We start from the raw sequence: 84,697 nt of genomic DNA, 5'->3' as shown, positions 1-84,697 counted from the left end.
ATTTTTTTTATGGGGGTATAGCTCAGTTGGGAGAGCACTTGCCTTGCACGCAAGGGGTCAAGGGTTCGAATCCCTTTACCTCCACCAAGCTACGATTTATTTCGTGGCTTTTTTTGTTTATAAAACTATATAATTGCTAATAAAAATATATAATGTTATTATTTTTATATATACTAAATAAGGGTGAGTAGAATGGCTTTTTATAGGATAAAACAATTTATTTGGGGATTTACTTCATTATTTAAAGATATAGATTACGAATATATAAGTAAGTTTTTAAATGATGATGAGATTAAGGTATTTAATAAACTAAAGCATAATGATAAGCATCATTGTATAAGGGTTTGTAAAGATTCAATAAAAATGAGAAAAGAGTTAAATATAGATGTAGATGTTTATAAGTTAGGAAAGGCAGCATTGCTACATGATGTTGGTAAGAGCATAAGACCTTTAAGTTTGATCGAAAAATCAATGGTAGTTTTATTAGATAAGACTACTAAAGGAAAGATAAAAAAATATGATAATATTAAGCAAATAGACATATATTATAATCATCCTAAAATAGGGCAAGAAATTCTGAAAAAGTTTAATTATGATAAAGAGTTTTTACAAGTGGTTAGATATCATCATAATAAAAATAAAATTGAGGATAATGATATACTCAATATTATAAGTGCTTGTGATGATAAAAACTAATATGGAGGTGAATTTATGGGATCTATAGAGAGAAGAGAAGAAATTATAAAATTACTTATTGAAAAAAATAAAGCTATAAAGGGTACTGAACTTGCTTCATTATTTAATGTTACAAGACAAATTATAGTAAAAGATATAGCTATACTTAGAGCAGCAGGAAAGAATATAATAGCAACGCCTGATGGATATATTTACAACAAAAGTACAAATAAGATAAAGGCTATAATTGCAGTGAATCATGAAAGTAACAAAACAATAGATGAATTAGAAGTAGTAGTTAAATATGGAGGAATAATAGAGGATGTTATTATAGATCATCCTTTGTACGGAGAAATAAGAGGAAATTTAATGATAAAAAATTTAAATGATTTAAACAAGTTTGAAAATGAATTTAAGCGAAAAAATGCAAAACCTCTTTCAAATTTAACTAATGGAGTTCACCTTCATACAATAGCAGCAGATAGTGAAGAAGATATTAAAGCTATAAAAAAAGAATTAAAAGAAAAAGGTTTTTTACTATAGAGTATGGGAGTGGTAAACTATGGATTATGATATTCTTATATTAGGTGGAGGAATAATAGGTTGTTCTGTTGCATATGAGCTATCAAAATATAATTTTAATATTGCATTAATAGAAAGGGATTATGATATAGCTGATGATATATCATTTGTGAATACATCCATTGTATATGATGGGTCCGAGACCTCAGATGATGTTATGGCAGGACTTGAGTATATAGGTAATTCAATAATGCAGGAAACATGTGAAAAATTTAAAGTTCCATTTAAAAAAATTGGTGCATTAAGGGTAGTAAGTGATGATAATGGAGTTAAAAAACTTGAGGAAATGTATGATAGAGCTAAAAAGAGAGGTATAGATGGTGTTTATTTAATAGATGATAAGGATGTGTACGATATTGAACCTAATATAAATTCTGATATAAAAAAGGGATTATATTCTGAAAACATAGCAATTGTTGCTCCTTATGATTTAGCAATAGCATATGCTGAAGTTGCATCAGATAACGGCGTTAATTTTAGGTTAGAAGAAGAGGTTTTGAATATACAAAATTTAGCTAAGGGGTTTAGAGTAACTACAAATAAAAACAAGTTTACTTGTAAAGTTGTTGTTAATACAATTCCACATGAAATATATATAAGAGAAAATGGAAAGGTAGAAGATAAAGAATTTGTTAGTGATGAATCTTATTTTAAAAATATGAGTTATTTATTAGTAGATGACAATTATAAGAATAAACTAAATAAGATAATTATTGAAACACTAGATAAAAATACATTTATAATAAGTTCTCCTACAACTACTACAGGATCATTAATAGGAATAAAAAGTACAGAAAAAACAAGTTTAGAAGATAATTTAATATATGCAAATAAACTATTAAGAGGTTTAGATAAAAATAATATAAATAATTTATTTAGAGAAGCGTATAATAAGGATTCAATGCTTATAGACGATAGCGAAATAGATAAAGGATATATAAGAGTTACAGGTACACATTATGGTAAAATAACAATTGCACCAGCAATTGCTAAAATGCTTTGTGATACTATAGCTAATAATTTAAATTGTACATTGAAAAAGAATTTTATAGATAAGAGAAGAGAGGTTTATAAATTTAGAGAGCTTGGAAAAAAAGAAGCAAATGAAATAATAGATTTAGATGAGAGGTATGGCAAGATAATATGTATATGTAATAGTATATCAGAAGGAGAGATTGTAGATTGTATAAGAAGACCATTAGGAGCTAGAACAGTAGAAGGGGTAAAAAGGAGAACAGGATCAGGTTTTGGAAGCTGTCATGGATCTTATTGTTATGAGAAAATAGTAAATATTTTAGCAAGAGAACTAGATAAAAATATAACAGATATAGTTGATGATTCTAAGAATTCTAAGGTTATTTCAAGTAGAATAAAGGAGTTTAAAGATGTATAATTCACAAGATAAAAATATGGGAAAGGATATATTTACATCTATAGTTAGAGTAAAAGGAAATGATAGACATAAAGTTGTTCCTGTAAGATCTAGCAAAGAGGTTGAAAAAGGCTTATGGTTAGAATTATCTAAGGTATTAGCTAGAATATATGTTAGTGTACCTATAAAATCAGGAAGTATAATCTGTAAAAATATATTAAATACAGATATTGATATTATAAGTACAAAAGATATAAATAACGAATAAATATAACAAGAATATATAACAATATATATAAATCAACTTAGTAAAATATTGACATATATATTTTTTATAATATATTAAGAGTAAATAAAAATAAACTGCTGAAAAGGCTAGTAATAACATTATTTATTTTAAGAGAGTCGATGTTTGGTGCAAATCGATAATAGTATGTTATGAATCCACCTTGGAGGGATTGCGATGAGCAGTACGGCTTAAACCGTTAAATTTATTAAAGAGAATAGTATTTCATAATACTATTAATTAGGGTGGCAACGCGGAATCTTTCGTCCCTTTAGGGGAAAGGTTCTTTTTTTATTGAAAAAATTAATGAACATAAATTATTAGGAGGTATACATATGTTAGATTTAAAATTTGTAAGAGAAAATCCAGAGATAGTTAAGAAAAATATAAAAAATAAGTTTCAAGATAGCAAGCTTCCACTAGTAGATGAGGTTATAGAGCTAGATAAAAATCTTAGAGAAGCTAAACAACAAGCAGAAGCTTTAAGAGCTGATAGAAATAAGCTTTCAAAACAAATAGGAACTCTAATGGCTCAAGGAAAAAGAGAAGAAGCAGAAGAAATAAAAAAAAGGGTAACTGAAAATTCAGAACGTTTAGCTGAGTTAGAAGTTAAAGAAGTAGAATTAGCTGAAAAAGTTAATACAATAATGATGACTTTACCAAATATAATTGATCCAAGTGTTCCTGTTGGTAAAGATGATAGTGAAAATGTAGAAGTTGAACGTTTTGGAGAACCAAGGGTACCTAATTTTGAAGTTCCATATCATACAGATATAATGGAAAAATTAAGTGGATTAGATTTAGATAGTGCTAGAAAAGTAGCTGGAAGTGGGTTTTATTACTTAATGGGTAATGTTGCAAGACTTCATTCAGCAATAATTTCATATGCTAGAGATTTTATGATAGATCGTGGATTTACTTATTGTATTCCTCCATATATGATTCGTAGTGAGGTTGTAACCGGTGTTATGAGTTTTGCTGAAATGGATGCTATGATGTATAAAATTGAAGGTGAAGATTTGTATCTAATTGGAACAAGTGAACACTCTATGATAGGTAAGTATATAGATACTATATTACCTGAAGAGTCATTACCACAAACATTAACAAGTTATTCTCCTTGTTTTAGAAAAGAAAAGGGAGCTCATGGAATAGAAGAAAGAGGCGTGTATAGAATACATCAATTTGAAAAACAAGAAATGATAGTTGTATGTAAACCAGAAGAAAGCATGGAGTGGTACGAAAAGTTATGGGTGAATACTGTAGATTTATTCCGTTCTTTAGATATACCAGTTAGAACTTTAGAATGCTGTTCTGGAGATTTAGCAGACCTTAAAGTCAAGTCAGTAGATGTTGAAGCTTGGTCACCAAGACAAAAGAAATATTTTGAAGTAGGAAGTTGTTCAAACTTAGGAGATGCACAAGCTCGTCGCTTAAAGATTCGTGTAAATTCTAAAGATGGGAAATATTTTGCTCATACATTGAATAATACAGTTGTTGCACCACCAAGAATGTTAATAGCATTCTTAGAGAATAACTTAAATGAAGATGGTTCAGTTAATATTCCAACGGCTCTTCAACCATACATGGGAAACATGAAAGTAATTAAATAGTTTTAGAGTTTAAGGGCTAAATCTGATTTATTAGATTTAGCCTATATTTTATTATATTAATATAATAAAAATATATAAATTTATAATTGACAATCTATAATGTCATTGCTATAATAATATTTGTCGTTAGACGGAGTATGGAGAGATGGTCGAGCTGGCTTAAGGCACCGGTCTTGAAAACCGGCGTACCTTTGCGGGTACCGTGGGTTCAAATCCCACTCTCTCCGCCATAAAAGCATCTAAGGTTTCTTAGATGCTTTTATTATAACTTATATAATAATTAGAATTATAAATAGCACCATAAATACAAAAGAGTCTAATAAAAAATATAATATTTTATTGAAAAGCTATTATAAATTTAAAATTAGTTTACTAAAAAGTTATTATGTTATAAAAACACTAAAAAATTTAAAATAATAATTGACAATATATATAGTGGTTGTTATAATAATATTTGTCGCAGGACATAAGATGGAGAGATGGTCGAGCTGGCTTAAGGCACCGGTCTTGAAAACCGGCGTACCTTTGCGGGTACCGTGGGTTCAAATCCCACTCTCTCCGCCATAAAATTTTAAAAGAAGGCACATGGAGAAATACTCAAGTGGCTGAAGAGGCGCCCCTGCTAAGGGCGTAGGTCGGGTAACTGGCGCCCGGGTTCAAATCCCGGTTTCTCCGCCAGAAAACATCTAACAATGTTAGGTGTTTTTTTTATTCATAAATAAAAAAGCATAAAATAAAAAAAGATAATTATAAAATATTTTTATAAATGTAATACTAGAGAAATAGATTTATTTTACATATGAAATATACTATAATTTTATTAAGTACTTTTTAGGGGGAAGATAAGATGAAAGTTACAATTAAAGATGTAGCTAGGGAAGCAAATGTTGCAACATCAACAGTTTCTAGAGTATTATCTAATAGCCATAAAATAAGTGATAAAACTAAAGAAAGAGTAAACGAAGCAATAAAGAAATTAAATTATACTCCAAATATAATTGCAAGGGGACTTGCTAATAGTAAAACAAGAATTTTAGCTGTAATATTGCCAAAAGAAGCAGAGGATATATTTTCAAATCCATTTTTTGTTCAAGCTATGAAAGGAATAAGTATATATGCCCAGAAAGAAAACTACTATATAATGTATGCTTTTAAGCAAGAAGAAAAAGATGATAAGGAATGGTTTAATAAGTTTATAGACAGCAATTTAGTCGATGGAATCTGTTTATTAAATTCTAAAGAAAATGATGATACAATAAAGTATTTAAACGATATAGAATTCCCATTTGTAGTTATAGGAAGACCAGATGAAATTAATAATGTATTATGGGTAGATAATGATAATGTAAAGGCTATGTATGATCTAGTACAAACGCTTATAGATTATGGCCACCAAAATATAGCTTTTATTGGTGCAAAGTCTAATTTAAATGTGTCTAAAGATAGATTAAGAGGATATAAGCAAGCATTACTAGATAATGGTATAGAAGTAAAAGGTGATTTGGTCTATGAAGCAGAAGAATTTACGCAAAGCAATGGAAGTTTCGCGGCAGATAGGATTCTAAGCCCAAATAAGCCAACAGCCATAGTAGCAACAGATGATTTGCTTGCATTTGGAGTTCAAGAAGTTTTAAATAAGCTTGAAATAAAGGATATATCAGTTGTAGGATTTAATAACATACCAATGTCAGAGTATCAAAATCCTTCATTATCCTCTGTAGACATTAATTCAGAAAAGCTAGGGTTTTATGCATCAAAACTTATTATAGATAAACTAGAGGAAAAAGGTAATAGCCAAAATTCATATATAATAGAAACAAAATTAATAGAAAGAGACTCTATAAAAAAAGTTTAAGTTTCAAATAAGTGCAATCGCTTGCACAATAAGCTTTAAATAGTAGAGAAATATAAAGATAATTCAAATTAAATCAAAATTTTGGATTAATTTGAATGTTAAAATTATTGTAAACAGTTTCTCAAAATGATATACTATGTCTATCATGATGAGAGAAATAAAATTAAGTTTATATCTAGGGGGATTGAAATGGAAAAAAAATATGTAGTAGGTGTTGATTTAGGTGGAACTAAAATATACACTGCTTTAGTTGATTTAGAAGGATCTATAATAAAGGAAGTCACTGTTAAAACTGAAGCTAATAAGGGTGAAACTGTAGTTTTAGAAAAATTATTAAAAACAATAGATGATGTATTAGAAGGAACAGACATAAATGAAGTTAAAGCAATAGGTATAGGTTCTCCAGGACCTTTAGATGTTGAAAAAGGGTTAATAGTTTACACTCCTAATTTACCATTTAAGAATTTTAATATAGTTCAGCCTATAAAAGATAGATATAAATTAGATACTTACTTAGACAATGATGCAAATGTAGCTACATTAAGTGAATTTATGTTTGGCGCAGGTAAGGGAAGTAAAAACATGGTTTTCATTACTGTAAGCACAGGAATAGGTGGAGGAGCCATAATAAATGGCAGCTTATTCAGAGGCAGTACGTCAAACGCATTAGAAGTAGGACATACTACTGTAATGAAGGGTGGTCCTAGATGCGGATGCGGTAATACAGGATGTGCAGAAGCAGTTGCGTCAGGAACAGCGATTATGAAAAGAGCGAAAGAAGCACTAGAAAGTAAAGTAGAAACATCATTAAATAGTTACGATCAAGTAACAGCTAAAGAAGTATTTTTAGAAGCAGAAAAGGGAGATAAAGTTTCAAAGGATATATTAAATGATGCATTATCTTACTTAGGAATAACTGTTGCTAATTTAGCAAATACATTTGATCCAGATAAAATTGTTATTGGCGGTGGAGTAAGTGAAGCCGGAAGGATTGTATTTGATAAAATAGAAGAGGAAATGGAAAGAAGATGCCTAAAAACAATTTATAATCATTGTAATGTAGAAAAAGCTGTTTTAGGTAATCAAGCAGGCGTTTTAGGTGCAGCAGCACTAGCTATTTTAGAAAGTAAATAGAATAATGTGTACAGATATATCTGTACACATATTTTAAACCATTTTAGGCAAACGGTTGCACAATTAACTTGATTAAACTGGAGGAAAATATGAAGAAAGTTTGGTGGAAAGAAGTAGTAGCATATCAAATATATCCAAGAAGTTTTATGGACTATAATAACGATGGAATAGGAGATTTAAAAGGAATAATATCAAAGTTAGATTATTTAAAAAATTTAGGTATAGATGTTATTTGGATTTGTCCAATGTATAAGTCACCTAATGATGACAATGGTTATGATATAAGTGATTATCAAGATATAATGAATGATTTTGGAACTATGGACGATTTTAATGAATTATTAATGGAAACTCATAAAAGAAAGATGAAGCTAATAATAGATTTAGTAATTAATAATACTAGTGATGAACATAAGTGGTTTATAGAATCAAAGTCATCAAAGGATAATCCAAAAAGGGATTGGTATATTTGGAGAAAAGGTAAAAATGAATCAGAGCCTAATAATTGGGAAAGTATTTTTAAAGGATCAGCATGGGAATATGACGAACATACTGATGAGTATTTCTTACATTTGTTTACTAAAAGGCAACCGGATTTAAATTGGGAAAATGATGAGGTAAGAAAAGAAATATATAAGATGGTAAACTGGTGGCTTGATAAAGGGATAGATGGATTTAGAATAGATGCCATAAGCCATATAAAGAAAGATATAGAATTTAGTGATATGCCTAATGTAGAAGGTAATAGATATGTAAGTTGCTTTGAAAAGCACATGAATGTTGAAGGGATACATGATTTTTTAGATGAGTTAACTGAAAATACATTTGCAAAATATGATGTTATGACAGTAGCAGAAGCTAATGGGGTAAAGGCTGAAGAAGCAGAAGAGTGGGTTGGAGAAGAAAAAGGTAAATTCAATATGGTCTTTCAATTTGAACATTTGGATTTATGGAATAATGAAGATAATCAAACATTTAATGTAAAGGAATGCAAAGACATATTAACTAGATGGCAAAATGGATTAAATAATAAGGGATGGAATGCATTATTCATAGAAAATCATGATATACCTAGAGTTGTATCAACATGGGGGAGTGATAATGAATATTGGAGAGAAAGTGCAATAGCATTAGGACTAATGTATTTCATGCAGCAAGGAACTCCATTTATTTATCAAGGACAAGAAATTGGAATGACAAATGTAAAATATTCATCTGTAGATAAGTACAATGATATAAAGAGTATAAACGCTTATATTGAAATGAAAGAAAATGGATTTAGTGAGGAAGAATGTATTAAGAGTTTATGGGCTACATCTAGAGATAATTCTAGAACACCAATGCAATGGAGTGATTCTAAAAATGCAGGATTTTCTAACAATAAACCTTGGATAGAAGTTAATAAAAATTATAAAGACATAAACGTTGAAAAGCAAATTAATGATGAAAATTCAATATTTAATTTTTATAAAACTATGATAAAAATAAGAAAAAATAATAAAGCAGTTATATATGGAGAATATAAATTAATATTAAAGGATGATAATAGCATATATGCTTATATAAGAGAATTAAAGGATGAAAAGTTTATTATAATAACAAACTTAACAAATAAAACAGCTATATATAATTATAAAGATGAATTACTAAAATATGAAAACTTATTGATATCAAATTATAAGGTTTCTAGACATGCTGAATTAAATAATATAAGTTTAAAGCCATATGAAGCAAGAATGTACAAAATAGATTAAATCTATTAATAAGGAGAGAAATAGTAATGGGAAAAATAAATAAAAATAATAAATTAATATCATTTGATTTTTGGCAAAAGTTTGGTAAGGCGCTACTAGTTGTAGTAGCCGTTATGCCAGCAGCTGGACTTATGATTTCTATCGGAAAATTAATAGGGATGTCTGCTGATATATCTATAATAGATACAATTGCAAGGGTTATGGAAGATATAGGGTGGGCTATAATTGGAAACTTACACGTATTGTTTGCAGTTGCTATAGGAGGATCTTGGGCTAAGGAAAGAGCTGGTGGTGCTTTTGCTGGATTGTTATCGTTTATATTAATTAATCGTATCACAGGAGCTATGTTTGGTGTAAACTCAGGTATGCTATCTGATTCAACAGCAACAGTAAATTCATTATTTGGGTCAAAACTTGTTGTAGCTAACTATTTTACAGATATATTAGGTGCTCCAGCATTAAACATGGGAGTATTTATAGGTATAATTGCAGGATTCTTAGGTGCAGCTTTATATAATAAATATTACAATTACAATAAGTTACCTAAAGCGTTAGATTTCTTTAATGGAAAAAGATTTGTTCCTTTCGTAGTTATTCTAGGATCAGTGGTTACAGCTATAGTACTATCAATTGTTTGGCCATTTATACAAGGAGCTTTAAATAGCTTTGGAGTTTGGTTAGCAGAATCACAAGACACAGCACCAGTTTTAGCGCCATTTGTATATGGAGCATTAGAACGTTTATTATTACCATTTGGGTTACATCATATGCTAACAGTTCCAGTAAACTATACAGAACTTGGTGGTGTATATCAAATATTAACAGGTCAATCAGCAGGCACATTAGTAGCGGGTCAAGATCCATTATGGTTAGCATGGATAGGTGATTTAATAAACTTAAAAGATGCAGGTAATATCTCAGAATACAACACATTATTAACTAGTATAGTTCCAGCAAGGTTTAAAGCTGGTCAAGTTATTCTTTCAAGTGCATCATTATTAGGAGTAGCACTTGCAATGTATAAGAATGTTGAACCAGATAAAAAAGTAAATATAAGACAATATTTTTATCCGGCGGGTTAGCAGTATTTTTAACTGGTGTTACAGAACCAATTGAATTTATGTTTATGTTTATATCACCTATATTATATGTAGTATATTCTATAATAACAGGTATAGGCTTTGCATTAGCAGATATTATTCAATTAAGAGTCCATGCCTTTGGATTTATAGAATTATTGACAAGAATTCCAATGATGGTTAATGCAGGATTAGTAAGAGATATAATTAATTTTATAATTGCATGCTTAGTATTCTTTGGATTAAATTATGGAATATTTAGTGTATTAATTAAAAGATTCAATATTCCAACCCCAGGACGAAACGGGAACTATATAGATTCAGAAACTGAAGATACAAACATTTCATCTAATAATAATAATTTAAATACAGCAAATGATTTACAAGCAGTTAGGATAATATCACTATTAGGGGAAAAGGATAACATAGAAGATATAGATGCATGTATGACAAGATTAAGAGTTACTGTTAAAGATATGAATTTAGTAGCCGAAGAAAAAGAATGGAAAAGGAATGGAGCTTTAGGACTTATATTAAAAGATAAGGGAGTTCAAGCTATATATGGTCCAAAAGCGGATGTGTTAAAATCAAATATACAAGATATATTAGGAGTTTAAGATGAAGTTATTAACACTTAACTGCCATTCATGGATGGAAGAAAACCAATTAGAAAAAATAAGGTATTTGGCAGAAACAATAAAGGAAAAACAATATGATGTTATAGCGCTTCAAGAGGTAAGTCAAGGTATACAAAAGAAAATAGTTAGTGAAGATATAAAAGAAGATAATTTCATTTATCTACTAAATAAAGAGCTTAATAACTTGGGAGAGTTTAATTACAAATATGTATGGGATTTCTCACATATAGGATATGATATATACGAAGAAGGCTTATCTATACTCACTAGGCATAAAATTAAAGACATAGAATCATTTTATATAACCAAAAGTAGTGAAAAAACTTTCTATAAAAGCAGAAAGATAATAAAATGTACTATAGTTATAGAGAACAAGAGTATTGATTTTTTTACATGTCACTTAGGATGGTGGAATGATGAATCTGAACCCTTTAAATATCAAGTAGATAATCTAGTAAGTAAGATTAATAAGTTAAGTTTTATAATGGGGGATATTAATAATAATGCTTTTATTAGAAATGAGGGATATGATTATTTATTAAATAAAGGATTAATTGACACTTATAATATTGCATTAGATAAAGATAGTGGTATAACAGTTCAAGGAGAAATTGCAGGATGGGAAGGCAAACGAGAAAGTAAAAGGCTAGATATAATATTTACAAATGAAAGTGTTAATGTAAAAAAATCTAATATAATATTCAATGATATAAATAAAAATATTATTTCTGATCATTATGGAGTAGAGGTAGAGATTATATAGAAGAAAAGAGTTCAATTATAAAATTGAACTCTTTTTAATTGTTCTCTTTTTTGCTTGTAAAAATAGATTTATAATTAAAGTATACAAAATTTAAAAATATTGTATAAGCTTTATTAGGAGATGGCAGTATGGTATATGGAGAAAATATATATTTAAGAGATCCAGTAAGAGAAGATATAGATATTTTATATGATATTTGTGCAGATAAAGAAGTACTTAAGTATAATGGTTTATATACAGGAATTATGACTAAGGAATATATAAGAAGTCAATTTCATCATTTTACAAAACCAAATAAAAAAGAATTAGTTATAGTAACCAAAGATAGTGACATGATAGGTTATGTTTATTATAAGGAAAATAGTTATACAAGAGATGTATATTCAATAGGTATAACTATTGGTAAGGGATATTGGGGGAACGGATATGGTAAAGACTCAATAAGAACATTATGTAATTATCTATTTAATAAAAGGAAAGCCCATAAAATTGAATTAGAAGTTGTAAAAGAAAATATTAGGGCTATAAACTGTTATAAGAAATGTGGTTTTAAAGAAGAAGGTATAAGAAGAAGTAAATATTATATTGGTGGTAAATATTTAGATACTATAGTTATGGGATTACTTAAAGAAGAATTTATTCAATACATAGGGGAATAATTTAATATAGAATACTTTTAGGAGTGTGGTTATGGGAATAAGATTTATATTTGGAAGGGCAGGTACAGGAAAAAGTAGATTTTGCCTTGAGCAAATAAAAAAGAAAATAGAGAATTATGATAGTCAAAACAAATTAATTCTAATAGTACCGGAGCAGTATACTTTTGATACAGAAAAAAAATTCCTTGATATAGTAACAGAAAAAGGCTTATTAAGAGGAGAAGTATTAAGCTTTAAGAGAATGGCTCATAGAGTATCAGAAGAATGTGGTGGACGAACAGAGCTTAGAATAAGTGACGCAGGAAGAAACATGCTTATTTATAAGTTATTAAAGGATAAGGTTGATGAATTACAATACTTTAATAGAATGGCTAAACAACAAGGATTTTCATCAATAATATCAAAAATAATAACAGAATTTAAAAAATATAATATTTCCACGGAAATATTAAGTTCAAAAGAAGAAGAAATAAATGATGAAGAACTTAAGAAAAAAATGAATGATTTAAAATTAATATATAATAATTTTAATAATATTCTTCATAAAAATTTTATTGATTCAGATGATGAATTAACCTTTTTAGCAAAGAGATTAAAAGGTTGTAATACTTATGATGATGCAGAAATCTGGATAGATGAATTTACTACATTTACACCTCAACAATTAGAGGTTATAAAAGTGCTTGCAAAGAAGGCTAAGGTTGTAAACATAACTTTATGTAGTGATTCTTTAAGTGGAGGCGCTGATGTAGATTATACAGATATATTTGATGCTATAAAAATACTGAAAACTCTATATTAAGAATTATGAAAGAGGAAAATTTATCATACTTAGAGCCAATTAATTTAAATAAAGGATATTCACATAGGTTTTTAAATAGTGAAGACTTACAACATTTAGAGAGACACTTTTTTACCTATCCATTTAAAGAGTATAAGGGAAAAGATAATAATGTAAGAATATATAAGGCAAATAATAGCTATGATGAAATTGAAGTTGTGGCGAAGGATATCTTAAGAATGGTTAGAGATAATGGTTATAGATTTAAAGATATAGCTGTTGTTTGTAGAAATATAGATGAGTATGAAAAAATATCTACAGTTATTTTTAATGAATACAATATACCATTTTTCATAGATAAAAAAAGAGAAATACTTAATAACCCATTAGTAGTAGTTATCATTTCATCGCTTGAGATATTAGCAAGTAATTGGTCTTATGAAAGTGTATTTAAATATCTAAAAAGTGGATTAGTAAATGTTGAAAGGGATTATATTGATATATTAGAAAATTATATACTAGCTAATGGAATAAAGGGGTATAAATGGACTAAAGATCTTTATGATAAAGATAATATTTCAGAAGAAGAAAATGTAATTATAGAAATTATGGAAGAAATAAGGTATCCTTTAATGAATTTACATAATAAGTTAAAGGGAAAGCATAAGGTAAAGGATTTTGCAACAGATTTATATGAGTTTTTAAATGAACTAAATGTATTTAAAACTTTAGAAAGATGGTTAGAAGAGTTTAATTCACTTGGCCTTCAGGATAAGATAAAGGAATATATACAAGTTCCTGAAATGGTAATAGAAATTCTAGATCAAGTTGTAGAGGTTTTAGGGGATGAAGTATTAGATATAAAGGAATTTACTAAAATACTTATATCAGGCTTTGAAGAAAAGGAGATAGGAGTAATTCCTATGTCTTTAGATCAAGTAAATATAGGTGATATATCAAGAGTTAAAGGTAGGGAAGTAAAAGCTTTATATTTAATAGGAGTAAATGATGGTGTAATACCAGCTGCAAATAAAGAAGAGGGAATTATAAGTGATAGAGAGAGAGACATTCTAAGAAATATAGGAATAAGATTAGCTTCAGATACAAAGAGCAGAGCTTTTGAAGAACAATTTATAGTTTACACAGCGTTAACTATACCTTCAGAATATTTAATGATAACATTCCCTATGGCAGATTTTGAAGGTAAATCATTAAGACCGTCTATAATAATTCCAAGGCTAAAAAAAATATTGCCAAATGTAGTAGAAGAAAGTGAAATTTATAATATAAGGGACAGAAGAGATAAGTTTAACAAAATAACTGCCCCTACTCCTACATTTAATGAACTTATTTCAGCACTTAGAATGGAATTTGAAAAAGAGAATGTAGATGAATATTGGGCACAGGCTTTCAAATGGTTTGAGAGTAATGAAGAATTTAAAAATAAATCAAATACAATGTTTAAGGGATTAACATACACTAATTTAGTTGAGAAAATTCCTAGAGAGAAAATAAAGAGGTTATATCAATCAGAAAACAAAAAACTTATATTTAATGTTTCTAGAATAGAAAAATATGCTCAATGTCCTTTTTCTTACTATATTCAGTATGGGCTAAAGGCAAAAGATAGAAAAGTATATGAATTTTCTGCTCCAGATTTAGGATCATTTATGCATAATGTATTAGATGATTTTACAAATACAATTAGAAATGAAAAAATTGCATGGTCTGATTTAAATAAAGAAAGATGTAAGTTAATAGTGAACGAATTAGTTGATAAAAGGTTAGAAGGTGATTCAAACTCAATATTAAATAGTACAAAGAAGTATAAATACTTTGCAGATAGATTTAAGAGAACTATAACTAAATCTGTTATGGTTATATCAGAGCAAATGAGAAAAGGAAAGTTTGAAGTTTTTAAAAATGAGTTTGCTTTTGGAGGATTCAGTGATGGAGAACCAATAAAAATAGATTTACCATCAAATGAAACGGTATATCTAGTTGGAAGAGTAGATAGAATTGATACTTTAGATTTAGATGGTAATACTTATATAAAAATAGTCGACTATAAATCAGGAGCTAAAAAATTTAACTTAACAGAAGTTTATTATGGTCTTCAAATACAGCTATTGGTTTACTTAGATGCCCTTATAAAAAATTCAAAGTATATATTACACAAGCAGGCAATGCCAGGGGCTATATTATATTTTAGAATTGATGATCCAATAATAAAATCTAAAAAGCAACTTACTGAAGAAGAAATAAAAGATAATATATTAAAGGAATTAAAGATGAGTGGATTACTTCTTAAGGATATAAATGTTGTTAAGGCTATGGATAATGACATGGAGTCATATTCATTAATAATACCAGCTGCAATAAAGAAAGATGGTAATTTTACATCAAGTAGCTCTGTAATAACTGAAGAACAATTTGCTATATTAAGAAAATATGTTAATGATAAGATGTCGGAGATATGTGAGGAAATGTTAAGCGGTGAAATAAAAATAGAACCTTGCAAAAATAATAGTACAGCATATTGTAGTTATTGTGACTATTCATCAGTATGCCAATTTGATACAGCAATAGAAAATAATAAATATAAGGTGGTATTAAAGAAAAGTAATGATGAAGCTTGGAAACTAATAAAAAATGAGGTAGAGAAGGGAGGTAACAACTAATTATGAGCGATACAAAATGGACTGAAGATCAGCTTAAGGCAATAACTACTAGGGGATGTAACTTACTTGTAGCTGCAGCAGCTGGTTCAGGAAAGACAGCAGTTTTAGTAGAAAGAATTATAAGAATAATAACTAATGAAAACAATCCAGTTGATATAGATAGATTGTTAGTTGTTACATTCACATCTGCAGCAGCAGCAGAAATGAGAGAAAGAATAGCAGCTGCAATATCAAAGGCATTAGAAGTGAATCCAAATTCAAAAGTGCTTCAAAGACAATTAACTCTCCTAAGTAGAGCGAATATAACAACAATGCATTCATTTTGCTTGGATGTCATAAAAAACTATTATCATGTTATAGATTTAGATCCTACATTTAGAATCGCTGATGAAACAGAAAATACATTATTAAAGTTAGAAGTTATAAATGATATGTTTGAAGATTATTATGAAAGCGAAAATATAGAGTTTAGAAATCTAATAGAAGCATATAGTGGGTCAAGAGATGATCAAAGATTAAAAGATATAATACTTGATTTATATAGATTTTCAATGAGTGGACCTTGGCCAGAAAAGTGGTTAGTTAACAATGCAGAACGATTTAATATAGAAACTATAGAAGAATTAAATAAAACTATATGGATAGGTATATTAAAGGAAACTATAAGTATAGAAGTAACTGGATATATTAAAATATTAGAAAAGGCTATAGATATAATAAGAGACACTGAAGGTTTAGAACCATATGAAGCAACTTTCTTAGATGACTTAGATATGTTTAAGAAGGTTGAAGAATCATTAAACTTAGGAATAAGAGAACTTTATACATCTATTAATAGTATAAGTTTTTCTAGATTAAAATCTGTGAAAAAAGATAAGGTTTCTGATGAAGAAAATTTAGAAAGAGTTAAAAGTATAAGGGATAGCATCAAAAAGAAGACATCAAAACTAATTGAAGATAGTTTTTCAATGACAATAGAAGATGCTTTAAATGGAATAAAAAATTCATATCCTTATATGAAAATGATAAGTAGGTTAACCTTAGAGTTTATAAATAGATTTAAGGAAAAGAAGAGAGAAAGAAATATTCTAGATTTTAATGATTTAGAGCATTTATGCTTAAAGATATTAATAAAAAGCGATGAAGACAACAATATAAATCCATCTAGTGTTGCAAATGGATTTAGAGAATACTTTGATGAAGTACTAGTTGATGAATATCAAGATTCTAATAATGTTCAGGAAGCAATAATAGATTTAGTTTCTAGAAAAACATTAGAGAATCCAAATGTTTTTATGGTGGGAGATGTCAAGCAAAGCATATATAGATTTAGGCAGGCAAAACCTGAGTTGTTTTTAGATAAATATAATAAATATTCACTAGAAGATAGTGAAGTAAATAGAAAAATACAATTATATAAGAATTTTAGAAGTAGAGAAGAAGTAATTAGTGGAGTAAATTATATATTTAAAGAAGTAATGTCTAAGACTGTAGGTGAACTTGAATATAATGATGATGAAGCTCTTAATCTTGGAGCTAGTTACAAAGAAAATAATGACGATAATACAATTATTGCAGGACCAATAGAACTTCATATTCTTGATAAGTCAGGGGAATATACCAATGAGATAGAAGAAGAATATGAGGGGGATAATTTAGTAGAAGAGGAAGAAGATATTGATTCAATAGGACTAGAGGCAAGGATAGTTGCTAGAAGGATAAGAGAATTACTAAATCCAGAGCTTAATACAGGAAAGCTATTTAAGGTTTTAGATAAAGAAACCGGAGAATATAGGCCATTAAAATATAAAGATATAGTTATATTACTTAGAGCAACTAGAAATTGGTCGGAAATATTCTTAGAGGAAATTGGATCAGAAGGAATACCTGTTTATGCAGATACAGGAACAGGATATTTTGAAACTATAGAAATAAGAACAATGATGTCATTACTAAAAGTTATAGACAATCCAATGCAAGATGTTCCTATGATTTCTGTATTAAGGTCTCCTTTAGTAAGCTTCAGCGCAGAAGAACTTGGAGATATTAGATTATTAGATAAAGAAAAATATTTCTATGAAATAATAAAAGGTGTCTCTGATAATATATATGAAGTAAATGAAGAACTTAAAAATAAATGCAAAGTCTTTATAAATAACTTAGGAAAGTGGAGAAATAAGTCTATATATACTCCGATAGATGAGTTTATTTGGTATCTTTATATGGATACGGCTTATTATGGTTACGTTGGTGCTATGCCAAATGGTAAGCTAAGACAAGCAAATTTAAAAATATTATTCCAAAGGGCGAAGCAATTTGAGCAAACTAGCTTTAAGGGATTATTTAATTTTATTAACTTTATAAATAAGCTTAGAAATTCATCAGGGGATATGGGAAGTGCAAAAATACTTGGTGAAAATGAAGATGTTGTTAGAATAATGAGTATTCATAAAAGTAAGGGGTTAGAGTTTCCAGTAGTATTTACTTGTGGTTTCGGTAAGCAATTTAACTTAATGGATTTAAATAAATCTATTCTATATCATGATGATCTTGGATTTGGACCAGATTATGTTGATTTAGAAAGAAGAAATTCATATAGTACCTTAGCTAAGGAAGCAATAAAGAAGAAAATATTACTTGAGACTCTTTCAGAAGAAATGAGAATACTATATGTTGCATTTACAAGAGCTAAGGAAAAATTAATTATTACAGGAGCAACTAAAAACTTAGAAAAATCAATATCAAGATGGGTTTCATCAGCTGCTTTAGATGAGGATATCGTTCCAGCATCAGAAGTATTAAAAGGAAAGAGTTATTTAGATTGGATTGGAATGGCTATATGTAAGCATAGAGACGGAGAAGAGCTCAGAAAATATATTGGAGCAAATAGTTGTTCAATAATAAATGACTTTTCAACATGGAAGACTAAGATGTGGACTAAAAATTTATTATCTGTGGAAAAAAATGAAGTAGCTGTGGATGAAAATGAAGAAATAGATTTATTTATCAATTCAGATGTAGATTATATAGATAAGGAAATTGAAAGAAGATTAAACTACAAATATAAATATGAGTTATCAGGAAAATTACCAAGTAATGTTTCTGTATCTGATTTAAAAAGGTCTCTTTATAACAATGAAGATGATGATATCATTACAGTAAATATTTTTAGTGATAAAGAATTTTTAAAACCAAAGTTTTTACAAGAGAAAAGAGGCTTATCAGCATCAGAAAGAGGTACAATAGCACACTTTATAATGCAAAAATTAGATTTAAATAAAGTTAATACAAAAGAAGAAATAGATACTCAAATATATTCTATGAAAGATAAAAATTTACTTACTGAAGAAGAAATAAAAGCTATACAAAGAATTAGTTTTATAAGCTTTTTTAAGAGTAATTTAGGAAAAAGAATGTTAAAAGTATTTAATGAAGGCAAGTTAGTTAAAAGAGAGCTTCCTTTTTATACTGAAATTAGTAGTTTAAATATAGATAATACTTTATCGAAGGATGTATATGGAAATGAGAAAGTTAGGCTGCAAGGTATAATAGACTGTATATTTGAAGAAGATGATAAAATTGTTTTATTGGATTATAAGACTGATTATGTTGAGTATGGTAAAGAAAGTGAAATTTTAGATAAGTATAGAATACAAATTAAGTACTATAAAGATGCTGTGGAAAAGATAACAGGAAAAGAAGTAAAGGAAAGTTACTTATATTTATTTGGATTAAATAAGGAAATAAAAATAGATGTTTAAAAGATTATAAAGTGAAACCCTATAATATAGATTTTAACTTCTATATTATAGGGAATTTTATTTATTAATAAAATTATTAGATAGTAATATTAGAGTTTCTTTTTTATTTAGTGATGGATTTTCTAAAACTTTTTCTAATAGATATTTTAAAATTTCGCCAACTATTTTTCCAGAGGATAAATTAAGTTCCTCTAATAAGATTTCACCATTTATATCTAAATTTCTTATATATAGTGGCTCTCTTTTTTTTAGTATATCTGAAACAGTATCTTTTATATAATCAACTTTTTTCAAAAAGGGCTTAGGATTATCTAAGGAGCGTATATCAGCACTTTGAAGATCAAATAAAAGATATATAATATCTTCACCTACTTCAAGCAGCAATTTTTTTATTTCATATCTTGTTGGTATATAATTTACTTTTAATACAAGATGGTGTTCTATAAGTTTAGAAACTGAATTTATAGTATAATTATCAAATCTTAAATTTCTTAGTATTTCCTTAGAAATTTTAGCGCCTTCAACATTATGATTTGGAAATCTATAGATACCATCATCTTGAAGAGTTAAGGTATTTAATTTTCCTACATCATGTAAAAGAGCTGAAAGTCTTAAAATAAGATTATTATTTGTTTTGCTAATTACATTAAGAGTATGATCAAAAATATTTCTATTATGATTTATGCTTAGAGGGCTAAAATTAACTAATGAATTTATTTCAGGTAGTATTTCAGCTAAAAGCCCGCTTTTTTGAAGCGTATTTATACCTTCAGATGCATTATTAGAAGTTAGTATCTTACAAAGCTCATCTCTAATTCTTTCTCTACTTATATTATTAATTAATTTAGAATTTTTAATAATAGCATTTAAAGTTGCTTCTTCAATTTTAAAATTTAATTGACAACTAAATCTAATTGCACGAAGCATTCTTAAGGCATCTTCTTTAAATCTTTTATCTGCATCACCAACACAACGTATAAGTTTTTTACTAATGTCATTAATTCCATTAAAATAATCTATAAGCCCAAATGATTTATTATAAGCTAGTGCGTTTATAGTAAAATCTCTTCTAGATAAGTCTTCTTTTATATCAGTAACAAAATTGACGCATGATGGACGTCTATTATCTAAATAATTTCCATCAGTTCTATAAGTTGTAACTTCATATGAATTATTATTAATAAGCACAGTAACTGTACCATGGTTTATACCTGTAGGAATAGTTTTTTCAAAAATAGATAGTGTATCCTCTGGCTTTGCAGATGTAGTAATATCATAGTCTTTGGGCGAACTATTTAAAATAGAATCTCTAACACAGCCACCAACCATGAATGCTTCAAAACCATTATTATAAAAAGTATCTATAATAAATTTAACTTCATTTGGAATATATATATTCATTGTTATCCTGCCTTTAAAATCAATAATATTATTATAAATTAATTATATAATTTATAATAATATTGTAAATAATAAAAGTCATATAAAGTGAGAATAGCTCTCTTTTTATATGACTTATTTTAAAATGTTTAGATAGATTAATTAATTATTATCTTAGTATCATTTGCAACATTATCGTACAACCATTTAGCATCTTCCACATTTAATCTTATACATCCATGAGAAGATGGAGTACCAAGGGTATCATCTAAAATAACTGATTGGGTTTCATCAAAAGGAAGAGAGTGAAATAAGTAATCACCCATAAATTGAACCCAATACTTACCCCCTTGACCAAACTCATCTGAGAAGAACCATTCACCCCTATTAGTAACTGCAAATATTCCTTTAGGAGTTTCTTTACCAGGAAGTCCTGTAGAACAAGAAAATTCTTTAACTAAATCCCAATTATTAGTTGATCCTTTATAAACATAAGTTTTTTGCTCTTCTAAATTTAAGTAAACAAAATAATTAGTTTTACTACTAATGGATAAAGTATTTACATTATTAAGTGTTATAGATTGAAGAATTGCATTAGAAGTATATTCTGAATCATCTCCTTGATATTCTTCTCTAAATTGTTTAATGGATTTAATTTTATTTTCTATTTCTGTTATCTGACTTTTACTTAATAGGCTTGAATCGTATTCTGATAAAAGGTTAATAGCTTTTGTATAATATTTATTAGCGGTCAATTCATCAGCATTTTCAATTAAGTAATCTCTATAAATTGCTTTGCAATCAGATATGTATTCTTGGGCAATTTGATAATCATTTTCTAATGACTTAGGAATAAGACTAAAGTACTTCATAGCTGCCGGATAGTCCTTTGAATTAAAAGCTGAAATACCTAAGTTTAAATAATTATCTTTATTTATATTATTAGAAGCATCATTTGAAGAGATAGTAGTATCTACATTATTATTTGAATTTATGGCTTCAGGTTCATTACCATCGAGAGCTAAAATTAGCTTATCTAATGATGAACTAAGGATATTATAGTCTTTAATTTCAGATAAAACAGTTAATGCTTGATTAGTACTAATTTCATTTTTAGATAAAGAAGTACATAATTTATCTACAATATCTGTAAAGTAATCATTTAAATCAGAGTTTAATTGATTTTTCTTTATTAGTAAAATTTTATTATTATTTAATTTAGATTTGGCTTCTAAAAATTCACAATTATTAAATGAATTATAAAAACTATTAGTTATTTCTTCATATTTAGAATTTAAGTAAATATTGGTTCCAAATCCTAATAAAATAAATAAAGTGATAATTGAAAGAATCATAAAAATAGAAATTTTATTTTGGGGTTTGGATTTAGCACTATACATTTAGTAACCTCCTTATAAGATATACTATAATCATTAACAAAAATTATAAAAATTAATCTTAAAAATTTAATTTCAATAAAAAATAACGCCTATTTATAAAAATAACTAAATATGATAAAATAGTTATTAAGTGTTAAATTACTAATAATTGGAGGCAATTATGAAAGAAAATAATATAAATTTTATAAATAAATTTAAAATTAGTTTATACAATATTAAAAAATATAATGACTTGATAATATTGAGATTTTCTCATGCAATAATATACTCGATAATATTGAGTTTAATTGCTGGATCTATACTAGGATGTATTAACTTTTCTAATATAAGTAAATTTCAAAAATTAGTTAAAACGACAATGGAAAATGAAAAATATGAATTTGAATTACATGATGGTATATTAGATTTTGAAAACTCTCCTATAAAAAGTGAATCAGGAAAGTTTATGATTCTAGTTGATACTAATATAGGATTAGAAGATGTAGATACAATAAGAAATATTATTGTACACAAAGATATGGCAATGGTTATTTTGAAAGATGGAATTTATACTAATACGGGCGGGCAGAAAGCAGAATATAAATATAGTGATATGTCGTTATTAGTAGATAATATAAATAATGAAAGCTTAATAAAATCATTAGATTATATGTGGATATTTAAATATATAATTTTTATAGCAAGTATTATAGGGACATATGTAAGTTATATATTTAATTCATTAATACTATCACTGGTAGGATTATTATTAAGTAAAATTAATAATATAAATTTAAAGTACATAGATGTACTTAAGCTATGTATATATTCGATGACTTTACCAATAATAATTAGAATATTTTATCCATTAGGTTCTTTAAGTATTTTAATAGCTGGAGTTTATTTAATACTTTGGATGAATAGAATTAGAAGAGAGGGAACGATATAAACATATTTTATAATTATTATTTAAAATATGTTTATATAAGAAAAGATACTTTACTATAAAAAGTAAAAAAATGTTGTTGGAAAAAAATGTATATGGTAAACTTATTATATGGTCTTTAAGGGAAAGAATCTAGAGCTGTTATGAAGGGAGTTATTATGGTGGCTAATAACGAATTTATGGGAAATGGATTATTAGATAATAAACGAGATATAAGTGAAATTATATTAGAAGGGGACTTTAATTTTACAAAAGAAGAATTAATAAGTATCATAGCACAATTAAATGGAAAAAGTGGTAGGCAGGAAAATTTTTTGCTTAATATTTCTCATGACCTTAGAGGGCATTTAAATGTAATATTAAGTATAATGCAATGTATAGATTATGGAAGTCTATGTATTAATGATAAAAAAGTATTAGAATATATGAATATGGTAAAAAGAAATAGCTTAAAGATGTTAAAGCTAATAAATAATTTAATAGATACAACAAAGTTAGAAAATAATTATTATGTTTTAAATAAAAGGAATATAGATATTATATCTATGGTTGAGGGAACTATAAGTTGTATAGATAAGTATGCAAAGCAAAAGGATATTCAACTTATATTTGATACTAATGAAGAGGAATGTATAATGTCAGTTGACCCAGAAGCTATAGATAGAATTATAATGAATTTAATATCAAATGCTATTAAATTTTCATATAGTAACACAAATGTGTATATAAATATGCTTGTTATAGAAGATAAAATAAGGATTTCTATAAAGGATGAGGGGCCAGGAATATCACAAGAATATCAAGAGAAAATATTTAATAGATTTTATCAAGTCTCTAAGAAGGACAAAAAAGACGGTTATGGCAGTGGAATAGGATTAGATTTAGTAAATTATTTAGTAAGATCTATGAATGGAGAAATAGAATTAAAAAGTCAATTAGGAAATGGTAGCGAATTCATAATAACATTACCTATAGAAATTGGAGATGAACAAGATAGTTTGGAAAGAGATTTTTGTATGAGAGATAATAGTGGAAAAATACAAATGTTAGAAATAGAGTTTTCGGATATATACAACAATTAGTTGCTTGATTTATTTAAATAGGTATGATAATATAAATATTGTTAAAAAACAATATGCGGTGGTAGCTCAGTTGGATAGAGTAGCTGGCTACGAACCAGTTGGTCGGGGGTTCGAATCCTCTCCGCCGTACCAAAGAGATCTTGAAAATAATAAGTTTTCAAGATCTTTTTTATTTTAATACTAAAATTCTATATTAAGTTAAATTATTTGTAAATATGAATAAAATATAAATAATATGAAAAATATTTAGAACTTGGTGGAGAAAAAGTCACGGTTAACAAGGGTAGTAATGATGGTATCATGTTAAGGAATATATTTAGCTAGAAAAATAAAGAAATTTCCTATATGTTAGGAAATTTCTTTATTTCTATAATTATTTTTCTAATTTATAATAAGTATTAATATAGTAGTTAAATTAACCATTAATAGAAGACTTAATAGTTCAGTTATAATATAATAAAGTTAATTACTAAATTACTATTATTGAAATAAATGGGGGGAATATTATGAGATTAATTGTAAATTGTGATGACTTTGGATATAGTAAAGCTGTGAATTATGGAATAATTGAAGCTTATAAAAATGGAATTGCAACAAGTGCTACTTTAATGGCAGGAATGCCTGGATTTAATCATGCACTAGAACTTATTAGGGAAAATCCAGGACTAGGTTGTGGAGTTCATCTTACTTTAAGTGCATATAAACCAATATTAAAAACACATAAAACAATAGTAAATGAAAAGGGAGAATTTTATAAAAATCTATTAGAATGTAAGGATTTAAATAAAATAGATTTAGATGAGGTTTATAATGAGTTTTGTGCACAAATTGAAAAAGTAACAAATGCTGGAGTGAAGATTACCCACTTAGACTCTCATCATCATGTTCATACTTTAGAGTTTTTAAAACCAGTTATTGAAAAAATTATAAGTAAATATAACTTACCAATAAGAGGTGGTTTAAATTATAAATTAAATCATGATAAAGTAGTACCTTTTGAAGGGATATTCTATGGTGAAAATACTTCTGTAGAAACATTTAAAAAGATTATAGAAAAACAATATGATATAGTAGATGTTATGACTCACCCAGCTTATGCAGATAGCTTTTTAATGGAAAGTAGTTCTTATAATATAAAAAGGTTAGAGGAACTTAGTATTCTTACATCAGAGAAGCTAAAGAATCTTTTGGCTGAAAATAAAGTGCTATTATGTAATTATGAAAATATATTTTAATTTAGTTAGGAAATTTTCCTAACTAAATTAAAATATTTAATACAAAAGCAAAGAGGTTTCCTAATAGATAGGAAATTTCTTTGCTTTTATATTTATTTTCCTGGTTTATAATAAGTATTAGATGGGGGGAACAATGATGAATAATAGGCAAACAAATATTGTAAGAATATTAGGTGAGCAAAAGGAGTGGATTACAGGAAAAGAGTTATCTAAATTATTAAATGTATCAGATAGAACAATTCGTTCTGATATTGATAATATAAACAAATATTATCAAAGTAGTTTAATCAAATCAAATCAAAGGCAAGGATACCATATAGATGAAAGCTTATTGAACCGGTTAAATATTGAAGTAAAGTATTCAATCCCTCAAACACCAAGTGAACGGTGCGTTTTTATGATTCGTCAATTATTATTTGAAAAAAATGAAATCAACTTAACAATATTGCAATCTCAAATTTATGTAAGTGGGTATTCAATTGAAAATGACTTAAAACGTATCCGAAAAATGTTAGAACCCTATCCAAAATTAAGGCTTATTCGTTCAAAAAATTATATTTATTTACATGGTGATGAAAGAAGTAAAAGGGCGCTGTATAGGGACCTATTAGCAGCTGAAACAAAAGGAAATTTTTTGAATATTAACAGAATTGCTTCTCTTTACAAGAATTTTGATTTGTTATTAGTTAAAGACATACTTTTAGAGGTCTTTGATGAGTATAAATTTTCTGTAAAAGATATTATGTTTCCAATGCTTGTAATACATATAGGCATAAGCATTGAGAGAATAATGAAATATAATTTTATAAAAACAGATAGAAAAGACAAAGAGTTTTATGAATCAAGAGAGTATAAAATTTCTAAGGAATTTTTTAAAAGGGTATCAGATAAAATAAATATTAAACTTGTAGAAGATGAAATTCAACTAATGACATTATTATTAATGGGAAAAAATAGTTTGAATTATTCAACAAATTTATTGAATGTAGATAATAAAAAATTAGATATAGAACAATTAGTTATAAATTTATTAGAGGAAATAAGAGAATTTTTTGGAACTGATTTTATAGATGATATAGATTTGATAGTTGGTTTAAAAATGCATATTCAAGGAATGGTTTCTAGAGCAAAAAATGCAATTTCTATTGATAATGTATTTTTACAAGACATTAAACGTAAGTATCCATTAGTTTTTGAAATGGGGATATATGCATGTCATATGATTGAAGATAGCTTAGGTTTTAGTGTTAATGAAAATGAAGCTGGTTTTATTGCCTTACATTTAGGTGCAGCTAATGAAAGAATGAATAAAAATAGCAAATATAAGGTAATAATTATATCACCACATAACCAATCATTCTCATCTTTATGTCAACAAAAGATAGATGATAATTTTGGTGAACGTTTAGATATTGTAAAAACATTAAACTATTTTGAAGAAGGTGAAGTAATATCTTATCAACCAGATTTAATTTTAACTTTATCTTCACTTCAACACTCTTTGGATATAATGACAATACAAATATCCATGTTTATAAGTAGCGAAGATGAAATGAATATATATCAAGCTATAAAGAAACTAGATAAAAAGAAATTTCAAATTGAATTTAACTCTAAAATATCTAATATTATAAAAAAAGAATTTTTCTATACAAATTTTGATGGAAAAGATGAAAAAGATATTATTAACAAAATGTGCAGTAAATTAGAAGAACATAAAATTGTTCCTAAAGATTTTAAAGAATCTGTCTTGAAAAGAGAAGAAATGTCTCCAACATCTTTTTCCTATGGATTTGCAACACCACATGATTTAAGATCGCAGAGTTATTTATCAACAATTTCAGTAGCACTCTTAAAGGTTCCAGTAAAATGGGGGGATATGAGGTAAAACTTGTTATGTTACTTGCAATTAATGAAGAAGATAAATCATTATTATTTATGTTTTTAGAATGGTTAGCTAGTACCATTAGCGATGAATTAACATTCTCTGAGTTACTAGAGGTTAAGGATTATGAAGAATTTTTAGAAAGAATAATGGGGTAATTATGAATAAAGAAGTTAAATCTACAAGAGTAAATAAAAGATTAGAAATCAATAATAAATTTAGAGTTTCTCCATCAAAAAGATTATTTGCTTATTTAATAGATCATATAATTTTAGTTTTACTATATGCAATACCTATAAAATATATTTATTCTATTATTACAAAAAAAATTGAGAACAAAATAACACTAGATATGTTTGAGTTCCCCTATGCATTAATGGTATTTACAATATGCTTACTTATTAGTTTTTACTATTTAATTTATTCACCAGTTTATAAACACCCAGGAAAAACTATTGGTAAAAGAGCCTTAGGGCTTAAGGTGGTAAATCAAGATGGAAGCAATCCAGATTTTAGGACAATGTTTATTAGAGAAGGAATTGGAGTTATATTGTTAGAGGGTGCAACTTATCCGATTTCAGGATATCTTTATAGTTTATTAGGACTATTAATAAATACAAATACTGAAAAGATTTTAATATATATTTTTACTTTAATTACAATTATATCAATTATATATGCTTTATTTAATAAGGATAATGCTATGTTTCATGATCGTATTGCTAAAACAAAAGTAATATCAACGAAAGAGTAGAAGGGAGAAATATTATGAATGAAATTGAGTTAGCTTGTTTTAAAATTATTTCAAATGTAGGAATGGCGAGGTCTTCTTATATTGAAGCAATTTCGAAAGCAAAGGATGGAAAGTTTGATATGGCTGAGGAATGTATTAAAGATGGACAAGAATACTTTTCAAAGGGTCATAAAGGTCATGCTGAATTAATTGAAAAAGAAGCAGTAGGAGAAAGTGTAGTATGCTCATTATTATTAGTTCATGCTGAAGATCAATTAATGAGTGCTGAAAATTTTAAAATTATTGCAAATGAAATGATTGATAATTATAAACGTATTATAGCCTTGGAAGAAAAACTAAAATGATGTAAGTATTTCCTAAGAGATAGGAAAGATGGTTCAGTTTATGTAAATGTTTAAATTGGTAAAATAAGAATGGTATTAAATTTATAATAAGGAGGAGAAATATGAAAAAGGTTTATTTATTTTGCAGTGCAGGTATGTCCACAAGTATGTTAGCTAGTTTGATGCAAAAGGTAGCTGATGAACATAACCTACCAATCGAGGTACAAGCATTTCCTGATAATAAAATTGGACAAATTATAGAAGAGAAACATCCAGATATAATTTTACTTGGACCTCAAGTTAAGTATCGATATGACGAAATAGTTAGGCTATATGGGAATACAGGAATACCAATTCAAGTAATTGACCCAGAAGATTATGGAATGATGAAGGGCGATAAAGTTTTAAAGGTAGCTATTCAGCTTTTAAAAGCAAAGAAAAAGTAATTAGGTAAATTAATTTAAGGGAAGAGGGGGAAAAAATTATGTTAAAAAGATTAGAAAATATTTTAATGCCATTAGCTGAAAAAATAGGACGTAATAAATATTTAATGTCAATTCGTGATGGTTTCTTAATATCAACTCCATTACTAATTGTTGGTTCATTCTTCTTATTAATTGCTAACTTTCCAATCCCAGGATGGAATGATTTTTTTACTAATATATTAGGTGAGGGATGGGATGGATTCTTAGCAAAACCAGTATCTGCAACATTTGATGTTATGGCATTATTAGCTGTTGTTGGAATTGCCTATTCATTTTCAGAGAAAATGAAAGTTGATAAGCTTTTTGGAGCTGCAACTGCTTTAGTAAGTTGGCTTATATTAATGCCATACAAGGTTCCGGTCAAAGCTGAATTAAGTAAAACAGGAGAGGCCTTCCTTGTTAATGGTATTCCAACGGGATGGACAGGTGCTAAAGGAATATTCATAGGAATCATATGTGCATTTGCTGCTGTTCACATATACTCATGGGTAAATAAAAAAGGTTGGGTAATTAAAATGCCAGCAGGTGTTCCACCAACTGTAACAAAATCATTTGCTGCATTAATTCCAGCAGGTGTAGTTATGATAACATTTTGTGCAATAAATTGGTTATTTGCATTAACACCATATGAAAATGCCTTTAATTTTATATATGTGATTTTACAAACTCCATTACTTAATTTAGGAAACACTTTAGGGGCTATGATTACTGCTTATATATTCTTACATTTCTTCTGGTTCTTTGGAGTAAATGGGGGATCAGTTGTAGGAGCAGTATTTAATCCAATACTTCAAACATTAGCTGCAGAAAACTTGCAAGCATTAAAAGATGGACTACCTATACCAAATATAATATCCCAACAATTCCAAGATTTATTTGCAACATTTGGGGGATGTGGTTCTACATTATCATTATTAATTGCTATGCTATTCTTCTGTAAATCAAAACGTGTAAAAGAATTAGGAAAATTAGCTTTAATTCCAGGTGTTTTTGGAATAAATGAACCAATTGTGTTTGGACTACCAATAGTATTAAATCCTACAATATTAGTACCATTTATGCTAGTACCAACTATGAATATTGTTATATCATATTTTGCTATGAGAATTGGATTAGTTCCATACTGTAACGGAATACAAATTCCTTGGACAACTCCACCAATTATTTCAGGATTATTAGCAACTGATTGGAGGGGCGCGGTTCTACAAATAATATTACTAGTATTAGGTGTATTTGTTTATTTACCATTTATTAAAATGATGGATAAACAGTATCTTTTAGATGAATCTAATGCAAATGAGCAAGAAGAAGATTTCTCATTTGATGATATATCATTTGACGATTTATAAACTAAAGAGGTGAAAACATGAAAATTATCATGATTTTTGATCAGATCCAATCTGGTCTTGGAACAAAAGATGACAAGATGTTGCCACTTGGAGGCAAAAAGGAACCAATAGGCCCTGCAGTTATGATGGCACCTTTTTTAAAAGAGGTAGATGGTCATGTAATAGCATGCTTATATTGTGGTAATGGCACATATTTAGCAAATCCAGATGAGGTAACCCGTAAGTTATGTGCAATGGTAGATAAGATAAAACCAGATGTTGTTATATGTGGGCCTGCATTTAATTATATTGATTATGCAAGAATGTGTGCTCATGTAGCATATGAAATTAATACATCAACAGATATAAAGGCATTTGCGGCAATGAGTGAAGAAAATGAAGATACTATAGAATTATATAAAGATAAGATTTCTATTGTTAAAACACCTAAAAAGGGTGGCTTTGGATTAAATGATTCCCTTAGAAATATGTGTAAGCTTGCACAGGTTATTGTTAAAGGTGAAGATACAAAGGACTTAGAAAGTAAGATATGTTATAAATAAAAGTCAAAGGGCTGTCTTGTGACAGCCTCTTTATTTACATATATGCTAAATAAAAAGAGTTGGAGGTAATGTATATGTGGGGTATGATTGCTACTTGGAGAATGGCTGCCGAAGGGATTACTAAAGGCGCTGAAATTTTAAAAAAAGGTGGATGTGCAGGAGATGCTATTGAATCGGCAATTAAGGAAGTAGAGGATTTTCCATATTATAAATCAGTTGGATATGGTGGGCTTCCAAATGAAGAAATGGAAGTTGAACTAGATGCAGCTTATATGGATGGAGATACATTTGATATTGGTGCAGTTGCAGCAATTAAGGATTTTGCTAATCCAATTTCAATTGCACGTTCATTAAGTAATGAAAAGGTAAATTGTGTACTTGTTGGAGAGGGAGCGGAGAAATATGCACATAAATTAGGATTTGAGAGAAAAAACATGTTGAGTGATCGTGCTAAAGCACATTATAGAAAGCGTGTTAAAGAAGTTAAAGAGCAGGAACTTAAACCATACATTGGGCATGATACAGTTGGTATGGTATGTTTAGATGCTAGTGGTAAAATGGTTTCAGGGACATCAACAAGTGGATTATTTATGAAAAGAAAAGGGCGTGTTGGGGATTCTCCAATTATTGGATCAGGGTTATATGTAGATAGTGAGGTAGGAGGTGCTAGTGCAACTGGATTAGGTGAAGACCTAATGAAGGGGTGTATCTCCTATGAGATTGTTAGATTAATGAGTGAAGGAGTACATCCTCAAAGGGCTTGTGAATTAGCAGTAAATAAACTAAATGAAAAATTAAAGAAAAGACGTGGAGAAGCTGGGGATTTATCTTTAGTGGCAATGAATAATAAAGGTGAATGGGGAGTTGCTACGAATATTGAAGGATTTTCATTTGCAGTAGTAGTGGAAGGTAAGGATACAGAAATTTATTTAACTGAAAATATAAATGGCAAGTTTGTTCATAAATTAGCAACTCAAGAGTGGCTTGATAATTATATGAAAACGCGTATGGCACCAATTGAGGAATAGGAGATAATTTCATGAGAGATAAAATAATAAAAAAAGTTGAAGAAGTTTCTCCATTAATGATTGAAAAAATAAAAGAAATAATTTCAATTAATAGCATTGAGTCAGAGGCAATAAAAGAAGCCCCTTTTGGTAAAGGGATAAAAGAAGCTTTACTTAAAGCTTTGGAAATTTCACAGGAATTAGGTTTTGAAAGTGTTAATATGGATTCTTACTTAGGATATGCTCGTTATGGAAAAGGTAGTGAATATGTATGTGCAATTGGACATTTAGATGTTGTTCCAGTTGGTGATGGATGGAGACATCCACCATTCAGTGCTTACGAAGAAGATGGATTTATCTACTCAAGAGGAATATTAGATAATAAGGGACCTATTTTTGCATGCTTATTTGGGCTATATGCCTTAAAAGAGTTAGGAATTAAATTAAGCAAGGAAGTTAGAATAATATTTGGTTGTGATGAGGAAAGTGGATTTGAAGACTTAAAGTATTATTTAAAGCATGAATTACCACCTATATATGGGTTTACACCAGATTGTAAATATCCTGTTATTTATGCGGAAAGAGGTAGAGCAGTAATTAAAGTATCTTCAACATTAGATAAGTTAGGGGAGTTTTTTGAATTTATAAACCAATATTTTATAAATGCAAAAAATAATGGCGAGAATTTAGGAATTGATATTAATGACAAAGAATTTGGTGAAACAGTTATGAGAAATTATCAATTAAAGATGGAGGAAGGTTTAGCAGTCTTTAGAGCTTCAATTAGCTATCCAGCTAGTATTAGTATTGACAAAATAATAAATCAATGTAATATTAAAGCAAAAACATTAAAAGTCGAATTAGAAAGTCACTTTAAGCCTGTTAAATTTAAGAAAGATTGCTTTTTAGTAGAAACATTGCAAAAGTGTTATGAGGAAGTAACAGGACTTGATGGTACTCCTGTTACAACAACAGGAGGAACTTACGCAAAGATAATGCCTAACATTGTTCCCTTTGGACCAAGTTTTCCAGGTCAGAAGGGGATAGGGCATAATCCAAATGAGTGGATGAGCATAGAGGATATAATTACAAATGCTAAAATATATGCATTAAGTTTATATGAACTTGCAAAATAGTTTATAAAAAATGTCCTAATAAAGAGATAAAGAATCTAAAAAGAGGGGTTGTTTATATGAATAAATACGTAGAAATATGCTGTGGCAGTTATTACGATGCACTTGAAAGCTATAAAGGTGGTGCAAAAAGAATAGAATTAAATTCAGCATTACATTTAGGTGGCTTAACACCATCACTTGCATCTTTAAAAATGACAAAACAAAATACTAAGCTTAAAGTTATTTGTATGATTCGTCCTAGAGGTGGTGGATTTTTTTATAATAAGGAAGATGTTGAAGTAATGTTTGCAGATGCAGAAATACTTATGAAAAATGGTGCTGATGGTTTAGCATTTGGTTTTTTAAATGAAGATACTACAATTAATAAGGCTTTAACTAAAGACATGGTTGAATTAATTCATAAGTATAATGGTGAAGCTGTTTTTCATAGGGCATTTGATTGTGTAAGAAAGCCTGGTGAAACTATGAAGGAATTAATTGAAATTGGTGTTGATAGAGTGTTAACAAGTGGATTAAAAGAAAAGGCATGGGATGGTAGAGTAATGCTTGCTCATCTACAAAAGGAATATGGTGATAAGATTGAAATTCTTGCAGGTAGTGGTATTAATGATAAAAATGCAGTTAAATTAATGAATGAAACTGGGATTTATCAAATACATTCATCTTGTAAGGACTGGTTAAGTGATCCAACAACATCAACAGAAAGCGTTAGTTATTCATATGCAAATTTTCCTAATGAAAATAATTATGATGTTGTCTCAAGCTTGAAGGTATCTACTTTAGTAGGAAGTGTATTAAATGAAAGATAATAAAATAACTAAAGCCTTAATAACAATAGTAGCAGTTTTTTTATCTTCATTGTTACAGGCATATGTTATTCAGGTTTTTATACAACCATCAAATTTACTTTCAAGTGGATTTACTGGAGTAGCTATTCTTATTGATAAGATTACGTCCCTATATGGAGGTAATATTTCTGTTTCACTTGCAAATGTAGCACTTAATATACCAGTAGCATTTATTTGCTATAAGCATATTAGCCCTAGGTTTACTTTTTTTCCTTAACTCAAGTATTTTTAACAAGCTTACTTTTAAAGCTTTGTAATTTTCCACCTATATTTGATGATTTACTGTTAAATGTGGCTTTTGGTGGATTTGCTTATGGAATATCTGTTGTATTTGCATTGAAGGGGAATGCATCGACAGGTGGGACAGACTTTATAGCATTATTTGTATCCAATAAAATAGGAAAATCAATTTGGGAACATGTATTTGTGTTTAATACTATTATATTAATTATATTTGGAGCTATGTTTGGATGGCTTTATGCAGGATATTCTATTTTGTTCCAGTTTATTTCAACAAAAACTATATCAACTTTTCACCATCGTTATGAGCGTGTAACTTTACAAATTACAACGCAAAAAGATGAAGAAATAATTGAGGAATATATAAAGGAGTATCGCCATGGAATATCATGTATTGATGCAGTTGGTGGATATAGCAAAAAGAAAATGAAACTTCTCCATACTGTTGTTTCATCATATGAAGTTAATGAAATTGTAAGTTTAATGAAAAAGATTGATCCTAAGATAATTATTAACGTACTAAAAACTGAGACATTTTTTGGTGGTTTTTATAGGAAACCAATAGAGTAATACTACTTAGTAAGTTGCTTATACTGGGATAAAATTCTTATCCTTTGGATAAATTAAAAATATATAAACTTGAAAAGAAAGGCTAATAGTATGAATGTAGATATATTAATAAATCAACTAGATAATCACAATGGGGCAAATATATTAGCAACAAAAAGATTTAATCCAAGGGAAGTATTATTTATATACGATAAAAGTAAGATAGATTTGATAAATACTGTAGAGAATTATTATAAAAACTATCTTTCATCAATTAAGTTTAATAAAGTTCTAATAGAAGAAGGAAATATAGCTTTATTAAATAAAATTATAAATGAGAGTAAAGATAAAAATCTATTAATTAATTTAACAGGAGGAAGTAGAATAAACTCCTTAATGTTACTCAATATATCTAAAGATAATTCAATAAAATCAATATATATAGATGTTAAAAATAAAAATTTATATATTTTTGATAAAGATATAGAGGTTGCTAAAGAAGAGTATGAAGATATGCAATTAGAGAAAATAATAAAGGCATCAGGAGGAACTCTTTTAAGTGATTCAAGCGATCTTTCTAATAAAGAAGATTTAATCTATTTAACAAAAAGTATATATAAAAATTTAGATTTGTGGCATAAATACAAACAGAAATTATATGATGCTAATATATTTATTCATCATTACGAAGATTCTAAAACTGTTACTATAAAAGTACAACTTTTATTAGAAGAAGAAAAAAATCTGATAAATAAAATACTTAAAAGGCTAAGAGAAATGGGTGGCGTAGATTATAGTCAAATTTCTGATGGAGAAATTACAGTTAATTTTAAGAATGAATACTTAAAATCATTTATATTTAAAAGTGGAACATGGCTAGAGATAGCCACAAATATAATGATTAGAGAAATAAAAGAAATAGATGAAGTAAAAAGTGGCGTTATGTTCTTATGGAATGATAAAAGTAATATAGTGAAAAATGAATTAGATGTAATTGCAGTGAAAGATGCTATTCCTATTTTTATATCATGCAAAGATAGTGATAAGTATAATGAAGAAGCATTAAATGAATTAGATGTATATAGCAAACAAATTGGTGGAAGTAGAGCTTTTAAAATTTTAGTTGCAACAAAGGAACCAATAAAGCTTGCAGTAAAAGAAAGAGCTAAAGAAATGGGAATAAATCTTATAATATTTGATGGAATTGAAGAAAATTTTAAATCTCAAGTAAAAAAAATAGTTATAAATAAGAATAAAGAATGATTTAAAAGTAGATTTTCAAATTTTGAAATTGTTTTCCTTGATATGTATATATAATAAAAGTATAAAGTAATATATTAAAGTTATGGGGGTTGGGCATATGAATAAAAAAGGTTTAAAGATAGTTACAATAGGTGGAGGATCAAGTTATACACCTGAATTAGTAGAAGGTTTAATAAAAAGATATGATGAGATGCCTGTAAGCGACTATTGGTTAGTTGATATTGAAGATGGAAAAGAAAAATTAGAGATCGTTGGTGCATTAGCTAAAAGAATGGTAGAAAAAGCAGGAGTACCAATGAATATACATTTAACACTAGATAGAAGAGAAGCGTTAAAAGATGCAGATTTTGTAACTACACAATTAAGAGTTGGATTATTACCAGCAAGAGTAAAAGATGAAAGAATTCCATTAAGTCATGGCTTTTTAGGACAAGAAACTAATGGAGCTGGTGGTCTATTTAAAGCATTAAGAACAGTACCAGTAATATTAGATATAGCTAAAGATATAAGTGAATTATGTCCAAATGCTTGGTTAATAAACTTTACAAATCCAGCAGGAATAGTCACAGAAGCTTTATTAAGATATGGAGTTCATAAAAAGGTTATAGGTGTATGTAATGTTCCAATTGGGTTACAATATGCTTTTGCTGATATATTAGGAGTAAATAGTGATAGAATAACTGTAGATTTTGCAGGATTAAACCATATGGTTTATGCTGAAAAAGTTTATTTAGATGGAAATGATGTTACAGCTGAAATTCTAAAAGAATTAACATCACCTGATTCTAAAACTCAAACAATGGCAAATATAAAAGGATTTGATTGGGATATAGCAACTATGAGAGCTTTTGGAGTAATTCCTTGTCCTTATCACAGATACTATTACAAAACTAGAGATATGCTTAATAGTGAATTAGAAGAATTCAAAAAAGGTAAAACTAGAGCAGAAGTTGTAATGGAAGTTGAAAAGAAATTATTTGAAATGTATAAAGATGTTAATTTACAAGAAAAGCCTGAAGAGTTAGCTAAACGTGGTGGAGCTCATTATTCAGATGTTGCATGTAATGTTATAAACGGAATATATAATGATAAGAATACTATAATTGCAGTAAATACTAGGAATAATGGAACCTTAAAGCAATTCGAAGATGAATCAGCAGTAGAAGTGAGCTGTTATATAGGAAAGAATGGTCCAGTACCAGTAGAAACAGTTACTGATTTACCTATATTTGCACAAGGATTAGTTGGACAAATAAAAACATTTGAAAGACTAGCAGCAGAAGCAGCATATACAGGAGATTACAATATAGCACTATTAGCAATGGTAACAAATCCTTTAATCTCAGATGATATAAGAGGAAGAAAATTATTAAATGAAATGTTACTTGCTCATAAAAAATACCTACCACAGTTCAAAAATGTTATAGAAAAAATTGAAAAGGTAGAAAGAGCTGAATTTTAGATAGGGTACAGTGCACAGCACATAGTTTAAAGAGGGAATAACTCATTAAGACGAGTTAAAGAATAGAGAAATAAGAAAAGAACTCAATATTAAAAAGTGAGTTCTTTTTTTGATTTTCTAATATCAGTTGTCTACTAAAGAAAACTATAAGCTTTGAAATTGTGCACTCTTAACTAAATAAGTTGTGTGCTGAAAAAAGTGTAAATTATGAGTTACTTTTATAAAGAATTCCATATCTAACATAAATGTATTCAATTAAGAAGCTTAAGTCATATCTATGATTTTGAACATATTCATTAGAGTCATTTCTAGGTGGTAGATAAATTATATAATCACTTCTTTTTATATATTCAGTTTTTTTCTTTTCGGTAATAACTACTACTGTGGCTGGGCTTTTCTCTATCTTCTTCCAAAGCCTTTCATGATACAAAGGAAATCTTCCAGTAGGAGAAATAAGAATTGCTAATGAATTTTCATCTAAATCTTCAGCTAATCTTTCTTGCTCTTGAACATCATTAGCATGATAAATAAGTTTAGATAAATTAACTAATTTACGTTGTAAGTCTTGAGCCATAAGTTGGGAGAATTGAGTTCCAAATATGCATACGTTGTTACTATTAAAAATAAGCTCAATTACTCTATCAACAATTTTTAAGTCTATAAATTCCTTAGAGGTTTCTATTTCGTCAATAATTTCTAAGGACATATTCTTTAATATATCTTCTCTTGAAAGATCATAAGAGATTGCTTTAGGTTTCATAAGACCTTCATTATAATGACCAATATTTATTTTTATATTTTCCTTAAATTCTATTAAATTAGAATATCCTAATTTATGACAAAATCTTGTTATAGCAGCTGGTGAAGTAAAGCAAATATCAGCAAGCTTATTTATAGACATTTCTGGAATAGAACGTATATTTCTAAGCATGGTTATTGCTATATTATAATTAATATCATTTTCCTTACTACTATTTAAAAATAATAATAATCTATATATTAAATCCCCCATTAATTTTACTCCTATAATATATTTTCATTATATAAAAAATTATTTTAAACATATATTGTAATTTATACTTATATAGTTTGTAAAAAGTAATTTTAAAAACTATGTTATTAGCTTTTAGTACCTATTACTTCACCCATTAAAACTTTAGATTCAAAACCAAGATCTGTTTGGTGCAATATATCCTCATGAATTTTTATGGTATCTTTCTTAAATAAAAGAATAGTAGTTGAACCACCAAATTTAAAGTATCCCTTTTCTTCTCCCTTTGAAACTTTTTTATTAGGTGTATATGTTTGAATTATTGTTCCAACACATGTAGCACCAACTTCAACATGAATAATGTCACCAAAATTATCGGATTTAAATATACTCCATTCCCTTTTATTTTGACAATAAAGTTTAGGGATTCTCTCTAATGCAATAGGATTAACAGAATAATAATTACCATTTATAAAATTGTTTTGTAATGGTAAGCCATTATCAACAAAATGAAATCTATGATAGTCAGTAGGACAAAGTCTTAATACTAAGCATACTCCACCTTCATATTCCATAGCAACAGAAGTATCACCAATTAATTCCGATAAACTATAATGAATTCCCTTAACTTGAACTAGATTATTTATATTAATATTTTCGTATGCAAATAGTCTTCCATCTCCAGGTGATATAAGGAGATTATTATCTTTTAAAATAGGCCTTGAATCTTCTTTTAAGGTTCTAACAAAAAAGTCATTAAAGCTATTGAAGTCATCTATAGTATTAGAGCTTATATTCATGTCTATGTCAAAGTCCTTTATAAAAGAAGGTATCTTTTTCTTGCTAAAAGAAGTATCGCAATAAGAACCATAAATCTTAGAAAATAACTTTTTCTTTACTAAAAGCTCAGTAAGTCCTTTTCCAACTGGTGATTCATAGGACCACTTAATATAATTTTCTCCAGCAACTTTTTCAATTTCATAATTTTGTGTTTGTCTATTATATACTCGTATCATATGGTACCTCAAATAAATATTTTTATAGTATTATATTAACATAAAAACGCAATAAAAATTCTAATATTATATAAATTACTTTACTTATTTTTAATTATCAAAGATAATTAAATGTAAATAGTAAGTTTGGAGGAGATGAGTCTTGTTAGGACATTTAATAGAAGTAGTGACACCAATAGTAATACATCTTTTGGAATTAATGGGTATATTAATAATAATTGTTGGATCTATTAAAGCTTTTTATAGGTTTATAGTAAATATGATTACAAAGAAGTTCTACCCTATAAAGATAGAATTTGCACAATCATTAACCTTAGCATTGGAATTTAAGCTTGGAGCAGAGATATTAAAGACTGTTATAGTTAGATCAATGGATGAAATGTATATACTAGCAGCAATAATAGTATTAAGAGCTATATTGGCTTTTGTGATTCATTGGGAAATGAAAGCTGATTTAGAAAGCAAGATACATAATTAATTATAAAAATTCATATATAATTTTAAATGTTAAATAAAAGTTAAAGTTTTCATTTATTAAACTATTATTATAATAGCATTTTATTCCCATTTTGATAAATTTGTTAATAAAGTACATTTTCCACTATAATTTTACATTGTACGCTAACGATTTTTGTCGTAAAATCATAGGTGAAATATATTCTAGAAAGTAATAATTAAAAGATAGCAATTATCTCAAAAATAGAGTAAAATAACATTGTTAATAATATAACAATTTTATTTTTCACACCATGATTATAGGGGGAGTTTTAATGAAAAACATAACTATTAATGGAAATAAAATTCTAGTTAATGAAGATAAAAGTTTAATAAAAATAGCAAAAGATAATGGAATAGATATTCCTGCATTATGTTTTTTAGAAGATTGCAGTAATGTTGGACAATGTGGAGTTTGTTTAGTTGAAGTTGAGGGGCAAGATGAATTAGTTAAAGCATGTTGTTTTATTCCTGAGGATGGAATGGTTATTAATACAAACACAGAAAGAGTTCAAGAAGAAGTTAAAAATACAGTTTCATCATTATTAGATAAACATGAATTCAAGTGCGGACCTTGTAAAAGAAGAGAGAACTGTGAATTTTTAAAGCTAGTAATCAAAACTAAGGCAAGGGCATCTAAGCCTTTTATTGTTGCGGATAAAACTGAATATGTAGATGATAGAAGTAAATCAATAGTTTTAGATAGAACTAAGTGTGTTAAATGTGGAAGATGCGTGGCAGCATGTAGAGTAAAGACTGGAACAGAATCAATAAAGTTTATAGAAGTTAATGGGGAAAATATTATTGGACCAGAAAATTTAAAGTGCTTTGATGAAACTAATTGTTTATTATGTGGACAATGTGTAGCGGCATGTCCGGTAGATGCTTTATCTGAAAAATCTCACATGGATAGAGTTAAAGAAGCATTAGAAAATGAAGAAAAGCATGTTATAGTTGCAATGGCACCATCTGTTAGAACTGCTATGGGTGAATTATTTAAGATGGGTTATGGGGTAGATGTTACAGGTAAATTATATACAGCATTAAGACATCTTGGATTTGATAAGATTTTTGATATAAATTTTGGTGCAGATATGACTATAATGGAGGAAGCAACAGAGTTAGTTCAAAGAATTAAGGCTGGTGGACCATTCCCTATGTTTACATCATGTTGTCCAGCTTGGGTTAGACAAGTTGAAAATTATTATCCGAAATTTTTAGAAAATTTGTCAAGTGCTAAATCACCACAACAAATATTTGGTACAGCAAGTAAAACATACTATCCACAAGTTGCAGATATAGATCCAAAAAGAGTATTCACAGTAACTATAATGCCTTGTACAGCTAAAAAATATGAAGCAGATAGACCGGAAATGGAAAATGATGGATTAAGAAATATAGATGCAGTAATAACAACAAGAGAATTAGCAAAAATGATTAAAGATGCAAAAATAGATTTTGCTAAATTAGATGATAGTGAAGCAGATCCAGCAATGGGAGAGTATACTGGAGCAGGTGCTATATTCGGAGCTACTGGTGGAGTTATGGAAGCAGCTTTAAGATCAGCTAAGGATTTTGTTGAAGGTAAAGATTTAGAAAATATAGAATATGAACAAGTAAGAGGTTTAGCAGGCATAAAGGAAGCAACAGTTGAAATTGGTGGAGAAAGTTATAACATTGCAGTTATAAATGGAGCTTCTAATGTATTCAGCTTTATGAATAGTGATAATTTTGATAAAAAGAAATATCACTTCATAGAAGTAATGGCATGTCCAGGGGGATGTGTAAATGGTGGTGGACAACCTCACATAAATGCATCAGATAGATTAACGATGGATATTAGAAGTGTGAGAGCATCAGTATTATACAATCAAGATAAAAATGTGCTAAAGAAAAGAAAGTCACACGAGAATGGTGCTTTAAATAAAATGTATGAAACATATATGGGAGAACCAGGTCACGGAAAAGCTCATGAATTACTTCATTTTAAATATACTAAATAAAATTAGTTAATATATAATATAAAATTAGTTAAGATAAAATTAGTTAAAATAAAAAGCAAAATAACATTATAGTAGTTGTTATTTTCTTTTATTTTATATAGAAAGGATTTATATTTTAATTTTTTTTGATTATAGTAATGAGATTAAGTATAAAAAGTTATTCTTTGTAAAAATAAGAGGCTAATAATAATATTCTTGCAAAAAAGTTATGCAAATTAATAAATTTTATAAAGAAATTTACATGATATAATTTATTTATAAATTGAAAAGGAGGAAGTAGTAATGACAGGATTTAAACGAAAGAATGGTATGAAGATGCCTGAAGGTTTTCTTTGGGGAGGCTCAGTATCAGCACATCAAACTGAAGGGGCAAGCGGAGAAGAGTATGGAAAAGGATTAACTATTTATGATTATCTAAAGTCTAAGGGATTTCGTGATTTCAATGATGGTATAGATTTTTATCATAATTATGAAGATGATATAAAACTATTTAAGGAACTCGGGATTAATTCTTATAGATTCTCAGTAGCATGGTCTAGGATACTGCCAGATGGTGAAGGAGAAATAAATGAACAAGGGTTAAGGTTTTACGATAGAGTTATAGATTCGTTATTAGATAACCAAATAGAACCTATGATATGCTTATACCATTTTGATACTCCACTAGAATTGCAAAATAAATATGATGGATGGTTAGGTAGAGGAACATTAAGAGCATATGAGAAATATGTACGAATACTAATGGAGAGGTATAAGGGAAAAGTTAAGTATTGGATTCCTATGAATGAACATAACGGCTGTCCACTTGTTGGATTATTAGCATCGGAAATCGGGCCTGATGATAGTAAGTTTGATAGTACTCGTTATCAACTAATGCATAATATGGCACTAGCGTCAGCTATAGTTGTTAAATGCAAAAATGAGATAGATCCTGATGCTACAGTTATTGGAATGATTAATTCAAGTCCATGTTATCCTAAGACTTGTAATCCTTTAGATATACTCGAAGCGCAAAGAATTAATGAATCCTTCAATTTTGATCTACTAAATATATTAGTTAGGGGACAATACTCAAAGGCTCTATGGAGAAGTATGGATATTAATAATTTACTTCCAAATATTGAAGATAATGATTTAGAATTATTAAAGAAAAATACTGTTGATTGTATTGGAATTAGCTATTATGCATCTTCAATTGCAAGTAATGAGAAAAGGGGAATAAATGTTTCAAGAAATACTTTAAATACATTCATGGGTAAGAAAACAGCATTTGATAAGAATCCATACCTAGAAAATACAGAATGGGGATGGACAATAGATCCACTAGGACTAAGAATTATATTAAAGGATATTTACCAACGTTATGAAAAACCAATTTATATATTAGAAAGTGGTATTGGTGTTAATGAAGAATTAGATAAGAATATGACAGTTGAAGATGATTATCGAATAGAATATTTTAAGAAGCAAATAGAAGCTGTTAGTAGTTCAATTTGTGAAGACTTTGTTGATGTAAGATCATTTTTAACTTGGGCACCAATAGACATTTTATCATCTCAAGGGGAAATGAAAAAGAGATATGGCTTTATATATGTAAACCGCACTGATACCGACTTAAGGGATATGAAAAGATATAAGAAAAAGAGCTTTAAATGGTTTCATGATGTAATAAAGAGTAATGGTGAAGAATTATAAAGGTTATATGGAGATATCTACACGTGAATATAATTTATTATGGCTATTAATAAAAAATGAGAAAGGTATTAATATTGATTATATATCTAAGGAATTAAAGGTATCAGTAAGATCAGTGTATGTTGATATAAAAAATATAAAATCCTATCTTATAGAAAACTATGATATAGAATTGAAGAAAAAAGAAAAGGAATACTACTTATCATCTGATGATGTAAGGGCACTTATGGATGGAGGATTTGAGAATATAGAATCAGATGGATTTTCAAACAAGCCAAGAAAATATCAAATAATTGAATATTTATCTGATATGAAAACCACCACCTTGCAGGAAATTGCAGATAAATTATATTTTTCAAAGAGTACTATAAATCAAGAAATGAAATCTGTCAAAAAGACGTTATCGAAATTCTCCATAAATTTGACTAAAAAACCATATCATGGGATTGTTATAAGCGGAACAGAACTAAATATACGATTTTTATTACAGTATATAATGAGTGAGCAAATTGAAAGTATAGATATAAATCTTGAAAGTATAATGTTCGCAAGTAAGTTCCTTTCTAGCAAAATAGATTTAGATCTTCAAGATATATTAAGAAAATATAAAAGTTTTAATAGTACAGAAATGAGGATTTGTTTGAATGTAATGTATCATCGTGTAAAAAATAATCACAATTTTTCAGCTAGTGAAAGCATTGTAGGAATGTATGAGGGGTCAAATCAATTATTAAATGCAAGAACCCTATTAAGTGAAGTTGAAGAAACTTTATGTATAAAGTTTAATAATGATGAAGTATATTATTTACTAATAAATATGAATAATTATGATATAGATGAAGAAAATCAAAAATATATAAGTGATGTATTAGATTCAATATTAGATCTTATTAAGGAGAAATATCAATATATAAGGGTTAGAGAAAATATATTTTATAAAGGATTAATGATTCATATTTCCAAAATGCTAAAAAGAATAAAATTTGGTAAGGTTATAAGAAATCCTGCATTGGGACAAACGAAGGAATGCCTACCATTCGCATTTAATATATCTGCAGATATTGCGATGATGTTAAAATCAAGCTTTGATATTAATATGAATGAAGATGAAATAGGATTACTTGCAATGCATATTCAAGCCATGATGGAAGAAAATGATGAATCGAAGGATTTAAAATATGAAGGTATAGTTGCAAGTAATATAGGCTATGGAAATGCAAGAATGATTTCTGGAAGATTATTTGTAAATATACCAGGATTAAATATTAAGCATCAAGTTTCAATTGAACAAATGGAAGATTTAATAAGAGAAAGGCGTATAGACAAAAATAAGATTATTATATCAACTTGTCCTTTATCTTTACCTAAATCTGATTATGTACTTATTCATCATATAATAACAGATGATGATATTGAACAAGTTAGAAAATATTTGGAACATAGCAGATATGAAGAGAATTTAGAATCAGAGAATAGTGGATTTATAGTTCACGTACCTAGGGAACATATATATATTAATAGAAGTTTTAAGACAAAAGAAAGTTTGTTGGAATATGTTTGTAATAGACTATATAAAACAGGATATGTAACAGAAGATTTTTATGAGTCAACTCTTGCTAGGGAAAGAATATCATCCACATATGCGCTAAATGGTGTTGCATTACCACATGGATATAGTAAATGTGTAATAAAACCTGGAATTGCAATTGTTATATTAGATAAACCTGTCGATTGGGATGGCTACTATGCAGATATGGTTTTTGTTTGTGCACTATCATTGACTGTAAGAGAAAGTGATAAGGAAATTTTTGAAGATATGTATATGTTATTAAACAATAGGAATGCTATACGGCAAATTAAAGATTGCAAAGATGAGTTAGGTGTAATTCATAGTATTAGGAGTTTTACAAAAGGAGATATCAATGAATATTAATGAATTAGTTTTAGATGAGGATATTTTAATAAACGTAGTTTGCGAAAATAAAGAAGAAGTAATTATGAAATTAGTTGAAAATCTTGATAAAAATAACCATGTTAATTCAAAAGAAAAATGTTATGAGGATATTTTAGCAAGAGAAAATCAATTATCTACAGGGGTAGGCCAAGGTATTGCCATTCCACATACACAATCGTCAAGTGTAAAGGAATGTAAGGTTTCTATTGCTAAATTAAAAGATAGTGTTGAATGGGAAACTTTAGATGGTACAGATGTAAAGATAGTAATATTAATAACTGTTCCAATTGAAAGTCAAGAATCACATCTAAAGATATTAGCATCATTAGCAGAAAAATTAATGGATGAAGCATTATGCAAGGATTTACATAATGCAACAACAATAAAAGAAATTATTAATGTATTGGAGGAATAAATATGAAATTTGTAGCCGTATGTGCTTGCCCAGCAGGATTGATGCATACTTTTATGGCATCAAAGGGGCTTAAAAAGGAAATGACAAAAGCAGGAGATGAAATTAAGATAGAAACACAAAGTGCATCTGGAATTGAAAATGAATTAACATTAGAGGATGTAGCACAAGCTGATGCCGTTATTTTAGCAATTGATACTGCTATTCAAGGTATGGAACGTTTTAATGGAAAAAAGATTGTTCAAGTTTCTACAACTCAAGTATTAAAAAATACAAAGGGTGTAATAGCTCAAGCAAAGAGTTTAGTAAAGGGGGAATAAGAAGTGTCTGATGGATTTAAAAAAGGATTAAATACTGCAAAAATGCACTTAAATGCAGGATTCAATGGAATGTTACCATTAATTATTGTTGGAGCAATTGGAATGGCCCTATCTAGTATTTTACCTAAGGATGGTATATTCGGAGATTTATTTGCATTTTTAAATGAAATTGGTTTAAAAAGGTTTGATGTTTTTATAGCTTTAATTATTGGACAATCTCTTTCTGGTAAAGTTGGCTTAGCAAGTGGATTTATACTTGGATATTACTCAAATCAGTTAGGATTGGGTATATTTGGAGGTATAGTTGTCGGATTTATTGCTGGATATTCAGGATTAGCATTTAATAGAATGAAGTTAGAAGGATCTACAAAGGCTTTATTATCATTAGTTGTGCTTCCAGTTATTACTGCTGTTGTAGGTTTTTTCTTAATTAAATATGGTATTTCAGGACCGGTTAAATTCATTCAGGATTCATTAGTTAATTTCTTGAATAATGTATCAGCAACGAGTTCTGTTTTACTAGCAATTATCTTAGGATTAATGTTTGGATTTGACTTAGGGGGCCCTATAAATAAAACAGCAGGATTATTTACTATGATATCTTTAACAGAGGGTATTCGTGGACCAATTACATATGCTGCAGTAGCATATATGCTGCCTTCTATGGCTGCTGGTCTTGCAATAATGTTAGATCGTAAAAAAGTGTTATTTGATGAAGATGAACATGTACAAGGACCATCAGTATTTGCATTAGGATTTTTAAGTTTATCAGAACCAGCGCTTCCAATGATGTTTTCAGATATGAAGTTTATGGTTCCAGCCAATATGATTTGCTCTGCATTAGTTTGTGGATTAATAGCAGGATTCAAGATTGAAAGTACATTAGCATTAGGATTTTTAAATTTTGCATTTATGAATAAAGCAATTTTAGGAGTTATTATTTATTTAGGATGTTTAGCTTTATTAACATCATTAATACTAATAAGGAGAAAATTCTTATATAATAAGGAAAATTGCGAGGAGGCTTAAGGGATATTTTATTATTAGTAATATATAAGGAGAAGAATTATGTATGCTTGTTTTGATATAGGTGGTACAGAAATAAAATCTGCTGCAATCAATGGGGATTTAATATTAAATAATTATGCAATTCATAAAAGTAAAAATGATATAAATTATTTACTTAATTTAATTGAAGATGTAGTCAATGAATATAAAAATAAATTTGATATTAAGGGAGTATGTATAAGTGCTCCAGGATCGGTAGATACAAGTAGTGGTATAATATATGGTTTTAGTGCTTTAACGTGTATTCATGGATTTAGTTGGAAGGACAAGCTGGAAGAAAGATTAGGATTACCAATTAGTATAGAAAATGATGCAAATTGTGCAGCCTTATGTGAATTAATGTTTGGTAATGGAAGAGAACATAATGACTTTCTTTCCTTAGTTATCGGAACAGGTGTTGGAGCTTCAATAATAAAGGATAGAAAGATTCACTATGGAGCTAGCTTATTTGGTGGAGAATTTGGTTTTATGATTACTAATCAAGAAAATAACTTATATCAAACATTTAGCGATAATGCATCAGTAGGGTCGTTAGTTAAAAGAGTAAGGTTAGCTTTAAATAATGATTCGATTGAAGGAAAAGAAATTTTTGAAATGAGTAAGAATGGAGATAAAGTTTGTAAGGAAGCTATAGATAATTTTTATAGAAACTTAGCGATAGGAATTTATAATATGAGATTTATGTATGATCCTGAAATAATATTAATAGGGGGGCTGTATCACAGCAAGAAGATTTTATAGAGCGAATATATGAAAACTTAGAAGAAATTCTGAGAGAAGTAACATATAATACTTTTCATGTAATAATGGATATAAGTAGATTTTTACCTAACCTAAAGAAGTGCTTATTTTTAAAAGATGCTAATTTATATGGAGCATTAGCAAATAAAGATTTTTAAATTTTAACCATGGGATTCAGAAAATTTCCATATTGACAATAATATTATATTTTAATAAAGTAATTTTAATTAAGTAGTTGTGAGTATTTATATAGCCAGACGTAATATTTATATAAGAAGCATTAGAGATTCATACCATTAGGCCTTTTAGTATGAATAATCTAATGCTTTTATTGTTATTAAGAGATAAAACTGCAATTGCAAATATAGAGATTAATCAAGTTCTCATATTAACTGGTTGTACATAAATTTATATTATCCATAGAAATAAAACAATTTAATTTAGTTATTTTGTAATAAAGTTCATGAGCTCTGTGACTTTGTTACAGTTTAAATTAAGAAATAAACATATAATTTGAATTATACTTATATTTTAGGGGAGGAATATTATGTCTAGACAAATAATTAGAAAAAAGGCTTATGTGGACACAAAATATTGTGTTGCATGTGGAGAATGTCAGAAAAATTGTCCGCTAAATGCAATCACTGTATATAAGGGGATTTATGCAAAAGTTGATTTTGACAAATGTGTTGGATGTTCTAAGTGTGCAAATGTATGCCCTTCATCTATTATTGAGATAAGGGGAGGGGAAAGTTAGTTATGAAAATTGAAAGTAAAAACAAAAAGAAGTGGTATAATTATTTATGGATTGCAACTATTTTATATTTAACTTTAGGGTTATTTAATATACTATTTGCTTGGCTTGGACTAATATGCTTTTTAGTTCCGCTAATAATAAGTTTTACTAAGGGTAATAAAGCTTATTGTAATATATATTGTGGAAGGGGACAACTATTGAAGCTAATGGGAACTAAATTTTCAAGAAATAAGCCAATTCCTAAATTTCTAAAGACAAAGTGGTTTAGATATGGCTTTTTAATATTCTTTTTATCTATGTTTGCTAATATGTTATTTAGCACTTACTTAGTTTTTAATGGAACTAACAATTTAAAAGAAATAATTACTCTTATTTGGACATTTAAGGTACCGTGGAAATTTAATGATTTATCAAATATAACTCCATGGATTGCTCAATTTGCATTTGGATTTTATAGTATAATGCTTACATCTACTATAATCGGAATTATTACAATGCTTTTATATAAGCCTAGGTCATGGTGCGTATATTGTCCAATGGGTACAGCAACTCAAGGAATATGCATTATAAAGAATAAATTAAATAAGAATGTTTGAGTTTTACCTCTGAGGTCCAGAAAATTTCCATATTGACAATGATATTAAATTTTAATAAAATAATTTTAGTTAAATAGTTTAGAGTATTTATGTCGCCGGACATTATATTTGTATAAGAAGCATTAGGGATTCATACCATTAGGCCTTTGGGTATGAATCATCTAATGCTTTTATTTTTATGAGGAGGTAACTATATGAGAAATTATAAATTGAATAATAGTATTGTTAAAAAATTTGTAAGGTATGTATCACTTAATATAATTAGTATGATAGGACTTTCTTTTTATATACTTGCGGATACATTTTTTATTGCAAATGGAGTAGGTAGTATTGGATTAACTGCTCTAAACTTAGTATTACCTTTATGGAGTTTAGTTAGTGGTATAGGGTTAATGATAGGTATGGGTGCAGGAATAAGGTACTCTATACAAATGGGTAAGGGAAATAAACAAGGAGCAAATAGGATATTTACGCATGCAATATTTATGGGCATTATAGTGGGTATAATTATAACTGTAATTGGAATTTTATTTTCTTATGATATTGTAAAAGTTTTAGGAGCAGATGAAACTGTAATTCCATTAGCAGGAAGTTATCTAAAAACACTTTTATCTTTTTCATGTGTATTTATATTAAATAATATAGTAACTATTTTTGTAAGAAATGATAATGAACCTAATTTAGCTATGGTAGCAATGATTTTAGGAAGCTTAAGTAATATAGTTTTGGATTATATATTTATATTTCCATTTAAGCTTGGAATGTTTGGAGCTGCTATTGCAACAGGAGCTACACCAATATTAAGCTTAGCTGTATTATCAATTCATTTTATAAGAAAGAAAAATAACTTTAAACTTATTAAATGTAAATTTAATAGGGGGGATATAAAAAGCATAATTTCACTAGGAATACCTTCTTTTATCACTGAATTCTCTTCTGGGATAATAATATTAATATTTAATTTTACTATTCTTAGAATATCTTACAATATAGGAGTTGCTGCTTATGGAATAATTGCAAATTTAGCTTTAATAGTAGTAGCAATTTTTACAGGAATAGCTCAAGGTATTCAGCCTATAATTAGTAAAAGTTATGGAGAAGGGAAACTTAAAGATATCAAATTTATATATAAATATGGATTAATACTATCATTAGTACTAGGTATGTTATGTTACTTATTAAGCTTTAATTTTTCCGAGGAAATAGTCAACCTATTTAATAACGAGGGAAATGCAGAATTATTATCTATGGCTGTAAAAGGAATTAATATTTATTTTAGTGCATTTATTATTATGGGAATAAACATTGTAACTACATCCTTTTTTGCATCTATTAATAAGCCAAGAAAATCATTTGCTATTTCAATGATGAGGGGTTTGGTTATAGTAATTCCATTGATATTATTATTACCTAATTTCTTAGGAATGACAGGGGTATGGCTTACTATTCCTTTGGCTGAGGTTATTACTTTAGGAATAAGTATTATGTTTATAATAAGTAAAAAAGAAGAAGTAGGGGCAGAAGTTAATGGGCTTTAAATTTTAATTTATAGATAATTCATAGATTAATGGCTATAATAAATTAAAAGAATTACAGAGATGAGTTAATAGAAAAGACGAGAAAAAAGAGTTGTTGAAGTAATATAAAAAAATAGGATACCAAAAACGGTATCCTATTTTATACTATATAGCTATTTTTATTAGCTTATTTAGCTTTTCCAGAAAACTCTAAGTATTCATCATATGTCATTGCTCTATCTACTATTGAACCATTTTCTTTTATATCAATTATTCTATTTGCAATAGTTTGTATAAATTGATGGTCGTGAGAAGCAAATAAAAGTACACTCTTATAATCTCTTAAGCCATTATTAACAGCAGTTATAGATTCAAGGTCTAAGTGGTTTGTAGGTTGATCTAGCATTAGTACGTTAGCAGATGATAACATCATTCTAGATAACATACATCTAACCTTTTCTCCTCCTGATAAAACACTAGCTTTCTTTAATGCTTCTTCACCAGAGAATAACATTCTTCCAAGGAATCCTCTTAAGTAAGATTCTGATTGCTCTTCTACAGTGTTACCAGAGTATTGTCTTAACCAGTCTACAAGGCTTAAGTCACAGCCATCAAAGAATTCATTATTATCTTTAGGGAAGTAAGATTTTGTTATAGTTATTCCCCATTTGAATTCTCCACTGTCTGCTTCCATTTCTCCATTTAGTATTTTAAATAAAGTTGTGACAGCAATATCATTATCACCAATTAAAGCAATTTTATCTTCTTTATTAACTCTAAAGCTAACATTATCTAAGACCTTAACTCCATCAATAGTCTTAGTTAGTCCTTCAACTGTTAAAATTTCATTACCAACTTCTCTTTCAGGTTTAAATCCAACGAAAGGATATCTTCTGCTTGAAGGCTGTATATCATCTAATGTTATCTTATCTAATAACTTCTTACGAGAAGTAGCTTGTTTAGATTTAGAAGCATTAGCACTAAATCTAGCAATAAAGTCTTGTAATTCTTTAATTTTTTCTTCTTTTTTCTTATTTTGATCCTTAGACATTTGTAATGCTAATTGGCTTGATTCATACCAGAAGTCATAGTTACCAACATATAACTTGATTTTACCAAAGTCAACATCAGCCATTACAGTACATACTGTATTTAAGAAATGTCTATCATGGGATACAACTATTACAGTTCCTTCAAATCTTAAAAGGAAATCTTCAAGCCAGTTTATTGATTGTATGTCTAAATGGTTAGTAGGCTCATCCAGAATTAGTATTCCAGGGTTTCCAAATAATGCTTGAGCTAGAAGAACTTTAACCTTCTCTCCTCCTACAAGCTCTGACATCCTTTTATAGTGCATGTCAGTTCCTATTCCTAAACCTTGAAGTAAAGAAGAAGCATCTGATTCAGCTTCCCAACCGTTCATATCAGCAAATTCACCTTCAAGTTCAGAAGCTCTTATACCATCTTCATCAGAAAAATCAGCTTTGGCATATAAAGCATCCTTTTCTTCCATTATTTCATATAATCTTTTGTTACCCATTATTACTGTTTGTAAAACTTCAAACTCATCATATTCATAATGATCTTGTTTTAAAACAGACATTCTTGTATTAGCAGGAATAGAAACATCTCCTGTATTTGGTTCAATTTCTCCAGATAATATTTTTAAAAATGTACTTTTACCAGCACCGTTAGCACCTATAACACCATAACAGTTACCAGGATTAAATTTTATATTTACATCTTCGAATAGCTTACGGCCACCAAATCTTAAACTTACGTTCGATACAGTTATCACTGAAAACATACCTCATTTCTAATCTTATTCATTTCGTTATTATACCATAAACTCAACATAATTTCATTGAAAGATAAAATAATATTTAGAAAATTTAAGGAAAACATAGAAAATTCTTTAAACTTTATATTTTATAAGGATTGACACATATGTATAGAGATGATAGTATTTATTAAAATATACTTTTAGGAGAATAAAAATGAGCAAAATAATTAACTTTAAAAAAATAAAAGTTAATATAAATTATTATTATAGCTATTATAGATAGGACTTGTATTTATAAATTAATTATAGATGCAAGCCATAAGCAAGATTTAAGGTTTGTATCTGTGATGGTTATAAGTTATTAATTATGCTCAAATTTATAGAGATAATTTAACCACATAGATAAATACTGTGTGGTATTTGTTTAAATTCCTGTTTATTTACCACATAGTAGAAACTATGTGGTTTTTTTATATATAAACAAGGAGGAATGTAGGTTATGAAGAAAAGAGAGCATTTTACAAGTAGAGCAGGATTTATAATATCTTGCATAGGGGCAGCAGTAGGTTTAGGTAACATTTGGATGTTCCCATATAGGTTAGGACAAAATGGAGGGGCGGTATTTTTAATACCATATTTTATATTTGTTTTATTACTTGGATCTACTGGGCTTATTACAGAGTTTACTTTTGGAAGATCAGCACAAGGAGGATCATTAACAGGAATAAAAGAAGCATTTAAGAAAAAGGGAAAAAAGGGTGGAGTATTAATAGGATCAATACCAGCAGTAGGATTAGCAGGAGTTTTTATGTTTTATAACGTAGTTGTAGGCTGGATTATTAAATATTTCACTTTAAGTACAACAGGAGAAATAAATAAAATACAAATAGATAATTTCTTTAATAACTTTTCAGGAAGTAAAGAAACTATATTATGGAATGCAATTGCTATAATTATTGCTCTTATTATAGTAGTTATAGGAATCACAAAAGGTATAGAGAAGGCAAATAAAATAATAATGCCTTTACTATTTATAATTTTTATTTTATTGGCATTTAGATCCTTAACATTACCAGGAGCTATAGAAGGAGTTAGATACTTATTGACACCTAAGTGGGAATACCTATTTAAGATTAATACATGGGTAATGGCTCTTGGACAAGCATTTTTTACAGTATCACTAAATGGATGCGGTATGGTGGTATATGGCAGTTATATAGAAAAGGATATGGATATACCAAGATCAGCAGTTAGTACAGCAATATTAGATACTATATCTGCATTATTAGCTTCATTTGTTATAATGCCAGCAGTATTTGCATTTGGATTAGATCCTATGTCAGGACCACCATTATTATTTATAACATTACCAACTATATTTAAGTCAATGCCAGCAGGTCAAATATTATCAATGTTATTTTTCTTAAGTGTAATATTTGCTGCTGTAAGTTCATCAATCAATATGTTGGAAGGACCAGTAGAAGCTTTAATGTCCCAAACAAGATTAAGTAGGAAAAAGGCTACAATTTTAATATCAATTATATTATTTATATTATCAATACCTCTAAATTTAAATATGGATTTATTTAATAATTTTGCAGATTTTATAACTATAGTAATATCCCCACTTGGAGCATTAATAGTACTTATAGTTTTCTATTTTATGAGAGATAAAGAAGATATCTTAGAAGAAATAAACATGGGAGCAAGTAAGAAGGTTGGAGAAAAATTTTTATTATTTTCTAAGTATGGATTCACCACAATAACGGTATTAGTAATAGTACTTGGAATAATATATGGTGGTATATAAATTTTATTAATATTAGTGAATAGAGAGATGATGTGTATAGCATCATCTTTTTTTATAAAATTATTGACAATAAAAACCAAATGCTATATAGTTAATTACATAAGTAATGAACCATACAACTAAAATGACATATAATATACTATAAAGTTAAAAGGAGGTAGCTATGAACTTAAATTTTTATAGTGAAATACCTATATATATTCAAATAGCACAATCAATAGAAGACGGAATTTTAAATGGAATTTTTAATGAAGATGAAGCAATACCATCAACAACAGAAATATCTGTAAAATTTAAAATTAATCCTGCAACAGTAGCGAAAGGCTTTAATTTATTAGTGGATGAAGGAATTATTTATAAAAGAAGAGGTGTTGGAATGTTTGTTTCAAGTGGAAGTAAGGAAAAGTTAGTACAAAAGAGAAAAGATAAGTTTTATTCTAATTATATAATTTCACTAATTGAAGAAGCAAAAAAGCTGAATATATCTACTGAAGATATTATAGAAATGATTAAGAGGGGGAAATAAATAATGGCATTGATAAATATATCAAATTTAACTAAAGAATATGGAAACCATAGAGTTCTAGATAATGTTTCATTAACAATAGAAGAAAATAAGATATATGGATTGTTGGGTAGAAATGGGGCAGGGAAAACAACACTTTTAAATCTTATAACCAATAGAATCTTCTCAAGTGGAGGTAAGGTTACAATAGATAATGAAGATGTAGTAGAAAATAGTAATGTCTTAGGGAAAATATATTTTATGACAGAGCAAGATTTATATCCTGAAGGAATGAAAATTAAGGATTTATTTAAGTGGACAAAAGAGTTTTATAGTAATTTCAATATGGATTATGCTTTAAGCTTAAGCAATAAATTTGGACTTAATGTTAATAAGAAGTTTAAAGAATTATCTACTGGATATTCATCAATTTGTAAGATTATTATAACTTTATCATCAGGAGCAGAAGTATTGCTTTTTGATGAACCTGTTTTAGGATTAGATGCTAATCATAGGGATATGTTTTATAAGGAATTAGTAGCAAATTATATTGATAAACCTAAAACTATAGTTTTATCAACTCATATTATAGAAGAAGTTTCAGAGATATTAGAAAAAGTAATAATAATTAAAAATGGTGAGGTATTAGGTAATAATGAAGTTGAAAACTTGTTAGGGGAAGCTTACTTAGTATCTGGATCTTCAGAAAGGGTTGAAGAATATATAAAGGGTAAGAAATGTATTAATATAGATTCTATGGCAGGTTTTAAGGCTGCAACAATTATTGGGAAAATAAATGATGAAAATAAAATGCAAATAACGGATTTACAACTAGAAACATCAAAGGTAGAACTACAAAAATTATTTATCCATTTAACTGGAGAGGAGGAAGTTAAATAATGAAAATAAAATCTATAATTAAATATAATATTAGTAGCTTAAAAAATTCAATAGCAATTTATTACACAATTTTTATTACTGTATGTCTAGCTTCAGTATTTCTTTCAAGAAATGCTAATATATCTTCTTCAGGAATAGAAATATCATCAGGAATATTTTTATTTGTAGCAGGATTAAATTTATTTAAAGAAAACTTCTATTTTATGAAGAGTAATAATGTATCAAGAAAAGATTTTCTATATGGAACAGCATTATCCATGATTCCAGTTGTTCTATTTATGTCTTTTATAGATATAATAATTAACCGTATCTATAATATATTTATGAAATGTCCAACTATTTACGATATGGCTTATAGCAATATAGGAAATGGGAATTGGTATCATTCTTTTGACTGGGTGCAAAGTAATAGTATTATAACTTTATTTAATACATTTGTGTTACAAGCTACAATATGTTTAGCTGCAATTTCTTTAGGTTTCTTAATAACTATAATTTATTATAAATGTAATAAGTTTATGAAGGTAGTAGTATCAATAGTACCAGTAGCAATAATTATACTATTAAATGTACTAATTACAGTTAATCCTAATATTAATAGTAGGATGGGGAAGGTTATAGCAACTATATTTGGATTGAATATTAGAAATTCATATGTAGCTGTATTAACGTTTATAATATCATTTATTGTATTTATATCAGTATCAAGGCTATTAACTAGAAAAGCAATAATTAAGCAATAATAAGAAGAATGATAGTTATAATTTATAGCTATCATTCTTTATTTATATTTTATTTAAACAATATTATTTATATTTAAAAAACTTTTATAATATATATGAAAATACAGAAATGAAATGACTTAAGCTTCCTAAGATAATAAATATGTGAAATATCTCATGAAAACCAAACTTACCAAATTTAAGTCTTTTAGGCTTTAAAGCATATATAACTCCACCAACAGTATAAAGAATACCACCAAGAACTAATAAATATAAGCTAGCAGGATTAAGTACTTGAGATAATGGTTTAATCATAAATACTGCAGCCCATCCAAGTCCAATATAAAGAGAGGTTTGTAACCATCTTGGACAGTTAAACCAAAGCATTCTAAATAATATACCAGCAACTGCAATAGAAGCTATAGTTGTAAAGAAAACAGTTCCTTTAGAACCTCCAAGAGCAATTAAACAAAATGGTGCATAAGATCCAGCTATTAAAATGAAAATCATAGAATGATCTAGTTTTCTAAGTCTAAATATTATTTTTTCACTTGTTATTACACCATGATAAGTTGCGGAAACACTATATAATGAAATCAAACTTATACCAAATATAACGATGGAAACTATTGATACAGTGGAAGCATTATTAAGTAATCCTTTTGTTAACATTGCTATTAATGCAAAAAGTGATAGAATTGCGCCGATCCAATGAGTTAAGCTATTTATAGGCTCTCTTAAATATTTTTCCAAAATAAACACTCCTTCGCAGGTAGTTTTAAAAACTACGTATTGTTAGTATTATATTAATAATATATAGTTAAAAAGTCAAAGTCCGTAAAAGTTCAAATTTTCAAAAAAATTAATATATTATATTAATTTTCTTGAAATATCTTAACAATACTAGTATATTTAATATAGATATATTAATAAGTAGTTTATGAAACTACGTGGAGGTACATATGAATATTACTGAATTAATAGAAAAATTTGATGAACTAAATTTAAATAATCAATTAACATTAGAAGAAATTCCTGAAATAGATTTATATATGGATCAAGTGATCCAACTTTTTGATGGTAAATTTAATGAGTCTAAAAGAAATGAAGAAGATAAAGCATTGACCAAAACAATGATTAATAATTATGCAAAGGGCAAACTTTTAATGTCTATTAAAAATAAAAAGTATAGTAAAGAACATTTAATATTAATGAGTCTTATTTATAATTTAAAAGGTGCATTATCAATAGGAGATATAAAAAGTTCATTAGATAAAATAGTTAAAGATTTAGAATCTAAAGAAAGTTATCCAATAAGAAATTTATACAATTTATATTTAAGTCAATATGAAGAAGATTTAAAAGATGTAAAAAAATCTATTGAAAATAAATTTGATAGTATAAATGAGATGATTTTAAAAGAAGAAGAATTAAATTCAGATGAATTCGAGAAAAATTTTTTGTTGCTTTGTTCACTGATTAACATGAGTAATACTTATAGAAAAATGGGTGAAAATTAATAGATGATTATTTTAGTAAACTATAAGAGATATTAATATGAAAATACATAAAGACCTACTATTTATGAAAACAAATTTATAAGTAGTAGGTCTTTTCACTAAAAAATAACGCTAAATATTTGGAAAAAATTATATTATATGTCCAAAATAAGGTGAGTTATTTCGTATATAAGGTAAAGGAAATAATAAAGGAGATTTAATATGAATGATAGAGAAATATTTAAAGAGCTTAATGGCATTAATTATAATGAGCAAGAAATTAAAGAATATATAAATTTTTCTAATATTGAGGATAAGAAATTAAGCAGCATAACAAATGATGTAAAAACAAATTTAGCAAAAGAAAAACTTATGGAAGCTTGTATTTATGTTGAAGAAAGATTATTAGAAAAGGATGAAGTAATAGAAAAGATAATAAAGGGTACAGATCCAGATATGCTTATGGTAGCTACTGGAGCAAATTTAATGGTTAATGCACCTTTTATGACTGGGGATGGATATTCTTTTAATGTATTAATGTTTTGTACTAATAAAAGAATTATATTAGTTCATTCAAATTATTATAATAGAATGCAAGGAATAAAAATATATAATAAAGAAGATATAAAAGATATGCTGGTTGGAAAAGATGTAAAGAAAAAGTATAGATTTAAAATTCAATTAGATTATAAGAGAAATAAGAAAGGTGCAATAGCAAGCTTATTATTTATGCTATTTATGACACACGTACTTTCAAATGTATTATCAAAGTTTGCATATATGCTATTAGGGGAATCTGAATTAATAGGGGCTGTGACTTATTTTATTTTAATAATACCTATCGCTTATTTCTTTCTTACCAGGAAAAAACTTGAGTCAGAAGTTCTTATAGAATTTAGTAATGGTAAGTTTAAGGATTTATTAATAAGAAATGTAGACTGTGATGAAATACAAGAATATTTATCTGATAAATATAAATAATTTTCTATAGGGGGATAGTGTTTTGGAAGATAATGAAATACTTTTGGACTTAATGAATGGCGAGCAATTTGCATTAGATAATTTATCAAGAACTTATGGGAAATTAATTTATGGAGTAATAAATAAGGTTCTTTGTGATTATTCAGAGATAAATGATGTGGATGAATGCTTTAATGATGTTTTAATAGCTCTTTGGAGAAATATAGATTGCTATGATAGAACAAAGGGAAGTTTAAGAAATTTTTTAATTTCAGTTGCTAAATATAAGGCTATTGATTATAAACGAAAAATAAATAAAAGAAAAATAAATTTAGAACTTAAGGAAGAAATTATAGATATTGGAATAAATGAAAATATGGAATTAGATAATGAAGAATTTTATATTTTATTAGAAAGTTTAAAGGAGGAAGATAAGAAAATATTTATAAAAAGGTATTTACTTGATGAGTCAATAGAAAAAATATCTGGAGATTTAAAGTTAAGTAAAGATTTAATTTATAAAAGACTAAGCAGAGGAAGAGATAAGATTAAAAACGAGTTAATAAATAGTTAATATTTATATATTTTATTCAAGAATTAAAACAGTTAAAGGAATTTTATAATAACTACTTATACGAAATTAAAATAATTTATTAAATTAATGATTATATAATGCTACTATTGATAACATTAGCATAAAATTAATAGAGTAATTAATGCAATTATTAATTTAAAGGAGTATGAGTTCTTGTATAGAATTAATTATATTCAGCCAAATAATCCGACATATGAAGAAAGAAAGAATATGGTCAGAATAGCACTTGAGGAAGTAGGAAGGTTAGAAGACTTTGATAATTTACTGGAATTACTTGCGCCGCCAAAGGAGATTACAAATATTGCTTCACCTGGTATTGCTAAAGGAAAAGGGATTAAAGTAGGAATTATAGGAGCTGGAGTGGCAGGGTTATCTGCTGCATTTGAACTTAGAAAACTTGGTTTTGATATAACTATATTTGAACAACAAAAGCAAAGAATAGGAGGAAGGATATATACTCACTATTTCGATAAAGAAAGAGATCTTTATGGTGAATTAGGGGCAATGAGAATACCAGCAATACATGAAGCAGCATGGCATTATATAGATCTTTTCAAGTTGCCAACAAGTAAGTTTGTTGAAAATAATCCCAATACGTATATATATATAAGGAATACTCGCGTAAGAAATGACCCACAAGGGATAGGGGTTTCAAGAGAAATATATCCACAATTCAATTTGACAGCAGCTGAGAAAGAGTTGTCATGGAGGCAGCTTATAGGATTAGGGCTAGAAAAGGAATTATATAAAATAGACCCAGAAACAAGAAGGGAATTAGTAGAGATAAAAAAAGAATACTCACCTCAAATAAATGCATTAGGGGATTTGAGTATAAGAAGAGTAATGGAGTTAAATGGATTAAGCCAAGGCGCCATGGAATTAATAGCTTCAATAAGCAGCTTTTTAGGATATTTTTATTATAATAGTTACATGGAAAACTTACAGGAGCAGTACACTGTGGATTATGCTTTCAGGTATTATATAAATGGAGGATTTGCAAATTTACCAAATGCTTTTTATAGCTCATTAATATCGGGAAATCCAAAAGAATATATAAATATACCCCAAAGTGATTTAGGGACTGTGACTTTTAAAATGGGCAGAAGTGTAAATGAAATGCATTTAAATAGTGATAATAATAAAGTTAGTATTAATTATAGTTATGAAGATAGACCAGAGCCAGTATATTCTGAAGAATTTGATTATGTAGTTTGTGCAATTCCATTTTCTTCACTTAGAAATATTGATTTATATCCAATGTTTTCTACAGATAAAATGCAAGCCATAAGGGCCTTAAATTATACTCAATCTCAAAAAACATTATTTTTATGTAATGACCGTTTTTGGGAAAGAGAGCCATCTAAAATAGTGGGAGGAAGCTCCATAACAGACTTAGTTATATCAACAATATGGTACCCAAATAACCTTACTATAAACAATACTAATAGAAGAAAAAAGGAATCTAAGAAGCATAAGAGGCAAATAACGCTGGACAATCCTGGGGTACTTTTAGCATCGTATAATTTAAATCAAGATGCAATAAGATTGGGAAATAATCAGCCCTATATTGATAGAGTAAAAAGACAAGTAGAAAATGTTCATGGTCTACCATTAGATTACCTTAACTCAATAGTTGAAGATTATAAACTAATACAATGGGACCAAGAAGATGGCTTTTTTGGCGCATTTTGTTATTATTTACCACAACAACAAAGATTATTTGCTTATTCTTCAGCAAAATCAGAATATAATGAAAGAGTTTATTTTGCAGGTGAACATGTATCAACGGCACACGGATGGCTTCAAGGTTCTTTTAATAGTGCTATGAAGGCAGCCAATGATATAGCTGTTCATTATAAAAATAATTTTATTAATTAAAGCAAAATAATATTATAAAAAGTATATTAATAGATTACCTTGATGTTGATCTATTAATATACTTTTTTTAGGGATTATTATTAACTATTTAATCTAAAATGCTTTTTAAATCCATTAAGCAATTAATTTCATAAGTAGGTGTAATCTTTGATTTATTAGTACTTTTATTAGGGTTATACCAACAAGTATCTATACCGAAGTTTATACCACCTTGTATATCTGAGGTTAAGCTATCTCCAACCATTAAAACTTTACTTTTATCAGTATAATTAATAGAACTTAAGGTAATTTCAAATATTTTTGGATCTGGTTTAGCTACTTGTAATTCTTCTGATATAGCTATAGTTTCAAAATAATTAGAAATAATAGATTTTCCAACTCTTTTATTTTGAACTTCTTTTAATCCATTGGTAATTATAGCAAGTCTATGGTTTTTGCTTATATCTTCAATTAACTGAACACTTTCATTATATAAAAAGAAGCATCAGATAAATGATTCATGTAAGCTCTAGCAAAATCTACTTCATTAAAATATATCCCAAGTTTATTTGATAATCTTTTAAATCTCTCGACTTTTAACATTTCTTGGGAAATACTGCCTTCTTCAAATTCTTTCCATACTTTAGCGTTTATATCTGAATAAATTTTTAAATGATAATCTTCATTATAGCTTAAATTAAACTCACGCATAGAGTTCTCAAAAGCATATTTTTCAGATTTTCTAAAATCAAATAAGGTTTCATCTGCATCAAATAATATAAGTTCGTATTTCATATTAACCCCCATATAATTAATATTTACTAAGCGTATTGCTTATATAATAAACTGTCATAACCTTATAATTAAATTACAGTATTTATATTAATTTGGATATGACATATGTCATTATATGATTAAAGTTATAAAAGATTTTTATAAAACAACTCATTCAATATAAAAATGGTAATTTTAAGGAATTAGGGTTATAATGTATGATAAAAATAAATTTAATATAAATATTAAATCTATGAAGGATAATAAGCAAAATATATTTTATCAAATTAATAAAGGTGTGGTGAGTAATTTATTATGAAAAGCAGTAAGATTCAAAAGCCTAAGTTTCTAGATGAGCTTGAAGAAGTAATAGATATTAAAGAAGAAATAATTGAAGCAGATAAAATTCAAAATAAGGTAGTAGAAAATATAACAATAGAAAATATGATGAGTAAGGGAATTACAATAGACTCTTGTATATTTAAGAATGTTATATTTGAAAACGCTTCACTTAGAAATATAGATTTATTAGATACAATATTTGAAAATTGTGATTTATCTAATATTGACTTAGGTGATGGGAGCATACATAGAGTAGAATTTATTAATTGTAAGCTACTTGGAGCAAAATTAGATGAGTGTAATATAAAGGATGTAAAATTTCACAAGAATATTGGAAAATATATAAACTTATCTTATTCAAAGTTAAAAAATGTAAGTATAGAAGAATGTAATTTTAAAGAAGGTATATTTCAACAGGTAAAGTTAGAAAAGGTTAGTTTTAATAATACTGATTTAACCAATGCATATTTTAGCAAAACATCATTAAATAAAGTAGATTTAACTACTTGTGAGATTGTAGGTATAGATGTTGAAATAAATGATATATCAGGAGCAATAGTAAATAGTATTCAAGGCTTGGATTTAACTAGGTTAATGAATTTGACTATTAAGTAATAACCCAAAACAAATATTTAATACAAAGAAGAGGACAATAGAAAATTTTAAACTATAAAATTTTCTATTGTCTTTTTTAGATATGATTATTAAGTTTTCATAATTTAGTTAATGTTACTATAGAAAGGTTTTAGTATTAAATTAGTTAATTTTTTCCCAAGCACCCCATTGGTTTGTGCCAGGAGTTTCACCTTGTGTCCACCATTTAGCTCTATATTTAATACTGTTATACATAACAACGTCGCCAGCTACATAAGCTTTGGTTGGGCTATAGGTTGGGACTTCAGGATTTGTATTATCAACTACTGTGATTGTTGCTTTAGCAGTAGAGTTTAAACCTTTACTATCAGTAACTGAATAAGTTAAATTGTAACTTCCAGCTTTAGTTGTATTAACAGTACCAGAAACGGTTATTTTATTTGTTAAATCACCATCTTCTTTATCAGAGGCAGTTATACCAGCTAAAGGATTAAAAGAATCGCCAATGTATATTTGTTTATTAGTAGCCCCATTAATTACTGGAGCAGTATTATCTTCTGGAGATGTTGCGTTACCATAAATAAATTGTCTTCCCATTTCAGGAGATGTTGAATACATTCTTTGTGACAATTCAACACTTACTAAACCATTTAGGTTACCTATAGATTCAGCAATGTTTAAATCAAAAGATACTGTTTGACCAGGTTTCATAAGCTTTCCATCATATGATCCAGAAAAGTCTATTACGTAATATCCGTTTTCTTGCTTAACTGCAGGACTTGGATATTGAGCACCTGTTATAGTAATACCATTTGTCTTAATATAAAGCTTTACATTTTTTAAAGTTTTAGCTGCAGTTTCAACAGAACTAAGAACTTCTCCAGATTCAATTAGCTTTTCATTATTTGTAAAGCTTAAATTTATCACGCTACCGCTTCCCCATGCAGGTTTACTTGTAGTTAATTTAGAAGTCACATTAAGCTTATTATAAGTTATGGTATAGTTGTCTAGACTGCCGGATCCAAATAATGCTTCCTTGGTTACTTTTGTAAGTTCATCATGTTTAGTAGATGTTGTTTTAGCATCTTGTGAAGCCATCCAAGCAATCATTCCACCTAAGTTATGCTCTTTAACATATTTAACTTTTTCTTGTATTGATCTTGCATTATCATAGGTAAAGAATGCACCTGTTGTTTCATTATATAAATAAGGAGCTTTAGCACTATCGTCCCAATATTCTTTTAGGCCAGTATATTTTGCTTTTAGTTGGTTAAGAGCATTGTATGACCATACTCCACCAGCACGACCACCTTCACCATTTTTTATAGGAACTTCATTAAGAGCTCCTGGAGTTGGAGTAAGGTCTGCATCTTTATTAACAACTGCAGCTGTTCCAAACAACCCAGGATTAGAAGCATCTGGTCCATTATTGCTTACTTTTTCCCAGCCACGTGTATAATAAGCTGCTCCAATAACTATTTTTTCTGGTTTAGCTCCATTTGCAATATAATAATTAACGCTTTCATCAACAGAAAGGCATTCTCCTTTAAATGGAGAATTAGGATTAGTGTAAAGTGCTGTTTGATGACCGCTAACTGTACTCCATGCACCAGCCATATCGTAAGTCATAATATTTGCAAAATCAACTACATTAAATAATTTTGCTACATCTATTCCTTCATCAACTTTAGCTTTACCAGCAGGGATAGCAACTGAAAGTTCATAAGTTTTTCCAAGCTCAGCACCTTGTTTATTTAAAGCATTCTTTAAATCTTGCAATAAAATTATGAAGTTTTCTTTGTCAGCAGGAGTTGCTTTAGTAGTTCCTTCGTCGTTAGTATTATCAACTTTATCTGGATCTCTAAGGCTAGCTGGATACTCCCAATCTATATCAACAAAATCCATATTAGTATATTTAATAAACGCCATAACATTTTTTACAAAGTTTGCTCTTACTGATGGATTAGCAGCTATAACTGAGAAGTCACCTGATTTAGACCAGCCACCTAAAGATACTCCTATTTTTAGGTTAGGATTTTCACTTTTTAATACTTGAAATGCATTTAGAATGCCTCCATTTACATCTCCATAAGTTACGCCAGCATTTCCTAAAGGATGACCAGTAGCAGCATCTTTATCAGTGAATTTTAAAACACCTTGTGCATCAAAATCTACAAATGCAAAATTAAGGTGAGTTAATTGATCAGCAGGAATATCCTTAGGATAGAAGTTGCCTTGACCTCCCCAAATTGACCAGTCTCCATAATACATTACATTACGATACTTTTGAGTAGATTGTTGAACTGCATTAGGTGCAAAATCGGTAGTTTTATTAACAGTAGCCCTAACTGGAGTAACACCTGTTATAAGCATTGCTGCTATTGCTGTTAATGCGACAATAGGCTTTGATTTTTTATAAAGTTTTTTCCTTATCATAATATTAAATCCCCTTTACAAATAAATTTCCAATCTTATTTAATTTATTTTTTCCCATGGGTCCCATTGAGCTGCACCAGGGGTTTCTCCTTGAGTCCACCATTTAGCTTTATACATAACTCCGTTGTATAAAACTATATCTCCAGCTACATATACCTTATTTGGACTGTATGTCTGAATTGAAGAATCGATTACTGTTATTTTAGAACTTACAGTAGTTGATAAGCCTTTACTATCAGAAACTGTATAGTTTACATTGTAGATTCCAGCTTTAGATGTATCAACTAAGCCAGTAACAATAATCTTATTAGTTAAATCACCATCTTCTTTGTCAGATGCAGTAACTCCTGCTAGAGGGCTAAATGTAGCTCCAATATTAATTTGTTTATCTGTAACACCGCTAATCACTGGAGCAGTATTATCGCTAGGAATTGCTGGTGAACCAAATTTAGAAAATATCTTTGAATGTTCATACTGAGAAGTTATTCCTTGATTATTTTCTATTTGAGAATCTCTATTTAGTGACCAATAAGAGGTCATTCCAATATTTTTAGATTTAGCATGGTCAACTACTAATTGAGACCATGCTGGAGTAAATATAGGATCTGAAGAGCTTTCATACCCTACAGATACTGTAGCACCAATTTTTGAATAAGCCTCAGAATCAGATAAAGTAGTATTAGCAAATTTTTGGTAAGCTTCTTTTATTTGATTCTTTGTTGAGTCTATTGCTCGTATTGAGGCTGCGCCATAATTTTCTCCAGGTAGCAAAGTACCACTTCCATAGCACATAGCCATTATATTTATATATTTTAGAGTAACATTATTAGATAAATAGGCATCTAATAAATCTATTTGAGTTTGAGTTAAACCAGATGGTAAAACAGGAACGGTTAATGTCACTTCTACTCCTGTAGTATCTTGTAACATCTTTACAGCCTTTGCATTAGCAATATTGCTTTGTTTATTTTGGGCTCCGCCTTCAACATCAAGATCTATTCTTGTTAATGCATATCCATTCACTATGTCTAAATAGGTATTATAAAGAACATTAACATCTTGAGAAGTTTGCCAAAATGCAGTTCCACCAGCACCACCAAAGGATATAGCTGCATCACCACCAATTGCTCTTAGGTCTTTTAGAGACTGTTTTATTCCGTTGTATTGACTATCATTTTTACCTTCGCTTAAAACAGAATATCCTCCCCAGCCCCAATTAATTTTTCCATTTGTAACACTACCAGTTGATTGTATAAAAGCTAAGTTAAAGTATTTTATACCAGTTTCATCTGATAATTTTTTTAGATTAGCAGGTCCTCCGCCATCATTCCCCATATAATATCCATTTTTAGTTACCCAGCCAACCATATCAACATAGGGAGCATTAACTTGGACAGGCCAGTTTTTTATTCCAATACCAGCATTATAACTACCAACATTTGTAGCTGCCTTAGTAATAAATGAAGTAGATGTAAGTGTAACGAAAGCTATCAAAAGTGTGCAAATAACTTTTTTAAGAAAGTTTTTCTTCAATTATATTTACCTCCTAACAATATATTTATTTATTCTCATCTGTATATTGAATGAGGATCTTTTTTGAGTAGGTAAATATCTAATAATTTGATATTAGATTTAAAGTAAGTTAGGTATTTTTATAAAAATAAGAGACTCACTTTAAACATTTGTACATCTAAAAGGAAAAAATCAGGTGTTTATTAAAAACTTAAGAACACTTTAATTAGTATACAAAATGCGCATTTTATACACTAAGAAATGTTTATAAAAGAGTTTGTTAGATATTCCAATAAAGTACTTGGATACTAAATGGAACATATTAAATGTAATTTATTAGGATTTGTCTGAAGTGTTTATTAGTTCCTATATTGATTGAAGTGACAATGAGTTTTTTAGGAACAAAAAGGTTAATAAATAATAAGCGATGATGCTTAGTATTTCATCGAAGGTAACGATATCACCTCCTTTACAATAAATGGAACACACCATTTATTTACAATATAAACTATTAGTAAATTAATAGCAATACATTTAAATAAAAAGTCGAACGATTAACAGTATTTTACAAATTTTGTATGTTATTTACGAATTGGAATTAAAAAGAATAGAGTGAATAGAATTAAAAAATATAGAGTGTTGAATTTAAAATAATAAATATATAAATTATAAGCGATATGATAAAAAGCACATATGATATATTATTAATTTCTTTGAGAGGATATGTATGGAAAATACTGTTGGATGTAAAAACTATTTAGATGAAAATTCTCCTGGATATGTAGTTGAGTATAGGGGTAATTTTAAAGATGAAATTGATAAAGTTGATTATGCTTGTGGAGACAAGAGGAATATATGTATTACAAGATATTCCTCCAGTAAATGTAGATAGTATATATAACATAAAAATTAACCCTTATTTAAACTTAACAGGCAAAGGTGTAACAATAGGTATGATTGATACTGGAATAGATTATTTAAATAAGGAGTTTATAAGGGAAGATGGGACATCGAGAATAATTAAAATATGGGATCAGACAGTGACTAAAAACACAAAAGGTAATGTATATATAGGTTCTGAATATTCTAATGATGATATAAATAGAGCAATTGCTAATAGCAAGAAAGGATTAGATCCATATGAAATAGTACCAAGCAAAGATGAAGTAGGGCATGGAACTAGCATGGCAGGAATAATAGGAGCGCGAGGATATAACCCTGATATAGAAGGTGTTGCTAATGATTGTGAATTTATAATAGTAAAACTATTACCATCTCCTAATTACCAAAAATATTAAGAGAAAATAATTTACCTATTATACCTGCTTATAATAGTTCTGAAGTATTATCCTCAATTGAGTATTTAAGAAGCTCAGCATATAAATTAAGAAGGCCAATAATATTATATTTAGGGGTTGGCAGTTATAACGGTAGCCATGATGGATATAATATCACAAGCAGATTTATAACATCAATTGCAAGAAAACGGGATATAGTGTTTGTAAATGGTACTGGAAATGCAGGAAATGATGAGGGGCATTCTACTAATTTTATATCAAACAATGGAGAAATTAAAACTACAGAGTTAGTTAGAATAATAGATACAGGAATAGATTATTAAGTGATGAATTTAAAGATATTCATGGAAAAACTAGAATAAGTGAGATATGGGATCAAAGCATAGGATTTAATACTATGAGATTGAGTATAGATAATAGAATTGATATTATAAATGGAAGTAGTTTGGCAGCGACTATAGGAGCTGGTGCATGTGTTTTGGTGTTTGAATGGGGAATAATTAATTTTTATAAAATATTTGAAAATATGCTATAGCTACATAGTATTAGTCTATGTATATATAGTTTAATACTATATAATATTTATATATTAAATTAAATATATAAATTAAAGGTATATTAATCAATTATATAATATATTAGAAACACCTTAATATAAAAAAAGGAAGGCGTAGGAAGAATGACATATAGTACAACTCTATTAATTATTTGTCCATTGATATTTATTGCGGGATTTATAGATGCAGTAGCAGGAGGGGGTGGATTAATATCTTTGCCAGCATATATATTTGCAGGGGTACCAATACATATTGCATATGGAACTAATAAGTTTGCAAACTGTATTGGTACAAGCGTAGCATCAGTTAAATTTTTTAAAAGTGGTAATATAAAGGTAAAGCCTGCGATGATATCAGCAGTAGGAGCACTTATAGGATCATGGATTGGAGCACAATTAGTTGTTCTATTAGATGAAAAGTATTTAAAGTATTCATTAATAATTATTTTGCCAATAGTTGCTGTATTTCTGTTGTTTAACAGAAATTTTGGACAAGAAAATAATACTAAAGATTTAAAAGTAAATAAGATTTATGTTTCATCATTTGTAATAGGCTTAATAATTGGTGCTTATGATGGATTTTTTGGACCAGGAACTGGAACTTTTTTAGTTTTAGCATTTACAAGTATTTGTGGATTTAGCATAATAACATCATCAGGTAATGCAAAGATGGTAAATTTAGCATCAAATTTAGCTGCTTTAATAGTATATTTATTAAATGGAAAAGTTAATTTTTCTATAGGAATACCAGCCGCTATATGTGCGGTTTTAGGAAATTACCTAGGAGCACAACTGGCAATAAAAAATGGAATTAAGTTTATAAAACCTGTAATGGTTTTTGTGATAATATTGCTATTTTCAAAAGTAATATATGAATTCATTTAAAAGCTCCTATTGGAGTTTTTAATTTTAAATTCTATATTCTAACATAGTGTCTTTATTTTAAATAATATTTACTTCTATGGATAAACTAAACTTAATTAATTTAAACAAAGGAGAAGGTTTATGCATAAGAAGAATGTAATTACCTATTTAATTATTTTTAACCTTTTAACTATATTAATAATATTATTAAGTAAAATAGCAATATTAAAGAATTTTTTTAAAGTGATATTTTCTATAGTTATTATACCAATAATATTTGGGCTGTTTTTATTTTACATATTAAAACCACTAAATAAGATATTTATAAAGAAGAAAATAAAAAATGGTAAAGCAGCCAGTTTAACTTTATTAATTTTCTTTTTTATTGCATCTGGAATAATAAAGTATTTTGGAGATTATTTTATCGAACAATTTACAAATTTAAAGATAATATTTTTAAATATAATGAAAGAAAAGGGAACTCTATATGGAGTAGATGATATTGTTAAAGGAGATTTATTAAAATTAGATTACTATAATAAGTTTTTAGGTGATATACAAAAATATTCAATGATATTATTTAGTAGTTTAAGGGGAATATTTGACAAAGGAATGCAGTTATTTTCTGATGTTTTACTTATTATATTAATAGTTTTTTATTTGCTTAAGGATGAGGATAAAATTAAAGAAAATATAGTAAATGTATTTCCTAGGAAATACAAAGATAGAGTTAGTGATTTTGTTGAAGAAAGTGATGAAGCTTTATCATTATATATTATAGGTCAAGCTAAAGTAGCATTTTCATTAGCCTTAATGGTATATGTAGGCTATAGATTTATAGGAATGACAAGTCCGCTTCTATTAGCATCAATTACTTTTGTATTAGCATTTATACCGTTCATAGGCTTTTTTATATCTATGATAATTCCATATATTATAGCAATAGCTTTAGGTTGGCATATGGTTATAAAGCTGTCTGTGCTAGTTATCATAGCTCAGACACTTAAGGGAAGGCTTATTGTTCCTTTAATTATGGGAAAAACTATGAACATACATCCAATAACTGATATATTCTTGGTAGTTGGAGCAGCAAGTTTAGTTGGACCTATTGGAGCTTTTGTAATAGTACCTCTTTATGTTATTATTAAGATATTTTTCAAGTATTTTAATAAAGAAGTGGAAGAAAAGATAAAGGAATTTAAAGAATAAGGTAATTTATATAGAAAAAAAATATAAAAAAATTATAATTAAAAAAAGAAATAACATTGGGGGATTAAAAAATGAGTTTTAGAAATCAACTTAAAGAGGCTAAGAGAATTGTAGTTAAAGTAGGAACTTCCACATTAACTTATGAGAATGGGAAAATAAATTTAACAAGGATAGAGAACCTTACAAGAGTACTATCTGATGTTATGAATTGTGGAAAAGAGGTTGTATTAGTAACCTCAGGGGCTATAGGAGTAGGAGTATCTAAATTAAAGTTAAAGGAAAAACCTAAGACAATAAGAGAAAAGCAAGCAGTTGCTGCAGTTGGACAATGTGAACTAATGCACATATATAGTAAATTCTTTGGAGAGTATAGTCATACAGTTGGGCAAGTTCTCTTAACAAGGGATGTAGTTGAAGATGATCATATAAGAGAAAATGTATGTAATACTTTTGAGACGTTAATAGAAAATCAAATAATACCAATAGTTAATGAAAATGATACTGTATCAATAGATGAGATAGAAAACATAGTTAGGTTTGGAGATAATGATAATTTATCAGCAATAGTAGCCAAATTGATTAAAGCTGACCTTTTAATAATATTATCTGATATAGATGGATTTTATGATTCAGATCCTAGAAAAAATTCCAATTCAAAATTAATTAAAGAAATAAAAAGTATAACACCACAACTAGAAGCTTGCTGTGGTGGTGCAGGAAGTAATCTTGGAACTGGTGGAATGATAACTAAACTTTCAGCAGCTAAAGTTGCAACTGAATCAGGAGTAAATATGGTTCTTGCAAATGGAGAAGAACCTAAGATAATTTTGAATATATTAAATGGTGAAGAAATAGGAACGCTTTTTACAATTGATAATTAACAATGCACAATTGACAATTAGTTTTAAATTGCGAAGCAATTTTATTCAGTTCACAGTGCACAATTCACAGTTCACAGTTGAGGATGAAACTACTGCGTAGTTTCTGAAATTTAGTTTATATCAACTCTGAAAGAGTTGATATAAGAATTTTTTAATTCAGCAGAGCTGAATTATTTCTATAACTGTTCACTGTGCACTGTGAACTGTGCACTAAAAAATGCTTCGCATTTTAAAACAACTGTGAAGTAAAAAAATAAAAATCAAGGGAGAGATAGAAATGCTAAGTATTTATGAGTTAGGTAAAAGAGCAAAGGAAGCATGGTATGATTTAGCAATAGCTTCAACTACTGAAAAGAATAATGCTTTAGAGTTAATGTCAAAAGCTTTAATTAATAATACAGATGAAATATTAAAAGCAAACCAAAAGGATTTAGAAATAGCTGTTGAAAAGGGAACATCAAAAGCTATGTTAGATAGGTTATCACTAAATAAGGAAAGAATAGAAGCAATGGCTAAGGGGCTAAGGGATTTAATAGCTTTAGAAGATCCAATTGGGGAAGTTATAGAAATGTGGAAAAGGCCAAATGGACTTCAAATAGGTAAACAAAGGGTTCCAATGGGCGTTGTAGGTATTATATATGAGGCTAGGCCAAATGTAACATGTGATGCCGCAGGATTATGTTTAAAAACTGGAAATGTAGTTATTCTTAGAGGTGGAAGTGAAGCTATCAACTCAAATAAAGCTATAGTAAAAGTATTATCTAATGCATTAAAAGAATCAGGTTTGCCAGAAGATTCAATACAGCTTGTTGAAGATACTAGCAGAGAAACTGCAACAAAAATGATGCAATTAAATGAGTATATAGATGTTTTAATACCAAGAGGGGGAGCAGGGCTTATTCAAGCTGTGGTAAAAAATGCAACTGTTCCTGTAATAGAAACTGGAATTGGAAATTGTCATATATATGTAGATGAAGATTGTGATTTTGATATGGCAAGAGATATAATAATAAATGCTAAAACTTCAAGACCAGCAGTTTGTAATGCAGTAGAAAAAATGATTATAAATGAAAAAGTAGCTGATAAGTTTTTACCAATTATAATTGAAGCATTAAGAAAAAAAGATGTTGAAGTAAGAGGAGATGAAAAAGTAAAAGCTATAGTAAATGATATTAAAGGTGCTACTGAAGAAGATTGGAGCAAGGAGTATTTAGATTATATAATAGGGGCTAAAATCGTAAAAGATGTTGATGAAGCAATATCTCACATCAATAAATATGGCTCAGGTCATTCAGAAGCAATAGTAACAAATAGCTATAAAAATTCTCAAAGGTTCTTAAACAAAGTTAATGCGGCAGCGGTTTATATTAATGCATCAACAAGATTTACGGATGGTGGAGAATTTGGATTTGGTGCAGAAATAGGAATAAGCACTCAAAAATTACATGCAAGAGGACCAATGGGACTTAAGGAGCTTACAACTATTAAATATATAATTTATGGAAACGGACAAATTAGATAAATCAAAATTAAAATCAACCAACAATAAATTATAGTTTTATTGTTGGTTGATTTTAATTTTAATTATGCTGATTTATTTCTTTTTTAATAGCCTATAGTTGTGGTTCTTCTTACATATGTCCAATTACCATTAAGAATACAGCCATTTTCTACATAACCATCACCTCTAAAGGAAGTATAAACATATGTTTCAGCAGGATATTTATTATCATAAGTAAAGCTTTTTGCATATCTAAGAACGGTAGGTGTTGGATTTACAATCTCACTATCTACCCATACACCAGCATTAGAGGGGCCGTTAGATACCATGGAACCCTCCATATAGTTACTATAAAGATTAACTGTAGACCTTATACTATAATTGGCCATTGGTGATATTTCATTTGCTAATACAGCTTTTGTAATTAAAGGTGTTAATAGTAATGAGGATAATGAGGATAATGCTATGAATTTTGAAATTTTATTTATTTAACCACTCCTTTATTGTTACATATAATTATATATTATTAATATTGTTAATATATACAAAATATTATAACATTCAAACACCGTATTGTAAATATATTACATAAATGTTAGTATATTTACAGGAGGGGATAAGGTGTTTAAATTTTTATTAAAAAGAAAAAGTATCAATATGTTTTTTATATTAGCATTTACTTTTACAATAATAACTTTTTCGTTAGGTAACTCTATTATATTAAATCAAGAAGAACTAATTAATAAATTTAGTCCAGATAAAAATAAAATAATAGTTTTTAAGTTAGAAAATGATATTAGTATTTCTGATGTTGTAGGTCTAATAAAGGATAAGGAAATAACTGTAGATTTAAGATTTTATGATAACAAGTCAGAGGCTTATATTGAAAGTGAGTTTATAATTAAGAGTTTTTCAACTGTTGGAGAACTTAAGGAGGGTAACTTATTTAATAGTGAAGATTACTTATCCCAAAATAATATATATATTGCATCTTCAGCTTTCAATGAAGAAGAGGTAAGTTTAATGGGCTATGGTAGTGAAAGATATGAGTTTGAGAAAATAGGTAGTTTTTATGATACAACAAAAAGAATAATAGTCCCTAATGATAGTTTTATAAAACTTTTGGGTGAAAATAAGATTAATTCACCTTATCTAAATATTATAATTAGTGGAGAAGAAGAAAGTATAAATTCAAGTATTGACATTCTAACTAAATATATTAAGGAAATTGATAATAAAAATAATTTGGAAGTATTTTCATATATGAAAGAAAATAGGAAGGTTGAGGCAGAGTCTTTATATAAAGATTCAATTCTTATTGTAATAATAACATTAATTAATTCTTTAACATTATCATCATTATGGGTAGAAAGTAGAAAGAAGGAGTTAGCCTTAAGAAAAGCAGTAGGAGGTACTAGCAAACAACTTATGAAGTTATTTTTTAATGAAATGTTTTATATAAGTATTATTTCGTTAATCTTAGCCTTTGCTATACATTATATAGTATTCATTATAAGTGGAGGATATATAGAAAATCTTAGTGTGGCAATTAACATAAAGGGTATTTTATATTCAATGATTTTAACAGTTATAGTGGCAGTAATTATAACTTTACCATCTATTTTTTATCTTTCGGGAGTTAGACCGTCAGTAATATTAAGGGGTGAATAATTATGGGAAATGCATTAAAATCCCTAAAGAGAATAAAATTAATAGCTTTTTTAACTATACTACAATTATCTATAGGGCTAACACTTTTAAATACAGGCTCAATAATAAAACAAGAAAATGAAAATAAGCCTAAAAATCTTGAAAGGTTATTTGATTTTGAGAACACTTATTTAGTGGAAACTAAAGTATATGATAATAAAAATTCTAAATCAGATAAGATAATAACATCAGCTGATTTTAACAAAATAGAAAAGAGTTATAATGCATTAACGGATTTAAAAGATAAAGGAATAATATTTAATAATTTCATTTACTACTGTGGGGGTGGAGGAAACCCTATAATTTCAAGTGAGGGTAGCGCTGGGAAAAGTGATATTGCTAAGGAGTACTTACCAGAAGAGTATCACAATTTAGATGAAAATACTTTGATTAGAAATACATCAGAGATTAATATAAATGAGGAATTCTTTAATTTGTATAAAATAAATATAGTGGAAGGAAGAAACTTCACATCTAGTGATTTTAATATTAACTCAAAAGAAGAGCCTATTCCTATGATAATAGGATTAGACTACAAGGATAAAATATCTATAGGTGATGAATTTAAATATTCAGTACCAGATATAGATGGAGGATTAATAAATATAAAATATAAAGTAATAGGGTTTTATGATCATAATGATATGGTGATGTTGGGAAGTAAGGGAAAGTACGTGGATGGAGTAACTTTTTCAGATGCCTTTGTAATAACTCCAGTAGTAAATGATGTTTTATTTCTAAGTAACAAAGTAATAATGGCTCAATATGGAATTTGGGTAAATGTACCTAATTCAAATAGTATGGATAAGGTTGTTGATACATTATTACCTATATTAGAAGATGATGGGTTTAGCCTTGAAATAACAAATATGAAAGACGAAGTTAATAGAACAAAAGAAGTATTAGAGAAATCAAGTGTAAATGCAAGTGTATTAGGGTTAGCTCTTACAATATTATCTGTAATGGGAGTTTCATCAGTTATGATTGGAGAAATAAATAAAAGGAAAAAAGAATTTGGTATAAGAATAACTCAAGGAGCAACATTAAATACAGTATCAAAGGAAATATTTTTTGAGATATTACTTATGAGTGTTTTTGCAGGAATTGTATCTCTAATTTTAATTTTTTTAACAGACAGTAATTTGTTGACTATTAAGATTATATTAAAAAACTTATTAACAGTTATAGTTATTGTAAGCCTTATTAGTATAATACCAATATTGAGTTTGAGAAGATTTAATCCAATAGATTTAGTTAAAGGGGATTAGGGATATGAAGAGTATTGATATAAGAAACGTAACAAAGATTTATGGTAAGGGAGAAGGAAAAACTAAGGCATTAGATAATGTGAATTTATCTATACAAGAAGGAGAATTAGTAGCGATAATGGGGCCTTCAGGCTCGGGAAAGTCTACATTATTAAATATTATAGGATGCATTGATGTAGCAACAACAGGCAATTATTATTTAAATGAACAATTAATAGAAAATTTAAGTGAAAAGAAACTAGCAGAGATAAGAAATAAGAAAATAGGCTTTGTATATCAAAATTTTAACTTATTGTATGACTATAATATTATAGATAATGTAACCTTACCACTAACATATTCAAATAATAAAAAAACTATGAAAAAAAGGGGAATAGATATATTAAGAAGAGTAGGTTTAGATAGCTATATAAATAAAAAACCATCAATGCTATCAGGTGGACAAAAACAAAGAGTAGCTATTGCTAGAGCATTGATAAATAATCCGGATATAATATTAGCAGATGAACCAACAGGATCTTTAGATATGGCATCAGGAGAAAATGTTATAGAAATATTAAAAGAAATCAATAAAGGTGGAAAAACGGTAATAATAGTTACTCATGATATAAATATAGCTTATAAGTGTAATAGAATTATTAAAGTTATAGATGGAAAAGTGTTAAGTAAATAACAAGAGGGAAGTTAGATATTATAATAATTAGTATCTAGCTACCCTCATTTTTGTTTTAATAAATACTTATATATTTATAGTAAAGAAAGTTATTCATATCTATCAATGAAATGTGTAGTTATATAAATTTAATAAGTTTTAGAATGTTTGTTTGTAGAAAAAGTAAAGCAATAATATTATAATGATAGTACTATAAAGAATATGAATTAAGGGGAATAGTTATATGAAGAAGGAGTTTGAATTTAGACTTAAATATTTTGATGAACTTAACATAAATGAACTTTATGACATAGTAAAGGTGAGATATGAAGTTTTTGTTTGCGATCAAAAAATTACAAGTGAAAATGATTTTGATGATAAGGACAAGGAATGTTACCATTTAACAGTATATTATAAAGATATTTTAGTAGGATATTGTAGAATACTTAAGGCTGGAATGTCTTATAAGGAGCCTTCTATTGGGAGAGTACTAGTATTAAAGGAATATAGAAGAAATAATATAGCTCAAGAAATGATGAAAAGAGCAGTAGATTTTATAATTAATGAATTAGGTGAAGATAAAATAACATTATCTGCACAGTTATATGTAAAGGACTTATATGAATCAATAGGTTTTAAGGTTATATCAGATATTTATGAAGAAGCAGAAATACCACATATAAAGATGTCATTTAGTAAAGTATAAGAATATATTAGTATGGAGGAAAGATGTTTAATAAAAGAATAAATAAGTGGGTGAAATCTTTTATGACATACATGGCAGTCTTTATAATTACTTTAATTATTTTAATAGTTTCAATAATATTTAAAGTCAGAAGCTATGGTGATAAATATATACTGGATTTAAATGATTTGCCAAAGAACAATGATGCCATAATAGTATTAGGGGCAGGTGTTAGAAGTGATGGAACACCATCAGATATATTAGCTGATAGACTAGAAACATCTATAGAAGCGTATAATTCAGGACTTGGAAGTACATTTATATTAAGTGGAGATCATGGAAGAGAAGATTATAATGAAGTTGGAGCTATGAAAAAATATATCTTAAAAAATGATATAGATGAAAAAATAATATTTATGGATCATGCTGGCTTTAGCACCTATGATACTATGTATAGAGCAAAAGAAATATTTAAGGTAGATAAGGCTATAATAGTAACTAATGAATATCATTTGCCAAGAGCATTGTATATAGCTAGAAAGTTAGGAATAGATGCTTATGGAATAAAGTCAGATAAAAGACAATATCAATTGATGGATAGTTATAAAAAACGTGAGTTACTAGCACAAATAAAAGACTTTGTTTATGTTAATATATTAAAACCAGAACCTAAGTTTTAGGTGAATCAATACCAGTAAGCAGCTCAGATGGAAGAGTGACTGAAGATGAAAAGAAATAATTTATAGTAAATGAAAAGTGAGGATTTAATGCCTCACTTTTATTTTTAATTACTTATATCTTCATGCGTTATACGTGTTGCTGAAAAAATTAATTCTCCATTTTCTTCAATTATATCAATAACTAAGGGTCTTATATCAGTAAGCACTATATTACCGTGTATAACAGAACTATGGTTTTCACCATTTAATACGTAATTTAAGATTAAATCTGATTTTTCCATAGTTGGTGAAGGATATATTTCTTCGGCGATATCAGAACTCATTGCTTTTATAGTTCCTAATTTAATAGGATGTCCCCCGGTACCAGTTCTTTCAATAGTAGAATTTTCTAGGTTATAACCTGTGTGATTCTTTATATATATATTTGTATTGTGTCTATTAAAGTCACTACCAAAAATTAATAAAGGAACAGGTATTTTTTGAACTTCTCTTTTCATTATAAGTCCTCCTATATAAATATTTAATAAATGAAATTACTAGGTATTGGTTTTAAATTTAATACTAAACCAGCTTCTTTTTCTGTTAGTTCGACAACTAAAGATCATATAGTGATTATTATAAAACATTATAAATAATTAAAATATAGATAGTTTTATCTAATGAAGCTGTCCCATAGAAAGCTTCAATTGTGATTTATTAGAATATTTATCTTCATGTATATGAATACAGTGTAGTTATATACATATTTTACCAGTTTGAAACTTTATTGTAAATATATAGAATAATTCTTGAAATATTATATCAAGCAAAAAGCTGATAATACTAAAAAACATATTGAAGACAAATTATAAATATGCATCTTGCATTGAAATGTTCGTGTTAATGAACAGTGAATAAGATGAATCCACCTTAAAAAGCAATATTATATATAGAAAATCAAAAGTGAAAATAAAAATATTGATTAAATACGAATAAAATGATAAAATGAATATGAAATATTCGAAACGGGGGTTATTATGAATAAGTTTTTTAAATTAAAAGAAAACGGAACAAATGTAAAGACAGAATTAATGGCAGGACTAACTACATTTTTAACTATGGCATATATATTATTCGTAAATCCAGCAATGTTATCTATAACAGGAATGGACAAGGGCGCAGTCTTTGTAGCAACAATTCTTGCATCAGCTATTGGTACTTTAGTTATGGGATTAGTAGCAAATGTTCCTTTTGCACAAGCACCAGGAATGGGATTAAATGCATTATTTACATTTACAGTAGTATTAGGTCTTGGTTTTACATGGAACCAAGCATTAGCCATGGTATTTATATGCGGAATTATAAACATAATTATAACTACTACTAAAATAAGAAAAATGATAATACAGGCAATTCCACTATCTCTTCAATATGCTATATCTGGAGGAATAGGACTATTTATAGCTTACTTAGGAATTAAACAAGCTCATTTTATAAATTTTACTGGAGAGGCAGCAAATAAAATTTTAGATACAGGTGATTCTGCGGTATTTGCAGATATAGTACCAGCTATTACTAACTTTAAAGATCCAGTAGCTATACTTGCACTAATAGGATTAGTAATAACTGTAGTATTAATGTTACTAAATGTTAAAGGTGCAATTTTAATTGGAATATTAGCAACAACTGTAATAGGTACTTTTAATGGAGTTACACACGTGGCGGATTTTTCAACTATGGATTTTAGTGTGCCAAGCTTAGCACCAACATTCTTTAAATTAGATATTAAGGGATTATTTAGTGATCCATCTAGGATATTATTAGTATTTACAACTATATTTGCTTTTTCATTATCTGATACATTTGATACAATAGGAACATTTTTAGGAACAGGAAGAAAAGCGGGTATATTTGATGAAAATGATGAAAAGTTATTTTCTGAAGGAAATGGTTCTAAATCAAAACTTGAAAGAGCTTTATTTGCAGATGCAATAGCAACTTCAACTGGAGCATTATTAGGTACTAGTAACACAACAACTTATGTGGAAAGTGCTGCAGGTATCGGGCAAGGTGGAAGAACAGGATTAACATCTGTAACAGTTGCAGGATTGTTTCTAATATCATTATTCTTTTCACCAGTAATGGGTATGGTTCCAGCAGCAGCAACAGCACCAGCTTTAATTGTTGTAGGGGTATTAATGGCAGAATCACTTAAGAATATTGAATGGGGTGATTTTGATATAGCTGTTCCAGCATTCTTTGTTATAGCATTTATGCCATTTACTTATAGCATAACAAACGGTATTGCAGCAGGATTTTTAGCTTATTGTTTAGTTAAGATAATAAAAAAACAAGCCAAAGATGTTCATCCAATAATGTACACTGTAAGCTTATTATTCTTATTAAACTTTGTTATTCAAGCACTAGGATAAGGTTATAATTACTAGCTAATTAAATAATGGGAGTTGTATTTTAAGTAATTAGGATACAGCTCTTATTTTTTACTTTAATGAAAATTATTTATTAATAATTAATATATTAGAGTGTTAATTAATATTTATATATTGAGAGGTATATGGTATATTTAGATATAAATTTATAAATAAAAAAGATTAAGTTTATATGGAGGATTTTTATGGGTAAACCGTATGGTAGGAGCTATGTATTAATAACTGGAGCAACTACTGGAATTGGGTATGAGTTAGCAAAGTTATATGCCAGTGATGGAAATAACTTAATTTTAGTTGCAAGGGATGAACAGAGATTAAGGGGAGTAAAAGAAGAGTTAAGCTTATATAGCATTAAGGTTTATACTATTGCTTTAGATTTATCTGAGGATAACTCTTGTGAAAAAGTATTAGATTTTGTGGATAAAAAAAATATATCTGTGGATATTTTAATTAACAATGCAGGACTAGGATCTTTTGGTTACATAAGCGAAATAGAAATGGAGAAGGAATTAAAATTAATAGATGTAAATATAAGAGCTTTAACGGAGCTAACTAAAACATTCCTACCTATTATGATAGAACATGGAGAGGGAGCTATTATGAATGTAGCTTCAACAGCTGCTTTTTGTGCTGGACCAAAGATGGCTGTTTATTATGCTTCAAAGGCTTATGTGCTTAATTTTACGGAAGCTTTACACGAAGAAGTAAAGAATAGTGAAATAAAAATAAGCTGTCTATGTCCAGGGCCTGTAAAAACAAGTTTCCAAGAAAAATCAGGAATAAAGAAAAGTGAAGGAGCTAAAAATACATTAATGTCAGCTAAGGATGTTGCAGAAATAGCTTATAAAGATTTTAGAAAGGGAAAAGTAATAATAATTCCAGGATTTAAAAATAAATTAATAGTTACATTAAATAAATTTATTCCTAGAAGCTTATCTAGAAAGATAATATTAATGATGAACAAAGGATAGGTGAGATTAATGGAAGTGAATATTATAGATGATATTTTAGAGTTATATGAAGTCTTAGTTGAAAATGGAGTTATATTTTTTTATGGGGATGAGTCAATATCTATAGGAGAGATAACAGAATTTAATATACTAAATACAGAAGTATTACAAATAGAATTAGATGGATCTGAAAAATATGAGGTTAGTATAGAAGATTTTATAGAATATTACTCTAAAGAAGGTGCTAATTATCATACATGGCCCGATATAAGAAAATTAGATAAAAAGCTTGGAGAGCTTTCTGTAATTGATAATTAATAATGGGAAATGAATAATCAAGAAAAAATAGCCTATGGGGTACCCCATAGGCTAAAAATATATCATTCTTTATTTAAATCTTTCTATCTTAGTTACTCTTGAATGTACAATACTTCCACATTCGGTACAAATAGTGTGTTCAATAGGGCATCCTAATTTCAATCCGAATGTCTGTGGATACATACTTCCTTGTGCAGTTTGATATCCCTTAGTAAATTCTGTCGCTCCACAATAAGGACAGTTATCTATTTTTATTTCTTTCATAATATAAGCCTCCAAGATAAATTATCAAGTATCCAAGTATAATATTAGTTTCTAAATATAACTTCTTCCTTTGAGAACATAGATTTAGCGAAAATTATGGAAGCAATTATATAAACTATATGCCATCCAACAACCAAAGCAATATGCTTAATATCAAATATACCAACTGTAAATTCCTTCATTAAACAAATTGCATTTGTTATAGGAATATTGAAGAATGCAGGATTTATACCTTTTGCATCCATCATATAAGGTATAAATGATAAAATCATAGTTGGCATAGTAATAGCAGCTAGATAAGAATTAGCTTCTTTAGTTGCCCTTGCATATATACTTACAGATATTTGTAATGCTGACAAAGTAACTAAAACTAGAGCTCCAATTACAAGCATTCCAAGGATTGTTTCAGGAGTAAGTTTAAAATTAACTTCTTCACCAATAACCATAAACTTTTGCATGGATATTACCATTGCTGTAAGGTTGGCTATTAGTGCTATAAATGAGACAGTACATAAAGCAGCTATTTTACCCCAAAGTAATGAAGATCTTTTAGCTGATGTTGATAAAAGTGGTTCAAATGTAAATCTTTCTTTTTCACCAGCACCAAGATCAGCTGCCATACCAACTGTAGAAGATACCATAAGAATAACAATTAGTGTAGGAATCATAGTAAGAAGCATTGTAGCCCCAGCATTAATATCCTCATTATCAGTGTTTATTCCTGATTTAATAGTAACCTCAAAAGGTTTTAATATAGAGGAATCAATTCCATTTTCAATTAAACGTTGTTCAACTATGGAATTTTTATAATTTTCATATACTTCACTAATCAGGCTACTTGCGATCATAGACTTATTGGATTCTTCATCTATTAAAAGTTCAATAGTATCATTTTTACCTTGTGCTATATTTGCATCGAAGTTATCAGGGATTTTTACTATAATCTGAATATCCCCATTTTTTAATGCTTCACTTGGAGATGATATATCAGGCGTTTTAATATTATCTAAAGATGTTATAGCTTTTGCCATAGCAGAATCTTTATTTCCATCCACATAAATGTTAATTTCCTTTTGAACGTCAGATTGAGTCTTTTCCATGGCGGAAGACATAAATTTGAACATTATAGGATATATAAGTATAGGAAGTATTAGAGTGAATACTAATGTTTTTTTATCTCTTACAATGTCTAATAATTCCTTTTTTAATACAGTTAAAAAATTATTCATTACTATGACCTCCTATAAGACCTAAGAAAGTTTCTTCTAAATCATCATTGTTATACTTTTCTTTTAAATGACTTAATGTACAATCTTCCAGTAATCTTCCTTTATTTATAATTACAACTCTATCACAAAGTTTTTCAACTTCTTTCATAGAATGACTAGAGAATAATATGATTTTATTTTCAGCTTTACATTGAAGTATAAAATCTTGAACTATCCTGGCAGCACTTACATCCAATCCAGTAGTAGGTTCATCAAAAAGCATAACGGATGGATTATGAACTATTGATCTAGCAATTGAGATTTTTTGTTTCATACCTCTAGAATATTTACCAACAGGTTTATTTATATAGTCTTCCATTTCAAAGCTTTTTGCCAATTCATCAATTCGCTTGTCAGCTGTTTTCTTGTCCATTCCATAAAGATTGGCAAAGTAACGTATGTTTTCTCTACCACTTAGTCTATCATAAAGCCCAACATCTCCGCCAAACAGTATTCCTATTTCTTTTCTTACTTTTTCAGAATTGGATTTAACATCAATGTCATTTACGTTAATTTCACCTTCAGTTATCTGTAACATAGTAGAAATCATTCTTAATGTTGTTGTCTTTCCAGCACCATTTTCTCCAAGCAGTCCAACAATTTCACCTTTATCTACTGAAAAAGATAAATTATCAACTACCTTTGATTTTTTAAAACTTTTACTTACATTTTTTAATTTAAGCACTTAGTTACCCCCTTCTACAACGGTATAAATTATTTTATTAAGAGTTAATATATACTATATTATATCATTAAAAAGAATAATATCAATATTAATTATGAAAATATTTCCTAATTATATTTTTATTATA

General features: G+C 28.1%; 75 protein-coding genes, 5 tRNA genes, 4 pseudogenes and 1 other annotated feature. Of the genes and pseudogenes, 70 read left to right on the top strand and 14 right to left on the bottom strand.

The window, feature by feature from the left end; translation table 11 throughout:
* The first annotated feature begins 11 nt into the window (after window positions 1-11).
* The 17 genes and pseudogenes from A500_RS07710 (at window position 12) to addA (ending at window position 19,633) form a co-directional block, all read left to right on the top strand.
* A tRNA-Ala gene (locus A500_RS07710) sits at window positions 12-87 on the top strand.
* A 105-nt stretch (window positions 88-192) separates the two neighbouring features.
* On the top strand, window positions 193-696 hold the full coding sequence (locus A500_RS07705) for an HDIG domain-containing metalloprotein (RefSeq protein ID WP_016207019.1): 504 nt from the start codon (window positions 193-195) through the stop codon (window positions 694-696).
* 15 nt (window positions 697-711) lie between these two features.
* Window positions 712-1,218 carry a transcription repressor NadR gene (locus tag A500_RS07700; protein WP_016207018.1) on the top strand — a complete coding sequence of 169 codons (507 nt, stop codon included), beginning with the start codon at window positions 712-714 and terminating at the stop codon, window positions 1,216-1,218.
* Window positions 1,219-1,237: 19 nt separating this feature from the next.
* The gene (locus A500_RS07695; protein ID WP_016207017.1) at window positions 1,238-2,650 is read left to right on the top strand and encodes an NAD(P)/FAD-dependent oxidoreductase; all 1,413 of its coding nucleotides are present in this window, start codon (window positions 1,238-1,240) and stop codon (window positions 2,648-2,650) included.
* Window positions 2,643-2,897: a DUF1667 domain-containing protein gene (locus A500_RS07690; protein ID WP_016207016.1), complete on the top strand. Its 255-nt coding sequence runs from the start codon at window positions 2,643-2,645 to the stop codon at window positions 2,895-2,897. The genes A500_RS07695 and A500_RS07690 overlap by 8 nt, the downstream gene beginning before the upstream one ends.
* An 89-nt stretch (window positions 2,898-2,986) precedes the next feature.
* Window positions 2,987-3,189: a binding site (T-box leader), on the top strand.
* A gap of 61 nt (window positions 3,190-3,250) precedes the next feature.
* Window positions 3,251-4,528 (top strand): serine--tRNA ligase, encoded by a 1,278-nt coding sequence (gene serS / locus A500_RS07685; RefSeq protein WP_016207015.1) that lies wholly within the window; start codon window positions 3,251-3,253, stop codon window positions 4,526-4,528.
* Between the two features lie 139 nt (window positions 4,529-4,667).
* Window positions 4,668-4,758: transfer RNA gene (locus A500_RS07680), tRNA-Ser, on the top strand.
* Between the two features lie 243 nt (window positions 4,759-5,001).
* Window positions 5,002-5,092, top strand: a tRNA-Ser gene (locus tag A500_RS07675).
* 23 nt (window positions 5,093-5,115) lie between these two features.
* A tRNA-Ser gene (locus tag A500_RS07670) sits at window positions 5,116-5,206 on the top strand.
* Between the two features lie 169 nt (window positions 5,207-5,375).
* Window positions 5,376-6,383, top strand: coding sequence for a LacI family DNA-binding transcriptional regulator (locus A500_RS07665; protein ID WP_016207014.1), 1,008 nt, complete (start codon window positions 5,376-5,378; stop codon window positions 6,381-6,383).
* A gap of 189 nt (window positions 6,384-6,572) precedes the next feature.
* A complete protein-coding gene (locus A500_RS07660; protein WP_016207013.1) occupies window positions 6,573-7,517 on the top strand; it encodes an ROK family protein in 945 nt (314 codons plus the stop codon).
* Window positions 7,518-7,606: 89 nt separating this feature from the next.
* A complete protein-coding gene (locus A500_RS07655; RefSeq protein WP_016207012.1) occupies window positions 7,607-9,271 on the top strand; it encodes a glycoside hydrolase family 13 protein in 1,665 nt (554 codons plus the stop codon).
* A gap of 26 nt (window positions 9,272-9,297) precedes the next feature.
* A pseudogene (locus A500_RS07650) lies at window positions 9,298-10,967 on the top strand (PTS transporter subunit IIBC).
* A 1-nt stretch (window position 10,968) separates the two neighbouring features.
* On the top strand, window positions 10,969-11,751 hold the full coding sequence (locus tag A500_RS07645; protein WP_016207011.1) for an endonuclease/exonuclease/phosphatase family protein: 783 nt from the start codon (window positions 10,969-10,971) through the stop codon (window positions 11,749-11,751).
* A gap of 128 nt (window positions 11,752-11,879) precedes the next feature.
* A complete protein-coding gene (locus A500_RS07640; RefSeq protein WP_016207010.1) occupies window positions 11,880-12,410 on the top strand; it encodes a GNAT family N-acetyltransferase in 531 nt (176 codons plus the stop codon).
* Between the two features lie 31 nt (window positions 12,411-12,441).
* Window positions 12,442-15,872 (top strand): annotated as a pseudogene (gene addB, locus A500_RS07635) (helicase-exonuclease AddAB subunit AddB).
* Between the two features lie 2 nt (window positions 15,873-15,874).
* Window positions 15,875-19,633, top strand: coding sequence for a helicase-exonuclease AddAB subunit AddA (gene addA, locus A500_RS07630; protein WP_016207009.1), 3,759 nt, complete (start codon window positions 15,875-15,877; stop codon window positions 19,631-19,633).
* Window positions 19,634-19,690: 57 nt separating this feature from the next.
* Here the strand turns inward: addA and A500_RS07625 are convergent, their stop codons facing one another.
* Together A500_RS07625 and A500_RS07620 are read right to left on the bottom strand one after the other, a co-directional pair.
* A complete protein-coding gene (locus tag A500_RS07625; RefSeq protein WP_016207008.1) occupies window positions 19,691-21,034 on the bottom strand; it encodes a CCA tRNA nucleotidyltransferase in 1,344 nt (447 codons plus the stop codon).
* A gap of 137 nt (window positions 21,035-21,171) precedes the next feature.
* Window positions 21,172-22,413 (bottom strand): L,D-transpeptidase, encoded by a 1,242-nt coding sequence (locus tag A500_RS07620; protein ID WP_016207007.1) that lies wholly within the window; start codon window positions 22,411-22,413, stop codon window positions 21,172-21,174.
* Between the two features lie 160 nt (window positions 22,414-22,573).
* Between A500_RS07620 and A500_RS07615 the strand changes: the two genes are divergently transcribed.
* From A500_RS07615 to A500_RS07540, 17 genes and pseudogenes are all read left to right on the top strand, one after another.
* Window positions 22,574-23,341: a DUF1189 family protein gene (locus A500_RS07615; protein ID WP_016207006.1), complete on the top strand. Its 768-nt coding sequence runs from the start codon at window positions 22,574-22,576 to the stop codon at window positions 23,339-23,341.
* A gap of 140 nt (window positions 23,342-23,481) precedes the next feature.
* On the top strand, window positions 23,482-24,420 hold the full coding sequence (locus tag A500_RS07610; RefSeq protein WP_040436638.1) for a sensor histidine kinase: 939 nt from the start codon (window positions 23,482-23,484) through the stop codon (window positions 24,418-24,420).
* A 55-nt stretch (window positions 24,421-24,475) separates the two neighbouring features.
* Window positions 24,476-24,552 (top strand) — tRNA-Arg (locus tag A500_RS07605).
* A 374-nt stretch (window positions 24,553-24,926) separates the two neighbouring features.
* Window positions 24,927-25,655, top strand: coding sequence for a chitin disaccharide deacetylase (chbG, locus tag A500_RS07600; RefSeq protein WP_016207004.1), 729 nt, complete (start codon window positions 24,927-24,929; stop codon window positions 25,653-25,655).
* Between the two features lie 133 nt (window positions 25,656-25,788).
* The gene (locus A500_RS07595) at window positions 25,789-27,543 is read left to right on the top strand and encodes a BglG family transcription antiterminator (protein WP_242835073.1); all 1,755 of its coding nucleotides are present in this window, start codon (window positions 25,789-25,791) and stop codon (window positions 27,541-27,543) included.
* Complete coding sequence (locus A500_RS21165) at window positions 27,525-27,698, top strand: PTS sugar transporter subunit IIA (RefSeq protein ID WP_242835072.1); 174 nt, start codon at window positions 27,525-27,527, stop codon at window positions 27,696-27,698. Before A500_RS07595 ends, A500_RS21165 begins: the two co-directional genes overlap by 19 nt.
* 2 nt (window positions 27,699-27,700) lie before the next feature.
* The gene (locus A500_RS07590) at window positions 27,701-28,294 is read left to right on the top strand and encodes an RDD family protein (RefSeq protein ID WP_016207002.1); all 594 of its coding nucleotides are present in this window, start codon (window positions 27,701-27,703) and stop codon (window positions 28,292-28,294) included.
* 14 nt (window positions 28,295-28,308) lie between these two features.
* Window positions 28,309-28,638, top strand: a complete 330-nt coding sequence (locus A500_RS07585; protein WP_016207001.1) for a PTS sugar transporter subunit IIA — start codon at window positions 28,309-28,311, stop codon at window positions 28,636-28,638.
* Between the two features lie 101 nt (window positions 28,639-28,739).
* Window positions 28,740-29,063 carry a PTS sugar transporter subunit IIB gene (locus tag A500_RS07580; protein WP_016207000.1) on the top strand — a complete coding sequence of 108 codons (324 nt, stop codon included), beginning with the start codon at window positions 28,740-28,742 and terminating at the stop codon, window positions 29,061-29,063.
* A 38-nt stretch (window positions 29,064-29,101) separates the two neighbouring features.
* Window positions 29,102-30,451: a PTS cellobiose transporter subunit IIC gene (gene celB / locus A500_RS07575; protein WP_016206999.1), complete on the top strand. Its 1,350-nt coding sequence runs from the start codon at window positions 29,102-29,104 to the stop codon at window positions 30,449-30,451.
* Between the two features lie 17 nt (window positions 30,452-30,468).
* Window positions 30,469-30,993 carry a GrdB-related putative oxidoreductase gene (locus A500_RS07570; RefSeq protein WP_016206998.1) on the top strand — a complete coding sequence of 175 codons (525 nt, stop codon included), beginning with the start codon at window positions 30,469-30,471 and terminating at the stop codon, window positions 30,991-30,993.
* A gap of 74 nt (window positions 30,994-31,067) precedes the next feature.
* Window positions 31,068-32,021 carry a glycosylasparaginase gene (locus tag A500_RS07565; protein WP_016206997.1) on the top strand — a complete coding sequence of 318 codons (954 nt, stop codon included), beginning with the start codon at window positions 31,068-31,070 and terminating at the stop codon, window positions 32,019-32,021.
* A gap of 11 nt (window positions 32,022-32,032) precedes the next feature.
* The gene (locus A500_RS07560; RefSeq protein WP_016206996.1) at window positions 32,033-33,136 is read left to right on the top strand and encodes a Sapep family Mn(2+)-dependent dipeptidase; all 1,104 of its coding nucleotides are present in this window, start codon (window positions 32,033-32,035) and stop codon (window positions 33,134-33,136) included.
* Window positions 33,137-33,192: 56 nt separating this feature from the next.
* Window positions 33,193-33,945 carry a copper homeostasis protein CutC gene (locus A500_RS07555; RefSeq protein WP_016206995.1) on the top strand — a complete coding sequence of 251 codons (753 nt, stop codon included), beginning with the start codon at window positions 33,193-33,195 and terminating at the stop codon, window positions 33,943-33,945.
* Window positions 33,935-34,794 (top strand): annotated as a pseudogene (locus tag A500_RS07550) (YitT family protein). The gene A500_RS07555 and the pseudogene A500_RS07550 overlap by 11 nt, the downstream one beginning before the upstream one ends.
* Window positions 34,795-34,884: 90 nt before the next feature.
* On the top strand, window positions 34,885-36,036 hold the full coding sequence (locus A500_RS07545) for a Card1-like endonuclease domain-containing protein (protein ID WP_016206994.1): 1,152 nt from the start codon (window positions 34,885-34,887) through the stop codon (window positions 36,034-36,036).
* Between the two features lie 97 nt (window positions 36,037-36,133).
* Entirely contained in the window at window positions 36,134-37,498 is a 1,365-nt protein-coding gene (locus tag A500_RS07540) for a 6-phospho-beta-glucosidase (RefSeq protein ID WP_016206993.1), read from the top strand.
* Between the two features lie 205 nt (window positions 37,499-37,703).
* On the opposite strand, the gene A500_RS07535 is transcribed toward A500_RS07540, so the two are convergent.
* On the bottom strand, window positions 37,704-38,510 hold the full coding sequence (locus A500_RS07535) for a MurR/RpiR family transcriptional regulator (protein ID WP_016206992.1): 807 nt from the start codon (window positions 38,508-38,510) through the stop codon (window positions 37,704-37,706).
* A gap of 107 nt (window positions 38,511-38,617) precedes the next feature.
* The gene (locus A500_RS07530) at window positions 38,618-39,505 is read right to left on the bottom strand and encodes a phosphatidylserine decarboxylase (protein ID WP_016206991.1); all 888 of its coding nucleotides are present in this window, start codon (window positions 39,503-39,505) and stop codon (window positions 38,618-38,620) included.
* 142 nt (window positions 39,506-39,647) lie between these two features.
* On the opposite strand from A500_RS07530, the gene A500_RS07525 reads away from it, so the two are divergent.
* From A500_RS07525 to A500_RS07475, 11 genes are all read left to right on the top strand, one after another.
* On the top strand, window positions 39,648-39,983 hold the full coding sequence (locus A500_RS07525; protein ID WP_016206990.1) for a DUF1622 domain-containing protein: 336 nt from the start codon (window positions 39,648-39,650) through the stop codon (window positions 39,981-39,983).
* 292 nt (window positions 39,984-40,275) lie between these two features.
* Window positions 40,276-42,003, top strand: a complete 1,728-nt coding sequence (locus A500_RS07520) for a ferredoxin hydrogenase (RefSeq protein ID WP_016206989.1) — start codon at window positions 40,276-40,278, stop codon at window positions 42,001-42,003.
* A gap of 282 nt (window positions 42,004-42,285) precedes the next feature.
* The gene (locus A500_RS07515) at window positions 42,286-43,698 is read left to right on the top strand and encodes a glycoside hydrolase family 1 protein (protein WP_016206988.1); all 1,413 of its coding nucleotides are present in this window, start codon (window positions 42,286-42,288) and stop codon (window positions 43,696-43,698) included.
* Window positions 43,682-45,631, top strand: coding sequence for a BglG family transcription antiterminator (locus A500_RS07510; protein ID WP_016206987.1), 1,950 nt, complete (start codon window positions 43,682-43,684; stop codon window positions 45,629-45,631). Before A500_RS07515 ends, A500_RS07510 begins: the two co-directional genes overlap by 17 nt.
* A complete protein-coding gene (locus A500_RS07505; RefSeq protein WP_016206986.1) occupies window positions 45,621-46,067 on the top strand; it encodes a PTS sugar transporter subunit IIA in 447 nt (148 codons plus the stop codon). Before A500_RS07510 ends, A500_RS07505 begins: the two co-directional genes overlap by 11 nt.
* A gap of 2 nt (window positions 46,068-46,069) precedes the next feature.
* Window positions 46,070-46,384, top strand: coding sequence for a PTS fructose transporter subunit IIB (locus tag A500_RS07500; protein WP_016206985.1), 315 nt, complete (start codon window positions 46,070-46,072; stop codon window positions 46,382-46,384).
* Between the two features lie 3 nt (window positions 46,385-46,387).
* On the top strand, window positions 46,388-47,413 hold the full coding sequence (locus A500_RS07495) for a PTS sugar transporter subunit IIC (protein ID WP_016206984.1): 1,026 nt from the start codon (window positions 46,388-46,390) through the stop codon (window positions 47,411-47,413).
* A 39-nt stretch (window positions 47,414-47,452) separates the two neighbouring features.
* Window positions 47,453-48,193, top strand: a complete 741-nt coding sequence (locus tag A500_RS07490; RefSeq protein WP_016206983.1) for an ROK family protein — start codon at window positions 47,453-47,455, stop codon at window positions 48,191-48,193.
* A gap of 547 nt (window positions 48,194-48,740) precedes the next feature.
* Window positions 48,741-48,950 (top strand): DUF362 domain-containing protein, encoded by a 210-nt coding sequence (locus tag A500_RS07485; protein ID WP_016206982.1) that lies wholly within the window; start codon window positions 48,741-48,743, stop codon window positions 48,948-48,950.
* A 2-nt stretch (window positions 48,951-48,952) separates the two neighbouring features.
* A complete protein-coding gene (locus tag A500_RS07480; protein ID WP_016206981.1) occupies window positions 48,953-49,546 on the top strand; it encodes a 4Fe-4S binding protein in 594 nt (197 codons plus the stop codon).
* 194 nt (window positions 49,547-49,740) lie between these two features.
* Complete coding sequence (locus A500_RS07475) at window positions 49,741-51,084, top strand: MATE family efflux transporter (RefSeq protein ID WP_016206980.1); 1,344 nt, start codon at window positions 49,741-49,743, stop codon at window positions 51,082-51,084.
* 166 nt (window positions 51,085-51,250) lie between these two features.
* On the opposite strand, the gene A500_RS07470 is transcribed toward A500_RS07475, so the two are convergent.
* On the bottom strand, window positions 51,251-52,861 hold the full coding sequence (locus A500_RS07470; RefSeq protein WP_016206979.1) for an ABC-F family ATP-binding cassette domain-containing protein: 1,611 nt from the start codon (window positions 52,859-52,861) through the stop codon (window positions 51,251-51,253).
* 484 nt (window positions 52,862-53,345) lie between these two features.
* Between A500_RS07470 and A500_RS07465 the strand changes: the two genes are divergently transcribed.
* The 4 genes from A500_RS07465 to A500_RS07450 all read left to right on the top strand — a co-directional run bounded on the left by A500_RS07465 (window position 53,346) and on the right by A500_RS07450 (window position 56,804).
* Window positions 53,346-54,656 (top strand): sodium-dependent transporter, encoded by a 1,311-nt coding sequence (locus A500_RS07465; protein WP_016206978.1) that lies wholly within the window; start codon window positions 53,346-53,348, stop codon window positions 54,654-54,656.
* A gap of 163 nt (window positions 54,657-54,819) precedes the next feature.
* Window positions 54,820-55,182, top strand: a complete 363-nt coding sequence (locus A500_RS07460) for a GntR family transcriptional regulator (protein WP_016206977.1) — start codon at window positions 54,820-54,822, stop codon at window positions 55,180-55,182.
* A 3-nt stretch (window positions 55,183-55,185) separates the two neighbouring features.
* Window positions 55,186-56,061: an ATP-binding cassette domain-containing protein gene (locus A500_RS07455; protein ID WP_016206976.1), complete on the top strand. Its 876-nt coding sequence runs from the start codon at window positions 55,186-55,188 to the stop codon at window positions 56,059-56,061.
* Window positions 56,061-56,804: a hypothetical protein gene (locus A500_RS07450; RefSeq protein ID WP_016206975.1), complete on the top strand. Its 744-nt coding sequence runs from the start codon at window positions 56,061-56,063 to the stop codon at window positions 56,802-56,804. Before A500_RS07455 ends, A500_RS07450 begins: the two co-directional genes overlap by 1 nt.
* 84 nt (window positions 56,805-56,888) lie before the next feature.
* Here A500_RS07450 and trhA read toward each other — a convergent pair whose 3' ends face one another.
* Window positions 56,889-57,536, bottom strand: coding sequence for a PAQR family membrane homeostasis protein TrhA (trhA, locus tag A500_RS07445; protein ID WP_016206974.1), 648 nt, complete (start codon window positions 57,534-57,536; stop codon window positions 56,889-56,891).
* Window positions 57,537-57,745: 209 nt separating this feature from the next.
* Between trhA and A500_RS07440 the strand changes: the two genes are divergently transcribed.
* From A500_RS07440 to A500_RS07425, 4 genes are all read left to right on the top strand, one after another.
* A complete protein-coding gene (locus A500_RS07440) occupies window positions 57,746-58,303 on the top strand; it encodes a DUF1836 domain-containing protein (RefSeq protein ID WP_016206973.1) in 558 nt (185 codons plus the stop codon).
* 201 nt (window positions 58,304-58,504) lie between these two features.
* Window positions 58,505-59,263: a hypothetical protein gene (locus tag A500_RS07435; protein WP_016206972.1), complete on the top strand. Its 759-nt coding sequence runs from the start codon at window positions 58,505-58,507 to the stop codon at window positions 59,261-59,263.
* Window positions 59,264-59,285: 22 nt separating this feature from the next.
* Window positions 59,286-59,816 (top strand): sigma-70 family RNA polymerase sigma factor, encoded by a 531-nt coding sequence (locus A500_RS07430; protein ID WP_016206971.1) that lies wholly within the window; start codon window positions 59,286-59,288, stop codon window positions 59,814-59,816.
* Between the two features lie 231 nt (window positions 59,817-60,047).
* Complete coding sequence (locus A500_RS07425) at window positions 60,048-61,715, top strand: flavin monoamine oxidase family protein (RefSeq protein WP_051993128.1); 1,668 nt, start codon at window positions 60,048-60,050, stop codon at window positions 61,713-61,715.
* Window positions 61,716-61,803: 88 nt separating this feature from the next.
* On the opposite strand, the pseudogene A500_RS07420 reads toward A500_RS07425, so the two are convergent.
* Window positions 61,804-62,489 (bottom strand): annotated as a pseudogene (locus A500_RS07420) (YjjG family noncanonical pyrimidine nucleotidase).
* A gap of 294 nt (window positions 62,490-62,783) precedes the next feature.
* Here A500_RS07420 and A500_RS07415 point away from each other — a divergent pair.
* Entirely contained in the window at window positions 62,784-63,425 is a 642-nt protein-coding gene (locus tag A500_RS07415; protein ID WP_016206967.1) for a pentapeptide repeat-containing protein, read from the top strand.
* A 141-nt stretch (window positions 63,426-63,566) separates the two neighbouring features.
* Here A500_RS07415 and A500_RS07410 read toward each other — a convergent pair whose 3' ends face one another.
* Together A500_RS07410 and A500_RS07405 are read right to left on the bottom strand one after the other, a co-directional pair.
* Window positions 63,567-65,840 carry a glycosyl hydrolase family 18 protein gene (locus tag A500_RS07410; protein WP_016206966.1) on the bottom strand — a complete coding sequence of 758 codons (2,274 nt, stop codon included), beginning with the start codon at window positions 65,838-65,840 and terminating at the stop codon, window positions 63,567-63,569.
* 39 nt (window positions 65,841-65,879) lie between these two features.
* Complete coding sequence (locus A500_RS07405) at window positions 65,880-67,373, bottom strand: immunoglobulin-like domain-containing protein (RefSeq protein ID WP_016206965.1); 1,494 nt, start codon at window positions 67,371-67,373, stop codon at window positions 65,880-65,882.
* A 706-nt stretch (window positions 67,374-68,079) separates the two neighbouring features.
* On the opposite strand from A500_RS07405, the gene A500_RS20735 reads away from it, so the two are divergent.
* The 8 genes from A500_RS20735 to A500_RS07380 all read left to right on the top strand — a co-directional run bounded on the left by A500_RS20735 (window position 68,080) and on the right by A500_RS07380 (window position 73,682).
* A complete protein-coding gene (locus tag A500_RS20735) occupies window positions 68,080-68,244 on the top strand; it encodes a hypothetical protein (protein ID WP_016206964.1) in 165 nt (54 codons plus the stop codon).
* Window positions 68,189-68,650 carry a S8 family serine peptidase gene (locus A500_RS07400; RefSeq protein WP_198010576.1) on the top strand — a complete coding sequence of 154 codons (462 nt, stop codon included), beginning with the start codon at window positions 68,189-68,191 and terminating at the stop codon, window positions 68,648-68,650. The genes A500_RS20735 and A500_RS07400 overlap by 56 nt, the downstream gene beginning before the upstream one ends.
* Window positions 68,651-68,847: 197 nt before the next feature.
* Complete coding sequence (locus A500_RS21660; RefSeq protein WP_278245098.1) at window positions 68,848-68,973, top strand: hypothetical protein; 126 nt, start codon at window positions 68,848-68,850, stop codon at window positions 68,971-68,973.
* 74 nt (window positions 68,974-69,047) lie between these two features.
* Window positions 69,048-69,185 carry a hypothetical protein gene (locus A500_RS20345; protein ID WP_016206962.1) on the top strand — a complete coding sequence of 46 codons (138 nt, stop codon included), beginning with the start codon at window positions 69,048-69,050 and terminating at the stop codon, window positions 69,183-69,185.
* 144 nt (window positions 69,186-69,329) lie between these two features.
* Window positions 69,330-70,091 (top strand): sulfite exporter TauE/SafE family protein, encoded by a 762-nt coding sequence (locus A500_RS07395; protein ID WP_016206961.1) that lies wholly within the window; start codon window positions 69,330-69,332, stop codon window positions 70,089-70,091.
* A gap of 120 nt (window positions 70,092-70,211) precedes the next feature.
* Window positions 70,212-71,279 (top strand): AI-2E family transporter, encoded by a 1,068-nt coding sequence (locus A500_RS07390; protein WP_016206960.1) that lies wholly within the window; start codon window positions 70,212-70,214, stop codon window positions 71,277-71,279.
* A 71-nt stretch (window positions 71,280-71,350) separates the two neighbouring features.
* Window positions 71,351-72,160, top strand: coding sequence for a glutamate 5-kinase (gene proB, locus A500_RS07385; RefSeq protein ID WP_016206959.1), 810 nt, complete (start codon window positions 71,351-71,353; stop codon window positions 72,158-72,160).
* Between the two features lie 277 nt (window positions 72,161-72,437).
* On the top strand, window positions 72,438-73,682 hold the full coding sequence (locus A500_RS07380) for a glutamate-5-semialdehyde dehydrogenase (RefSeq protein WP_016206958.1): 1,245 nt from the start codon (window positions 72,438-72,440) through the stop codon (window positions 73,680-73,682).
* Between the two features lie 83 nt (window positions 73,683-73,765).
* Here A500_RS07380 and A500_RS07375 read toward each other — a convergent pair whose 3' ends face one another.
* Complete coding sequence (locus tag A500_RS07375) at window positions 73,766-73,990, bottom strand: hypothetical protein (RefSeq protein ID WP_016206957.1); 225 nt, start codon at window positions 73,988-73,990, stop codon at window positions 73,766-73,768.
* 292 nt (window positions 73,991-74,282) lie between these two features.
* Between A500_RS07375 and A500_RS07370 the strand changes: the two genes are divergently transcribed.
* From A500_RS07370 to A500_RS07350, 5 genes are all read left to right on the top strand, one after another.
* Complete coding sequence (locus A500_RS07370; RefSeq protein WP_016206956.1) at window positions 74,283-75,332, top strand: ABC transporter permease; 1,050 nt, start codon at window positions 74,283-74,285, stop codon at window positions 75,330-75,332.
* A 2-nt stretch (window positions 75,333-75,334) separates the two neighbouring features.
* Window positions 75,335-76,639, top strand: coding sequence for an ABC transporter permease (locus A500_RS07365; RefSeq protein WP_016206955.1), 1,305 nt, complete (start codon window positions 75,335-75,337; stop codon window positions 76,637-76,639).
* A 4-nt stretch (window positions 76,640-76,643) separates the two neighbouring features.
* A complete protein-coding gene (locus A500_RS07360; RefSeq protein ID WP_016206954.1) occupies window positions 76,644-77,312 on the top strand; it encodes an ABC transporter ATP-binding protein in 669 nt (222 codons plus the stop codon).
* A 223-nt stretch (window positions 77,313-77,535) separates the two neighbouring features.
* On the top strand, window positions 77,536-77,997 hold the full coding sequence (locus A500_RS07355; protein ID WP_016206953.1) for a GNAT family N-acetyltransferase: 462 nt from the start codon (window positions 77,536-77,538) through the stop codon (window positions 77,995-77,997).
* 23 nt (window positions 77,998-78,020) lie between these two features.
* The gene (locus tag A500_RS07350; RefSeq protein ID WP_016206952.1) at window positions 78,021-78,656 is read left to right on the top strand and encodes a SanA/YdcF family protein; all 636 of its coding nucleotides are present in this window, start codon (window positions 78,021-78,023) and stop codon (window positions 78,654-78,656) included.
* A gap of 104 nt (window positions 78,657-78,760) precedes the next feature.
* Here A500_RS07350 and A500_RS07345 read toward each other — a convergent pair whose 3' ends face one another.
* Window positions 78,761-79,153 (bottom strand): hypothetical protein, encoded by a 393-nt coding sequence (locus A500_RS07345; RefSeq protein WP_016206951.1) that lies wholly within the window; start codon window positions 79,151-79,153, stop codon window positions 78,761-78,763.
* Between the two features lie 519 nt (window positions 79,154-79,672).
* Here A500_RS07345 and A500_RS07340 point away from each other — a divergent pair.
* From A500_RS07340 to A500_RS07330, 3 genes are all read left to right on the top strand, one after another.
* Window positions 79,673-81,067 (top strand): NCS2 family permease, encoded by a 1,395-nt coding sequence (locus tag A500_RS07340; protein WP_016206950.1) that lies wholly within the window; start codon window positions 79,673-79,675, stop codon window positions 81,065-81,067.
* A gap of 203 nt (window positions 81,068-81,270) precedes the next feature.
* Window positions 81,271-82,056 carry an SDR family NAD(P)-dependent oxidoreductase gene (locus tag A500_RS07335; protein ID WP_016206949.1) on the top strand — a complete coding sequence of 262 codons (786 nt, stop codon included), beginning with the start codon at window positions 81,271-81,273 and terminating at the stop codon, window positions 82,054-82,056.
* A 9-nt stretch (window positions 82,057-82,065) separates the two neighbouring features.
* Window positions 82,066-82,353: a hypothetical protein gene (locus A500_RS07330; RefSeq protein ID WP_016206948.1), complete on the top strand. Its 288-nt coding sequence runs from the start codon at window positions 82,066-82,068 to the stop codon at window positions 82,351-82,353.
* A 69-nt stretch (window positions 82,354-82,422) separates the two neighbouring features.
* Here the strand turns inward: A500_RS07330 and A500_RS07325 are convergent, their stop codons facing one another.
* The 3 genes from A500_RS07325 to A500_RS07315 are packed head-to-tail and all read right to left on the bottom strand — an operon-like array spanning window position 82,423 to window position 84,570.
* A complete protein-coding gene (locus A500_RS07325; RefSeq protein ID WP_016206947.1) occupies window positions 82,423-82,617 on the bottom strand; it encodes a hypothetical protein in 195 nt (64 codons plus the stop codon).
* Window positions 82,618-82,661: 44 nt separating this feature from the next.
* Window positions 82,662-83,846, bottom strand: coding sequence for an ABC transporter permease (locus A500_RS07320; RefSeq protein WP_016206946.1), 1,185 nt, complete (start codon window positions 83,844-83,846; stop codon window positions 82,662-82,664).
* Window positions 83,839-84,570 carry an ABC transporter ATP-binding protein gene (locus tag A500_RS07315; protein WP_016206945.1) on the bottom strand — a complete coding sequence of 244 codons (732 nt, stop codon included), beginning with the start codon at window positions 84,568-84,570 and terminating at the stop codon, window positions 83,839-83,841. The genes A500_RS07320 and A500_RS07315 overlap by 8 nt, the downstream gene beginning before the upstream one ends.
* Between the last annotated feature and the right edge of the window lie 127 nt (window positions 84,571-84,697).

Origin of the sequence: Clostridium sartagoforme AAU1 (assembly GCF_000401215.1) — a bacterium.
GTDB lineage: Bacteria > Bacillota > Clostridia > Clostridiales > Clostridiaceae > Clostridium > Clostridium sartagoforme.
This window is presented reverse-complemented; position numbering and strand designations above follow the sequence as displayed.

Bases quoted from the DNA above. Each gene is read 5' to 3' on its own strand.
- A500_RS07705 (WP_016207019.1), top strand. From the start codon at position 193: ATGGCTTTTTATAGGATAAAACAATTTATTTGGGGATTTACTTCATTA.
- A500_RS07700 (WP_016207018.1), top strand. From the start codon at position 712: ATGGGATCTATAGAGAGAAGAGAAGAAATTATAAAATTACTTATTGAA.
- A500_RS07695 (WP_016207017.1), top strand. From the start codon at position 1,238: ATGGATTATGATATTCTTATATTAGGTGGAGGAATAATAGGTTGTTCT.
- A500_RS07690 (WP_016207016.1), top strand. From the start codon at position 2,643: ATGTATAATTCACAAGATAAAAATATGGGAAAGGATATATTTACATCT.
- serS (WP_016207015.1), top strand. From the start codon at position 3,251: ATGTTAGATTTAAAATTTGTAAGAGAAAATCCAGAGATAGTTAAGAAA.
- A500_RS07665 (WP_016207014.1), top strand. From the start codon at position 5,376: ATGAAAGTTACAATTAAAGATGTAGCTAGGGAAGCAAATGTTGCAACA.
- A500_RS07660 (WP_016207013.1), top strand. From the start codon at position 6,573: ATGGAAAAAAAATATGTAGTAGGTGTTGATTTAGGTGGAACTAAAATA.
- A500_RS07655 (WP_016207012.1), top strand. From the start codon at position 7,607: ATGAAGAAAGTTTGGTGGAAAGAAGTAGTAGCATATCAAATATATCCA.
- A500_RS07645 (WP_016207011.1), top strand. From the start codon at position 10,969: ATGAAGTTATTAACACTTAACTGCCATTCATGGATGGAAGAAAACCAA.
- A500_RS07640 (WP_016207010.1), top strand. From the start codon at position 11,880: ATGGTATATGGAGAAAATATATATTTAAGAGATCCAGTAAGAGAAGAT.
- addA (WP_016207009.1), top strand. From the start codon at position 15,875: ATGAGCGATACAAAATGGACTGAAGATCAGCTTAAGGCAATAACTACT.
- A500_RS07625 (WP_016207008.1), bottom strand. From the start codon at position 21,034: ATGAATATATATATTCCAAATGAAGTTAAATTTATTATAGATACTTTT.
- A500_RS07620 (WP_016207007.1), bottom strand. From the start codon at position 22,413: ATGTATAGTGCTAAATCCAAACCCCAAAATAAAATTTCTATTTTTATG.
- A500_RS07615 (WP_016207006.1), top strand. From the start codon at position 22,574: ATGAAAGAAAATAATATAAATTTTATAAATAAATTTAAAATTAGTTTA.
- A500_RS07610 (WP_040436638.1), top strand. From the start codon at position 23,482: ATGAAGGGAGTTATTATGGTGGCTAATAACGAATTTATGGGAAATGGA.
- chbG (WP_016207004.1), top strand. From the start codon at position 24,927: ATGAGATTAATTGTAAATTGTGATGACTTTGGATATAGTAAAGCTGTG.
- A500_RS07595 (WP_242835073.1), top strand. From the start codon at position 25,789: ATGATGAATAATAGGCAAACAAATATTGTAAGAATATTAGGTGAGCAA.
- A500_RS21165 (WP_242835072.1), top strand. From the start codon at position 27,525: ATGGGGGGATATGAGGTAAAACTTGTTATGTTACTTGCAATTAATGAA.
- A500_RS07590 (WP_016207002.1), top strand. From the start codon at position 27,701: ATGAATAAAGAAGTTAAATCTACAAGAGTAAATAAAAGATTAGAAATC.
- A500_RS07585 (WP_016207001.1), top strand. From the start codon at position 28,309: ATGAATGAAATTGAGTTAGCTTGTTTTAAAATTATTTCAAATGTAGGA.
- A500_RS07580 (WP_016207000.1), top strand. From the start codon at position 28,740: ATGAAAAAGGTTTATTTATTTTGCAGTGCAGGTATGTCCACAAGTATG.
- celB (WP_016206999.1), top strand. From the start codon at position 29,102: ATGTTAAAAAGATTAGAAAATATTTTAATGCCATTAGCTGAAAAAATA.
- A500_RS07570 (WP_016206998.1), top strand. From the start codon at position 30,469: ATGAAAATTATCATGATTTTTGATCAGATCCAATCTGGTCTTGGAACA.
- A500_RS07565 (WP_016206997.1), top strand. From the start codon at position 31,068: ATGTGGGGTATGATTGCTACTTGGAGAATGGCTGCCGAAGGGATTACT.
- A500_RS07560 (WP_016206996.1), top strand. From the start codon at position 32,033: ATGAGAGATAAAATAATAAAAAAAGTTGAAGAAGTTTCTCCATTAATG.
- A500_RS07555 (WP_016206995.1), top strand. From the start codon at position 33,193: ATGAATAAATACGTAGAAATATGCTGTGGCAGTTATTACGATGCACTT.
- A500_RS07545 (WP_016206994.1), top strand. From the start codon at position 34,885: ATGAATGTAGATATATTAATAAATCAACTAGATAATCACAATGGGGCA.
- A500_RS07540 (WP_016206993.1), top strand. From the start codon at position 36,134: ATGAATAAAAAAGGTTTAAAGATAGTTACAATAGGTGGAGGATCAAGT.
- A500_RS07535 (WP_016206992.1), bottom strand. From the start codon at position 38,510: ATGGGGGATTTAATATATAGATTATTATTATTTTTAAATAGTAGTAAG.
- A500_RS07530 (WP_016206991.1), bottom strand. From the start codon at position 39,505: ATGATACGAGTATATAATAGACAAACACAAAATTATGAAATTGAAAAA.
- A500_RS07520 (WP_016206989.1), top strand. From the start codon at position 40,276: ATGAAAAACATAACTATTAATGGAAATAAAATTCTAGTTAATGAAGAT.
- A500_RS07515 (WP_016206988.1), top strand. From the start codon at position 42,286: ATGACAGGATTTAAACGAAAGAATGGTATGAAGATGCCTGAAGGTTTT.
- A500_RS07510 (WP_016206987.1), top strand. From the start codon at position 43,682: ATGGTGAAGAATTATAAAGGTTATATGGAGATATCTACACGTGAATAT.
- A500_RS07505 (WP_016206986.1), top strand. From the start codon at position 45,621: ATGAATATTAATGAATTAGTTTTAGATGAGGATATTTTAATAAACGTA.
- A500_RS07500 (WP_016206985.1), top strand. From the start codon at position 46,070: ATGAAATTTGTAGCCGTATGTGCTTGCCCAGCAGGATTGATGCATACT.
- A500_RS07490 (WP_016206983.1), top strand. From the start codon at position 47,453: ATGTATGCTTGTTTTGATATAGGTGGTACAGAAATAAAATCTGCTGCA.
- A500_RS07485 (WP_016206982.1), top strand. From the start codon at position 48,741: ATGTCTAGACAAATAATTAGAAAAAAGGCTTATGTGGACACAAAATAT.
- A500_RS07480 (WP_016206981.1), top strand. From the start codon at position 48,953: ATGAAAATTGAAAGTAAAAACAAAAAGAAGTGGTATAATTATTTATGG.
- A500_RS07475 (WP_016206980.1), top strand. From the start codon at position 49,741: ATGAGAAATTATAAATTGAATAATAGTATTGTTAAAAAATTTGTAAGG.
- A500_RS07465 (WP_016206978.1), top strand. From the start codon at position 53,346: ATGAAGAAAAGAGAGCATTTTACAAGTAGAGCAGGATTTATAATATCT.
- A500_RS07460 (WP_016206977.1), top strand. From the start codon at position 54,820: ATGAACTTAAATTTTTATAGTGAAATACCTATATATATTCAAATAGCA.
- A500_RS07455 (WP_016206976.1), top strand. From the start codon at position 55,186: ATGGCATTGATAAATATATCAAATTTAACTAAAGAATATGGAAACCAT.
- A500_RS07450 (WP_016206975.1), top strand. From the start codon at position 56,061: ATGAAAATAAAATCTATAATTAAATATAATATTAGTAGCTTAAAAAAT.
- A500_RS07440 (WP_016206973.1), top strand. From the start codon at position 57,746: ATGAATATTACTGAATTAATAGAAAAATTTGATGAACTAAATTTAAAT.
- A500_RS07435 (WP_016206972.1), top strand. From the start codon at position 58,505: ATGAATGATAGAGAAATATTTAAAGAGCTTAATGGCATTAATTATAAT.
- A500_RS07425 (WP_051993128.1), top strand. From the start codon at position 60,048: ATGGTCAGAATAGCACTTGAGGAAGTAGGAAGGTTAGAAGACTTTGAT.
- A500_RS07415 (WP_016206967.1), top strand. From the start codon at position 62,784: ATGAAAAGCAGTAAGATTCAAAAGCCTAAGTTTCTAGATGAGCTTGAA.
- A500_RS07410 (WP_016206966.1), bottom strand. From the start codon at position 65,840: ATGATAAGGAAAAAACTTTATAAAAAATCAAAGCCTATTGTCGCATTA.
- A500_RS20735 (WP_016206964.1), top strand. From the start codon at position 68,080: ATGGAAAATACTGTTGGATGTAAAAACTATTTAGATGAAAATTCTCCT.
- A500_RS20345 (WP_016206962.1), top strand. From the start codon at position 69,048: ATGAGATTGAGTATAGATAATAGAATTGATATTATAAATGGAAGTAGT.
- A500_RS07395 (WP_016206961.1), top strand. From the start codon at position 69,330: ATGACATATAGTACAACTCTATTAATTATTTGTCCATTGATATTTATT.
- A500_RS07390 (WP_016206960.1), top strand. From the start codon at position 70,212: ATGCATAAGAAGAATGTAATTACCTATTTAATTATTTTTAACCTTTTA.
- proB (WP_016206959.1), top strand. From the start codon at position 71,351: ATGAGTTTTAGAAATCAACTTAAAGAGGCTAAGAGAATTGTAGTTAAA.
- A500_RS07380 (WP_016206958.1), top strand. From the start codon at position 72,438: ATGCTAAGTATTTATGAGTTAGGTAAAAGAGCAAAGGAAGCATGGTAT.
- A500_RS07375 (WP_016206957.1), bottom strand. From the start codon at position 73,990: ATGGTATCTAACGGCCCCTCTAATGCTGGTGTATGGGTAGATAGTGAG.
- A500_RS07365 (WP_016206955.1), top strand. From the start codon at position 75,335: ATGGGAAATGCATTAAAATCCCTAAAGAGAATAAAATTAATAGCTTTT.
- A500_RS07360 (WP_016206954.1), top strand. From the start codon at position 76,644: ATGAAGAGTATTGATATAAGAAACGTAACAAAGATTTATGGTAAGGGA.
- A500_RS07355 (WP_016206953.1), top strand. From the start codon at position 77,536: ATGAAGAAGGAGTTTGAATTTAGACTTAAATATTTTGATGAACTTAAC.
- A500_RS07350 (WP_016206952.1), top strand. From the start codon at position 78,021: ATGTTTAATAAAAGAATAAATAAGTGGGTGAAATCTTTTATGACATAC.
- A500_RS07345 (WP_016206951.1), bottom strand. From the start codon at position 79,153: ATGAAAAGAGAAGTTCAAAAAATACCTGTTCCTTTATTAATTTTTGGT.
- A500_RS07340 (WP_016206950.1), top strand. From the start codon at position 79,673: ATGAATAAGTTTTTTAAATTAAAAGAAAACGGAACAAATGTAAAGACA.
- A500_RS07335 (WP_016206949.1), top strand. From the start codon at position 81,271: ATGGGTAAACCGTATGGTAGGAGCTATGTATTAATAACTGGAGCAACT.
- A500_RS07330 (WP_016206948.1), top strand. From the start codon at position 82,066: ATGGAAGTGAATATTATAGATGATATTTTAGAGTTATATGAAGTCTTA.
- A500_RS07325 (WP_016206947.1), bottom strand. From the start codon at position 82,617: ATGAAAGAAATAAAAATAGATAACTGTCCTTATTGTGGAGCGACAGAA.
- A500_RS07320 (WP_016206946.1), bottom strand. From the start codon at position 83,846: ATGAATAATTTTTTAACTGTATTAAAAAAGGAATTATTAGACATTGTA.